The sequence below is a fragment of the Rhizobium sp. No.120 genome (assembly GCF_054558365.1).
In genome coordinates this window covers 1-115,343 of the sequence record NZ_BAAJNQ010000013.1, presented here as the reverse complement: position 1 = coordinate 115,343, position 115,343 = coordinate 1, and the positions used below count along the sequence as shown (strand labels likewise).

Sequence of the window (115,343 nt, the reverse complement as noted above, 5' to 3'; positions counted from 1 at the left end):
CAGGCTTCCGTCTTTCAACAGAAGCACGCCATTGTCGACGAGGCCGGCATAGGGGACGAGATCAGCAAAGGATGGGCCGGTGGCCCGGAAGCGATTGAGAGCAACCATGCGTTCCCCTCAATACCGGCGCCAGGGCGAGGAGGTCGCCTTGTAGTAATGCTTGTAGGAGACATGGCGGACATAGACCTGTCGCATCAGCGGGTCCGCCTTTGCCATCATCCTCAAAAGCCCGACGACGACGATCCAGACGGCGACGCCGAAGAGCGCGGAATAGATCGTCAGGACGACGAAGATGAGGATGACTGCGGCAAGACCGGTAATCAGCACCAGTTCCCGGTCCGCGCCCATCAGCAGGTTCGGACGCGACAGCGCTCGATGAATGCGGTTGCGTTGCAGGCCAGATAGGGACTCAGCCATGAGCCCCCTCCCCGCCCTCACTCTGCATCATGGAAGTGGTTTGCTCGTCGGACAATCCGATCGAGGCACCGGTCGCGCCAAAGAGACCGACGATGTTGGTGGCGCCAAGCAGGATGCCCGCAACGAGCACGATATACATGAGCCGTCGCGCGAAATCGTTGAGCTCACCACCGAAGATTAGCATGCCGCCAGCGATCGCGACGGCTGCAAGCGCAATGGCGCCGGCAACTGGTCCGGTGATCGATTCCTGGATCTGCTGCAGCGGCCCTTCCCAGGGAAGACTGCCGCCGGAACTGGCGAGCGCCGGCGAGACCGAGGCAAGAGCGATGGGTGCCGCAAGGAGTACAGCGGCGATGAATGCGTTTCTACGCGACATGGCGCGCCTCCTGTTCTTCCGTAAGCTGGTCGGATTCGATTTCGTATTGGCCGCCCGCGAAGCGCTCGACCTGGATGACGTCGCGAACGCGCCGCCCGCGCGGCGTTCGCTCGATCGAGACGACGAGATCGACCGCTTCCCCGATCACTTCATGCATCGGCTGCTGGCTGGCTTCGGCGGTTAGCTGCTCGAGGCGGCGTAGCGCCGACATAGCGGTGTTGGAATGGATGGTGGCCACGCCTCCGGGATGGCCCGTGTTCCATGCTTTCAGCAACGTGAGCGCAGCGCCGTCGCGGACCTCGCCCACGACGATCCGGTCTGGGCGCAGACGCATGGTGCTCTTCAAGAGCCGTGCCATGTCAACGGTATCGCTGGTGTGGAGAAGAACAGCGTTCTCGGCCGCGCACTGGATCTCGGCGGTGTCTTCCAGGATGACGAGGCGGTCTTCCGGGGCAGACTTGACGATTTCGTCGATGACGGCATTTGCGAGCGTCGTCTTGCCCGACCCGGTGCCCCCGGATATGATGATGTTGAGCCGGGACGAAATCGCGCTGCGGATAGTCGAAGCCTGGTGTTCGGTCATCACGCCGGAGCGCACATAGTCATCGAGCGGGATCAGGCGCGAGGCTCGGCGGCGAATGGTGAACGCCGGCTTGGCGACAACGGGAGGCAACAGCCCTTCGAAGCGGTGACCGCCGATCGGTAGCTCCCCGGATATGATTGGTTGCTCGGTATCGACCTCGGATTGGAGCGCATGCGCGACCGTTCCGATCACCATCTCGGCGGCGGCAAGCGACATCTCACCGGCAGGCGCGACGCCATGACCGAGCCGTTCGATGAAGAGCTTGCCATCGGGATTGAGCATGATTTCGACAACCGTTGAGTCTTCCAGCGCAAAGCAGAGCTGGTCGCCCAGTGCCTCCTGGAGTTTGCGGACAAGTCGAGGATGAGATCGAAGCTGGTTCACGGCTTTTCTTTCTTACGCTGCTTGGCTGACGGCGCTGAGTTCGGAACGGTAGTTGGCAGGTCGGAGCCGTTGGAATGTGTCTGCATTCGCGGGAAGGGTCCCGGCGACAGCCATGGTCACCCCGATCTTCTTCGGCTCCGCCAGCCGCTGCAGGGGCCAGCCAACACGAGCGAGGATCCGCTCGAAGCGGAGGTCGGTCACCGTGACGATCTCCGTGTAGCCGTTCGCCATGCACCACTCGATGATGCCCGCAAACATGGTCAGGGTCGCCTCATGGACGGAGCCGTCTCCCCTACCCTCCCCGAGAGTCGTATCGACGCAGAAGCGGGAACTCTCGATCATGGCGGTGTGCGCATTCAGCTGACCATCCGGCAGCAGCGTCGGAAAGATGTTCGTCACCATCGTCGCGCCAAGAGCCGGGAGTAGCCTGGCGCAACCAGTCACGGCGCCACCGTCGGAAATTGCGAGAACGTAGGTCGGCATAAGAGCGTCAAAGGCGTCCGCCTCTTGACCGTCGACGACTTTGACCTCCCAGCCCAGGCGCTCGGCAAAAACGCGCGCACGTAGCTGATGATGGCGGTGGAGAAGCCGAGCTTCTTGAATATTTCGCGGTTTGGAAATCGCGAGAATCTGCATGAATTTCTCCGTCGGATATTGGTCGGCGGGGAAATCAGCACGGAACGGATTCGGGCGGTAGTTGTAGGATCCTACAAGTTCCTTTGGGGTGAGTCGCGTCGTGAGCGTCCCCATTTTCCGTGGAAGCAGCCTTGTTTCCGCAACAATGCGGATGGAACGGTTGTAGGATTCACAGTAAAACAGACCATGAACCTGTAAGAGCCACGTCCTTTCTAAGGTGTTGGTTCTATAGCTAAAAGTGGATCGCCTTGGGCGATCTCGTTCTCGTGCGTTAACCTTTCGTTAACCAAAAAGCTCTTGCTCAAAATTCAGAATCGACGCTAATTGTCAGTGGCGAAACTTTTGCAGTTTCGCGAAAAATATCGCCACTGGCAAGAAATGGGTTTTGAGATGGCGAAGACCGCCGCAAGAACAGCACCCGTATTTGAAGGGTTGACCGCATTGATGGAGCGTCATGCCGACGCCCTCTCCAGCCAACTTCAAGCACATCATCTCAAGGTCTTCCCTCCGACTTCCGAGAAGGGCATTCGAACCTTTGCGCCGTCGGAGGCATCCAAGCTGCTGGGCGTCGGTGAATCTTATCTGCGACAGACCGCCTCGGAAATGCCGGAACTGAATGTCAGCATGAGCCCGGGCGGCCGGCGAACTTTTTCGATCGAAGATATCCATGCGATCCGCAAGCACATGGACCAGGTTGGCCGTGGAAACCGGCGCTACCTGCCGCATCGCCGGGACGGCGAGCAGCTGCAGGTCATCTCGGTTATGAATTTCAAAGGCGGGTCGGGCAAGACGACCACCGCCGCGCATCTCGCGCAGTATCTGGCCATGCGCGGATACCGGATCCTGGCAATCGATCTCGATCCCCAAGCAAGCCTTTCCGCACTTTTCGGCAGTCAACCCGAAACGGACGTTGGTCCGAACGAGACACTTTACGGCGCCATCAGGTACGATGAGGAGCAGGTACCAATCGAGCAAGTCGTTCGAGGAACCTACATTCCCGATCTCCACCTGATTCCCGGTAACCTTGAATTGATGGAATTTGAGCATGACACCCCGCGTGCGCTGATGAAGCGGAAGGAAGGAGATACGCTCTTCTACGGTAGGATCAGTCAAGTCATTGAAGACATCGCGGATAATTATGACGTCGTCGTCATCGACTGCCCTCCCCAGCTCGGTTATCTCACACTCTCTGCTTTGACGGCCGCAACGTCCATCCTGGTCACCGTGCATCCACAGATGCTGGACGTGATGTCGATGAACCAATTCCTGGCCATGACATCGAACCTGCTGCGGGAAATCGAAAACGCCGGCGCCCAGTTCAAGTTCAATTGGATGCGCTACCTGATAACCCGCTTCGAACCGAGCGATGGTCCACAAAACCAGATGGTTGGTTACCTCCGGTCGATCTTTGGGGAAAATGTCCTGAATTTCCCTATGCTTAAGACAACAGCGGTTTCGGACGCCGGCCTGACCAACCAGACGCTTTTCGAAGTCGAGCGCAGCCAGTTCACGCGCTCGACCTATGATCGAGCCTTGGAAGCCATGAACGCGGTCAACGACGAAATCGAAGGCCTGATTAAAAAAGCATGGGGTAGACCGACATGAGCCGCAAGCACATCCTCGGAGTCTCGACAGACGCACCCGAAACGCCCGCAGCAGAGAGCCGGACGGCAAAGAGCCGCTCCATGCCGCTTCTCGGGGTGGTGAGAAAAGAGCGCGACCCGTCAACGAAGCTGACCGCAAACATTGGCAACGCGCTACGCGAGCAGAACGATCGACTTGGCCGCGCGGAGGAAATTGAGCGGCGGCTTGCTGAGGGCCACGCCGTGGTGGAACTGGACGCTTCGTGCATCGAGCCCTCCTTCGTGCAGGATCGCATGCAGGGGAACATCGACGGCCTCCTTGATTCAATCCGAGAGCAAGGGCAGCAGGTCCCGATCCTGGTGAGACCTCATCCCGACCAGCCAGGCCGATATCAGGTGGCCTTTGGCCACCGCCGACTGCGCGCGGTTCTAGATCTTGGCCTTCCTGTAAAGGCAATCGTTCGTGACCTGACGGACGAGCAACTCGTCGTCGCGCAGGGTCAGGAGAACAATGAGCGTGAGGATCTCACCTTCATCGAAAAGGCGCGCTTCGCGCATCGACTGAATAAGCAGTTCTCGCGAGAGATCGTCATTGCGGCAATGTCGATCGATAAAAGCAATCTGTCGAAGATGCTCCTTCTTGTCGACGCCCTCCCCTCCGAACTGATCGATGCCATTGGGGCCGCTCCAGGAGTTGGACGACCCAGCTGGCAACAACTGGCAGAACTGGTCGAGAAGGCAGCTTCGCCGTCGGACGCGATCAAATTTGCGGCCTCAGCAGAGGTGCAGACGCTGCCATCGGCAGACCGGTTCAAGGCGCTGATAGGCCATCTGAAGCCGCGTCGCCTTGCGCGCGGGCTTCCGGACGTCATGTCGACCCCCGATGGGGACAGACTTGCGCAGGTGACACAGAGCAAGAGCAAGCTGGAGATTACGATCGACAGGAAGGCGACGCCAGACTTTGCCGCCTTCGTACTCGAACATTTGCCGGCGCTTTATCAGGCACACCGTGCAAAGCATCAACAGAAACAGGGAGACTAACCCGCAAAAGAAAAGAGCCCCCTCAACGTTGCCGTCGTGGAAGCCCTTCTGTCTCTTTAGCACGAACAGAATCGCATTTCCTCGAATCTTCGTCAAGAGTCTTTGGCGCCGTTTTGGTGAGCTGATTTCTTTTGCCTGCTGAAAGGTGAAAGACGATGCAGACAGGAAGTGTGACGACGCCATTCGGGCGGCGGCCGATGACGCTTGCGCTCGTGCGGCGCCAGTCGGCTTCGGCCGATATCAAACAAGGCAAGGCAGCGGATAAGTGGAAAGTCTTCAGAGACGCCTCCGCCGCCATGGAACTGCTCGGGATTCAGTCCAATAGCCTCGCGGTTCTTGACGCGCTTTTGAGTTTTTATCCTGAGAATGAGTTGCGCCAAGACGCCCAACTGATTGTCTTCCCCTCGAATGCTCAGCTTGCTTTACGAGCGCATGCAATGGCGGGCGCGACTTTGCGCAGACATATCGCCATCCTGGTAGAAGCAGGCCTAATCGTCCGAAAGGATAGCGCCAATGGAAAGCGCTACGCCCGTAAGGACGGCGAGGGCCGGATCGAGAGCGCCTTCGGTTTCGACCTGTCGCCGCTCCTGGCACGGTCCGAAGAGTTGGCGATGATGGCGCAGCAGGTGATGGCCAGCAGGGCGGCGTTCAGGAAGGCGAAGGAGAGCCTGACGATCTGCCGGCGCGATGTCCGCAAGCTAATTACGGCCGCGATGGAGGAAGGCGCTGAAGGCGACTGGAAAGCGATCGAGGACATCTATGTAGCGCTTGTGGGCAGAATCCCGCGCGCTCCGACGCTTGCTGATGTGACGACGATCCTTGAAGAAATGGAGATGCTGCGCGAGGAGATAGTCAATCGGCTGGAAGTTCAGGGAAATTCCGAAAATAATAGCACCAATGATGCTCACAATGAGCGGCACATACATAATTCAAATCCCGAATCCATCAGTGAACTTGAACCTAGCTCTCGAAAAGAGCAGGGGGCGAAGCCGAGCGAAATCCGCCGGCCAAAGAGTGAAGTGATAAAGGCGTTCCCGCTGGGTGTGGTGTTGAAGGCATGCCCGACGATATCGGACTACGGGCCGGGTGGCGCAATCGGAAACTGGCGCGATTTGATGGCGGCCGCAGTGGTCGTTCGATCGATGCTGAAGGTAAGCCCATCGGCTTATCAGGAGGCCTGCGATGCGATGGGTCCAGAAAATGCGGCCGCGGCTATCGCTTGCATCCTGGAGCGTGCAAACTTCATCAACTCAGCTGGCGGCTATCTGCGGGATCTGACAAGGCGCACGGAACGAGGAGAGTTTTCGCTTGGTCCGATGATAATGGCGTTGTTGAGGGCCAACGGGCTGGGGAGTTTGCAAACTGGATAGGCTCCAATGAGCCCGAACTCGAAATTAGATGCGGGTGGAGCGGCAAAGAAAGCATCTGGGCAATTTTCTTGGTGTTCAGCTGACCACAGCCCTAAGCAGCTGAAAATGAACGTATGTTATGAGGGCAGGGTCGTTCCAGCTCTCTGGGCCGGGGCTGGTGGGACGCGTGTGCTGTGTTGAGAACAGGAGCGGAGCAATTGGAAGCAGCGGATTGAGAGGACCAAGGCGCCGGGAAGGGCTCGACGGCGCACCCGGCGGTGCGATCTGGCCGGAGATCGGCGGTGGAACGCATGGGGCTGTCCGCGACCTCTTGGCCGAGTTCAGGGATGGGTGCCCCGCTCTACGTCGCTGTTGAACGGTTTCGTAGATCCAACGGCCCTTGCCAGGCGACGAGGCGCCCCTTTTCGCCTTCGATGGCATCGGCATGGGGCCGGTGATGATGCTACCTGAAGAAGTCAGCCTCACAGCCCCGCCCCTCGGGGCACGGAGCGCCGAGGGCATCTTTTTGGTGGTCAGCTGACCACAGCCTTAAACAATTGAAAAACAAACGTTTTTCGAACGGGAGTCTGGAAAAGAGTTTCTTATCTCATAATCCGCGGATCACGTACTTCCGCGAAAGACCAGCCACGTGAAGCAGTCCATGAACCCAAATTCCGCTACTGATCGAATTGCTTAGCAAGCCCACGAACCTTGGCAGCAAGTTCCGTCTCAGGGCTTTCCCCTTCAAGACCCTGCGCTTTGTCGAAACTATCGACCTGCAGTTCATGCAAGGCGAAGAAGTCATGCGTGTAGATCGCCTTTTCACTCCCGGCCGTCTTCACGAACACAACGATGTTCTTGGTGTCAACCTGCGCTTCGAGCCGTATCAGGTGCTCGCTGTAGGCGTCGAAATTCGGGTGCACAAAGCGATAGTTATCGCTGTCTTGAAACTTGGTTGAATCGTCCGTGTCTACGACAAAGCCGTCTCCGCTACGCTTGAACTGCATGTTGCACCGCTTGCATGCGGCCGCGAGATTCCACATCGCATAGCTGAATGGTTTGTAGACCGCCTTTCCCTTGGGAAGGATGTGCTCGCGATCGGTCATGTACGGGCCTGCACCATTTAGGTTCAGGCGGCAATAACAGCAGTTTCCGCCATGGCGCGCGAGGTGATAGGCGAGGATCTTGCCCTTCGCGCTTTTGAGCGCCTGCAGTTCGTTCTGGTCCTCGGATTCCCAGTCCCAGGGCTTCTCTGTTTCCAATGCCTTCCCGACCGCCGCAGCTTCTTCCTCACTCAGCTGAAAATCGTCAAGCGCCGGCAAATAGCGGTCAACCATCGCTCTTGTCGACCCCGCGCAGCTGTGCATCGACCTGCCCGATCAGGTCTTCAACCGCTTTGAAAAACTTCCGTTGTCTTTCGTCGAAGCTCTTGATCGCCATATCGTTGACGAGCGCAATCGCGCTGTCGCGGGTAATTTCACCGCGTTCTACCCGCGCAACGACACCTACCATCTCCTCGCTCACGAAATGGCTTGCTGGCGTGATCACATCAAAAGCGCGCCAAAGGACGCCTTCCACGTTCGCTGCTGAGTCCTTGGCCTCCTGGAGATCGAGTGCGGACGGTTCGCCATCTTGAACTTGAAACACAGAGACAATATCAGGCAAGGCTCCAAGAGCACCAACGACGATCAAAGGCGCGTGGGTCGCGACGACGATCGTGGCGTTGCGGTAAAAGACTGCCGCGACGATCTTCTCGAGATACTCCCGCTGCCAGCGGGGATGTAGGCTGTTCTCTGGCTCGTCAATCACGATAACCGGTTCCTGGCCGATGGAGCTGATCAAGAACACGAGGGAGGAAATCAGTGCGAGTTCACCCGAACTGGCATTCAGTAGCTCAATGACTTCGCCATCGTGCCTTTCGAGAAAGACCTGGATTCCGCGAATGCGTCCAAGCCGTCGAAGGCTATCCTCGCTGCGGAGGATAGCTCCGAATTCTCGACCCAATGAAAACGACAACGCCGATTCCCCTTGGTCAATCCAGAGAATTTCGGCAGGGTTGTGCCGACGCAAGAATGCGACGACCGCGTCGTAGTCGTTTGGATCGAACAGGAAATCTGCTGGGTCTAGATATGCCGTGTACGGGTCTGAATCGACGAGGAACCCAAACCGTGGCCGATAACCGCAGTATTCAAGGATCGCGCCGATCTGGTAAAATCGTGAGTCCGGTTGGTCGATGGTCCTTCCGATCGCGCGCTTGACGATGCTCTTTGGAGACCTGCTGCCTCTGCCGGCCGTGATGCGCTTCAATCCACGCAAGCCGGAAAAGCGATCATGGGCGGTGTTGGAAATGATTGCCAGATCCCGATCACCACGGATCTGGATTGCGAGTTCGCGAAGAAAGCGGCTTTTGCCGGAGCCGTTGGGTCCGACGAGGATGGCAACCTTCTCAGCCACGGGACTTTGGCCCGCCAGTCCAAGCCGTTGCAAGTTTGAGGAGGCCATTTGATGTCCTGGACGGCATGTTTCGAGTGTGAGGAAGGGCTACGCTACGTGGAGGATCCGAATCAAGCCCTCCGATGAATACCCTATCCGTCATCCTCTTCAATTTCGTCCAGCGCGGTATTCAGAGCATCCGGGCGGCCTTGCCACTTCGCCGGGCCGCACTGTTATAGTAGCTCGACGCCTGCTGGACCGATCGATGCCGCGACTGCTCCATCGCCTCGGGCAGTGGGATGCCACGGTTTGCCGCCTCGGTGAGATATCCCGATCGCAGCCCATGCGCCGAAAACTCCCCGACCGCCAGCCCGGCCATCGCCACCCGCTGCTTGACGATATCATTGACCGCCTTCGGATCGAGCGCCCGCCGGCTGACATGGCCCCAGCGATCAATCCCCCGAAACACACTGCCGCTGTCAATCTTTGCGGCCACCAGCCAAGCGTTCAGTGCCTCGACCGGCCGGCCGGTCAGATAGACAACCTCATCCTGGCCGGCGCCAGAATTCTTGGTGCGGCCGAGATGAATCGAGAGCGAGGGCAGGGGGATGCCGTCCTCGGCTGTCACCGGCGGCTCGACCGTCAGCTGCTCCTTGCGCAGGCCGGCCACTTCGCTGCGCCGGCGGCCGCCGGAGGCAAAGGCGACCATCAGGATGGCGCGGTCGCGCAGATCGCGCAGGCTGTCGCTGCTGCAGGTCGCCAGCAGTTTGGCCAAAACATCTGATGTCACCGCCTTGGTGCTCTTGCGGCGGCGTGGCCGCGGCACGGCGCGGATGGCGAGGCGGAGCGCCGATCGGAGGGCAGGGGAGGCGAAGGCGCCGTCGAGGCCGCGCCACTTTGTCAGCGTCGACCAGTTGGCGAGCCGCCGACGCACCGTGTCGGGTGCGTGCGGGCCGGCCGACCGGAGAAAGCCGCCAGTTCGCAGTGCTTGGTCGACCTCGGCCGGCATGCCGTGCTCCGGATCGTTTTCGCGCCGGGCCGGATCCCAGAGATGGTGCGCCACGAATTTCAGCAACAGCGCCTCCGGCGCTGGCCAGGGCAGGGGACTTTCGGTCGCGGCCATCGCCCAGGCCTCGAGGTAGCCGAGGTCGGAGGTCAGTGCGCGAAGCGTGTTGTCGCCCATTCCCTCGTTGACCAGATGGCGCAGTGTCTCGACGTCCTGGTCGGTGAGGATTTCGGCGAGCTTGTCGCGGCGGTCGATCGGCAGCACGGCGGCAATCGTGTCGAGCGCTTCGGCGCGCCGGGTGATGGCGTCGGACGCAGAGTTCGGGGCGAGAATGTCCACGGAGCCTCCTGAAGCGGCGAAAATCCGGCTACCGGAACTGCGTGGGCGGCCGTCCATTGCCCCGTTTTCGCTGATTTGCGGGCTTCTGGCAATCATTTCCGATAAGAGGTACTTATCGGAAGTGATGCGTTATGCCCGCGACATCGACCTGTGACGGACGCTAACTGAGAGATAGCGTCCGTTTAGCAAATCATTTACCATGAATTCAATGCGTTACGATTTGTCAAAGTTGCCCCTGAACGCCCTGCTGCGGCCGATTTCGGACGCGGCTTCCGGGCTCGTGCGTCTCGATGAGCGGATCGCTCGGTCGCCGGTCGGTGGCGGCTGGGTCGAGCGCATGCACTTTAGCGATGCCTGCGCCTCGCTGTGGATCGACGGCGAGCTCGTCCATCTCGAGGACCTGGTGCTGCACGACGCCCGCCTCGACGTTCGCGCCCCGACCCATGAGTTAGTCATCGCCCGTGACGTTTTGAAGACGCGCCGGCGGATAGTTTCCCAGCCGCTGGGCTGGTCGCTGACACCGGACGGTTTGCGCCGCCTGCGGGGGGAGGGAGCCAGAAACGACGAAGCCGCCGTGGCGTTCGGCGCCGGTCAGCCGGCTGCGATGGTTGCCGAGGTTGCCGGGGTTGCCGGGGGAGAGCAGGGGACGGAGCCGGGCGAGTCCGATCCGTTGGCCGCGGAACTCGCGGCGATCGACGCCGTGCTCGCCCGTTCCGACGCCGCGATTGCCGAGGCCAAGGTGCCCGGTCGCGGCGGCGGAAGGGAGAAAGATCCGCTGGTCTACGATCTCGACTGGGACGAGGACGAGCGCCTCGACGAATGGTGCGTCGTGCTGACCGAAACCGAGGGACTGCCGCCGGTGTTGCGCGCCACACTGTTGCTCGACGCCTGGAACGATCTGCAGGTGCTGCAGCACGCGCCCTGGCTCGGCCGGTTGCTCGCTGCTTCGATCCTGCGCCAGGCCGGCGTCACCTCCGGCGCCCATCTTGCCGCCGTCAATCTCGGCCTGAAATCCATCCCCATCGATCGCCGCCGGCATCGCGCTCGCGACACCCGCCTGCCGGCGATCGTCAATGGGATCATCGCGGCCGCCGAACTCGGCCTCAAGGAGCATGACCGGCTGGCGCTCGCAAAACAGATGATGGAGCGGCGCCTCGTCGGCCGGCGATCGTCGTCAAATCTGCCGGGCCTGATCGAGCTGGTGATGTCGCGGCCGCTGGTCTCGGCCGGCATGGTCGCGGAGACCTTGAAGGTGACGCCGCGGGCGGCGCTCAGGATCGTGGAGGACCTGGGGTTGAGGGAGATGACGGGGAGGGGGAGGTTTCGGGCGTGGGGGATCCTCTAGCTGAATGAAGCCGGCTGGTTGCGGTTGGGACGGGTGACTGGCGCAAGTCAATACAGCTTACACTAAGTGCGGACAGGTCCTAATCCATGTACTCACTGGAAAATCCTGCACTTCCGTATTCAAGCGACAGTCAAAACACTAAGATACAGGTAATGCGCGAGTCGATGCTGCCCGCGAAAATGGGCGTGGTGTGAAGTTGGAGGAATAATGAACACGGCGCTTCCAAAGCGGATGGTCTCGAAAAGCAAGTTTTCGATGTTTATGCGGACGCTTTGCGACCGTGAGCTATACCTCTCTTTGTTTTCTAATAACCCGTCGGCCTTGGACGCAGCCGGGATTCCAGTGCCTCTAAAGTCACGGCCTGGAGTGCAATTGATCACGAACTCGGGCCGCGAGTTTGAATACGAGCAGTTTGATCTGCTCCTTAACGCAGTCCCGGCGTATGTCATCCATAAAAGCGCAGGGCGTACCGGTATCGATCTCAATGAAGCATTGGCGATAGCGACGTACCCTGCGCTTATCCTTCAGCCTGAGCTTGAGCCGGAAGAGTTTCGAGACGTCGCGCTGTCAGCGTTGGGTGTGTCGGTCGCATCTCTGAAGCTGATCCCACAATTGTCCGGGCTTCGGCCCGACATTTTGTTCGTAGATACGCGGCAAGATATGGACTACGAGATTTTGCCAGATGGATCGCGGCTGCTCGTTGCAGCCGATGACCCCCGAACGCCTCTCAGCGTTATCGATCTCAAGAACATCACAGAGGCTAACGCGAGCTACTCGGCCGAGGTCTGCTTGTACGCCATCTTCCTGGCGAACTGGCTACATTCGAAGGGCTCAGCATTTAAAGACCGCTACTTTGTCTCTGATCGCATCTTCCTATGGCGGCACACGGAGATGCCGGCCTTCACCGAGATCATGAAGAAGAAGGACGGAGGCGAGGTGACGGCTCGGCTCCAAGCGCTTCGAAGCGACCTCGACGACGGACTTGTGAACTACCTCGTCTATATGCCCAGCGTTCGAAAATTCTTCGTTGAGGATCTCCCTCGAGTTATCGCGACCGGCGATGGGCAAGGATGGGCTGCCCTTGACTATCACGTAAACCCGAAGTGCGGGGCCTGCGATTGGCTCGGAAACCGGTCATGGCTCTCGCCAGACGACCACGTCTACTTCGATAAGGACCCGACTAAGTATTGTTTTCAGGGTGCCGAGTCCTCCGACCACCTCTGCAAGATGCCCACTCTGAGTAAGGGAGCGACCCGTGTTCTCAAAGATGGTGGTCACCCCGAGGTTGGGAAACTCGTCGGACTCCAACCCAATGCGGCCATTCTGCGCGGCCACACTCTCCTCAAGAAAGATCGAGATCAAATCGGCGCGCGCGCCGAGTCCATCGCCACGGGCAATGTGACAGTCGACCAGTCCTCCAAGGTCGGCGGTCTGGCCAAGTATCTTGGTGCAGAGTTCGACATCGTTGTGAATTTTGATCCTGGATCTGGCTTCCTAACAGGCGTCGCGCTTCGCGGGACCCTGTTTGCCCCCTTTGGGCACAAATTTCAGAAGGCAGATGGGGAGGACCAATCCATCCGCCCCCTTGGCGAGGCCGCATTCGTGGTGGCGAAGGACAATGCCGTGGCCGAATGGGCCGCACTCAGCTCGTTTATTGAACGCCTCGCGACGTGGATCGACGACGCAAAGAAGGCCTTCGACGACCACGGCATGGGGACGCTAAGGACCCAAATCTGCTTCTGGGAGCTTCGGCAATATACGGAGCTCTGCAACGCTTTTGGTCGTCACCTTCTGGACATTCTTCAGTTGTCCGGTCGGTCCCAGCGAGCACTGGCTTGGATATTCCCTGCGGAAGAGCTGATGGAGAAGGCAGAGCAGATTTGCCCCAACATCGTCTTCATCAAGGACATCGTCACCTCTTCTGTCCGGCTGCCTCAACGCTTCGCTGTTACGCTTCTCGGAACTGCGGAGGCGTATCATCATGAGCGCCTCACGCCGCGAAAGATCGACAGCTACTACGTTGAGCCGCTCGGAAATGGCATTCCTCGGGAGCGCATCTTCGAGATTTGGAAGTCCCCAACCGGTACAGTCCGAATGTTTGGACGGCCGGTCAGCGTGTTCGAGGCGGTCGAGCGCTACGGTGCTGCCCTCAAGGCCCACACTTGGGCGATATCGAGCATCGCAGCCCGTCTGCGAATGGACCTGAAAAATTGCATCTCAGGGAACGCTCCAGAACTCTCGATGTCGATCCCGTCTGGGCTAACTGGCGTCGCGTACGATTCCAAGCTCTGGGAGAGATGGGCAAGCGTGTCCGCGGCGGTCGGCAAGACCGAAGGGCTGCATACCCTTATCGCACGCCCGGAATGGCTTGAGGCCGCCTACCAAGCGGTCATCTTGGAGGCGGTGACAAAAAATCTTGGCGGCAATCGCTACGAGTTCGCGGTTAGCGCAGATTCGACCGAGGCAAAGATCGAAGAAGGTGATTTCTGCACGGTCGGCGTCGTCAGCCACCCGGGCTTCCCCCTTAAGAATGCAAAGACACTTGGCGTCGGGCTGGACGATTACACGCCCATGCACCGGGTCATCTCGGCGAAGATCGAAAGCTTTGACCGGGCTGCGGCGCGGATCACCGTGAGATTGGAGCCATCCTGGGGAAAGGTCGCGCCGGCGTTCCAGGCCGTCATGGCCCTCGGTTTGATCCCGATCGGTAGTGAGCCGATCTACCTCCTGCCGACCATGCCGTTTGATGACTACGACCAGACCAGAGAAGTGCTCATCGAAATCGGCGATCCAAGCATCGCCACGCCGTCGGCGGAAGCGAAGCTCGCGATGGGGCATGGCGCGGCAAAAAAAATTCCAAAGGGTACCGGCGCCGTCTCACCGGTAGCGCGAATCTTGTGGGAAGGGGATGCGGTTGCGAAGGCACTCGTGCGCACGGATGAGCAAATTGAGAAGCTCGCTGCCTTCGCGACAACCGCTAACGCCTATCCGCTCAACGAAAGTCAGGTGGAAGCCGTCCGCGTTTGCGGGCAACGACAGCTTTCAATCATCTGGGGCCCGCCCGGCACGGGCAAGACAGACACACTCGTGGCCATGCTGCACGCGATAATCCGCGAGGGACATCCGCGCAAAATCCTGATCACAGGCCCGAATTACCGCACCGTCGAGGAGCTTTCCGGCCGACTGCTCAGGAATCTGGAGTCGGACGCGGCCGCGGCAGGAGACTTCTTCTGGCTTTATTCTAAGAGTCGCACACCGAAGGATGTTTCGAGCTCCAACCCCAACCTCGTAGCCACCGCAGCGACGTTAGATTTCAGCGCAGGCCTCGATGACATTCAAACAAGCATCGGCGATTCTCAGCGCACTACGATCATTTCGACGACCGCCCACATGGTGCTGCGACTAACAAAGGCTGTCGGTCAGAGCGGCTCAGCGTTGGACGAGGTGTTTGATGTAATCGTGCTCGATGAGAGTTCCCAGATCCCGATGACTCTGGCGATCAAACCGCTCGCGGCGATGAAGGCCAACGCTCAGGTGATCGTCGCCGGAGACCATAAGCAAATGCCGCCGATTCAGAACCTCGATCCGCCGAAGGGGGCCGAGTACCTTGTCGACAGCATCCAGACCTATCTCATCAAAAGATTTGGCATCGGCCAGCAGCCCCTCCTAGTGAACTATCGTTCGAACCAAGATTTAGTCGATTACGCCCGCTCACTCGGCTACCCCCCGCAACTCGTAGCTGCGGCGCCGAAGAAGGATCTTTCAATCCTCAACCCCCTCAATGAGGTGGTAAAAACATTACCTGCAGCCTTGCCACAGTCCAAGGCGTACGCCGAACTTCTCCGTCCGGAACGCCGTGTCACGGCGCTCATTCATGATGACCCAACATCGTCGCAAGCGAACGACTTGGAAGCTGGCCTGGTGGCGGGACTGGCCTTCATTGCGCGGCATGCAATGGCCAAAGATCTCGATACGGGCAGTGGGACTAACGGCGAAGCCTTCACCGACGAGACCTTCTTCGAATCTGGGATCGGTATTGTCACTCCGCATAAGGCGCAGAAAGCCCTCGTGGTCCGCAAGCTCAGTGAACTCTTCCCGTCAGCTGATCCGGAATTGGTGTTCAGCGCGGTCGACACGGTTGAGCGCTTTCAGGGCGGGGAGCGTAACCTCATCATCGTGTCCTACGGTGTAGGCGACACGGATATAATCGAGGGAGAGGAACAGTTCCTGCTCCAACTTGAACGGACCAACGTTGCGGTGTCCCGGGCCAAGGCAAAGTGTGTTGTGTTGATGCCGAAGTCGCTGGCCTACCACCTGCCAACCGATCAGAAGGCCGCAGAGACCTCGGTCGCGCTGAAGTCATACCTGGAAGAATTCTGCGGTCAGCGCTTGGCCGTTAGTATTCAAGATGGCGCGGGGGTATTGCGAGCTGCGGAGATACGCTGGCACTAGACCCGGATGGCGTGGAAGTCGAATTCATCGGCGGGGTCTGACTCGCGGCCCATCTGGTCTGCCTGCCGCTTACCGGCGTCCGAGGTTTTGGCATTCCTGACCGAGATCAGTTTCCAGCCACGCGCTTCTTCGAGCGACGCCGTGAGAATGTGGCGAGGATCGCTTTTAACCGACGGAATAGCCCCGAATCTTACATAGAGATGGGCCTCGTCCCCAGAGGCCTTTAGGACGTTCCGCCACACCTTAGCGAGGTCAGCAATAAATGCGTCCTGGCCTGCGTGGCTGATCTGTTGGTCATTGCCATAGTCGATCTCCGCCGGCCCTCCCAGAAACCAGTTCCGGAGCCACTGGTCTTCAACATAAGTCGTCATACCATAGTAGGGTGGCGACGTGACCGTCACGGTTGCATTTCGCACCCGGCGATATGAAGCAGCTAAGCGTGCATCGCCGCACTTGATGTCAGTGAGACGGCCAGGGGAAGGTGTATCCAGATCGGGTATGCGCGCCAGCTTCTTCTCAAGCACCTTGAGGACGGATACGACGGGAGGTTCCATGCGTCGCTCTCTCCAGAAGCGAACAGAGTAATCTGGCTTGGATGCAAAGGTCCGAGGCATCTGATTTGAGAAGTAGCTCGCGTTCCCGCTCACGTTCATTGGTCCGTGTAGGCAGCCGAGCGCCGCCGCGCGGAGGATTGCAGCTGTGTGGGTTCGAGGCGCTCTGAGAAGTCCCTCGCGCAGAGCACAGACCTCCAGCAACGTTGATGGGTCAAACCCCCGCCGAAAGAACTCAGTATCTGGAACGTCATTTGGCTTTATAGCCAGGAACTTTTTTGCGAGTTCCAGAACAGCGTCAGACTTTGCGCTTGCTACTTTCGCCTGAGCGATCGATGCTGCGATTATGGATGTATCCAGCCCGTAAGATCTCAGGTTGAATTTGCGAGCGGCATAGACAGTCGTTCCACGTCCGCAAAACGGATCAAGTATGACAGGGTCATCGCGGCGATATTTTCGTATGATCCCCATCGGATACTCGAGCGGGAACATGGTGTAATAAGGGCAAATGGCGTTGAACGCGTAGTCCTTATTATATGCGAGCGCTGATTTCATCTAATCCCAACCGATCCGGTTGCAGATTAGACGAAGGAGCTCTGACTTTGAAGAACCTTTCGCATACCGCGCACAGTTCTGAGAGGTCACTTTTCAAAGGGATCCACTGCGCCGCTGCAGCGCGTCTCGCTGCGGGATCGCATAGATCGACGAATCCACCCGATTCTGCTCCAACCCACGGCTGCGCCATCGACGATTGCTTTTGCCGCCGCAGGAAAGTTTATGGACCATTCCGAGCGCTAGGGCGTATCACTTTACGACGGCTCCGGCCGCAAAATTGTTGTGGGCCGCAGGAAGCGGGTCTCGTATGGCCGGCCCTCCGGTCGTCGGTATTAGATCTAATCTCTTGGTTTAGGCCCACGAATAGATCAGTTCGCGACTGAAGCGCTAGAAGTCTTCGGTATTTTGACAGTGGGCCGGATAGCCCGCGCACCCCCAAAATTTAACGTGTGTCGTGTGGTTCTCGCGGATTTTCATAGAGCGGCCGCAAGCCGGGCAGACCTTGCGCGCAAATACTCGCTGATCTTTTGCCAGCGTCATGATCCTAACTTCGCCAGCACCGCTGGCGGCGAGTGTCCGCACGCATTCCGCGGTGGTTTCGCCGGTCGTGTAGACGTCGTCGATCAGCAGAACCTTATTGTTGTTCCATCTAAAATTAGATTGGAAAGCGCCCTTGATCGCTTCACCACGCTCGAGGGGGTTCATCTGCTTGTACCCTTCAACTTCCTTTATGACGCGGAGGCCTTTCAACTCGACTTCGATGTCCTCGTCGAAATGGGTTTCCGCCTCGTTGAGGAGCAATTCGAAGCGATTCCGCTGTTGAGAAGGCTTCATGGGGACAGGCACCACATAGTCCGGCGCCCAGTCGAGGTTTGCGATTGCCCTGCCGACGGCCTCACCCAAAGCCTTGGAGTGGGTATCATTGTTCTTTAACGACAGCACGGCTGCGCTCAAAGTGCTGGTTGCATGGCGCGGATCTGAGGCCGTAAAGTAGCGGCCCAGCGCATAGACAGTTGGGTCATCGTCGCAGTGCAGGATCGAGCCCCAATGGCTGTGAAAAGGCCATCCGCTGGTCAGTGCTTCGCCAATATAACCGCGGCCGGGAAGGCGTTCGCGCCTCAGCAGCACGGAGGACTTGGACATGAAGATGTCCGGTGCGCTGGACGAAAGCTCGAAGATCGACGTGGGACCCCAACGAACCGCGACAGACGTCACCCCGGCATGATAGGCGGCTTCGATGTCACCGACGTCATCGCCGATGTAGAGCGTTTCCGGGCTGGCGGCCACGCCGAGACGCCGCAGCGCTTCCTGGATCGGCGCGGGATCGGGTTTGTGGTTCTCGGTATCTCCATAGCTGACCAGTACGTCAAAAGGGATACGAAACTGCTGGAGGACTGAAGTCGCGTACCATTCAGGCGATGATGTGACGATGCCAACCGTCTGCCCGTCAGCTTTGAGAAGTCCAGGAATCTCATGGGGCGCCGCGCGGCCCTGTGGAGTAAACGGCCGGATGAGATTCATGTTCTGCCGGACATTGTCCCACATCTGGAAGCGACGTTGCTGAGCTAGGGCCGAGCTGTCGACAAGCGTCATGTCGAGGTCGAAAAGAAAGACGTTTGGCATGGTCAGAGCATTGACATCTGCGAGGGAGACGATGAACGAACAGGCGCCGTCTGGCCTGCGCCGCCAACCAAGCGGGTTTCAAGCAGTTCAAGCATGGAGATGTAGTCCTCCTTGCTGGCGAGCGGTACGGCTACCGGGCCGTTGCGATATCGTTCGAACAGGATTCGCCGATAGTCGCCTTCAGCACGCGCGGCGTCGGCAAAGCGAGGTGCCGGCAATTGTGTCATAGCGAGGATGCCCTGGCTCTTTGGTTCTGCGGCATGACGGCCTTGGGGCACCGGAGCGAACAGCAGGCGATTTTGCTGAATTGTGAAGCGCACCGTGTGCATCGAACCGCCTTTGATGTCGGTTTGCATGACGAAGGTCGCGATTGAAAGCCCGCTCTGAAGTCGATCGCGCTGAACAAGATTGCGTGGCGACGGCGGTACCCCGAAAGCCTGCTCGCTGACCAGGGCGCCATCCTTTTCAAGGATTTCGTCTGCAAGCTTGCTATTCTGCTTCGGATAGATCCCGTCGAGACCGCCAGCCATGACGGCAATGGTTCGTCCCCCGTGGCGCAGCGCGGCCTTGTGGCTCAACGTATCGACGCCTATGGCGAGGCCGCTCACGATCGTCCAATTTGCCTTTACCAGGGCCTCTACAATTTTGTCACTGACTATTTCGCCGAATTCAGAAGGTTCGCGTGTGCCAATACAGGCAACGCTTCGGCGCGGAGGCAGTTTGCCCTTCACGAAAAGAATGGGCGGCCGATCGGAGAGCGATCGCAACGAGTCCGGATAGTCAGAGTCGAATACAGAAAGGACGCGTACACCACGGCGCTCTGCTTCTTCAAGCACTCGCTGTGCTTTTTCACCTGCGTTTAGAACAGCGGTTGGCTCGTGAAGGCAATCAGCGACGGCGGCAGATACGACTGTACGAAGCTTTGCAGGTTCAGCGTCGACGATCGCGTCAAGAAGCGCGAACCGCTCAGCGAGGCGTTCGGCCGTCGCCGGTCCGATACCGCGTAAAGAGGTAAGCGTGAGAATACCGGCTGCGGTACGTGTCTCTGTGCCAATCATAAGTTGAACGCCTTTCCAAAATAGCGGCCGGTCTTCGGCGTTTTGGTAGAAAGTAAACTTCGTCGTGGGTCATTCATCCCGCGCCCCCGGCCTTTCGGGGAGCATCGCGGAGAGTATGCTGTAGATATCAAAGTGAGGCACGCCTCGCTAGACCATCCCGACGCCATCGCTCCCGAGAAACCGGCTTGGAGAATTATTGTAGCGGTCTCGGTCGTACACGTACATCAGTAGTTTTTCAGCACGGGTGACTGCGACGTAGAATTGCCGTCGCTCCGCATCAACCGCCTCAGGGGTACGTGCCTTAAAATGCGGCATAGAACCTTCCTTCAGGCCGATAACTGCAACAGCCGCAAATTCCCGTCCCTTCGACTCGTGGATGGTCATCAACCGCAACGCTTTGTCAGGGCTGGCAAACATGCCGAGGTCATCGATTGAAAGGTTGTCGACAACGATACCGTTGTGCCGCATGTCCGAAACCATCTCCTGCACGGAAGCGGGGAAGTCGGCTTGATGCTTCGGCGGAATCCACTGGTCTTCCACTAGGACACGACCAACCTCCTGCGCCATCGCGTCGAGCCATTCGACGCCGTCGAGCGATCGCGCCAAGTCCTTCGCGATCCGTAGGAGCGCAACCATAGTTCGCCGTCCGTCAAAGCCATAGACGTCAAATCGGCTTTCGCCGCTGGCATCCTGAATCGCATTGAAGGTCGCTCGCTCCAGCTGCCGAACGTTATACAGATGTTCATCTGTAATGGCGGCGCCGAGCTGCTCTGCCAGAGACGCGAAAAGGCGCGAGCGCCTGTAGGGCCTTGCACCCGGGCCAACCACACGGATCCCGTAGTCCCGAAGAGCACGAGAAATGGGGTAAAGAGAGTTCCAACTCTTTGCCAAGATTGCTGACCGGCCCAATGGCAACTTCATGCGCTCGATTGCCGGCAGGAACTCGTCCGTTATAGCATCGAAGACGTTCCTCGTCGAAACGAGGTGGACCGGCTCTGGGCAATTCTTCGCTTTGCCTTCGCTTGTCATTGCCGGATTGCGAGGAAAGAGACGCTCGGCGTGTTCGACGACTGCCGGACTGGATCGAAAATTCCACGATAGGGACAGGTCGCGCTTGGCGCCGATTTCGTCAGCAAAGGGGTCGATGAGCTCGGGTCGCGCGCCCGCAAATCCGAAGATCGACTGAGCTGGATCGCCGACAAGGAAGAACTTCGAGCGCTTCTCCTCATGCAAAAGTCGGAGGATCTCGACCTGGATTTCCGTAGTATCCTGAAACTCGTCGATCAGAAATGAACGAAACTTCGTCGCGACAGATCGGGAAACCTCTCGATCGTCCCGCAGCAAGCAGTAGGAATGGTATAGGATGCTGGCGAAGTCGATAAAACCGCGCTCGGCTGCCAGTCGCATGAAGTGCGGCGCCGCCAGAGCGATCATGTCATCTTCCAGGGCCGATCCGATATACGCACCGCTGGCGTCGAGGCCAATCCCACCGAAACGCACATAATCTTCGAAACGAAGATCATATCGGCCGACAATCTCCGCGGCGAGATTGGCGATTTCGACGAACTCGGCTCTCTCCGAGGTCAACACCGTCATCGTGCCGGAAAACCCTGCCACCCGGCTCGCGAAGGGCCGCAGGATATGATGCAGACAGAACGAATGTATCGTCGAAATGACGTAGTTTGTCTGATCATCCGGCATGAGGTGGGCCGTCACGCGGGCGTCGATTTCGTTGACCGCGGCGTTGGTGTAGGTGATGCATGCTACAGCAAAGGGCGTCCCCCGGACCTCCTCTACCTCCTTAACGAGCCTTGCAACGATCGTCCGTGTCTTGCCGCTTCCTGGGCACGCCTTCAAAAGGAGACTGCCGGGATGATCGAGAGCGAGCTGTTGTTGCGGTGTCAGCTTCATTCGAGGAGCCAGTCTACAGCGTCGCGAACATAGTCAGGGATAGCAGCCTTTTCCGAAATGTTTTCGGCTGCGAGCTGCGCAAAGCGCGCCTTGCCGAACCGCTTGGCCGTGTTTAGCACGCTCTTCTTCAAGCCGTCGTCAACCAAACCGAGGAGATCGGCCATCGCGAGTTTTTTGGAAATCCGGGGCGCACCAATGCGTGCTGCTGCCTTCTGCAGCATGTCCAGATTCTCTGGGAGGGTGATCTCCCGTTCGAACGTTGTTGCTCCTAGGAAGACCTTTACATACTTCCCTTCTAAGGCGCTCAGGTTCTCCTTCTCCGGCACGTCGAGGTCGTCCTGGTCTTCGTCATCTGCCGGCTTGGCGTCCGACGGTTCCTGATCTGCGTCGGCCACGATCGCGCAACGCTTCGGCAGACCAATCTCAGAAAACAGCCGAGCATAGGCTCCGAAATGGACGCCGTGAATGGGCACGATCGAGATTCCGGCCCGTTCGAGGTCTATCCCCATCGCTGATCTAATCAGGCCCGGAAGCAGAAAAGCCTCCGCCGCTCCCTCGACGAGCATTAGATTGCGAGCGAAAAGTAGGTTCGACTTCGTCGCATCCAGATAGCGTTCAAGATCGGCAACGTCGTGCGGTGTCAGCGCAGTGTTCGAGGCAATGGTAGAAACGTAAGGCGCGGTACCGCCCGTGCTGGTCATCATCACATACGACGACAACGGTGCTTTCGCCGTCACCTGCGTGCTGTGGGTAGTAACAATCGACTGGAACGGCAAGTCACGAAGAGCGTCCAGCAGGACGCTCTGGAGCTGCGGATGCAAGTGGGCCTCGGGTTCCTCGATCAGGATCAGCTCGCCCGCCGCCTTGCCTTCAGCGGCGCGCTTGCGAAACTGCTCAATCAAGATTGCGATGTAGAGCAGATTGTTCATGCCAAGGCCGTTGCGTCTCGGCTCGAAGGTTTTGAGGGTTGGACCGCTCAACAGGATCCGGATGTTTCGCAGGATCGACTGGAAGGTGGGCGAACTCAGGCCGATTTCGACGTCGAGTGCGAAAGCATCTCCCGTGACGTCCTTCAGCGCCCTGTCGATGGCGTCGGCGACGGATTCGATTGCAGGAGATTTTTCGATAGCCTCGTTTGCGGCTTTCACGGCGGCAATCAACGTCGCCTGTTCGCCTGCTCCGATCTTGGTCGCCTCGATCAGACGAATGAGAGGCGAACGGCGCATATCGGCGAGATCGCCTTCGACATCGCGGAGCGCATGGAGGAAAACTACCCTGTAGGCCTGAAGATACTGCAAGCCGACAGAGCGGGCGCCGATTTCGTCATTATCAGTATCCCATTCGAAGTCGGCAAGGTCGATATTGGGATCGCCGCCGCCATAGAGCTCCCATCCGAAATCGTCGAGGGTCAAGCTGTCAGCGGATCGCTCGCCGGATGCAAGCGCACTACGGACCAGGTTTTTGGGACGAAACCGATAATATATCCGGGCTCTACCGTCTCCGAGCTGCGTCCCGTGCAGCATGGCGACCTCGTTGTCGCTCGCCTCGTACCCTGTAAACTCCACTCCGACCAAAACTTGAAACGGCCGGCTTTGATCGATGCTGCTATGGATATCGTCCTTTTGCAACGCGCGGAATGCAGACGAAAGGTCGACGTCGAGACAGAGGCGAAGCGCCTGGATGAAACAAGACTTACCGGTATTGTTTTCGCCAATGATGCAGGTCGCTTTGTCCTGGATATCGACGTCCACGAAGGAAAGGGATCTGTATCCCTTGATAACAATACGGCTCAAATGCATTTGGCACCTTACGGCTCACGAGAGAATATATCGATACTATCGCTGATTCGATGGCGCTCTTCATCTTCGGTTACATCTTGCATGCTCAAAATACATGAGCCAGCCAACCAGAATTAGTCTCCGTGCCCGCGCTTCCCCACAAGCGCCACCCTTGGTGCTGGAAGAAAGAGCTTGGCAATCCGGCGGGCGTCCTGAGCCAAAAGTCATGCACCGTCAGCGGCTTATTAAATGGACGCAACGGGAGCTCGGTTCGATTCCGTTCAAGGCGAAGCAACTTGACCGGTCGTTAGCAGGCCCGGGACGGGTTGAGTAGCGAGGCGACCGCAAGTGGTTCACTGCGTATAGTCGGAGACATGATAGCGACCATATCCTCATCCAAGGCCTCAACTTGGCGGCGTCGCTCTCGACTGATCTAGTTAATGACGCTATTTGCGAGGACAAAGCCACTGTGCCGCTGGTCAGCAGCGCCATCTTCCTCGGTAAGTTCAAGGTTTTGATAATATGAGAAAGCCGCAACGAAACTTCGTTGTCGAATTCAAATCCGGCCGTCGGCGGCAGACTTCGAAACCGGTCTCGATTTGGGGTAACCTGGATCTCAAAGCCGTTTCTGCTGCGGTAAGCGCTGACGTCTCCGGTGACGCCGGTCATCACATCATAGACAGCGCAATTTCTTCATCGCCGGTGAGTTCCGAACAGACGTCCTTATTGACAGCGCCATTGGAGCAGCCAAGAACGGTGTTGGCACCACAGGAGAGATTTATGGCCAACGAAACCCATGCGACTGTCGATAGCGATTCCGTGATCACCGATGCTGCAATAGCGTCAGAGCCGAAGAAGCAGCGCGCACCGCGCGCCAAGAAGGCGGCGCCCGAGACGGCAAGTGCCGATATCATGGTGGAGACCCAGTCGCCTGCTGCAGCGCCAAAGCGTGGCAGGCCGGCGCGTGCAGCCAAAACCAAGCCGATCGTCGCAGAAGCCGCACGCGGAGCGAAGCGGGTTGGCAAAACGAGCGCTGCAAAGTCCTCCCCCGTCGCGACAAAGGCGCCCGTTTCGGCTGCCGACGACATGGCGGAGCTGCTTCGGCTGGAGGAAGAAAACCAGATGCTGCGCAAATCGCTTGCAGAAAAGCTTCGCCAGGAAAACGCAGATCTGCGCAAGCGCCTCGGTCTTGCCTGACCAGCAGCCTACAAGCGTGCCGGCTACGGCCGACCGTACTCATCCTGCTCCCATTGACCATGAGCATCGGCGGCGGCTTGTCTGCCGCCGAAGCATTTCAAGGCAGTTCGACTGTCGGAAAAAGCGCGAGGCTGAGGAAAGATGGTGGCGTCCCCTTGGAAATTTCTCGTTGGACTCACGAGACGACATGGCAAGGACAATAATAGCGCCTCCATCGAGGACACATCTGAGACGCCGATAGTCAATGAGACGCAGGAGTCGGCTCGGTTCCAACCACCGGCTGCGCTGGCGCTGCCAACTGACGGTGCGCAAGACCCCGCCGATCAGGTCGATGCGGATTCGAGCGCCTCCGATGATGTTCCTGATATCGAGAGGGTCGTGGAAGTACCAGCTGGTCCGGACGAACCCGCCACGACGACGGGCCTCGATTTGCAAACCGAGCCTTACGAGGTTTCGGCGACAACGAAGCCTCGTAAGGCGCGCGTGTTTCGAAAGAAAAACGCGTCGGCCGAGAGCCCGTCGACACCATCAACAGCACCCGCCGTTTCAAACGATTTCCAAGATCTCGATGACGAGATCTGGCAGTTGCGCCGCCAGTTGGCGATGAAGCTTCAACTCCAAAACGCCCAGCTGAGAAAGATGCTGGAGCGATTTGCCCGATAGACAACGAGGAGGCGGCGCTCACCTGGAACGAGCGAAAGCCGCGCGGTCCAAACCGGCATGGCAACGGATTTCATGAACGAGGCCAAGCCCAAGAAGAACAACCGCCTCGCGCGACGACGTCCTCGATGTCGCCCGTTCACTGGCAAGGCGAGGGCGGCGAAAGCATCGGGCGGTGAGGGCGACCGAGTTCGGCTAACGCTTCACTGGCGCCGCCGATGATCCGTGCAATGGTCGTAGTGTCCGGCTGCAATAGAATGGCCCTGTGGTGGGCGTGGCTCGCGACCTCCCCGGCTTTCAGGTCCTGCCGGGTCCGCGCCGCCCCGCAACGGCGTTGCCGTCCTCCACTGCCGTTGCGGCCCTGTCGGGCGCGGGCCGGCGCTTGCAGCCCGGCATTCTGACCGCCGTAGCGGGTCGCGATGGTTGGGACCTCGGTTGGGACCTCAAACGGAGGTTCGAACATGCGCAAGCAACACACAAACCAACGATCCGATCTCTACGGCCGCATCACCGACAAGATCATCGCCGAGCTCGAACAGGGTGTGCGACCCTGGATACAGCCCTGGAACACGGCTCATGCGAGCGACCGGATCACCCGGCCCCTGCGCCACAACGGCCAACCTATTCCGGCATCAACGCCCTGCCGCTCTGGTCGATTGCCCGCGGCTTGGCGCCGACCTGGATGACGTTTCGCCAGGCGCTCGAACTCGGGGCGGCGGTCCGCAAGGGCAAGACCGGCACCACCGTCGTCTTCGCCAGGTCCTTCATCCGCACCGAAACCAATGAGACCGGCGCCCATCTGCCGGCAAAGGCCGGCGTCGTCCGCGCCTTGTCCTGAATGACCCTATCTGCGCAGGCGTTGTTCACACACATCCTTGACGAGCGATTGCAGCACCGTGATCCGCTGGACCACTCGTGCTCACCCCGGAACTGGGCGATTTCAACGAAGCGGCCGCGCACCGGCTCGAAAATCAGCCATACCAACATGACCGCGGCGATGATCGATAGCTGCAACTTCCTCTCTGCCCGGCGGCGCGCCGAGACCGAAGTGCTGATCCCGCAGACACCAAGATCGCCCTCGCAGGTGGGATGGAGTACAACGATCACGATTTCATCTGGGCGAAGCTCGATCAGGCCGTGCCAAGCATCCCGACATGGTCTTGCTTCATGGTGGCTCGCCGAAGGGCGCCGAGCGGTCGCTGCTTGCTGGGCGGAGGCTCGCAAGGTAACCCAGATATCCTTTAAGCCGAACTGGACGAAGCACGTCAAGGCCGCTCCGTTCCGCCGCAACGACGAGGTGCTGTCGGTCATTCCGGGCGGTCTGATTGTCTTTCCGGGTAATGGCATCACGGCAATCTCGCCGACAAGGCGCGCCGCCTGGTATCCCGGTCTGGCAGGCCAGGCGGCGCCTAGGCCGCGCTGTCCCGAAAGGCTTTGTCTCGCACGGCGGACCGAAAGGCGGTCGGTCGAGGGTGGGCAATTGGATGGCTAAGTGGATGGCTTGGTGACAAGAAGCGGAATCGGAAGTGCAGCATTCGCATCATCAAGGATTTCGAAGGAATGCCTTCCTTCGTTGTCGATTGACACGGAGTAACTCATTCGATCCAGAATGTGGTTTTTCTTATCAAAGGTTAGGATCTTCGGCTTCAGCGATATGATCCGGCTCTCGTCGAGATAGACCGAGTTGCAGATGATAATTTGATCCCCAGGCTGGCAAGTACGTGCCGCAGCACCGTTGAGAATGCAGCACCGGGAACCTCGCTCACCCAGGATGACATAGGTCGAGATCCTGGCACCAGAATTTTTGTTCCAGATCTCGACGAACTCCATCGGAAGTATGCCAGCTTCTTCACAGTGATCGGGATCCAGAGTAATCGAGCCATGATAGTTGAGATTTGCCTCCGTCACGTAGATGCCGTGCAGTTTACCGGCCACCAATTTTCGCATGTTTCCTCGCCTCAAATTTCAACGACGGCTTTACTAGAAGAATCTTGGCTTCAGCAAAAGACGTTAGCTGCCCAAAAGAGCCGGAGGATACTTCGAATTCGACCCATGCCCGGTTACGCCGAAAAGCGGAATGCGGAAACAGCCGGTCAATTCGTGCTAGGTCGGTTTTTCATTCGCCCTCCCAGTGGCACAATTCGACGTCGTCGATCATATTGGGCAGAACTGCCGTCCACACCAAGTATCTGGCCCGCAATGGATGATCTGATCTCGCGGGAATACTGCGCTGTCTGCCATTCCGCTGCCGTGGATATTTTCGTAGACAGGTTTCCTATCTCAACTCCTTACCATCGAATCCCGCCGCGCCCCGCAGACGATGATTACCGATTTCATGAGCCACCCTTAAATGAGCGCACAGCAAGCTCGATAGCCAACCCTTGATCGTCACATCAGTTCAGGCTGGCATAATGAGGGGCGCTCAGGACGATATGACGCTTTGGCACAGTCAAACCGAGTGCTAGGTCTGCGGCTCTGCCTAATCCTGCCGCATGCGTGGAGAGAATTTTCAGAGCCGTGGCACTATCCTCGTCGGTAAGGAGGCTTTGCGGACGGAGAGGGCGGCTGCCGCGTCGAAATTCCGCCGGGCTGCAGCCGAAGCGGGCGCGAAACTTGTTGTAGAAGACGGCGGGATTGCCGAAGCCGTTGCGCTCCATGATCGTTCTGATCGTATCGTCGGTGGTGCGCAGATCGCCCGCGCAGCTATCGAGCCGCAGGTTTTGCGAATAATCGCGATAACCGATGCCCAGATGCCGTTTGAACAGCCGTGAAAGATGGCTGACGGTCAAGCCTTCCGCCTCCGCGATCTCGTTGAGGTGCTGGCCCTCGTCCTGGCCGCCGAGCGAATCCATAATGCGCAAGATGCGATTGCGGCTGTCGGCGCGCATTTGGGCATTCGCGGTCTCGGCATCCTCAAAGGGTATCCAGCGGTAGACATAGCAAGCCAAGAGATTGGCGACGGTCTGGTGCGCCATTTCTTCCTCGGGCCGACCGGCCTGGTCGACAATAATGCGAGCGATCAGCGATTTGATCGGGGCGACCTTGTTCATGAAAGAGCGGCAATGCAGGAACGTGCGGCAGAGATACTGCCGGCTGGAAAACCCTGACAGTCCCATGCGCTCGAAATGGCTGCTGTCGAGATGCACGCCGCAGATCAATGCATCGCGGGAAATCGACGTGGAATTGTGGGGGACATCGCCGTTGATGATGATGAGGTCGTCCTTGTGCATCTCGCAGACCTGCCCGTTGACGATCAGACGGAAGCTCCCGCGCAGAACGAAAACTATCTCCATTTCCCGGTGCCAGTGGTATGGTACGTCGGCGTAGCCATGTACAAAGGCTCGGCAGTAGGATTGGCCGAATGGACCGTGATCTTCGAATCCACAACCGCTCCGCTCGCACCAGTGGTCCTGACTAAGATAGGCGACGTTCATGTGCTCCTCCCTACTTTCAAAAGCACTAAATATCAAAAACTGATCTATATCCAGAACAAGTTTCGCGGCTAGATGCATCGCGTTTCCTGTGACATCGTTAAGACATTCTTTGGCGCGGCGTGGGAGCCGCAAAGGCGAGGAGGCCTGCCGGAGTAGGCTGGCCTGTGCCCGCAAAATTAGGATAGACGACCGATGAAATGGAACATTTCCGACAAGCAGTTGGCCGGATTGCTGGACCAGATGACGCCTGAAGAAAAGGTGGCGCTGGTAAGCGGCCAGGGGTTGTGGCGCACAGCAACCAACTACCGTCTAAACATCCCGGAAATCCTCATGACTGACGGCACCTACGGTGTGCGCTATTCGATCGACCAGATCGAGGGTCCGCAGGATAGCGACAGCCAGCTTGCCTCGTTCCTCAGCGTCGTCAATGCGGACCCGTCGCGTGGCGTCGAGGGCGCCTTCGGCGCCACCCGTCCGGCCACTTGCTTTCCGAACGGCTCCTCCTTCGGTTGTTCCTGGGATGTTGATCTGGCCTACGAACTGGGCGAAGCGCTGGCGGTCGAATGTCAGGCGTTCGGCGTCCACATCCTGCTCGGCCCCGGCATTAATATCCGCCGCACGGCCCTGGCCGGTCGCTCCTACGAATATTATGGCGAAGACCCGGTCGTTTCCGGCGATATTGCCGCCGCCGTCATCAACGGCATGCAGGACAACGGCGTAGGCGCATCGCTGAAGCACTTTGCTTGCAACAATTCTGAGGTGCAGCGCACCACGATGAGTTCGGATGTCGAGGAACGAGCGCTACGCGAAATCTACCTCAAAGGCTTCGAGCGGGCGATCCGCAAGAGCAATCCCTGGACGGTGATGAGTTCCTACAATCGCCTCAACGGCGTTCAGGCTGCCGAAAACCGTTGGCTGCTTACCGAGGTTTTGCGCGACGAATGGGGGTATGACGGCCTCGTCATGTCCGATTGGCACGGCATCAAGGACCGCCCCGCCTCGCTGAACGCCGGCAACGATCTTGACATGCCCGAAAGCGGCGCGCGCAAGCAGGAACTGCTGGATGCCGTAAAGGATGGCCGCGTGTCGATGGAAGCGCTCGACGAGGCTTGCCAGCGCGTCCTTAAGCTGGTGCGCACGGCCCACAATGGCGCCCGCGACGATGTGACGGTGGATTACAGAAAGCATCATGCACTGGCGCGGCGCATGGCCGCGGAATCGACCGTCCTGCTGAAGAACGAGGGCGGGCTGCTACCGCTGGACGGGGCAAAGCTGAAGCGCATCGTCGTGGTCGGCGCTGCTGCGAAGGAGCCGGTCATCCAAGGATCCGGCTGCGCCACCACCCGGCCGACCGATGTCGATGTTCCGCTTGACGAAATCCGCCGGCTGGCCCCCACCGCGGCTATCAGCTTCCATGGGGTAACCGATTTCGATGCCGGCTGCGCCACGGAACAGGCCGCGCTCGCCGATATCGACGCTGCCGATATCGTGCTCTTCTTCGGCAATACCGAAGTGGGCTATGACGGCGAAGGTTCGGACCGTGCCCATCTCAACCTGCATGACGGCCAGGACGAGTTGATAGACCGGCTGTCGCGTCGCAACGCCAAGATGGCCATCATTCTGGCAATCCCGGATGCGGTGGTCATGCCGTGGATCGGCCAGACGCCTGCGGTGATTTCCGCCTTCTTCGGCGGTCAGGGAGCGGGCCGCGCAGTGGCCGATATTTTGTTCGGCGTCCAAAATCCCTGCGGCAAGCTCACCGTCACTTTCCCGGTTCAACTTGAGGATACGCCCGGGTTCCTCAGCTATCCCGGCGAAAACAACCGTCATGTCTATAGCGAGGGAATCCATGTCGGTTACCGCTCCTATGACAAGCGCAAGCTCCAGCCGCTTTTCCCCTTCGGGTTCGGCCTCAGCTATACCAGCTTCGACTATGCCAATGTCGTGGCCGATCGTGAGCGAATCGATGCCGAAAGCACACTGACCGTTTCCGTCGACGTGACCAATACCGGCCCGGTCGCTGGCAAGGAGATCGTGCAGGTCTATGCCCGTCCTCATGCGCCGCGTCTTATTCGCCCGCTGCGGGAACTGAAGGGCTTCGCCAAGGTTGAGCTTCAACCCGGCGAAACGAAGCGCGTGTCCATTACCGTCGAGGCTCGCGATTTGCGCTACTACGACCCGGATTATCGCCGCTGGCTGCTAGATGTCGGCAAGTTCAGCATCGAGGTCGCCGCCTCCTCCCGCGACATTCGCGGCGAATGCGTGGTTGATGTCGATGCGGCAGCGCTGCCGCTCACCATCCTAAATGTCGAAAGCCAGCCCTCCATGGTGCTGGAGCAGGAATTCGCCCGCAAGCGCTTCGGCGCCTTCCTACAGGTCCAGCTCGACCTCGACGACGAGGAGACCGAGAAGATGCTGGAATATTGCGGCGGCTCCTTCCTCGGGATCTACAACACCGTGGCCTGGGTCGCGGGCGACAAGATCACCAAGAGCGACATGGCCACTCTTCTCGACAGCATCAACCGCGATCTGGGTGCTGCTCCCGGCAAGGCCGCCTGACATTTCCGGGGCGCAGAAAGCGGCGCCTCTCCATCCTGTCGAACCGGAACCGACAGCACGTTGCAGAAAAAGGGGAATGAAAATGAACGTGACACGCCTCTCTTCCACACTGACCCTATTCGGCTTGCTCGCGGTAGCCGGCGCAGCACATGCCCAGACGGTCGATGTCCAGCAGTACTGGACCAGCTCCAGTGAATCCAAGGCGATGAACGCCATCGCCGATGCTTACAAAGCGCGGGGCGGCAAATGGATCGACAGCCCGTCGGCCGATTTCGACTCTGCCATAGCTGCCGCCACCAGCCGTATCGCCGGCGGGGAGCCGCCCTCCGCCGTCCTGATGACGCCGAACGCGGCACTGCGCGACCTTGCCGCAGCGGGCCAGCTTCGCGATTTCAACGATCTGGCAGAAACCGGCGGCTGGCAGAAGCTGATGGCACCCCTGATCTGGGACAAGCTCAATGTAGACGGCAAGCTGGTCGCCTTGCCAGTGGGTATCCACGCAGATAACTGGATCTGGTATTCCAAGTCGCTGTTCAATGAATTAAAGCTTGAAGAACCGAAGAGCATTGACGATATGTTTGCGGCTGCAGACAAGCTCAAAGCCGCCGGCTACATCGCTTTTGCTGTCGGCGGCGAGCCGTGGCAAGAGGTCTCGATCCTCACCGATTTTATCCTTGCGCTGGGCGGACCGGACTATTGGAACGAACTGTTCGTCAAACGCGATCCGCAGGCGTTGAAATCTCCGATCCTGCCCAAGGCGTTCGAGCTATACCGCAAGGTTTCGACCTATGCTGATCCGGCAAGTCCCGGCCGTTCGTGGAATGACACGACCAATCTTGTCATCACCGGCAAGGCTGGCATGCAGTTCATGGGTGACTGGGCGCGCGGCGAATTTCTCGCGGGCGGGCTGACGGCCGGGAAGGAGTTCGGCTGCTTCCTGACGCCGAGCGAAAAGCCCGCTTATGCCGTGATCGTTGATATTTTCGCCTTCCCGGTTAACAGCGATGAGGACCGCATCAACGGCCAGACGCTGCTGGCAGAAACCGTGATGGACCCGGTCGTCCAAACGAAGATCGCCGCGGTCAAGGGTTCTGTTCCGTCCCGCCTCGACGTCGATACCAGTTCGCTTGACGCTTGTGCGGCCAAGGGGATCTCCATGCTCGCCAGGCCGGGGGAGGCGGTCAACTCCGCCTATGTCGCCCTTGCGGGAGACCTGAACGGCCAGTTGACCGATCTCGCCACGCAATTCTGGACCGACCCGACGATGCCGACTGAGGCGGCGATCGAGACCCTGAGTGGCATCCTCCAAAGCCAATAATATTTGAGAAGGGCGGCGCCTCGCCGCCCATGAGGGTTTCGGGAGACCTCGGAATGACAAGCTGGCTCAACCGGCAGGCCTTCAGGCCAGATATCACCGTGGCGGTGTTCTTCGCCGCTATCGCGATATTTTTTTACGGCTCGATTTTCTGGACGTTTTACATGTCGATGACGCGGTCGACACTGGTGCCGAGCTACGAGATCATTGGTTTTGGCCAATACGTAAAGCTATTCGCCAACCAGCGTTGGCTCGTTTCCTGCGTCAACATGGTGATTTTTGGTGTACTCTACATCGTTGGTACGCTAGCCTTCGGCATGCTGCTGGCGGTTCTGGCGGATCGCCGCATCAGCGCTGAATCGTTGTTCCGCACCATTTTCCTCTATCCGCTGGCTGTGTCGCTGATCGTCACCGGCCTGTCCTGGCGCTGGCTGCTCGATCCCTCCAACGGGTTGCAGGCGCTGATGCACTCCATCGGCTGGCAAAGCTTCACCTTCGACTGGCTGGTGCGCCCCGACCGCGCCCTCTACACGCTGGTGATCGCCAGCATCTGGCATTCCGCCGGTCTCATCATGGTCATCGTTCTCGCCGGCCTGCGCGGCATCGACACCGATCTGTGGAAGGCGATCCGAATGGAGGGCATTCCGCTGTGGCGGGCCTATCTCCAGGTAATCTTTCCCGGCATGCGTCCGGTCATCGCCTCCTGCGTCGTGCTTCTGATGTCGGAAGTCATCCGCGGATACGATCTCGTTATCGCCATGACCAAGGGCGGTCCCGGCATTTCGACTGAAATGCCCGCGAAATTCGCCGTCGATTTCTACTTCGCCCGCGTCAATCTAGGGCTCGCGTCGGCAGCGTCGATTATGATGTTGTTGCTCTCGCTGCTGCTGCTTGCGCCGTATTTCTACAGCGAATTCCGGAGGCGTACATGATCGCGCTGGCCCAGTCCAAACCGTTCGCGCCACGCGCCGCGCGCATCGGCCTTTATACCTTCCTCGTCGTCTCTGCGATCTTCTTCCTCATGCCGCTGCTGCTCGTGTTGATGAATTCGCTGAAGCCGATCGAGGAGATCCGCCAGGGCAACCTCCTGACCCTTCCGTTCGCACCGAGCTTCGATGCCTGGGTGACCGCATGGAAGAGCGCCTGCACCGGCCTCGATTGCGAAGGCGTGCGCCCCGGTGTGTGGAACTCGATCAAGATCACCATCCCCGCCGTCATCATTTCGACGCTGGCGGGAGCGCTGAACGGTTACGCGCTGGCGCAATGGAAATCGCGCCATGCGAATATCACAATGCTGCTGGTGACAGTAGGCTTGTTCATTCCCTACCAGGCCATGCTCTATCCGACGGTGAAGATCCTCAGCAATATCGGGCTGTTTCGCACCTATGCCGGCATCGTCTTCGTGCATGTCATCTATGGCCTGCCCTATACGACGCTGCTGTTTCGCAATTTCTATGTCGGCGTGCCGGATGAAATCAGCCGGGCGGCCCGCATGGAAGGCGCCAGCTTCCTGCGCACCTTCTGGTCGATCATCCTGCCGATTTCGACCAATATTCTCGTTGTGGTGGCGATCCTGCAGTTCACCGGCATCTGGAACGACTATCTGCTCGGCCTGATCTTCGCCGGCAACGACAATCTGCCGATGACGGTGCAACTGACCAACATCGTCAATAATGCCCGTGGCGCGGCCAATCCCAATGTCAACATGGCCGCCGCCCTCATCACCGCCATACCGACGCTCGTCGTCTATTTCCTCTCCGGCCGTTATTTCGTCCGCGGCATCGCCGCCGGCGCCGTCAAGGGTTGATCCATGTCCAGCATTTCCCTCCGCCAAATCAAGAAATCCTATGCCGGCCTCGACATCCTCAAATCCGTCGACATGGACATCGAGAAGGGCGAGTTCGTCGTCATCCTCGGCCCTTCTGGCTGCGGCAAGTCCACGCTGCTCAACGTGATCGCCGGCCTGGACGATTGCGACGCCGGACAGATCGTCATTGACGGCAGGGACGTCGTCGGCCTGGAGCCTAGCGAGCGGGGCCTCGCAATGGTGTTCCAATCCTATGCTCTCTTCCCGGCCATGACGGTGCGGCGCAACCTCTCCTTCGGCATGCAGATCTCCGGCACCCCCAAGGTTGAGATCGCGCAAAAGGTTGACTGGGTGGCGAAGCTCTTGCAGATCGAACCGCTGCTGGAGCGCAAGCCTGGCCAGCTGTCGGGCGGACAGCGCCAGCGTGTGGCGATCGGCCGGGCCCTGGTGCGTTCCTCATCGATCTGCCTGTTCGATGAACCGCTTTCAAACCTAGACGCCAAGCTGCGCGCCGAAACCCGCGTCGAACTCAAGCAACTCCACGAAAAGCTAAAGTCCACTATGATCTATGTCACCCATGACCAGATCGAGGCCATGACCATGGCTGACCGGGTGGCCGTCATGTACAAGGGGCAGGTCGAGCAATTCGCCCATCCGCAGGCCATTTATGAGAAACCGGCCAGCCTGTTCGTCGCCGGCTTCGTCGGGTCACCTTCCATGAACTTCCTGAATGGCCGGCTGGATAGCGAGGCGAGCTTCGTTACGGACAATACCCAAATCGATGTCTCCGAGTACAAATTTGAAAATGCTACGAATCTGGCCGAAACGGTGTTAGGCGTGCGCTGCGAGGATATAAGCGTCGTTGATCGCGGCGCGCCGGGCAGCCTGCCGGCGACCTTGTCCTTCATAGAATTGCTCGGCGCGGATGCCCTTGGCTGGTTCGATTGCTTTGGCAAGCGCTTCAGCGTGCGTCTCGCCGTAGCATCGGCGCGCGCAACGCCGAAGGAGGTTGGATTGAAGCTCGATATCGCCAAAGCGTCACTTTTCTCCGTCGCGAACCAACGACGTCTTTGAGCGCGCCGATGCGTCGCCAAGATAACTCATAGCAAGTTTGCAAAACGCATTGCAGGTCGACGCTTGCGGGCCTGCGTCCCTTTGGCACCCAGGCGGCTGCCGAAAGCCCGGCTCCAGTGTGGGCCGACGATTGGGTCAACTCCGACGCTGACGCGTGCTGGAGTTCCTAACGTGATTGGGATGGATATCTACCGAGGCAAACAATTTTCCACAGCCTCGACAGTTCGTATTCCAAGCTCCGGCGAAGAAGGTTTACTGGAAGAGCTCATTTATGTGGGAAAGCGTGGTGGCGTCTCTCGACTTTGAAGTCAGTGATTGCATCCGTTCGCATTGAAAAAGAGCCGCTATTCGTTATTTACGCAAAACGCCACCTGCCGCTTCAACGGCATGTGGGGTATCAACATCGACAAGCGCGCCATCACCGATCTCAACATCGATGACGGGCAGGGTGGAAGCGCGAATAAGCTCTCTCGCGCCCTTGTCACCGTTCAGGCTTTTCAGTTCCTGGTAAAGCATGCCGGGGAAAACCACTGGATTGCCCGATTTCCCGCCGGCCACCGCGCGGATGATGCACGCAGCTTCGTGATCCCGAAACGCCGATATGAGAGAGTCAAGATCTGCCCCGGTCAGCGTGGGCATATCGGCGAGCATGATCATTATTCCGCTCGGCTGATTGGCCTCGGCAGCCGCGACACCGACAGCGATTGAGCTTGCCATGCCGGACGGAAAGCCGGGGTTGTGCACGAGCGCGACTGGGAGGTCTGAGATCGAACCCCCGATGTCGTGATGCCGATAGCCGGTCACTACGACGACCGAATGGCTCTCACACTTGCTTGCAATTATCGCGGATCGGCGAATGAGCGGCACGCCTTGAAATTCGGCGAGCAGCTTATGAGCACCGCTTTCACCCATCCGGCTCGATAGTCCCGCCGCGAGTAGGACAATGGAAACGGAGATCGGTTGCTCACGCTTGCCCGAGCTCCTTGTCACCGTTTTCTGCCGCTCAATCATCCGTAGATCGCCAGTCGAGAAGCCGCAACATCGGAATGTCTTGAGGCGGTCGATGCGGCCTTCGACCAAACTTGTGCTGCGAGGATGGGAAACGGTGCGTTTCGATTGCTCGTCAGCGCTGCGCCTGTTCCCCTTCGTCAGAGTGTCTAATATTAAACATATCCCATTTTGGGCGATCAAAGGCTACTCTGCAACAGTCGGAAGCCCACCGATACCGACTCCGCGACGCTCACCTACGCGCAATTGCACGAGAGAGCACTTCGCCTAGCCGGCGCGTTGCGATCTATGGGCCTCCAGACCCATGTTTTTGTCTCCCGGCGAAACGGCTTGATCGGTTGCGCCGCATTCCCGGGCAGGTGAGGCATGATCCCTGCGACAAAATGGCTAAGAGTGGAAGTTCGTCCGGCCGCAAATGGTTCGATGCACAGTTCTTGCTTCTGCTGTCCGGCATCGACTGGACAAGATCAAGCAAAACCCGGTAACAGGGCAATGAAAATGGCGCAATTCGATCGTTGCGCAATATCGCAGATGCCTGGCGGAAGGAATTCTTTGCCTTCACTTTCCTCGACGGAAAGAATGTGTTCACGGGTTTTAACGCCGCCCGTTTCGCTCACGACATTAATTCAACAGGAGAATTTCGTTGGATACCGTCACCATCGACCAGGTCGGCACTCAGATTGATCCCACAGCGCCGATGATCGACCCGTTCGGACGCGCCGTCACCTATCTCAGGGTTTCGGTGACGGATCGCTGCGACTTCCGCTGCACCTATTGCATGGCGGAAAACATGACCTTTCTGCCGAAGAAGGATCTTCTGACGCTGGAGGAATTGAACCGGCTCTGTTCCGCCTTCATCGCCAAGGGTGTGCGCAAGCTGCGCCTGACTGGCGGCGAACCGCTGGTGCGCAAGAATGTCATGTTGCTGGTTCGCGAGCTTGGCAAGCACGTCCATTCGGGCACTCTCGATGAACTGACCCTGACCACCAACGGATCGCAGCTGTCGCGCTTTGCCTCTGAACTCGCCGATTGCGGCGTTTGGCGCATCAATGTCTCGCTCGACACGCTCAATCCCGACAAGTTCAGGCAGATCACCCGCTGGGGCGAATTGTCGAAGGTCATGGAAGGCATCGACGCGGCGCAAGCTGCAGGCATCCATGTCAAGATCAACGCGGTTGCGCTGAAGGGCTTCAACGACGCCGAGATTCCAGACATGCTGCGCTGGGCGCACGGCCGTGGCATGGACCTGACGCTGATCGAGACCATGCCGATGGGCGAGATCGACGAGGACCGCACCGACCACTACATGCCGCTCTCGGAAATGCGCGATCGCCTCGCACGCGAGTTTACGCTCTCGGACATCCCCTACAAGACCGGCGGCCCGGCGCGCTACCTGAGCGTCGCCGAGACCGGCGGCCGGCTCGGCCTGATCACGCCGATGACCCATAATTTCTGCGAGAGCTGCAACCGCGTGCGCCTCACCTGCACCGGCACGCTCTACATGTGCCTCGGCCAGAACGACGCCGCCGACCTGCGCACGCCGCTGCGCGCCTGCGACGGCGACGCCTACCTGTCGCGCGTCATCGACGAGGCGATCACCCGCAAGCCCAAGGGCCACGACTTCATCATCGACCGCACCCGCAACAAACCTGCCGTCGCCCGCCACATGAGCGTCACTGGCGGATGAGCTTAGCAAAGCCAGGAAACCAGCGTTGAACCGCCCTCGCCGAAATTTGACCCGCGCTGGAAACGCCGAAATCAAATCGCTCATGACTATAAACAGGCAGGCGAAAATCTACCACACATGCTCTCCCGGTCACGTAGGCCGCTCTTCGCGCTCACGATAAACGTGTTGCCGGATTCGGGAGAGATTTCTGCAGGCAAAGGCAGGCAGTGTTGTCGCGCCAAACGCCATGCTTGGGCAGGTAGCCTTGCATCCGTTACCGGGTAAGAGGTGCGGCTGCCAACAGCGGCCGCTCCGGCACTTTCCCCGCCGTCGCTGTCAGCATCAAACGAGTTTTGAAATTTGACCCATACCCTGCGAAGCTATTGCCAATTACGAATGGAGGCTTGTCGAGCAGAGGAATTATTCAGGAGACGAATTACTACGATCATCGATGATTTCACATTGGCAGATAGAATTGGCGCCAGGGAAAAACATATCGAATAAATCGTTATGAATCGAACGTTTAGCTGAATTGTTGCTCTCTGTGCTCTTTTGTATTGAGTTCAGCTAGCTTGCGCAAAAAATAAAACTACGAATAAATATGTTGCAAGCTATCGCAACATTGCTAGGCTGGTGGCGCAGCTGCTTCGACAACAGCGAAGGCTCCACCTCGATTGAGTGTCCTACCATCGAGTGGTGATCTCCATCAGCCGGGGCGTCCTCTTCACCTTAGAGGACGCGTGTAGTTGGCGTCAGCCGTGATGGCGCCAACTACACGGGGCAGGGTGCGTCAAGCGGTGGGGCATTCAAATACCTGTCTCGTCTGGGACGGGCTTCATTTGCAGACAGATCCTATTAATGCACGCGGCAACGGTGGGGTTTTATGCGGCTGATTTGAGCGGCAAACCGTGGGAGGTTGCATGGCACGTGATCCGCGATACGACGTACTCTTTGAGCCCGTAAAAATTGGACCTAAGACGACAAAAAATCGTTTCTACCAAGTTCCGCACTGTACAGCGCTTGGTACTTTTTCTCCGCACGCGACAGCAAAGTTCAGAGAAATCAAAGCAGAGGGCGGTTGGGGTGTCGTAAACACTGAATTGTGTATGATCCATCCTTCCTCGGATTCATCCCCGAGCGGTGGTGAGCGGCTTTGGTCGGATGATGATAAGCCCGGACTTCGGCTTATGGTAGAGGCGGTTCAAAAGCACGGGGCGCTTGCAGGGTGCGAGTTGACCCATCAGGGTGCGCTTGCCGGAAACCGAATGTCCCGAGAGCGCCCGATGTCTGCCTCACCCAGGCCTGCAATGGATGTACCGGCTGTCGTCCGGCAGATGGATAAGCAGGATATTAGCGACGTTAGAAGATGGCATCGCGCTGCTGCCCGGCGCGCACGCGAAATCGGATTCGACATCGTGTACGTCTACGCGAGCCACATGATGGGATTGCCCGGCGATTTTATCACGGAACGTGTCAATCGGCGAACCGATGAATACGGTGGAGTTATTGCCAATCGCGCCCGACTGTTGCGTGAGTTGATTGAGGATACCAAAGAAGAAATTGGATCCGACTGTGCAGTTGCGGTCCGCTTTGGTGTTGATGAGGGCCTTGGCGATGCGGGCTACACCTGCAGTGGAGACGGTCGACGGGTCGTCGAAATGCTGGCCGAACTGCCTGACCTTTGGGACGTTAACATTCAGAACATCAATCTCGATGTAATGACCGCGCGATTCGCCGATGAGGGATGGCAGGAACCGTTTACCGCCTTTGTGAAACAAGTAACATCTAAGCCCGTGGTTGCCGTCGGGCGTTATACGTCACCAGATCGGATGGTGTCGCTCATCAAGAAGGGTTTGGTCGATCTGATCGGAGCGGCACGCCCGTCGATTGCAGATCCCTTTCTCCCGAAAAAGATTGAAGAAGGTCGTATCGACGATATTCGTGAATGCATAGGCTGCAATACGTGCCTGTCCATGCAATACATGGGTGGTGGGATCCGTTGCACGCAAAATCCAACAACGGGGGAAGAATGGCGGCGAGGTTGGCATCCCGAACGCGTTCCGGGAAAGGGGTCTGATGCACGCGTGCTTGTTGTTGGCGGGGGTCCAGCAGGACTTGAGGCGGCTCTAACACTTGGACGGCGCGGCTATTCTGTTGCGCTCTCTGAGAGAAACACTTTCCTTGGAGGTCGATCGGTGCTCGAATCGACACTACCAGGTTTATCAACGTATCGGCGCGTAGCAGATTATCGAATCGGTCAGATCAACAAGTTTCCAAATATCGATGTCTACCTCGGAAGTGAAATACAATGTTCCGATGTAGGCGATTTTGACTTTTCAACAATACTCATCGCAACTGGAGCAAGGTGGGACCGGGACGGAATCGGCAAGGCAAACCGTTTTCCGGTCAAGGGTTGGGACCAGGGACACGTCATCACTCCCGATGACGTCCTTGCGGGCCAGACGATTACAGGGCCGGTTGTTATCTATGATGATGAAGGCTACTATCTAGGAGGAGTTATCGCTGAAAAGCTCTCCAAGCAAGGTCTGGAGGTTACGATCCTTACCCCCGATCCAGAACCCTCTCCGTTACTTAAATATACGTCCGAGCGCGAGGTCGTCCACCAAGCTTTGCTCAGCTTGGGTGTGAAGCTCGTCACGGCTAGACGTCTAGTCGAGGTCGGCACCGACGAGGTAGAAGCCCATTGCATCTACACCGGGAAAGAAATCCGGTTGCCTGCCACGACGGTGGTAATGATCTGTCTACGCTCACCGAACGACGGTCTACTTCGTGATTTGCGAAAGACAGTTGCAGACAACCGGCTGAACTTCACCGTCCATGCGGTCGGCGACTGCTATGCGCCAGGCACAATCGCAGATGCGGTTCATTCAGGACATCGGTTCGGTCGAGAAATTGACCAAAGGCCAATCGGCGACATTAATTATTTGATCGAGCGACCTTTGGTACGAGAAGCGAATAACTGGGACCAATTCGGTGGTACGCGCTGACCCTTGACCTGAGCCCCCACTGCCGTTGTCCACCCTGATCGTCTTCGGATAGCCGGTCTTCCGGCAGATGCCCTCCAGGGTCTGGACCACATGCTCGCCTCTGTAGGTGAAGCGGACGTCGGCTGCGGGGCAATAGCGCGAGTGCGTGTCGACCACGGCGAGGATGCGTAGCTTCTTGCCGGTCGCGAGCGGGTCGTGGACGAAGTCCATCGCCCAGACGTCGTTCGGGCCGGCGGCTTCCTGACGATTTTCCCGGAGCTTTGCCTTCCTGGCGCTTGGGGTGCTTGTTACGCAGCTGAAGGCCTAACTCACTGTAATCCTGCGTGTGTTCTTCATGTTGATCTTCCCACCATCGCGGCGCAAGTGAACATGGACCCGCCGGTAGCCATACCGCACGCGTGTCTCGCAAATCTCCTTGATGCGTCTTTCGAGTGGGCCTGTCCGGTGCGGCGGGACTTGTAGTGGTAGGTCGACGTGTCGAACCTCAGGACCTTGCAGGCCCGTCGGATCGATATGCCCCAGTCCAACAGCATCCCGTCGATCAGCTTGCGCTTCCGGACAGGCCTCAGAGTCGCGGCCACATCACGTCCTGCTCCATCGCCGGCGCGTCAGCTCTCAGCCAAACTGTATGCCTCGTTCCAAGGCAACGCTGCTCTTTCGTCTGATTGGGAGGAGTTTTGATGCGCATAAGCAAGGCCTTGGGTCGTTTCATCCATGGCTACTTGTCGCACAATTTGAACGGAGGCGGTGGATGCCCCACCCAGCGGTCATGACGGTTCAGAACCAATCGGAGGGTACATTCATGACTGAGATGAGCATGCCGACAATCGACCCGGTGAAGGGTAACTTCCAAGTTTGCACGGCCGGGTTTCAATTGCGCCTTGTCAAAGTCGCCGTTGATCGTATTGCTGACTGATTAGCAGGCTTGCGTGGTTGCTATGGACGCGTGCACGACGTCGCATCATTGGGGTCGAGTGACGCAGCACACGGGCACGAGTCCGGTTGGTTCCGGCCGTCTAGGTGAAACCCTTGGTCAAGCGTCAGAGAACGACCGCTAAGACGCCGAAGCGATCGTGAAGGCGGCGCCACGGCCATCCATGCGGTTCTTCAGGAAAAGCGCCGCCACGAAGGGTTGTGCCGTCGCTTTCCGCGCCCACCAATGTCTGGTCCGGCAGAGTGCGCATTCAGATGAAGTCGGCCATTGGTTCCAAACGAGCCGGCCTATCGCGATTTCATTCTGGCCACCGTTCCGATCTGAAGCCGGCAAGCGTGAGAGTGCTGGAGGAAGCCTTAGCCGACGAGGCCAGGGTCCTACCCGCCGTTGTGCGAGAGATGGTCGCGATCTATTTGGACCAGATCGCGAGTTCACGAAAATTATCAATCAGCTGGCAGATGAACTTGAGATAACTCAGAAGACCGACATAGAGCTTTGCAGGCTCTGCGCCATCTTGGGAATCGGAGGGGGACCGCAGGTGCCGTCCCGGCTTTCACACCTGACCTCCACACGTTCGAAGGTGCCCGGGATCTGCCGATCGAGGTCGGGCAGCCTGCTCCACGTGTTCCAGGTCTTGCGTCAACTCCGTGGCAGCGCGACAACGCTGGTTCTGTCATGGTTCATATCCAGAAATGGCTTTCGAGCGACTGTGCCATTTCTGACCCGACCGCCAAGCCGCCGTGGCCTGCGCTCTCCCGCGCCGGGCCAGCCATTGTTGGCGCCGTCGCATCCGGTGGTCCCTGCGCCTGATCCCCAGGTTCCGGCACCATGGCTTTGGTGATTGCCTCGTGGATGACGCTTTGACGATTGGTGCGGCAAAATAGCGCGGGTTTGCTTGACATCTCGCGGCAACCGTTCATATTCCCACTGCGAAACTAAGTTGCCTGGGGGGCAATTTCTTCTGGGGAGGAGAGCGCATGGTGTCGCATAGCGAAGGTGTGGATATACACCTTTCCCGCCGCATCGACAAAATGCACGCGCGGGATCGTGCCGGCCTTATTTCTTTTATCGTCGTGCTCTGGTGTACGATGTTGTTTGCCCTTTTCACGGTATGGCCCTTCATTTCGATCCCGGCCATCCGCATCATCCTTTCGATCTTCTGCGCGCTGGTTCTGCTTTTCAATTCCGCGGCCGTTATCGCCATGCTTCGCCACTATGTCGAAGATAGGGAATTCATCTACGGGCTGGACCTAAAGCACCTCGATGAAATGCGCGCCCGCCGCCGGGAAGGAGCTAATCATGGCCTATAAACCGCCGCAACAGGGTCTCGCCGGGCAGATCTTCGACGTTCTGACGCTTCTCGTCCTGACCGTCGGTGCCCTTTACGTTCCCCTCTATCTCGGCCTCGCGGGTGCGGCGAAGACGCCGGCGCCCATCGAGAACCCGACATGGGAAGCGCTCGGCCAGAATGCCGGCGAGCAGGCCCAATGGGCGGCCCTCGGCTACACCGATCCGGCCAGCGTGAACGAGATGATCACGGCCCGCTTCGACTATTCGTTCAGCTGGTCGGCGCTCATCGTGATGGCGGTGCTCGTCATCGGCTACTTCCTCCTCGTCGTGAGGCTTTCCGACAAGGAGTATCGCGAGGTGATCGACGAGCGCTTCGGCCCGAACGGAAAAAGGTGAGCACATGGATCTCTGGAACATCCTGGAATATGCCGCCTGGGCGCTCTCGGCCGTGTTCGCGATCGCCATGCTCTACGATATGGCGCGCGTCGACACGACCTACGACAACGACCTGCTGACATCCTCCCGCGAGGGTGAAATCGAGGCCACCGCAGAGCGGCACGTCATCTAAAAGGGACAAGCGCATGTCGAAATCTCCAGCGACGGCCGGGCAACCGGAAAGACTGCAGCTGCTCCGCGTTCTCGGCCCTGCCCATATCTGGGCGCTCGGCGTGGGCATCGTTCTCGTTGGTGAATATATGGGCTGGAACTTTTCGGTGGGCAAAGGCGGCATGATTGCCGGCCTGGTCGCCTGCTGGGTCGCCGGCCTTCTCTATACCTGCGTCGCCATGATCGATTCGGAGGTGACGTCGACGGTTGCCGCGGCAGGCGGCCAGTATGCGCAGGCCAAGCATATCGTCGGGCCGCTCATGGCCTTCAATGTCGGCCTCTTTCTCGTCATGGCCTATACGATGCTCGAGGCCGGCAATGCCATTACGATCGGCTTCCTTCTCGATACGGTTGCCGGCCTGCAGGGGCATAGCGGGCTCAGCCAGCAGCCCTTCATCGTGCTGTCCATCATGTTCCTTGCCTGGTTGAACTACCGGGGCGTTCTGGCGACCTTGACGTTCAATCTCGTGATCACCGCCATCGCCTTCCTTGCGATCGTCGCTCTGTTCCTGGTCGTCCAGTTCGGCGGCTCGCAGGTGCCGCTCGATTTCTCGGCCGTGACGACGGATCCCCTGCCTTACGGCTGGGTGGGCATCGTTGCCGCCCTGCATTTCGGCCTCTGGTTCTATCTCGGTATCGAAGGCACCTGCCAGGCGGCCGAGGAAGTGCGCTCGCCGGCGCGTTCGCTGCCCTATGGCACCATGGCCGGGATCATGACGCTGCTGATCGCCGCGACCATGACCTGGTATGTCTGCTCCGGCCTCATTCCCTGGGAATATCTCGGCCAGGCCGGTACGCCGCTGTTCGACGCGGCACGCGTCACGGGCAATAGCGGCCTCATGGTGCTGCTCTTCATCGGCACGATGTTCTCGACGCTTGCGTCGGCGAACGGCTGCATCAATGATGCGTCCCGCGCCTGGTTCTCGATGGGACGCGACCGCTACCTGCCGATCTGGTTCGGCGCCGTCCATCCGCGCTATCGCACGCCCTACCGCTCGATCGTCTTCCTCGTCCCGATCGCGCTGATCTTCGCGCTTGGCGCGCCGCTCGACCAGGTCGTGACGTTCTCGATCCTGTCCGGTCTGCTGGGATACACGTTCATGACGTTCAACATGGTCATGTTCCGCAAGAAATGGCCGCTGGGCAGTATCAAGCGTGGTTATGTCCATCCGCTGCATCCGCTGCCGACGATCGTGCTGTTCCTGCTCTGCTCGACGGCCTATTTCGCGGTGTTCCTCGGCTACGGTACGCAGCTTATCGCGATGATCGGCTTCTACATCGTCGCCTCCCTCTGGTTCCATTTCCGCCGATACCGCTTCGTGCGCAGAGGGGATCAGTTCACCATGCCGTGGCCGCGCCCGAACGGCTACTGAGGCTGAGCAGGAGGCGGCTTCCATGGTCTGGCAGACAATCGTGATCCTGTGCATCGGATGCTTTTGCGTGCTCTGGGTGGCAAGCCGGGAGCAACGCAAGAGCATGACGCAAAGACGGGGCCTGCTCGACCAGGCGGGCGATCTTCTGGACGACGCGCGCTTCACCCATGCGGCCGACGGGCACCCGATCGTGCTCGGCCGCATGGCAGACGGCACGCCGGTCAAGCTGGAGGTGATCACGGACACGCTGATCACGCGCCGGCTTCCTCAATTGTGGCTGCGCGTGACGCTCTTCCAGGATCTGCCCGCGCTGCCGTCGCTTGGCCTTCTTGCACGGCCGACGGGCGCCGAGTTCTACTCCGTCGTGCATGATTTCACGGACTGGATCGCCCCGCCGCCATCGGACGTGTCAGCCCTCATGCGCGGCAATGCCGGGTCGGACGATGCCTGCTGGGAGGGATTGCGCCGCGGTATCGTCGGCTTCACCGCCGACAAGACGGTCAAGGAACTGGTCGTCGGCGCCGATTTTGTCAGGATCGTCGTTCAGGCCGCGCAGGGCGAGCCGGCATCGCATCTCCTGTTGCGGCAGGCGCGGTTCTCGATCCAGGCGATTGCGGTGTCCGGCCTGCAAAAGGCGCTTGGCGTCGCCGTCGATCTGCGTGAGCTTGCCTCAGGCAGCACAATTCGCCAGGCAGGCTGAAGGAATGAACATGCGCAAGGCCATCAACCCGTATTCCGTACTCGCGGCCGCCGTGCTCTTGCCCGGCGGCGGTCACGTGCTCCTGGGCGAAACCCGCCGCGGCCTCTGTTTTGCGCTTTTCGTGCTGATGTTCGCGATCCTGTCCTATCTCACGACGACGCCGGAACATTCCTTCATAGGCCGCCATGCCGGCGGCCTGTTCGTGTGGGCCTTGTCCATACCGGAGGCCTACAGGCGCGCGCGCTTGCGCATGGCCTGACAGTCAGCCCATGCGCTCGGACGCGAAACTTCCCGGACTCGGCGGGAAGACGACGGTGCGGCTGCCGTTCAAGAGCACGCGGTGATGGATGTGGGCATGGACGGCGCGGGCAAGGACCTGTGCCTCCACGTCGCGTCCGAGCGATACATAGTCCTCCGCGGACTGGGCGTGGGTGACGCGCACGGTGTCCTGTTCGATGATCGGACCTTCGTCGAGATCCGCCGTCACATAATGCGCGGTTGCACCGATCAGCTTCACGCCGCGCTGATAGGCCTGCTTGTAGGGATTGGCGCCCTTGAAGCTCGGCAGGAACGAGTGGTGGATGTTGATGATCCGGCCCGACATGCGCTGGCACATCGTATCGGAGAGCACCTGCATGTAGCGCGCCAGCACGACGAGCTCGGTGCCGGTCGTCTCGACGATCTCCATGATCTTGGCTTCCGCCTGCGGCTTGTTTTCCTTCGTCACAGGGATGTGGTGGAAGGGGACGTCCTGGTTGACCACCACCTTCTGGTAATCGAAGTGGTTGGAGATCACGCCGACGAGGTCGATCGGCAGGGCGCCGATCCGCGAGCGATAGAGCAGATCGTTGAGGCAATGGCCGAAACGGGAAACCATCAGGAGCACTTTCATGCGCCTTTCCTGATCGTAAAGCTCCGTCTCCATCGAAAACCGCTCGGCAATCGGCTTCAGTCCTCCGCGCAGGTCCTTTTCCGTTTTTCCCTCCTCCGAAATGAAGGAGATGCGCATGAAGAAGCGGCCCGAACCGAGATCGTCGAACTGCGAACTGTCGACGATATTGCACGCCATATCCGCGAGAAAACCGGAAATCGCGGCGACGATGCCGCGGGTGGACGGGCAGGTGACGGTCAGGACGAAGGTCGTCAAATCGGATCTCCTCGCGATAAGTGAAAAATCCCCGCGCCTGTCGACGCGGGTAAAACGGCCACAGGGGTGGCTCGGGGACTAGATGTCAAGCGTGGTGGCGTGTTCCCAGGCCGTGAACTGGGCGCAGTAGGTGTTCCATTCGCTCTTCTTCAGCTTGATGTAGGCGGCGGAAAACTCCGTGCCCAGCGCCGCCTGCAGTGCTTCGTCCTTCTCGTATTCGCGCAGCGCATCGAGCAGGTTGAGCGGCAGTTTCGGCGCATTCGTGACCGTGTGGCCTTCCCGATACATGTCGATATCATGGTGCGGCCCCGGATCGGCGTTGGAGCGCAGGCCGGAAAGGCCGGCCGCGATGATGATCGCCTGCAGGAGATAGGGGTTCACCGCGCCGTCGGGCAGCCGCAGTTCAAAGCGGCCGGGACCGGGCACGCGCACCATGTGCGTGCGGTTGTTGCCGGTCCAGGTGACGGTGTTCGGCGCCCAGGTCGCACCGGAAATCGTGCGCGGTGCGTTGATGCGCTTGTAGGAGTTGACGGTCGGGTTGGTGATCGCCGCAAGGGCGGAGGCATGTTTCATGATGCCGCCGAGGAAGGTCTTGCCCTTTGCGGACAGGCCGAACGGCATGGCCTTGTCGGCAAAGGCGTTGACCTTGCCGTCGAGGTCCCAGACGGAAATATGCGCATGGCACCCATTGCCCGTCAGGCCCTTGAAGGGCTTGGGCATGAAGGTCGCGCGAAGGCCGTGCTTTTCGGCGACGGACTTCACCATGAACTTGAAGAAGGAATGTTTGTCGGCGGTCTGGAGGACGTCGTCATATTCCCAGTTCATCTCGAACTGGCCGTTCGCGTCCTCGTGGTCGTTCTGATAGGGCTTCCAGCCGAGTTCCAGCATATAGCCGCAGATCTCGGCGATGACGTCGTAGCGGCGCATCACCGCCTGCTGGTCGTAGCAGGGCTTTTCGGCGGTATCGAAGTCGTCGGAAATCTTCGAGCCGTCGGGAGAGATGAGGAAGAATTCCGGTTCGACGCCGGTCTTGACCCGCAGGCCCTCCTTGGCGGCTTCCGCGACAAGCTTCTTGAGCACGACGCGTGGCGCCTGGTCGACGGGCTGTCCTTCCATCGCGCAATCCGCGGCGACCCAGGCGACATCCTTCTTCCAGGGCAGCTGGATGACAGAGGAGGCATCCGGCACGGCGAAAAGGTCGGGATGGGCGGGCGTCAGGTCGAGCCAGGTCGCAAAACCGGCAAAGCCGGCACCATCCTGCTGCATGTCGGCAATGGCTTCGGCCGGAACGAGCTTGGCCCGCTGGCTGCCGAAGAGGTCAGTATAACTAATCATAAAAAATTTGACGCCGTTCTCCCTGGCGTAGCTTGCAAGATCGAGTGTCACCGTGTTCCCCTTTTGGATTATCCAGACACTTTCATGAGATGCCGCCGCCTGCCTTGGGAGGATCAGGCGACGACGGGTATCGAGCGATGGTCAGAACCCTCCCTTGCCGGGGATCCAGCTGGTGCCGGCAAGCGGCACCTGTGCCATGGCGGAGGCCTCGATTGTGAGTGCGACGAGGTCTTCCGGTTCGAGATTGTGCAGGTGGTTCTTGCCGCAGGCGCGCGCGATCGTCTGCGCTTCCAGCGTCATGACCTTCAGGTAGTTGGCCAGGCGGCGGCCGGCGATGATCGGATCGAGCCGCTTCATCAGCTCGGGATCCTGTGTGGTGATGCCGGCCGGATCCTTGCCCTCATGCCAGTCGTCGTAAGCGCCGGCGGTGGTGCCCAGCTTCTGGTATTCCTCTTCCCAGTGGGGGTCGTTGTCACCGATGGCGACGAGTGCGGCCGTGCCGATGGCGACGGCATCGGCGCCGAGCGCCAGCGCCTTGGCGACGTCGGCACCCGAGCGAACGCCGCCCGAGATGATCAGCTGCACCTTGCGGTGCATGCCGAGATCCTGCAGTGCCTGGACGGCCGGGCGGATGCAGGCGAGCGTCGGCATGCCGACATTCTCGATGAAGACGTCCTGGGTCGCCGCGGTGCCACCCTGCATGCCGTCGAGCACGACGACGTCAGCCCCGGCCTTGACGGCGAGCGCGGTATCGTAGTAGGGGCGCGCGCCGCCGACCTTGACGTAGATCGGCTTTTCCCAGTCGGTGATTTCGCGCAGTTCGAGGATCTTGATTTCCAGGTCGTCCGGGCCGGTCCAGTCGGGATGGCGGCAGGCCGAGCGCTGGTCGATGCCCTTGGGCAGGTTGCGCATGTTGGCGACACGATCGGAAATCTTCTGGCCGAGCAGCATGCCGCCGCCGCCGGGCTTGGCACCCTGGCCGACAACCACCTCGATGGCATCTGCGCGGCGCAGGTCCTTGGGGTTCATGCCGTAGCGCGATGGCAGGTACTGGTAGACGAGCGTCTGCGAATGGCCGCGCTCCTCGTCCGTCATGCCGCCATCGCCCGTCGTCGTGGATGTGCCGGCAATGGTCGCGCCGCGCCCGAGCGCCTCCTTGGCATTGCCCGACAGCGCGCCGAAGGACATGCCGGCAATGGTGATGGGTGTCTTCAGCGTGATCGGCTTCTTGGCGAAGCGCGAGCCGAGCACGACAGTCGTGTCGCATTTCTCGCGATAGCCTTCCAGCGGATAGCGCGAGATGGACGCGCCGAGAAACAGCAGGTCGTCGAAATGCGGCACCTTGCGCTTGGTGCCGGCACCGCGGATGTCGTAGATGCCGGTCGCCGCAGCGCGGCGGATTTCCGCCAGCGTATAGTCGTCGAAGGTGGCGGACTTGCGGGGAGGGGTGAAGGGGTTTTGGTAGCTCATGTTCGTCCCTCGCCTCAATACGCGTCGGCGTTGTCGATATTGAAATTGTAGAGCGTGCGGGCGGAGCCGTAGCGCTTGAACTCCTCCGGCTTGACGCCGGTGACGCCGGCCTTTTCGAGAAGCTCGGCGAGCTTCTCCAGATGTTCCGGCCGCAGTTCCTTCTCGATGCAGTCCGCGCCAAGGCTCTTGACCGTGCCGCGCACGAAAAGTTTCGCCTCGTAGAGAGAGTCCCCGAGCGCATCACCGGCATCGCCGAGCACAATGAGATGGCCGGACTGCCCCATGAAGGCGGACATGTGGCCGATATTGCCATGCACGACGATATCGATGCCCTTCATCGAGATGCCGCAACGCGAGGCGGCATTGCCCTTGATGACGAGCAGGCCGCCGCGGCCGGTGGCGCCGGCATACTGGCTGGCGTCGCCTTCGATGACGACGGTGCCCGACATCATGTTCTCGGCGACGCCGGGACCGGCGGAACCCTTGACGGTTACGGTGCCGCCGTCGTTCATGCCGGCGCAGTAATAGCCGACCGAACCGCGGACCTCGACGCTGACGGGACTGTCGATGCCGACCGCAACCGCATGACTGCCGCGCGGATTGACGACCTCGAACGCGGTGTCGTTGGCGCCCTTGGAAAGGGCATGGAGGGCGCTGTTGAGTTCGCGCAAGGGCGTTTTGGAAAGGTCAAATACAGGCATTGCAGGGCTTTCTCGTTTGGCCGGTCACGCAGCTTTTTCGTGGTCCCAGAAGTAGACGGTCGACGGCTCGGGCTCCCAGACGCGTGCATCCTCGATGCCCGGGAGGTTGACGAGCGCGCGATACTCCGAGCCGAAGGCGACATACTGGTCCGTCTCGGCCATCACGGCGGGCTTGCAGGCGATCGGGTCGCGCACGACGCCGAAGCCGGATTTCGTGCCGACGACGAAGGTGAAGAAGCCGTCGAGATCATCAAGCGCGCCTTCCAGCGCCTGACCGAGATCCTTGCCCTTGGCCATCTCCGCCGTGAGATAGGCGGCCGCCACTTCGGTGTCGTTCTGCGTCTCGAAGGTCATGCCTTCGCGGATGAGCTCGCGGCGCAGGTTGTTGTGGTTGGACAGGGATCCGTTGTGGACGAGGCACTGGTCGGCGCCCGTCGAGAACGGATGCGCGCCCAGCGTCGTCACGGCGCTTTCGGTGGCCATGCGGGTATGGCCGATGCCGTGCGTGCCGCCCATCGAGCGCACGTCAAAGCGCGCCACGACATCCTTGGGAAGGCCGGTTTCCTTGTAGATCTCGACGCTGTCGCCCGAGCCCATGACCCGGATATCCGGCCGGATCGAGGCGATGGCCGCGCGGGTTGCCGCGATGGCGCCGGCGGCGATCTCGACGACGGCGTGGGTACTCTTGACGGTCACGCTGGCGTCGATGCCGGCGGCGGCGAGATCCTTGTCGAGCCCGCGGAAATCGACCTCGGGCTTTGCCGACTGCAGGGTGACCTTCGCTTTTCCGTCAGCCGGTGATCCGTAAATCGCAATGCCGGCCGAATCCGGGCCGCGATCGGTCATCGTGATCAACATGTCGGACAGCAGCGTTCCGAGCTGCGGTTCGAGGCTCTTGTCTTTGAGGAACAATCCAACAATGCCACACATAGGTGCCTCCATTTGTCGCTGTGACAAATGGCTACCATGGGGCTTTCGATCAATCAACTGATAGGAATAAAAATTTCGTGTGAGGCAACTTTAGCCGGGACTGCTGCCCTGTTTCGGATAGCTGATGATGGAGAGATAGCGTGCCGGAAGCTTCACCAGTTCCTGGGGGCCGTGCGGTGCATCCGCGTCGAAGAACAGGCTGTCGCCCGCCTCCATCTTGAACAGTTGGTCGCCATGGCGGTAAACCACGACGCCGTCGAGCATGTAGAGGAATTCCATGCCCTCGTGCTGGAAGGTCGGAAAGATGTCCGACTCGGTCGTGAGCGTGATGAGATAGGGTTCCACCGTCACGCCGCTCGAATTGTTGTCGATATGACCGAGCAGGCTGTACTGGTGGCCGGCGCGCGTGCCGCGGCGCTCGATCTTCACGCCCTCACCCGCCTTGACGAAGGTCGCGTTGCGCGGTTCCTCGAAGCGCCGGAAGAACGCCGTGAGCGGGACGCCAAGGGCCTTGGAGAGGGACTGCAGGGTTGTCAGCGATGGCGAGACGTTGCCGTTCTCTATCTTCGAGAGCGCGCCGACCGACATGCCGGTCGCGGCGGCGAGATCGGCGCCGGTAATGCCGAGCTTCTTGCGATAGGCCCGGACCTCGTGCCCGATCGCCATTTCAAGGTTTTTCTCGCGCGGCTCGCGCACCGCGTGCGGGTTCTGGGACAGAGCGCTCTGCGCCTTCTTAGAGATCTGCTTGCCGCTGGCCATGGTCCACTCGTTTTCCTTTCAAAAATGTTCCCTACAGGAAAAAATCACTTACTCGTAGGAAAATCGTGAGCGCCATGCCGAGGGTGTTTCGTCGAACCGCCTCTTGAAGCTGGTCGACAGATGTGCGGCACCCGAAAAACCCGTAGCGAACGCAATTTCAGCGACGGAAAGTGGACTCTGCTCCAGAAGGCGGCGGGCATGGTCGAGACGAATGTTGCGGTAGGTTTCCAAAAAGCCGTTTGCCATGTGTATGGCAAACAGACGGTCGAGGTGGCGGACGCTAACGCCGGCAATCTTCGCCATGGCTGCGCGATCGAGGGGCACCTCGATCGTCAACTCCATTTTTTCTAGGACTGCCAAAAGTGCAGGGTGGTGTGTCCCAAAGCGCTCCGGCAACGAACCGCGCTGGGGAGCGCCGGGCTCCGCGACTGCAGTATGCAGGTACCAGTCGCTCACGCGTCGGGAAAAATGTGCGCCCATGCGCTCGCTGATCATGGCATGCATGAGATCGAGAGGGGCAATCCCTCCGGCACAGGTGACCCGGTCGCCGTCGATCACGTATCGTGCCTGGCGCGGCGCCAGCTTTGGAAAGGCCTCCTTCAGCAGGCTGGCATGCTCCCAATGAATGGTGAAGTCGCGGTTGTCGAGGAGGCCGGCCGCCGCCAGAACATAGGTGCCGCTCGATATGCCGCCGATGCGGACGCCTTTTCGCGAGAGGCGCCGCAGAATGGGATGAACCTCCTGGACACTACTCCAGTCCTTCGGATTGCCCCCGGCGCAGACGAAGACGGTGTGGCAGGTTTCTCCGAGCGACGCCAGATCCCGGCATTCCACGATGAGACCGGAGGAACTTGCGACCGGCCGCCCATGCAATGAGAGCGGTAAGGCATGGTAGAGATCGAGGCCGGCAATGAGATTTGCCGCCCGCAGGGGCTCCACGGCGGAGGCATAGGACATCAGGGCGAAATTCTGCACGAGCAGAAATCCGATCCTCTGGGTTTTTCTCGTGTCAAACGCAGTCATGGCCCAAATCTATATCATGGCGTCCTATTTTTGAAAGTCTGCCGTCGAAACGGCGACTAGGCTCGGACCTGTGATCGTCGAGGCCTGACCATGCGCTATTCTGCTTTATCCATTCTCCTGAACGGACTGACGGGCAATCGTTCCTGGCGCCCCGCCTGGCGCGACCCGCAAACCAAAGCCCGCTATGACGTCATCATCGTGGGCGGTGGTGGTCACGGTCTGGCAACGGCCTATTATCTTGCCAAGGAGTTCGGCATCACCAATGTCGCCGTGCTTGAAAAGGGCTATATCGGGTCCGGCAATGTCGGCCGCAACACGACGATCATCCGTTCGAACTACCTGCTCGAAGGCAACAATCCCTTCTATGAATTTTCGATGAAGCTCTGGGAGGGGCTGGAGCAGGATTTCAATTTCAACGCCATGGTGTCCCAGCGCGGTGTCGTCAATCTCTACCATTCCGACGCCCAGCGCGACGCCTATACACGGCGCGGCAACGCGATGCGCCTGCACGGGGTGGATGCCGAACTGCTCGACCGTGCGGCGATCAAGGCGATGCTGCCCTTCCTCGATTTCGACAATGCCCGCTTCCCGATCCAGGGCGGCCTGATCCAGCGCCGCGGCGGCACGGTGCGCCACGACGGCGTTGCCTGGGGCTATGCGCGCGGAGCCGATAGCCGCGGCGTCGATATCATCCAGAACTGCGAGGTGACGGGCATTCGCCGTGAGAACGGCCGCGTCACCGGCGTCGAGACGACGCGCGGCTTCATCGGTTGCGGCAAGCTCGGCCTTGCGGCGGCCGGCAATTCCTCGCGCGTCGCCCAGATGGCGGACATGAAGCTGCCGATCGAAAGCCATGTCCTGCAAGCATTCGTTTCTGAGGGGCTGAAGCCGTTCATCGATTGCGTCGTGACCTTCGGTGCCGGCCATTTCTACGTTTCCCAGTCAGACAAGGGCGGGCTGGTCTTCGGCGGCGACATCGACGGCTACAATTCCTATGCCCAGCGCGGCAATCTCGCGACCGTCGAGCATGTCGCGGAAGCCGGAAAGGCGATGATCCCCGCGCTGTCGCGCATTCGCGTGCTGCGCTCCTGGGGCGGCATCATGGACATGTCGATGGACGGCACGCCGATCATCGACAAGACGCCGACCGACAATCTCTATCTGAATGCCGGCTGGTGCTACGGCGGCTTCAAGGCGACGCCTGCCTCCGGCTTCTGCTTTGCCCATCTCATCGCGAAAGACGTTTCGCACGCCACGACCCGGCAGATGCGTCTCGACCGGTTCGAGCGCGGCTATCTCATCGATGAGAAGGGCCAGGGCGCCCAGCCGAACCTTCACTAGTTTGCCCGACCAAGGACACCGAAATGGCCAGCCTCGTCACCTGCCCGCATTGCGGACCACGCCCGAAGGAAGAGTTCACCGTCAAGGGCGCCGCGTTGCCGCGCCCCGCCGCGGATGCGTCCCAGGAGGTCTGGTTCGATTTCGTCTATCTGCGTGACAACCCGCGCGGCGCCTACCGCGAATACTGGCATCACACATCCGGCTGCCGCCGGTGGCTGGTGGTCGAGCGCGACACCGCAACCCATGACATCCACGCGACCCGTGATGCCGCCGATCGTCGCGGCGAGGTGACCCCATGACGCCCTTTCGCCTCTCCTCCGGCGGCCTGATCGACCGGTCGCGGCCGCTTTCCTTCTCCTTCGACGGTAAGACGCTCGGCGGCTTTGCCGGTGACAGCCTTGCCTCGGCGCTGCTGGCAAACGGCCGCCTGCTGGTCGGCCGCAGTTTCAAGTATCACCGCCCGCGCGGTGTCCTGACGGCGGGCAGCGCGGAGCCGAATGCGCTGATGACGATCGGCCGGGGTGGCCGCACGGAGCCGAACACCCGCGCCACCATGCAGGAACTCTACGATGGGCTCGAAGCGGTGAGCCAGAACCGCTGGCCGTCGCTCGATCTCGACATCGGCGCCCTCAACAGCCTGCTGTCGCCCTTTCTCAGCGCCGGCTTCTACTACAAGACCTTCATGTGGCCGGCCGCCCTTTGGGAAAAGCTCTACGAGCCCTTCATCCGCCGCGCCGCCGGTCTCGGCCGGGCAAGCTACGAGGCGGATCCGGACGGCTATGAGAAGGCCTGGATCCACTGTGACCTGCTCGTGGTGGGTGCCGGTGCAACCGGCCTTGCAGCCGCCCTTGCCGCCGGTCGTGCCGGCGCCAGGGTCATTCTGGTCGATGAGCATTCGCGCTGCGGCGGCGGCCTGCTTTCGGAGACGGCCCGTATCGGCGACGAGCGTGCGACGGACTTCGTTGCAGCCGCGCTTGCCGAACTCGCATCCCTTTCGAACGTCACCGTGATGCCGCGCACCACGGTCTTCGGCTGGTATGACGGAAATGTCTTCGGTGCCGTCGAGCGTGTGCAGAAGCATGTGCAGGCGCCGCTGGAGCGGCTTCCCGTCGAGCGGCTCTGGCGCATCGTCGCCAGGGAGGCGCTGCTGGCGACCGGTGCGGAGGAACGGCCTCTCGTCTTCGGCGGCAATGATATTCCCGGCGTGATGATGGCGGGCGCCATGCGCAGCTATCTCAACCGCTATGCTGTCGCGCCCGGAAGGAAGGTGGCGATCTTCACGACCAATGACAGCGGCTATGCGCTGGCGCGTGATCTCGAAGCCGTCGGCGCGAGCGATGTCGTCATCATCGACAGCAGGGCCGAAGGCGCTGGCTTCCGATATGCCGGCACGGCGAAGATCATCAAGGGCGCCGTGGTGTCGGATGCGCATGGCGGCAAGAGCCTGTCGTCGATTTCGGTCACGATCGCCGGACGCACGCAAAAGCTTGCCGTCGATGCCCTGGCGATGTCGGGCGGCTTCAACCCTGTCATCAGCCTTGCCTGCCATCGCGGCGGCAGGCCGGAATGGAACGCCTCATCGAGCGTTTTTCTGGCTCCGTCCAACCTCAAGGGCCTGACACTTGCCGGCGCTGCCGCCAATATCGACGGGCTCGGCGCCTGCCTGCAGCATGGTTTCGCCAAGGGCGCCGAGCGCGCCGAGGCTCTTGGCTACAGCGCGAAGCGCACGACCGTTCCGGCCGTGGCCGACGATCCGAGCGCAGTCGCCAAGCCGCTCTGGTCAATTCCCGGCGTGCGCGGCAAGGCCTTCGTCGATTATCAGAACGACGTGCATCGCAAGGATCTCGGGCTTGCCGTTCGCGAAGGTTACGGTCACGTGGAACTTGCCAAGCGCTACACGACGAACGGCATGGCGACGGACCAGGGCAAGCTGTCGAATGTCAATGCGATCGCGCTTCTGGCCCAAGCGCGCGGCGTATCACCCGCAGAAGTAGGGACGACGACCTTCCGCCCCTTCTACACGCCTGTCTCGTTCGGCGCGCTGACCGGGCCTTCGCACGGCAAGCATTTCCAGCCGGTGCGCAAGTCGCCGCTGCATGGCTGGGCAAGCCGGAACGGCGCGACATTCGTCGAGACCGGCCTGTGGTATCGCTCGTCGTGGTTCCCGCGCGATGGCGAGACGACCTGGCGCGAAAGCGTCGACCGGGAAGTCCTGAACGTCCGCAAGAATGCCGGCATCTGCGACGTCTCGATGCTCGGCAAGATCGAGATCACCGGCAAGGATGCCGCTGAATTCCTCAACCGCGTCTATTGCAATGCCTTCCTCAAGCTGCCCGTCGGCAAGGCGCGTTATGGCCTCATGCTGCGCGAAGATGGCATGATCTATGACGACGGCACGACCAGCCGCCTGGAGGAAAACCGCTACTTCATGACGACGACGACGGCCTATGCGGCGGGCGTGATGAACCATCTGGAATTCTGCGCGCAAGCGCTCTGGCCGGAACTGGACGTCCGGCTCGCGTCCGTCACCGACCAGTGGGCGCAGATGGCGGTTGCCGGCCCGAAGTCGCGTCAGATCCTTCAGGCGATTGTCGATACGGATATTTCCGACGAGGCTTTCCCGTTCCTGGCCGCTGCCGAGGTTTCGCTCTTCGGCGGTCAGGTTCGCGGACGGCTCTTCCGCATCTCCTTCTCCGGCGAGCTTGCCTACGAGCTGGCGGTACCGGCCGGCTATGGCGACGGCGTAGCCGATGCCATCATGCAAGCCGGCGCCGAACACGGTATCCAGCCCTATGGCGTCGAGGCGCTGTCGGTGTTGCGTATCGAGAAGGGCCACGTCACCCACAACGAGATCAACGGCACGGTCGTACCGGGTGATCTCGGCTTCGGCCGCATGGTTTCGACCACAAAGACCGATTTTATCGGCAAACGAATGCTGGAGCGGGAAGGCCTAAATGCGCCGGACCGGCCGCAGCTCGTCGGTATCATGCCGCTCGATCCCGCAACAGGCTTCCGTACGGGTTCCCACATCCTCGCAAAGAATGCCGAGGCCACGCTGGAGAACGACCAGGGCTACATCACCTCGAGCTGCTACTCGCCGCATGTCGGCTCCACCATCGGTCTTGCGCTGGTGCGCCGCGGGCGGGAACGGCATGGCGAGGAAATCATGGTCTGGAACGGTCTGCGCGGCGAGTTCACGCCCGGACGGATCTGCGCACCGGTGTTTTTCGACGCAGCCAATGAAAAGCTTCACGCCTGATTGAGGGAGGATTTGGATGTCAGCCTATCGTGTCACGCAGCGCGCCGCCCTGGCCGATTGCAAGCCCGTTCTGCGCACCGGTGTCAGTCTGGAAGCCCTTCCCGAGGGCACGGTCCTGCATCTCCTCGCGCGTCCCGATACCGGCTCGCCGGAGATTATCGGCGATGCTTCACTCTCCGGCCTGTCGCTTCGCTCCGTTTCGGTCGGCCAATGGTTCGCCGTGGGTGCGACGGCTCTGCCTTATGCGGATCTCGATGCAATCGCGGAAAAGCTGAGGCCGGTGGCGGATGTCATCGACCAGAGCCATGGGCGCGTGCGCATCCTCGTGCGCGGGCCCCAGGCCGCCCATGTCCTCGCCAAGGGTACGGCCATCGATCTGTCGAACGCCGCGTTCCCCGTCGGGCAGTCGGCCACGGCGCTCATTGGCCATATCGCTGCCCATGTCACGCGAATGGAGGATGATGGTTTCGAGCTTCTCGTTCTGCGTGGTTTTGCAGAAAGTCTATGGGACGATCTCGTGCGCATGAGCCTCGAATTCAGCTAAGCGAGATGTCAGCGAAGGATATACATCGGATGCCAGTTATCGATGGGAAGCAGGTTGCCGCTTCCGTGATTGACGCTGTGAAGGCCGCGACGGTGACCCTGGAGAACGAGGCCGGCGTCAAGCCCGGTCTCGCCGTCGTCATCGTCGGCGATGATCCGGCAAGCCACGCCTATGTCGGCGCCAAGAGCCGCATGTCGAAGGAATGCGGTTTCAACTCCATCCAGCATACGCTGCCGGAACATACGACGCAGGAAGAGTTGGCCGCGCTCGTGGAGACGCTGAACACCGACGAGACCATCCACGGCATCCTCGTCCAGCTGCCGCTGCCCAGGCATTTGAATTCGGATCCGATCATTCAGTCGATCAAGCCGGAAAAGGATGTCGACGGCCTGCATGTCGTCAATGCCGGCAAGGTCGCGACCGGCGATCTCGATGGCGGTCTCGTCTCCTGCACGCCGGCCGGCGCGATGATCCTCGTGCGCCGCACCCATGGCGAGGACCTGTCCGGTCTCAATGCGGTGGTGATCGGCCGCTCCAACCTGTTCGGCAAGCCGATGTCGGCTCTGCTGCTTGCCGCCAATGCGACTGTCACGACCGCTCATTCGCGCACCAAGGACCTCGCCGGCGTCTGCCGCAATGCCGATATCCTGGTTGCCGCCGTCGGTCGCCCGGAAATGGTCAAGGCGGATTGGGTAAAGCCAGCAGCCACCGTCATCGATGTCGGCATCAACCGCATCCCGGCTTCGGAAAAGGGCGAGGGGAAGTCGCGCCTCGTCGGCGACGTCGCCTATGACGAGGTTGCCAAAGTTGCCGGCGTCATCACGCCGGTTCCGGGCGGCGTCGGACCGATGACCATTGCCATGCTGATGGCCAATACGGTCATCGCGGCCTGTCGCAAAGCCGGCCAGACGCCGCCGAAGTTCTGATTGCGTCTCACAGTGGACATGTCTCGTCGCGCAGCGACGATTGTCCTCGGTTCGGGTACGGGAACTGTCGGCAGCGGCAGCGTTTTCCCGGATTAGTCAAGGAGGCCACAGAAAAATCATGGAACGAGTGCTCGCAGCCGAATCGACTTGTGATTGCGGCGTTGCGTGGACTTTTCTCTGACGGCTCCGGGTTTGCGATCAATACCCTCCGGCATCCGTCAAACTTTGCGCGAAGCTTCTCCTGAACGAATGTCGATCGTCTCCTGTTTAGCTTGCAGCTCGACGATGCGGAGGCCCCGAGGTTCTGATCGAGCTTGGAAGGCGTGAGCTCGATCCGCGTTCCTTCGCTTAACAGCGTCGGCATCCCGAATTGATCATTTCGCGGCTCAATGGCCGGCCTGCCGGTTTCCACTGTCAACGCTTCGACGCACACCTCGCGATGTGCCCCGCATGACTCGGGGGCAGAGTGATTCGCCACTTCTTCTCCGTATTGAACCTTCATCAACTATCTTTCATCGGCTTTGCAGCCGCACTAAGCGCTCATTTCCATGCGCCTTTTCTCGTTGATGCCTCTGCCGCATGAAGTGTCCATTAAAAATACGTGGACACCAAATATGAGTGACGAAGAGCAGAAACTGCGTGTGCGGCATGTGGGGCGCGATGGTCGACGCCGCTACGATCCAGGATCAAAGGCGCGGCTTGTTGCGGCCTGCCTTGAACCTGGTGTGTCGATATCCGGCCTTGCGCTTACGCATGGGATCAATGCCAACCTACTGCGCAAGTGTGTCAAGGAGGCCAGGGAGTCTGGCTCCCTGGCGGTATCTCCACGCTCGGCGTTTATCCCGGTCGTGGCAGTAGACGGCAGCCTGCCTGTCGGGACCTGCTCGCTGGATATGTCGGTCACGTGTGATGAAGAACAACGAGCATCACTGGAGAAGACGGGCCATCCGTCAGGTTTATCCGAAATCAGCGCATTGCTGCCAAACGGCGTGAAGCTTTCGCTGGAATGCAGAGATGTGGATGGGTTGACGGCTGTCATTGGAGCATTGGGCCATGTTCAGACTGGACGCTGATCTCAAGGTCTACCTGCACCGCGAACCGATCGACTTCCGCGCCGGCATCAACAGCCTTGCGGTCCTAGTGCAGGAGACGATGGAGCTCGACCCGTTTGCGCCTGCGGTCTTTGCCTTTTGCAATCGCCGCCGTGACCGGCTGAAGCTCCTGTTCTTCGATCGGTCCGGTTTTGTGATGGTCCTGAAGCGATTGACCGAAGATCGGTTCAGATGGCCATGCCGGGAGACGGCGGTGGTGACGCTTTCGACTGAGCAGCTTCACTGAATTCTCGACGGCATCGATATCGACGCCATGGTGCGCAACCCTGTGCGGCAATATCAGATCGCCGGCTGACGACTCTGAACTTCTGCGGTTGACGCGGTGGTGCGGTTCAGATTCAAGAATCCGATGAATCGAACCGGCGAACCAAGCGTTGCAGAACTGATGGCGCAGTTGGCGGCAAATGCTGCCGAAATCGCCGCGCTGAAAGCTGAGGAAGAAGCGCTCAGCGCCCGCGTGGTCAAGCTCGAGGAAGAGTTGGAGCTGGCGCGGCTGCATCGTTTTGCGCCGAAGAGCGAAAAGCATGTTCTTCGATGAAGCCGAGCAGGTTGCCGATGAAGACGACGCCAGCGGAGAAGATGGCGAGGTCTCGACCTGCCGGAAACCGGTTTTGCGACGATCGAGAAACCGGAGGGCAAGAAGCGTGGCCGCAAGCCCCTGCCGGAACACCTGCCGCGCGAGCGTGTCGAGTATGACCTTGCCGACGACCAGAAGGCCTGCCCTTGCTGCCGTCATCAGATGCATCGCATGGGTGAGGCCGTCACCGAGCAGCTCCATATCGAGCTGAAGGCCAAGGTCCTGCAAATTGTGCGGTTCAAGTACGCCTGCCGCCATTGCGACCGGACCGGCATCAACACGCCTGTCGTTCTCGCGCCAATGCCCGCGCAGCCCTTGCCGGGCAGCATCGCCACGGCCTCGACGCTGGCATTTGCACTGGTCCACAAATATGTCGATGGCACACCGCTCTACCGTCTGGCGCAGGCCTTCGAGCGCGCCGGCGTTCCTGTCAGCCGTGGTGCTCTGGGTCACTGGGTGATCGGCTCGAGCGAGAGGCATCTCTCTCGCATCTATGACGCGCTGAAACTGCGGCTCAGATCGCAACCGCTGATCCATGGTGACGAGACGACGGTCCAGGTGCTGAAGGAAAAGGACAGGGAGGCCACCAGCACATCCTTCATGTGTTGGGGTGGACGGCCCCGAACGGCATCGAAATGTGCCAGAGTGAGGTTGTTAAGATCTCAAACGAAGGGAGCCGCCCATGGACAAGACTAAACGCAACTATTTTAGAAGTTGTGGCGGTTCGGCTCGGCGGCCAATCCCCTCTATCCGTCGGCACCTTCGCGTTTTCAGCCTTCGACCACTTGGCATTGAGGCGCATCTGCTCCTTCCTTACTCTTCAGAACGATCGTAGTGTCCCAGGGATCGCGCAGCGAAAGAGTGCTCTCGTTCCATTCGACGTAGATTCCTGAGGCTTCTGCCCGCTCGGCGATCCGTGGGAGTTCTTGTTTGTGCCGCACAATGATCTCGAAGGTTTCCAGACCTGTCATTTTCTGACGATGCCCTGCAAAGGATGGCCCGCCCCAGTTGTTGCAGGCAACTTGATGGTGGTAGCCACCCCGCGCGAAGAAGGATGCTCCCTGGAGTTGCAATGACACTTCAAAGCCAAGAACCTTGCCGAAAAAATGCTCGGCTTTGCCTGTTTGATCCACCCGAAGATGGACATGGCCGATAACGCTGCCCGAAGGCAGCCCCTGCCAGGAAGTCAGATTGGCTGCAGCCAATAGATCATTGATGTCGAGAGGAGTACTGGTCGTCAGGATCGTGCCATCCTGCGCCTGCCAATGCGCCATCGGGCGGTCAGCATAAATTTCAATGCCATTGCCCTCCGGGTCGGCAAGATAGATCGCCTCGTGCGTGTGGTGGTCCGAGGTGCCCTGCAGCGGCACCCGCTTTTCAATCGCATGAAGAAGCCATCGTGCAAGATCCCTGCTGCTCGGCAGAGCGAAAGCGACATGGTAAAGACGGGCGTTTCGTTGATCATGGGGAGCAAGGCTAGGGTCACCGGAAAGCCTGAGGAGTGCGAAGCCGTCCACGCCTAGGAGGGCTTGGCCCGGTCCGGTCGACAACACTTCAAGCCCGAGTGCCTCCTGATAGAAGGTTGAGACGAGTGGTAGATTTCGCACTTTAAGTGTAACCAGACCTATTTGAATGGGAGCAGTGTTGTGATCGAAGTAGTCGGTGCTGGCCATAGTTGCTACTGTCTCCTTTTTCCCGGGGCCGCCTGCATGGCCCCGCGCTTACGATCGTATTGGCGAGACTTCTGGCGCGGCGCGTGCAGCTTTGGGAAACGACATATAACTGTGAATACCCATCAAAAAAATGAGTTAAATTTCGAGCATCTAGTTCAAAAAATTGGAATGACATGCACAAAAATAGCTTCACCACTCGGCGAGAGGGATAGTCACCATGGACGCCCTGACGATCGATCAATTCACGGTCTTCGTGACAGTTGTCGAGAAAGGCAGTTTCGCCGCCGCCGCACGACAGTTGTCCCGGGCGCAATCGGCGATCACCTACGCTATACAGAAGCTTGAGGAGCAAAGCGGGCTTGCACTCTTTGACCGGTCAACATACCGCCCAACGTTGACTGAGGCCGGAATTGCTTTGCTCCCCAGAGCTAGGCGCATCCTGCACGACATTGCGGACTGGCGCCAGCATGCCCACGGTATCGCTCAGGGGTTGGAGGCAGAAATCTCGCTCGTCATGGTACCTTACGCGACGGAGGTTCCTGTCGGCCGGATCCTTGGTGCGTTCAACACGCGCTTCCCGCGCGTTTGCGTCCATCTATCGACGGTCTCCTTTTCCGTTGCCATCGAAGCTCTATGCCAAGGTAGCGCCGATATCGGACTACTGACTGAGCATGAACCACTATCGAAGGAGTTGCAGCGGCATCAATGCGGATGGGTCGACCTTATTGCGGTTGCAGCACCCGGCCATCCACTAGGCAAGATCAGAGGAAAGTTGAATGCGGCGATGTTGCTTGACTGCACACAACTGGTATTGGGCACCGCGCTTGGAACGGATACGGGGCGCGACTACGGGGTTCACGCGGTCAATCACTGGCGCGTTAGCGATATTCAAACGAAGCACAGACTGATCTTGGAAGGGGTCGGATGGGGATCTATGCCGAAGTCTGTTGTCGTAGACGATATTGCCGCAGGTCGACTAGTGGAATTGGAACTTGACCGTTGGGAGGGATCCGCCAGAATGCCTGGCTTTCCCCTCGTCATTGCACATCAGAATGACCGTGCACTCGGACCGGCGGGTCGGTGGCTCATTGAGCAGTTCTCCGCCCAATAGTGCAGCAAACCACTGTTGCGGCCCTGCGCGTTGCCGCAGTTGCACACTTCTCGCTAAGATGAAGCGGTTCAGTGATTCATTCCGTGAGCTCGTTTATAGGTTTCTGAGGGTAGTTCGCCATATCGGCTGCGATATTCGGCTGCCATGCGTCCCATGTGGAGGAATCCCCACCTTAAGCCAACCTCCTTCAGTTCCATGCCGGGTTGACCACCTTTGAGATCCTGATGCATGGCCTCAAGCCTCAGATATCGCAGATAGGCCATCGGCGTCGTCATTTTAAATTGCCGAAAGCCCATCTGAAGGGCCCTCTCACTCACTCCGCTTACGGCGGCAATTTTATCAAGCGTCAAAGGCTCCGCAATGTTGGCGATCATGAACTCGATCGCTCTCTTCACGTGCCGTGGCATGGCCGGTGTGATACGTCCAAGCCACGGTGAAAAGCGATGCGGCAGCGCTTCAAGCATTAGACTGACAAGCGCCTCAGTGAGGTTTTTTCTAGCCACTGGCGCACTCTTAAGGGTACCGCTATCGCAAAGGCCATCCCGCAATGCGATGGCGATGAGCCCCACGTCTCGGCCGGGTCCATCCACAAGATCAATCTGCTGGCGAAAGTCGAGATTTCCGGAAACTGGGATAGACAGCAAGCTGCTTAACCGGCTTCTCAAAAAGGCCTCTTCAATGGTCAAAAAGATATGTCCGCGCGGGCCGGCAAAGTCAGCGCCCTGATTGACCGTACCGTCGAGGATCGCACCTTGGGTTGACGATGTCAGGATTTCGCGGCCACTGGCAATGAAGCGGGTGTGGCCGTAAGTTGGCAGAAAAATCTGATACCGGTTGCTCAAGCCTTCGCGCTTGATCTGGCATGTACCATCGTAGCGGCAGCAGCCGATCACGATTCCATCGGCCTTAACATACTCAAGCCGAAACGAAAAAGAGTCGCTGTCGTTAACTTGTGCCGTTATCCTGACATCATTGGTCGAAAGAGCAGCCGACAGCTTTTCCGGATCGCGTCCTTCAGCAACGATGCAATCGGTTGGGTATGTTCGGATCATCTTCGTGCCTTCATGCTGATCAGGAGGAATAGCCCTCAAGCCGCAGGCATCGATATGCCTGCGTTGGGATTAGCGATACAAGCTTCGCATGGTCAATTTCAACCGCAATAGGCTGCGACGATCGCGCAGCCCCTTCCACCAGAAAGGACCTAAATCGACCGCTTCGCGACCATTGCGAAGCTGAAATCCGCTTTGCGAAACAAAGTATAGGTCCGTCTTGTTGTGAAACGCCTCATTAACCGTCTTCAGCAAATGTCGTCCATGTGATCGAACCAAGACAAAAGACGTCACAAGCTCGCCCAAATGACTTGCCGCGGTTATTGCGAAAGATTTCTAACAGGACACAACTGATACTCGAGATGACTTGATGAGTTCTTAGTTGCGTTGGGCAGTGAAAACAACGCGTCGAATCCGGAATCTATTTTTCAGGCTTTCGATGCTGATGCCAGTCGAAAGGAATTGTGAAACATGCATATCTTCAAAAGAAAGCTCTCGTTTGAACAACAGGTTTCAGACATCATCTTTGAAAAATCCCCGGATGCCTACTTCGTCGTAGAGAACCATAAATTTGTGCACTGCAACAAAGCTGCGGAAACAATCTTGGCCATGCCAAGAGAGCAGATAATTGGCCTGGGACCTGCGGACTTTTCACCAAAAGAACAACCAGACGGCAGGGATCCGATCGCAGCCGTCGCGGAAAACACTGCATTGGCCCTTAAGAACGGATGGACCCGTTTCGAATGGCTCCACCAACGAGCCGACGGTACTCCCTTGCCCGTTGTCATCACGCTTTTTTTCGCAACCATTGAAGATCGCGATTGCGTAATCTCCTTTTGGCAAGATATGCGTGAAGTTGCGGAACTACGCCAGGCTGAAAAGGTGGCGCGTGAAACAGAACAGCGGCAGATTGCGGATCGCCATGCGGCATTTGCCCGCATCGCGAAAGCCTTGCACCGTTTGGCAACTGGCGACCTTTCATGCGCGATCAGCGATCGGATGTCGCCGGAATTCGACGGTCTCCGGAAGGACTTCAATACAACCGTCAAAGAACTTGCATCAATAGTCGAGCGGCTGAGCACCAATTCACAAACTGTTTGGGCAGCGTCCGAAGAGATCCGAAATGGCTCCGATCAAATGTCGTTATCGATCCAAAAGCATGCCGCGCATGTAGAGGAAACCGCCGCAGCACTTGAGGAGGTTGCGACCACCGCCGCGATGGCGGAACGCCGTGCAGCTCAAGCGGGAGAGCTTGTTCGTGATCTGTCAGAGAATGCCGGCCAATCAAACCACATAGTGGAGAGTGCGATCGCTGCGATGCGCGATATAGAGAACTCCTCCGCGGGGATCAACAATATTCTCGGAGTCATTGATTCCATCGCTTTTCAGACCAATCTGCTTGCGCTGAACGCCGGCGTGGAGGCAGCCAGGGCCGGCGACGCGGGCAAGGGTTTTGCTGTGGTCGCTCAGGAGGTGAGGGAACTGGCGCAAAAATCTGCGAGCGCGGCCAAGGAGGTTAAGGGCTTGGTGCTGCGTTCGAGTGGCCATGTGCAAAAAGGCGTCGACTTGGTCCAGGAAACGAAGGGAACCTTGGAGAAGATCGTTGCGAGCTTTCAGGAAATCAACTCGCATGTCGACGCCATCGTCACATCGACACGAGAGCAATCGATTGCTGTCACCAGCATCAAGGATGCGGTCAGCAATATCGACAGGACGACGCAGGAGAATGTAGCAAAGGTAGAGGAAACTGCGGCTGTGGCTCACGACCTTGCCGCGCAGGCCGATATCCTCAATTCGATCGCAGCCCATTTCACGTTGGACAATGCGAGACCGCATATCAGACTGGCTGCAAATTCCTGAGACAGCTCACAAAGACCAGCGAGGGGCCGCTTCTCACCGGGTCGGCCTCACACGACGCGTTTTGCCACTTGCCCCGGTGTCTTTCGTGGTCGCGAAGGCGTTTGAGCGTAAGCGATCAGCCGCTTGCGACGTTCCTGATTGCAGGTCCTTTACTGCAACCGCCGCCGATAATGTAGGCGGTGCATACGAAGTTCCAGGGCATGAGGGCTTCGTTTTCGGATGCTGGCCAGACTTGAGCAATGCAGGTCAGGGTCCGGGAGAGACGTCTACAAACCTGTTCTGCCGCCAAACCGGGCGGGGTGAGAATGGAAAGACGAAACCGAGCGCGTATGGCACTGATCCCCCTTTGAAAACCAAAGCCACCTGAATCTTCAAAATCAACCAATTCGAGTCAGAACCAAATTTGCACGCCGGAGCACATTAAGGCAGGCGGTCCGATGCACTGACATAATCGGGCCACCTCAGAACAACGGGATATCTCGACGTCGGAACAGCGAAAGGTAGCTATTTATCCGCAATTATTTGTCTAGCCGCTATGTCTGCAAGTATGGAAAGAGCCAGTGAGTTTGCCTCTCTTGCTGGCCCAAACATTCCAATCGGTGCCCTGATGCGCTCGAGCTCGGAGTCTTCCACCCCGTCATCTCGCAGTTGTTCCAGACGTTTCTGGTGTGTACGGGCACTCCCTAGAGCACCGATATAAAATGCGCTAGATCTTAAAGCAACGCGGAGGATTGGACGTTCACGCTCGAGATCATGGTGAAGCAAGACAACGGCGGTGAAGTTGTCAAGCAAGCCTTCTAAGTCGCGGCCGGCATCAACAATGGAAACGACATCATAAGAGCATGCTGCTGCAATCCGAGAAAGTGTTTCAGCTTCGATCCCGTTTCCAGACAGGGCGATCCGGCGCGACGGGACGTACTTAACTAGAAAACTTTCTCCGTCCCACCCAGATATGGCCGGCGGATCGGCAACCGTGAGGGTCTGGGAGCCCGGAGAGTAACTGAGTGCTGTCGGAACCCTTTTTGTGAGGCGCTCCAGAGTGCATTGTATCTCGCCCATTCCTCGCAGGAGGTGAATCGCAACTTTGATGCCGCCACCGCACGGTAGTACGATGTCAAAGTAGGGCGAACCTTCGCCAAGCGTTATCATACGGTCCCGACCTTGTGATATAGCCAGCATTGCTTCAAAAGCGACCGCTGCTTCCACACAACCGCCCGATATGTAGCCGCAAAAGCGGCCGTCTGAGGCAACGGCGATCTGGGACCCTAGCGACCGGGCGGAACCACCGCGGATTTCGATAAGCGTTGCTAGAGCAACGTCTCCTTCTCGCAGCCAAGAAGCCGCCAATGAGAGGATTTCGGCTGGATCGTCGGTCATGACTGCTCTAGTCGGTGACGTTAAGGGCAATTCATTCGAAGTCGTGAGCATAACGGTCCCTTACAAAACCAAACAATTTAGGTTCGCGAATCGAGTGTGTGCGACCTGGCGCAGCGTCGAGGAAGTGGCAGCCGCTCCCCTTATCGCTACCGTCTTGCGAGCGAGCGGACGGCGTACTTCTGTTAGCGCCGCAAGTGCTTATCGTGGCAATCTACCGGCGGGAACCGAGAAGCCTGATGAATGACGGGCGCTCTTCTGCATTTATGACTGTTAGTTTCGGTAGTTGCATCCGCGTCAGGCCTGGCAATCGATTGCGCAGTCGGACATGCAGTCTACCACACGCCTATATTCTCGTTCGCTTGATGTCTCGCACGCTCAATGAGGGGACAATACACGTCCCAGCGTCCCGTTGAAACAAAATTAATCACAATAGGAATTGTTAATTCGATAGGACGCGCCGCAGCTTCGTGATGTGGAATTTTCAAGCAGAAAGGTGGGTGATCTACCAAAACGGTGATAACGAGCCACACAAATCGATCTTGACGCATCGATATTCGATGCCAGTCGTAGGTGTAGGTGCGCACTCGCGCTTGTGGCGTCGGTAGCAACCGAGGGAGAATCTAAGTGGCGATTAAGGATCGTCGGAAACTGCGTTAAGCGATTATGGGGGGCAAAATTCGGCGATTTCTGTATTTCTGTGAATTCGGATAGGCTAACTGCGTAAGGGTGTTTTTTCTAGTCCCTGCAAGTTCGCCGTCATAAAGTCGATGAAGGTGCGGACCTTTGCTGAAAGGTATTTTCGGCTTGGGTAGACGGCGTGAAGCGTGCTGCTGAAGCCAAGCGCAAATGGAAGCACCGTCTCCAGCCGGCCGGCGACAATATCCTCGTCCACCATCCATTTCGGCAGGAACACCAGACCCATTCCCCGAAGGGCCGCGAGGTACAGGACGGTCTCGTTGTCGCTCAGCATCACATTGCGGAACGTGACGTTCTGCCGGCCTTCGGGCCCTTCCAGCGACATGCTCTCGCCCAGGTTGACGCCGCTGTAGCGAAGCATCGCGTGGCCATTGAGTTCGGCGATACTTCGCGGCCGTCCCGTTCGCTTCAGGTAATCAGGCGAGGCCAGCAGGATGAACTCGACATCGGCCAGCGGGCGGGCGACGAGGCCGGGATCCAGCCGATCGCGCGTGGTTGCCCGCAAGGCTAGGTCGAAGCCTTCGTCCACCAGATTGACGATCCGGCCGCTTAGATCCACGTCCAGGCAGACGTCGGGATAACGCCGTTTATATTCTGCCAGCATATCGGCAAAGTAGGCGCTTGCCGTCCATACCGGCGCGCTCAGCTTGAGTGTGCCCCGGGGCGCCACCATGACATTGCCGATGGCCGCCTCCACCTCGTCCAACCCTTCGAGCATCTGCCTGGTCTGATTGAAGTAGAGCCGTCCAGTTTCCGTCAGGCTGACACGGCGGCTAGTTCGGTTGAGCAGGCGCGTCCCCAGCCGGCTTTCGAGCTGTATCACATGTTTGCTCGCCATAGCCGGCGAGATGCCGAGGCGAGTGGCGGAAGAAGTAAAGCTTTTCAGTTCCGCAACGGTGCAGAACACCCGCAGGCTCGTCAACGTATCCATCGATCATCAACATCCAGGAAATAGTTCTTCAATAAATGTCACATTGATCAACGACTGAGAAAAAATCAAACTCTTCCTCAACAGGCGTCGTCGGAGGCTCGCTTTTCCAACGGCGCCACGAGCCGCGGCATTCACGGTATGTTGTGAAGGATAATCCGGTGACCGATTCTCGACTCCCGACTTATTTCATCAGCCATGGCGGCGGTCCCTGGCCATACATGACAGGCGAGTTCCGCCGTATGTTCGACGTGCTGGAGAAGTCGCTAATCGACATGCGCGCCGAACTCGGCGACAAGCCGAAGGCGATCCTGGTAGTTTCGGGCCACTGGGAGGAAAAGGGCTTTGCCATTCCTCGGGCGTGGAGCCCGGCATGGTCTACGACTACCACGGCTTTCCGGAGCACCTCTATCACATCACCTACAAAGCCCCGGGCTCGCCGGACCTCGCCAATCGCGTACAGCGGTTGCTGCGCGCAAGGGCTATCGAAGCGGCGCTTGATCCGACGCGCGGCTACGATCACGGCACCTTCAGCATCATGAAGCCACTCTATCCGGACGAGGATGTTCCGGTGGTCCAGCTTTCGCTGGATGCGGGCTACGATCCGGCACTGCACATCAATGTCGGCCGGGCGCTCGCTCCCCTTCGTGATGAAGGCGTCCTGATTATCGGTAGCGGTCTCAGCTATCACAACCTGTCGGCCATGCGCGGCACCTGGGGATACGAACCGTCCCGCCGTTTCGACGCCTGGCTCCAGGAGACGCTGGTCAATTCGCCATCCGACAAGCGCACCGAGCGGCTGATCGAATGGGAGTTGGCGCCCGCTGCCCGCGCGGCTCATCCGCGCGAGGACCACCTCATCCCGCTGATGGTGGTGGTCGGCGCCGCCGAGGACGAACCGGGCGCCACCACCTATCACCAGAAAGACTTCGGAGGCGGGCTCACCGCATCGAGCTTCCGCTTCGGACACGTCCCCTCAGCCCCGCAATCAAATGGAGACGCGCAATGACCAGCGAAACCTTCAAACCGGTCATCTACCTCAAGGAAAACTGCCCCTTCTGCCTCAAGGTCCGCCTGTTCCTTCTGGAAACGGGACTGGCCTCGGAAGTCGAAAGCCGCAATTTCGTGCCCGGCACGGAGCAGGAGGAAACGATCCGGGCGGAGCTTCAATCGCATCTCGACAAGGTGAGCTTTCCCGCCGCCCAGCTTGAGCCCGGCCGCTACATCGCAGAATCCGACGACATCATTGAATTTTTTGCCGCCAAGACGGGCCGCGATCCGGCCGGCATGACGGTCTACCGGAACTACGTCGATGGCGTGTTCGCAATTTCGATGAGGCTCTGGAAGGAAAACATGGAGCTCAAGAAGGCGGCTTCCGCCGCCTAATCGCTGACAAAAACTTCTTTGGAGAACCTCAATGACCAATATCAGCAAATGGGCGCCTTACGCCCTCACGGCCCTGCGCATCATGGCGGCCCTTCTGTTCCTCGAGCACGCAACGATGAAGTTGCTTCAGTTTCCGGGTCCTGTACAGGGCGTATCCTATCCGCTTCCGACCATCATGATCATCGCCGGTGTCATCGAGGTGATCACCTCGATCCTGATGATCGTCGGCTATCAGACCCGCATCGCGGCATTCATTGCTTCGGGCACAATGGCCATCGCCTACTTCATGGTCCACACGCCCTATGGCTTCTGGCCGTCCCTGAATATGGGCGAGCCGGCGATCCTGTACTGTTTTATCTTCCTCTTCATCGCCGCGAATGGCGGTGGCGCGTGGACGCTCGACAGCGCTCGTCGTTCCGCCATGGCCTGAGACGGCCGCCATCCGGAAACGCAGGGGCTTGGCTGCCGTCGGGCGGCGGGCCCCTCGCGCACACGAAACGATAGATGGAGCCACAAATGAAAGCCGCACTTCTCAAATCCTACGGTGATGTCGATCAGTTCGAAATCGGGGATATTCCGACACCGGCCCCCGGACCCGGCGAAGTCCTGATCAAGATCGAGGCATCCGCCGTCAATCCGTTCGACCTTATTCTCCGCCAGGGCTACATGGCCCAATTCATTCCGCTTCAACTGCCGGCAGTGCTCGGCGGCGACGCCGCCGGCACCATCGCCGAACTTGGCGAAGGCGTGACCGGCTTCGTGGTCGGAGAGCGGGTTGTCGCCGACTTCGCGGCAAACGGCAAAGGGGCGCATGCAGAATTCGGAGTGGTTCCGGCCACATCCGTGGCGAAACTGCCGGCAGGCCTGAGTTTCGAGCAGGGTGCCTCGTTGGTGAAGGCAGGCCTTACCGGCCGGCAGACCGTCGAGGCGATCGACGTTAAGGCTGGAGACCGGGTCCTCGTTTCAGGCGGCCTTGGCACGGTCGGACGTTCCGCCATCCAATATCTCCAGGAGATCGGCGCAATGCCGGTTGCCGGCGTCAGGCCAGAACGGCTGCACGAAGGTCAGGAACTGGCTGGCGAGGTGCTCGATATCACGGTTCCCACCGCACACCCGAGCTTCGACTATGCGATCAGCACCGCTGGCCCGGTGGCCGACCACCTCATCGGCAATGTTCGCGACGGCGGCAAGGTTGCGAGCATCGTTCCAGTACCCGAAGGCGCCAATGCCGGCAACCGGGTTACGATCTTTGAAATTTACCACCGCACCGACGCGGCCATGCTCGACACAGTGCTGGTCGCCGCCGTCAGCGGATCGCTGGTGATCCCGATTTCCAAGACCCTGACCTTGGATCAGATCGGTGCGGCCCATAACGCGGTGGCGGCAGGGGCTCGCGGAAAAGTCGTTCTCAGACACTGAGAAAGACCGACGCGGCTCCGCCTTGAATGCTCCCTCGATCCGCCAATTCTGGGCGGGTCGTTGGCGGGGGTGCCAGATCAACCTCTCGAAATGGGCCAGCCAGCCTATGCGGAGTGGCTACGCACCCGCGTCAGTCCTCGATTGTAGCCTACGCCAATCAACTTAGCTGGCCGGCGCCCGTAACCCCGCAGAGAGGAAGGCGACGAGGTTCTCGAGCATAGCCTCCTTACTGAGCGATGAGACCTTTCCTTCTGTCAGGTCGCCGATACGGCCTAGGTCGTTCAGCATGAACATGTAGGTGCCTACTAGGAACGCCATGCGTACGCTCAAAAGATCACGCGGTATGCCAGGCATCGCGGTTTGGAGAGCGTCAATGTATCGTCGAACAGAGGCGTCATAAACCTCACGGCGTAGGCGGAGAGCGTGCTCCTCTTGCTCGGCATGCAGACGGGCTTGCAGGCGTACAAAAGAAGCGCCGTTCTCGTTGCTGTACTTCATGTCCCACTGGGGCTGCAGATAGGCCTTTACGATTGCCTCGACAGCTGGGCGCTCAGCCTCTTCCAGCAATTTGTCGAGCAGAACATGTCGGGTACCCGACAATATACCCCCGCGCCGCCGGAAAACTTCATCGAAAAGCGATTCCTTGTCTCCAAAATAATAGCGGATAAGCGCTTGATTTACCCCAGCATTCGCCGCTATTTCGCGCGTCTTCGCCCCAGAGTATCCCCGCTCCGCAAAAACAATCTCGGCGTGGTCCAGGATAGTCTCTTTAAGGTCACCATCATGCGAGGGGCGGCCAGGCCGGCGGCGCTGGTGGGGTTGTTTGCGCATGCACATTCCGTGTTTTTAAAAGCCTGATTCCGTTTCATGGAAACACACATGACCACAGGCTTACGCACTTAATTTAGGCGAGTGTGGAATTATCCGGAATCGTTAATCCCGTCAATGTAGGGCCAAATGTCGAATTTTCGATGCCTATCTTCTTCACCATTCTATTCGTATCCGTCGCGCGTTTAGAGAGGAACCAAATGTATTTACTATTGTGAATAATTTTGGCAAACTGCCACAAAACACGATCTGCGACAAACGGGACCACACTCCGGAGGTGAAAAAAATGAAAGTCGATTTTACTGTTAATGGCAGCGCGCGTTCGGTCGATGTCGATCCGGCTACGCCACTGCTTTGGGTCGTTCGCGACTACCTCAAGCTTAAGGGCACTAAGTTCGGCTGCGGCGTCGGCGAGTGCGGTGCATGCACCGTTCATCTCAACGGCGAGGCCGTAAGAAGCTGCATAACTACCGTCGAAAGTGTTGCGGGGGGATCGGTGACTTCGATCGAAGGATTGAGCGCTGATCATTCCCATCCGGTTCAACAGGCATGGATCAAGCATGCCGTGCCGCAATGCGGCTATTGCCAGTCCGGCATGATCATGGCCGTATCCGATATTTTGGCCAAGAACCCCTCGCCGACAGACGAGGACATCGATAGGGAGCTCACCAATATCTGTCGGTGTGGCACTTATCCTCGCATCCGCGCGGCCATTCATGCCGCTGCAGCTATGCTGAAAGGAGCAGCTCAATGAGCGTCTCTGTCAATCGTCGCGCATTTCTACTTGGCACGGGAGCACTTGCAGGGGCGGTGCTCTTCCCGATTACCCGCTCAGGCGCGCAGTCAAGTACCGCGCCAGCAACCGAAGGGGTGGAAATACTATCCTGGATCGTCATCAACCCGGACAACACAGTGACCTACACGGTTCCGCAAACCGAAGTAGGGCAAGGCGTAACGACGACAATTCCGCAGATGCTTGCCGAAGAGTTGGATGCAGACTGGGAAAAGATGTCTGTGGCATTTTACGATCCCGCCATTAGCAAGGCTCGCGGCACGCCCTACGTCTGGACCACGACACTTGGAAGTTTGTCCGCACATTATCTCTTTGCACCCTCGCGGCTCGCAGCAGCGCAAGTGCGGGCCATGCTCCTTGAAGCGGCCGCAGAACGCCTTTCGGTCCCGACGGAAGAGCTGACGACTGGTGGGAATCAAGTGCACCATGGCAAGAGCGGCCGCAGCGTAAATTATGCCGACGTTGCCGCAGCAGCGGTTAAGCTGACTCCTCCGTTAGCTGAGAAGGTCGTATACAAATCGGTTGCCGATCGACGCTTCATTGGCAAGCCGATATCCCCCTTAAGTACTGTGCCTGCAACACGCGGAGAGATTGTTTACGGCATTGATATTGATTTGCCAGGTATGCGCTACGCCGCCGTGCAGCAATCCCCTGTCTTTGGCGGTAAGTTGGTGCGGGTCGACGACGAGGCACTGAAGGACTTGCCTGGTAATCCTCAGATCGTCCAAATTAAAGGCGGATTTGTCGGCTACAATTCGCCTGTACCGGATGGAGAGGACCCCGATCTCTGGGCGGCGGCGGTAAATATTGATGATACGGTCGCCGTTGTCGCTGATAGCTGGTGGGAAGCCAAATCCGCGCTGGAGTCATTGGAGATTGAGTGGGATGGCGGATCCCATGCTGGTTTGACGTCAGATAAGTTGAAGACAGCGCTTTCCACGCAGGCAAGTGGTGAGTTGCCTGTCTTGGTTGAGACGGGTGACGTCGGCAAAAGGATCAAAGAAGCTAAGCTATCACTGAAAGCTGAATATGTTTTTCCTTTCATGGATCCCGCGCCCTTAGAGCCGCTTAACTGCACAGTACTAATTGAGAAATCCAAAGCGACCGTGTGGGCCGGGAGCCAATATGCCGACGATGCGCATCGAATTGCGACTGAACTGACGGGCTTGGCGCCGGAGAACGTAAAGTTCAACCTGATGCAGTGCGGCGGCGGTTTTGGCCGACGTGTCCAGAACGACTTCGTTTATCAGGCAGTTCAGATCGGCAAAGCAATGTCAGGAACGCCGGTGAAAGTGCTTTGGAGTCGAGAGGAATGCATCAAGCACAGCACTTATACACCGCTTACAGTCGTGAAATTCGCAGGTGCGCTCGACGAAGATGGAAACATCGACACCTGGTCGTGCCGGATCGCTAGCGCACAGGCGGCGTTACAGTCCTATGGTGGAACGCATTTTCCGTTCTTCTTCCCTAACATGCATATTGCCTACCAACGCGACAAGACTACACCCATTCCGTTCGGATGGATGAGGGGGGTGGGGTTGACGCAGCACTTGTGGATGAACTTCGGCTTTCTCAACGAACTGGCGGTATTGGCACATAAGGACTCCGTTGATTTGTATAGGGCGTTGCTCGACCCATCCCTCATCCCGAAGGACCTTGAGCAGTACGACATCGCAGTCGCACGCTCAAAGACTCTGCGTCGGGTCCTCGATGCGGCTGCCGAGAAAGCTGGCTGGGGTGGGCGCGCAAAGAATGGCTCGGGCCGAGGCATAGCGGTGAGCGACACCGCTTATTACCTTGGCTACGAGTCGTCGTCGAAGGCGGCGGTGGTGGACGTAACGATCAAGGACGCCTCCGTCCGTGTAGATAAGGTCGCGATTACCATCGACGCTGGCACTATCATCAATCCGGATATTGTAAGGCAGCAGCTTGAAGGATGCATCTCGTACGCCTTGACGAACGCCTTCTATAGCGAGATCACCTTGGAGAACGGCCAGGTGCAGCAGAACAATTTTTATGATTACCCGATCCTTCGCATCGCTCAGGTGCCGGAGATCGAAATAAATCTGCTGCCAAGCGAGGGCTCGCCGCAGAGCGTTGGGGAGGATGCCGTTCCAATCACGATTGCCGCCTTGGTTAACGCCATCGCTGACGCTGGCGGACCGAGGATTAGGTCCCTACCGATCAAGGAACTGTCGTTAGTATAGAAACTCGGCGCGCCGACAGTTAAGAGCCGTTGCCCAGCGGCTCTTACAATCATAAGGAAGAACTCTTGAATTTTCACACCATAGTATTTTCTGCAGCGTCTGCACTCCTGCTTCCTACTGTATTGTGGGCTGCAGATCACCAAGTGGAAATGACAAACAAAGCGGCCGACGGAACAGTCATGGCGTTTGAACCAAGGGTTCTACACGTCCAGCCCGGCGACACAGTCACATTTATCCTGAAAGATAAGGGGCACAACAGCGCCTCTATCAAGAATGCCATTCCTGATGGGGCAATGCCATGGAATGGCAAGATCAACAATCAGATTTCAGTTAAGATTGATGTCCCTGGCGTGTACGTCTACCAGTGCACCCCGCACTTTGCGATGGGCATGATCGGCGCGATCGTTGCCGGAGAGCCAGCAAATTTGGAAGAAGTTAAGTCGCTAAAGTTCAATGGTAAGGCAAAGAAAATCGTGGAGCAAATTATTGCCTCGATCGAGGCAGAGAAATAAAGTTGCTTTGCAGAAGGTGACACGTTAACGCAAGATGAAATAGGGACCTTCTAGAGTGGGGCCCTTATGCCTGGGCTCCGTCAAGCACGGAGCCCAGGCATAAATATTAAGCGGTCGCCTTCATAAAGTGCCGAATTTCCCGGCCGACTCGGATTCCGCTCTCTATCGCACCGTCAATATACTCATGCCATCCGTCCGCAGTGGCAGAGCCAGCAAAGAATAGACGGTTCTCCGGTTTTGCCATGTCCTTGTATCTAGAGAACCAACCTTTCCTCATGGCGGGGTAGCTCGTGCGGGCGTACTCATCCATTGCCCAATTATATGGTAGCGCTTCAAGTACCTCGACGTCGCCGTGGATTTTGCGTATTTCGGCAGCAATCGCGTCAAAATTCTCGAGGTTAATCAACGATTGCCGGCCAATCGTGATCTTGAGGATCGTCCCAAGTTCATCATCATATGCGTAAGTTTGCACAGCGTTGAATGGGTTAGGGTCATCACAGAAAGTGAATGTGTTACCAAGGTTCTGGCGTACATGGACGTAAAGCTCCGCACCGTCAGCCATCTCGGCGTGTTCGATAAATGCGCGCTTTTCGGGTGGTAGTGGTGGTTCGAAACGAACATCTGCGTAAACTTTGGTCGGTAAGGTAAGCACGCATGTGAGCGCGCGAAACACCCTCTTATCCGCAAGAGTCACCGTGACACCGTTGTCCGTCTGCGCGACAGCTTCCACAGGCACACCAAACTCAGAGTCTGCGCGGCAGTCATCGAAAATCGCTTGGCAAAGTGCCTTTGTGCCGCCTTGCACGTGGTATCGCTTTTCTGAGTCAGTGAAGGTTATCGTGTCCCAAGAGGCAAGCGCGTGGAACTTAACAAAACTCGGGTAACTAAGTTCAGTGGTTGGGGCGCCGCCATAAAGCGTTAACTCCGCATTCATGGAGGCTAGCTGCAACTCGTTCAACCCAAGGGATTCGAGATGATCACGGGCAGACACGCCGTCAAGATTGGAGACCTCGTGATTGTCCAAAGGCGAATACGGCCGCGGGAACAACTCTCGTGAGCGACTGCAGAACTTCTCGAACGCGGTGGTATACTCCTCGTCAAAAGTTGCAGGCGGCACATCGATTTTTTGGCCGTCCGCGAATACCATGTAAGCCTTATCCAGGTCCGCTAAGGGAGCTTCTTTAAATCCGAAGCCGTAGCGCTGCATCTCAGCGAAAACGTGCGGTTGGCACCAATGCACGCCGGCACCGCCTATCTCGACGGGACGACCCAGGAAATTTACGACGTGCGTTCTGCCGCCAAGTCTGTGACGGGCTTCGATAATCAGCACCGACCTGCCCTGTGCCGACAGTTCCCGTGCCGCAACTAGACCGGAAAACCCGGCACCTACGACGATTGCATCATATATCTTTTCTGTCATGTGCTTTCTCCTGCGTCGACTTTTATGAGTTAAGCTGCGTTGAGGATTTGTACGCGTGTGAATTCGTGAAAACCCTCCGGCCCGGCTTCCAGTCCAATTCCGGACTCCTTAGCTCCGGGAAAGGGAATATCCGGAGCGAGTGCCTGGTGTTGGTTGATCCAAACATTTCCCGATTCTAATCTCATGGCGAGTGCGCGCGCGCGCGTAAGATTGCTGGTCCAAATCGACGCACCGAGACCAAATGGACTCGCGTTGGCGCGGCTGATGGCGTCGTCATCATCGGTGAAGGAAATCAGCGGCGCCACTGGTCCGAATTGCTCCTCGTCCACCAGCCGCGAGCCGTCCGTAATGTCGCGAACGACCGTCGGCTCAATGAAGTATCCTGGTCTGTTGGCTACCCGTCCGCCAGCGATGATGATGCCATCTTTTTCCGCAATGGTGAGATACTCTTTGACTTTCTCGAACTGCTCGAGGTTCTGGAGAGGGCCAAGGTTGACGTCCTCGTCCAGGCCGCAGCCAAGTTTCAGCTTTTGCACAGCGATTGCGTACTTCGCGGCAAATTCATCATAAATCGAGCCTGCAACATATATGCGCTTGGCCGCGACGCAGACTTGGCCGGCATTAAGAAATGCCGCGGAGACCAACCCGGGGATGACTTGATCAATGTCTACATCGTCCAGGACAATTGCTGCATCGTTCCCACCGAGTTCGAGTGTTACCCGTTTTAGCGTGCCGGCAGCGCTAGCCATCACCTTTTTGCCCGTTGCTGTAGAGCCTGTGAACGAGATCTTTGCAACATCCGGGTGGTCGGTGAGTCTTGCGCCGAGATCGTTTCGATCGGAGATTACGTTGAAGACGCCGGGCGGAAAAATACCTTCGGCAAGTCGCCCCAGCTCTAGCGAGGTTAGCGGCGTCGTCGGCGCAGGTTTCAAAATCACGGTGTTTCCGGTGATGAGGGCGGCACCGAACTTATTGCTGGCGAGAAGCATCGGAAAATTCCACGGCGTAACGCAAGCGATCACACCCAACGGAACGCGGTGCAGTTCATATTTGCCCCGCGTATGGCTGCGTATTTCCGGTGAGGTCTCGTACGTTGCGAAATAGCGGATGCCGCGGATCGTCGCGCCGACCTCATACGTCGCCTCCGCCAGAGGTTTACCTTGCTCACGCGTAAGAAGCCGCGCAAAGTAGTCGACCTCCTGCTCTAGCCTGTCCGCCAGTAGAAGTAAGCAGGCGCGGCGGGTCTCTAACGATGTTGCGGCCCAATCAGGAAAGGCGTTCTTTGCTGATCTCACAGCCTCTTCGAGTTGTGTGGTGCTGGCGTAGGGTGCTGTCGCAAACATTTCGGCAGTGGACGGGTCGATGACCGGCATTTCTCCGGTACCCGGCACTAGACGGCCGTTTATTAGCATGTTGAAGTTTGTCACCTTTCTTTCCTCCTATTGGACTTTTTGGCGGGCTTATAGATGGGCAGGCGTACCGATCAGCTGGAGCAAGCCCGTTTTGACGAGACTGCATCTCGAAAGACTTTGATCTATTGGCAGCCCTTTGCAGGTACGCACCAAAATGGAGCTGAATTAGTCGCCGCTAACTTGGACGACACAGGCGGCTCGTGATCTTGTTTCTAGCGGACTGCGGCCAGAGCATTGACAAAACTGATCGCTAGCGTCCGATGGGCCGGGCGCTCCTCGGGGCTAACACGCTGCTAGTTCATGGCTCGCGCGACCGTGGCAGGTATGCGACGGCTGTGGTCTCCACACGAATTGCTGGGCTTATAAAACCGACCACCTGCATGCCAACAACCGAGGGGCCTTGTTGCCCATAGAATGCTTGCCGATGGGGAAAGAGCTGTTCAGTATATTCTTTCGCGCCAACATTGTAAAATATTACTTCACTTACGATATCCTGAGGCGTCCCACCAAATTCCCGCAGCACTTCTCCGAGTATCTCATATATACGTTTCATCTGAGAACCGGCGTCCTCGGCAAATAGTTCATTCCCTGCGTTATCGGTGGCTGTCAAACCGCCGATGAATACATAGTCGCCCGCCCTTACGGCAAGGGACATGCTATAACCGTTCTCCATCTCGGGTATTCTGTGGAAAAATTGCGGCTTCATATTTCTGACCTCCTCTTGGCTCTCACGCACAACGCGCGTATTTCACGCTCTTCGCCGACATGAAAGACAGCGCCCCCTCCAAATCTCGGCTCCGAACTGTGCGCCTAACACTTCCTCCAGTGCAAAAAGGATCACCGTCCATGCAAATGGGCGTTCGGATTGGAGAATAGCCTCGCGGATGCCGCTTAAGCAGCCACTCTCGCGCCGCCACTCCCCAACAAGGTGGGTTCGAACGTAATTATTCAAGGGTATATTAAGTTGAAATGCGTGGCAAGTGTCATCAAGGCACCGCGGCTTTCGGTGGCCCGAGTGGCGACTCCATGCCGCGGCCCTATCACCCGCGGCGAAATCACATAGCCAGACAAACATGAGGTGAAAACAATACGTTACGTGAGAAGAGCGGTAAACTAGAGCTTAAGGCGCAGGCAGTGGGTTTGGTAAGCGTCGAGTCCCTCATGGGCCCAAACCACTTTTGACTTGTAATTCTTTCTTTGAATAATTAATGTGGTGAAACCTACTCGAAACAAGGGGCCTGCAAATGAAGCGCTTTCGTATTGGTCAGATCGTTCCAAGCTCCAACATTACGATGGAAACCGAGATACCCGCGTTGTTGCGAGCCAGAGAGCTCGTATCGCCAGAGCGTTTCACGTTCCACTCGTCTCGCATGCGGATGAAGCATGTAACCGCCGAGGAGTTGAAGGCCATGGACAGGGACAGCGACCGGTGTGCGCTCGAACTGTCGGATGCGCGCGTCGACGTGATGGGTTACGCCTGCCTGGTAGCAATCATGGCAATGGGGCATGGCTATCATCGCCAGTCGCAGGAGCGCCTGCACAAGGCAACGGTCGACAACGGCAATCCGGCGCCGGTGGTGACGTCGGCCGGAGCGCTGGTCGAGGGCATCAAGGCGATTGGCGCGAAGAAGATCGCGCTCGTCGCGCCTTACATGAAGCCGCTCACTGAGCTCGTCGTGGACTACATCCGCAACGAAGGCATCGAGGTCAGCGTATGGCGCGCGCTCGAAATTTCCGACAACCTCGCGGTGGCCGCACACGATCCGATGAAGCTGCCCGGCATTGTCCGTTCGATGGACACGAGCGATGTCGATGCCATCGTGCTGTCCGCCTGCGTTCAGATGCCCTCGCTTGCGGCTGTTTCCGAAGCGGAAGCGGTGACTCGTAAACCGGTCTTGACGGCGGCGATCGCCACCACGTGGTCGCTGTTGAAGGCGCTCGACCTCGAGACGCGCATTCCGGGTGGCGGCACGCTGCTTTCCGGTGCCTATTAAGGGGAGGACGCATTGGCTCGGGGATACAACGTTAACGCAAACGGCATTCGCCAGCACTTGCTCCACTATGAGGGGCCGGGACCGCAGGTGCTGCTCATTCCTGGCATCACGTCGCCGGCCATCACTTGGGGCTTTGTGGCCGAACGGCTGGCCGCAAGGTTCGACGTGCATGTGCTTGACGTGCGTGGGCGTGGCTTGTCACAAGGCGGTGCGCTCGACTTCTCGCTCGATGCCATGGCAGAGGACGCCGTTCGGGTCGCTGAAGCGGCGAGCCTCGACCGACCGATCCTGCTCGGGCATTCGATGGGCGCGCGAACCGGGATACGTGCCGCTCGCATGTGTCCGTCGGCCTTCTCGGGGCTGGTTCTGGTCGATCCACCCGTCAGTGGGCCAGGCCGACGGGGTTATCCGGCATCATGGAGCTGGTACGAGGACTCGATCCTGCTCGCCCAGCGCGGCTGCTCGCCGGAGGAGATGAAACATTTCTGTCCGAGCTGGAGCGAAGAACAGCTCGCCCTTCGTGCCGAGTGGCTGCACACCTGCCAACTGGACGCGATCCGCACCGCCTTCGACGGATTTCACTCCGATGACATCCACGCCGATCTGCCTGCGCTCCGCCTACCGATGCGCCTGGTGGTAGCAGGCGGTGCAGCGGTTATAGAGCCGGCCGATGTCGAGGAGATCAAGCGCCTCGTACCGGCAGTCGAGGTGCGAACGGTCGAGCGCGCGGGGCACATGATCCCGTGGGACGACCTGGAGGGCTTTCTCGCCGCAGTCATGGACTTTGCAGCATAGTTTTCAAAAAAAAGGGATTCTGAGCAATGGACCACACGAGTTTCACCGAAATCTGCCTCCACCAGTTGAAGATGTCCGGCGTGCGCGACGGCGAGCGCCTTGTCGTGCTCACGCAGGGCAATGAACGACTGGACTATGCAAATGCGTTTCTTGCCGCTGGCCAACGTCTTGGCGCGAACATGTACCACATGCGCCTGCCGGCGCCCTTGCCGACGGGTGGCTGGAATGTTGGCGTCACCGGCCTTGCCGCGATGCCAGATGCCGTTGAGGCCCTCAAGAACTGCGACATGTTGATCGACTGCATCTTCCTGCTGTTCTCACCGGAGCAGATGGCGATCCAGGCCGCCGGTACGCGCGTGTTGACAGCGGTTGAGCCGCCTGAACTTCTGGCTCGCATGCTTCCTTACAAGGAACTGCGGGAGAAGGTGGAAATTGGTGGCGAGATCCTCTCGAGAGCCAAGGTTATGCGGATCACGTCGCAGCACGGGACCGACGTTACATACAAGCTGAACACCTATCCCACGATCACGGAGTACGCGTGCACGGACCAACCAGGCCGGTGGGACCACTGGCCGTCTGGCTTTGTCTTCACCGGCGGCGACGACGATGGCGTCGACGGCCAGATCGTAGTCGCGCCGGGCGATATCTTATTGCCGCAAAACACCTATGTGCGTGAGCCCATCATTTACACAATCGAGAAGGGCTGGATCACCGACATCCGTGGCGGCCTCGATGCCGAAATCGTCAAGTCTTACATGCAGTCTTTCGCGGATCCGAAAGGTTACGGCATGAGCCATGTCGGCTGGGGCATGAACCCCCAGGCAAAATGGCATAACTTCGTGCCGGGCGCCTTTCCAGGCGGCATGGGCATGGAGCCGCGTTCGTTCTACGGAAACGTTATGTTCTCGACCGGCCCTAATAACGAGCTTGGCGGTCCAAACGACACACACTGCCACCTCGACATCCCGATGCGCAACTGCTCGCTCTTCCTTGATGACGCACCGATCGTCATCGATGGGGATATCGTCGTGCCGGACATGAAAATGGAACGATAAAGATCAAGTCCGAGATGCACCTCAAAATGCGGTGCATCTCGGACACAGTAGGAGACGCGCGATGTCGCAGGAAGAAGTATACGAAGCGGCTGGTTTCGGCCGACCAGTGGAGCGGGGTTCGCGTCCCGCGATTGTGATTGTCGATTTCACGTACGGGTTCACCGATAAACAGTACCCAACTGCGGCTGATATGAGCACCGAGATCGCGATGACGCGCCGTATAGCGGATGTTGCGCGCGACGCTGGATATCTCGTGATTTTTACTACAATCTCATATCATCCAAGTGAGGTGGGTAACGTTGCCTGGCTCAGGAAGGCGTCGGGTATGTCGGCGTTGCTTGAGGGCAGCCGTCTGGTCGAGATCGATGAAACTACCGGGGTTCGACCGGAAGATCTGATCTTAACTAAGAAAGGTGCCTCGGCATTTCACGGCACTTCACTTGCCTCGCTACTGACGGCTGCATGTGTCGATACCGTCGTAGTAACGGGGGCAACGACGTCAGGATGCGTGCGGGCAACGGTCGTTGACGCTGTTCAATCCGGCTTCAACGTTCTGGTGCCGCGCGACTGTTGCGCCGATCGGGCGCAGTCACCGCATGATGCAAGTCTGTACGATATTCAGCAAAAATACGCCGATGTGACCGATGCTGTCGACGTCTTGAATTGGCTGGGCTCTCTACGAACGCATCGCTAGATCGCCGCACCCGCTATGCAATGAATGTGCGCCGTACAAAACACCTATTAGGGCTAAAATGATCTGAAATGGCGCGATAGGGTGTATGCTTAAACGCTAAAATGAGAGGTGTTACACGCACTGTGGACGCCTTGATGACAAAAAACGTTCCGGGAACGCAGCAAATTGGGTGGAATATGATCGAAATCAAAGATGTGAGCAAGGTCTACGGGGTGGGGGCAGGCGCCTACACAGCATTGGATAGTGTATCCCTGACGATCCGAAAAAACGAATTTTTCACACTTCTTGGACCGTCTGGCTGTGGGAAAACGACGCTACTTCGTATGATCGCCGGCTTTGACTTCGCTACGAGCGGTACATTGACGCTCGACGGGGAGAATCTGATCAACAAACCCCCGTATCTACGACCTGTAAACACTGTATTCCAATCCTATGCCCTCTTCCCGCACATGACCTGCGCGCAGAACATTGCTTTCGGACTGCGAATGCTGCGTAAGCCAAAGGATGAGATTGCTAGAACTGTCGCGGAAATGTTGGAACTTGTGCAGATGACCCGCATGGCCGACCGGTTGACTAACCAGTTATCTGGCGGGCAGCAGCAGCGCATCGCTCTGGCCCGTGCCCTGGCTCCCCACCCGAAGGTTCTGCTTTTGGACGAGCCCTTATCCGCGCTGGACTTCAAGCTACGCAAGGAAATGCAGATCGAACTCAAGCGCCTGCAAACGCAAACCGGCATTACTTTCGTTTTCGTCACCCATGACCAGGAAGAGGCGCTGACGATGTCGGACCGTATTGCGGTTATGAGTGCCGGTAAGGTCCGGCAGATCGGCCTGCCACGAGAAATATATGATCAACCGGCAGATCGCTTCGTTGCCGATTTCATAGGCGAAACCAACTTCCTTCCAGTCAATTTATCTTCTGTTGACGGTAGGGACGCCTGTATCGAATTCGAACCAGGTATACGATTGCGAGCGCGAGCACCGAAGGATGGGTCACGCGCTGGCCCGGTAACGCTGGCGGTGCGGCCAGAACATGCTGAGATCGTCCCGGCTGGGGCTGGTCATCTCGACGGAGAGTTGATGAATATTGTCTATTTTGGCACTGGTACCGCATATCACGTCCGCGTGCGCGAAGGCGGAGTTTTTGTCACGCGAACGCAAAATGCAGACTCGTCGACCGAAGCTATTTCTGTTGGCGATCGCGTCGGCATCCGCTTGCGTGACGGCGCGGCCCAGATTCTGGGAGACTAACCATGCATCCCTCCGTGAAACGACCGACCATATCAAAGGCGCAAGCGCTTCTGATTACACCTGCATTGTTGATTCTTCTCCTAGCCGCAATCATCCCCGTCGTATTGATAACTATCTATTCCTTCCTCACTCCCGGGGAATACGGAGGGATCGACTGGACGTTCTCAACCGAGAGCTGGGTGAATGTCGTCCTAAAGCGAGATTTCTTCACTAACGAAGTCAATTGGGCGACGGAACACCTGGTGGTATTTTGGCGGTCAATAAAACTTTCGATTATGACTGCGCTCCTAACTTTTCTGTTTGGTTTTCCTGCCGCCTACTTCATCGCGACTCGCCCACCGCATCGCCGCGATTTCTGGTTGACGTTGATAATGTTGCCGTTCTGGACAAACATGCTCATTCGGACCTTCGCAATGATGCAACTGATCCGGAACGAGGGCGTATTCAATAACGTGCTCGTCGGCTTGGGAATAATCAGTTCGCCAGTCCAAATACTCTATACCGAGACCGCGATCATGCTCGGTATGACATATGTTTACCTGCCGCTTATGGTGCTTCCTATCTACTCATCAATGGAGCGATTCGACTTTCGTTTAGTGGAGGCAGGATACGATTTGTATGCCCGGCCATTTCAGATTATGCGCGAAATAATCTTGCCTGTTGTTAAGCCTGGTGTCGTCGCCGGCGTGGTTCTGGTTCTCATCCCTTGTCTCGGCGACTATGTCATAACGACAGTTCTTGGCGGAGGAAAACAACTGTTGTTGGGCAACCTCATTGGGATGCAGTTCAGTGCACTCCGCAACTGGCCGCTCGGCTCGGCACTTTCGCTGACCCTCTTAATAATCGTCGGAATTGCGATGATCGTCTTCGTGCGTGCCACGGAAAAGGAGGAGGGCGTCAATGGCTAAAACGTTCAACGTTCGTCATATGCCGGGCATTAACCTAGTAGCGATGCTATGCTTCCTGATACTATATATGCCCATCGTGCTATTGATCATGTACTCTTTTAATGCGGGCGAGGCTCTTTCCATCTGGGAGGGATTCTCGTTCCGCTGGTACGCATCGGCATGGCAGAACGCGGCAGTAAAGGAGGCGGCTGCTCGTTCTCTGACACTCGCAGCTGTCGCCGCAACCGTCGCTACGGCAAGTGGGGTTCTTTTCGCCCTAGCGACTACCCGAACGCGTCCGTGGAAAGGACAAGGATTGGCACTTGCTGTGGTCAATCAGCCGCTAATGGTCCCGGAAATAGTGACCGCGGTCGGGCTGCTGAGCTTCTTTTCGGTGCTAAAAGTGACCACTGGTTACACGGGCATGCTCTATCTTGTCGTCGCACATTCAGCATTCTGCATTCCGTTCGCCTACATGCCGGTTAGAGCGCGGCTTAAGGGGATGGACTTGAGTTTGGAGCAGGCCGGTGCAGATCTCTACGCCCGGCCAGTGGAAGTCTTTCGACACATCACACTGCCACAGCTTTGGCCGGGCCTCCTTTCTGGCTGGATGCTCGCCTTCGTCATTTCGCTCGACAACGTAGTCATTACAGAGTTCGTGAAATCCGCCGGGCAAGAAACTCTACCCACATATATGCTCGGCCAGCTCCGGCGAAGAGTAACACCTGAAATCAACGCAATCTCCACGGCGCTAATACTTGTATCTATATTATTCGTCGTGGCGACTTATTTACTTGGGCGACAGCGCAAGTAATAAAATGAACATAAACAGAAAGGGAACAGACATGAATAGAATGGCAGTCTCAATCGCCGCAGGTGTGGTGCTACTCACATCAATTCCGGCTTCCGCAGAAGGTATCTTGAACATCTACAGCTGGGGAGATCTTTGGAGCCCTGAGATGATCAAGAAATTCGAGGAACAATACGACGTCAAGGTGACATTTTCGGAGTACGATAGTAGCGATACGGCGCTGGCAAAGCTGAAGGCCGGTGGAAACGACTTCGACATGATCGTCGCAGCATCCACATATATCCCAATCTTCATCCAAGAGGGCTTGTTGTTGAAGTCCGAACCTAACAAGCTCGAGAATTTCAAGAACGTTAATAAGCGCTGGATTGATGTCAGTTTCGATCGCGGCCGCGAGTATAGTATCCCTTGGGAGTGGTCAACGGTCGGCCTTAGCGTAAATACCTCAATTTATAAGGGCGACATCAACACGGCGGCGCTGCTATTTGATCCTCCCGCCGAACTACAGGGCAAGATCAACATTATTCCCGAGATGATGGACGTTATGGGCCTGGCGATCCACTACCTTGGAGGCGACAAGATTTGCACCGACGACAAAGCCCTTCTGCAAAAGGTCCGTGATAAACTGCTGGAAGCAAAAAAGCATTGGATTTCCATGGATTACAATACTATCGATCCGATGGTAAAGGGTGACTTTGCGGTGACGAGTGACTGGGGTGGGCCGGCCTTTATCAAAAGGCAGCGCAATCCCGACATTGCATATGGCTATCCCCAAACCGGCTATGGATTGGCCATGGATAACCTTGCTATTCTCGCTGATGCGAAAAATATCGACAACGCCAAGCTATTTATGAATTTCATGATGGATCCCCAAAACGCGGCGATGTTGTCAAACTATATAAAGTACCCCAATGGCATCGACGGCTCAGAGCAGTACATGGATAAGGAAATGACCACGTCACCTGAATTCGTGGTGCCGGAGAATTTGGCTGGTCCTTCATACTGGAATGAGACCTGTTCTCCCGAAATTCAACAAATCTATGGCAGGATTTGGACAGAGTTGAAAATGTAGCCCGCGGAAACTTGAGTCGGCAGGCCGCTTCGTGCGGTCTGCCGATAAATCAGTTGCTCGTTGGGTAACAGCTGATCTGCCAACTACCCATTGTCTTAGGCGCGTTCCCCCGTTAATTAATTATCCGCATCCTTAATTCACTAATATTTTGGTGCATCGAATGGGCGGAGAAGTGATGCTACAACAAGCGAAAGCCTCCAAGGGAAGGCGCAAACCTGGGCGGCCGAAGCCTGGGATTGATTATAGAGATCTAATTTTAGATGCTGCCGAACTGATCTTCGCAGACGAAGGGTTCGCTGGCTCGAAAATGCGCGATATTGCCAACAGAGCTGGTGTCAACCAAGCTCTTATCCGGTACTACTTTGGCAGCAAAGAGGACCTGTTCGACGAGGTTTATCGTCGGCGCGGGGCATTGCTATCGGGGAGGCGCCATGTACTGCTTGACGAGGTGCTCGCCCGTCCGACGAGCTTGCGCGTCGAGGACATCGTGCTCGCTTATCTCGCTCCTCAATGGGAGATGAAACACAGCGGCCCTGCGGGTGCCGCGTTCGTCAGATTGCAGGCGCGTCTGCACGCTGAACCGGCTGAGCATTCCTTTCGCCTCCGCCGCGAAGTCTACGACTCATCCGTTAAGCGATTTGTCAACGAGATAGCTCTCCTCACCCCTGATATACCGAAGGACATTATCAGCCTACGCATGGCGTTCTTGGTTGGCACTTATCTGTTCATGTTGAATGATCTTGGTCGGTTGAACGATCTAACTGACGGTCAACTAGGTGCAGTCGGCAAAGACGAGATGCTTAAGCAGCTAACGGCGTTCTTGACCGCCGGCCTCAGAGCGCCTGTGCCGGATTAAACTGGCGTTGGAAGTGATCTTGGCCCCAAGCTTTGTCCAGTTTTGGGTTCTCAATGCGCTCCTAAGTCCACTCTTAAGAGCGCAGACTCACGGGAGACGCGGAACCTCGCAAGGCGGTTCACGCCGGAGGGATACCATCTTGCAGAATTCTTATTATCTCCGGGCAAGGCCGAGATCACCTCGAAAGCTTAATGCCGATCATCGGTGCCGGAACGTACTCGCTATGCTTTGAACAGCTTGATCAGTCAATGGGTAACCTGATCAAGCAGATAGATAAAAATTAGACGAAGCTGGCGAAGGTTGGTCGTTCAGCTCCGGTCCCAAGTCGGCTGTTCTAGGTTCCAGGTGTCGGCCCAATCACATCTTCGGTCGTCGCCGTGACTATTCCGGACGCTAGTGGATTGATTCCAACACTTGGTGCCCCCGTTTGACGGCGGCAATGATTTCCTCGGGATCTGCCTTCCATTCGAAAGGGCGCGGTTCTTGGTTGTGCTCTTTGATGAACCGGTTGATGGCCGCCTGCAGGTCGACGACGGAGTGGAAGACGCCGTGCGTCAACCGTCGGCGTGTCAGTTTTGCGAAGAAGCCCTCGACGGCGTTCAGCCATGAACATGATGTTGGAACGAAGTGGAAGGTCCATCGCGGATGCCTTGCCAGCCAGGCGCGGACCTTCGGCTGTTTGTGGGTCGCGTAGTTGTCGAGAATGACGTGGACGGCCTTATCCTTCGGCAGTTCCGCACAACGTCAGCGCGACCACCTGCTCGACCAGTGCCGGATCGAGTGGAGCGATGCCGGGCGGGCGGCTCTTGTCGCGCAAAAGGCCATCCACACCGTCGGCCATGAACCGCTCCTGCCATCGCCAGACGCAGGTCTTCGATTTGCCGGTCGCCGCATAATGGCCACCGTTCCCAAGCCGTCGTCGCTCATCAGGATGATCTTCGCTCGCCACGCATGCTTCTGCGGCGAACCGCGGTTGGCAACGATGGCTTCGAGCCGGGCCCTGTCGGCGGCGGTGACGTCAAATGCAATACCGGAGCGCATGCTGGACCGTCGCACATTCGACAACCGATGGGAATCCAAAATCGGACTCTTTTGTCGCGATCAATCCACTAGGATGTTTCGCTCGGACCCAGAATTCGCTGCATGACCTAGCCTGACCCCGCGTTAAAACTCCAGCGGTGGTACCACTCGATTGAGAGGGATTAAGAGACAGGGAGACGCAAAGCGGGTGGACACCTAGGGGCGGGCAGTTCGATGAGAGTGCGATTGTAGACGATGCCTTCTCTCTGGCCTTTGAACCGCGCCGGCTTTGCCGGAGACCGTTTGGTTTAAGTTATGCGGCCATAGCCGGTGCGTCCAGCATGGCATAGTATCGTTCTTCCGCCTCGGCCGGCGGAATGTTTCCGATTGGCTCGAGAAGGCGGCGGTTATTGAATCAATCGACCCATTCGAGCGTGGCGAACTCCACGGCTTCGAAGTTGCGCCACGGTCCCCGTCAATGGATGACCTCGGCCTTGTAAAGGCCGTTGATCGTTTCGGCGAGAGCGTTGTCATAACTGTCGCCAACACTTCCGACGGAAGGCTCGATGCCCGCTAACCGCTCGGAATAGCGAATGGACACGTATTGCTAGCCGCGATCGGAATGGTGAACCAGTCCGCCGCGATGGACGGGCCGCCGATCATGAAGTGCCTGGTCGAGGGCATCGAGGACAAAGGCCGCATGCACCGTTCGGCTTGCCCGCCACCCGACGATGCGGCGGGCGAAGGCATCAATGACGAAGGCCACGTAAACGAAGCCCTGCCAGGTCGCGACATAAGTGAAATCGGATAACCACAGCATGTTCGGCGCTGGAGCGAAGAACTGTCGGTTCACCCGGTCGAGTGGGCATGGAGCGGACTTGTCCGACACGGTGGTTTTGACTGGCTTGCCGCGAATGATGCCTTGAAGTCCCATCATTCTCATGAGCCGTGCGACGGTGCAGCGAGCGACATCGAAGCCTTCTCGCTGCAACTGTCGCCAGACTTTCCGCACGCCATAGACCTGGAAGACCTCGTTGAACACCCGGCGTATCTCGATCTTCATGGCCATGTCGCTCCGGGCGCCCCGGAAGACCGGCGGCAACGCTAAACTGGGGAAGATTCAAACGGCACTTCTGGGGAGTATTGATCCGGTATCGACACGGTGTTCGTCGATGAAGGAAATCATCGCTTCAGTGGGCGGTCGAGCTCCGCCTGGGCAAAATACGCCGAGGCTTTGCGTAAAATCTCATTCGCCTGACGAAGCTCGCGGTTCTCCCGCTCCAGAGCCTTCATCTTCTCGGCAACGTCACTCGGCAAACCTGCACGCTTGCCGCTGTCTACCTCGGCCTTCTTCACCCATTCATTGAGCGTATGTGCCGAGCAGCCGATCTTGGCGGCAATGGAAGACACAGTCGCCCATCGCGAAGGATGCTCCGCTTCATGCTCGACCACCATTCGAACAGCGCGGGCGCGGACTTCAGGAGAAAATTTGTTCGTCGTCTTGCTTGTCATAGACCCTACTTCTCACGAGTTGGGGTCTCCAGCAAAGCCGGGGCGCTTCACTTCGCCGATAGCGGCGTCTTCATCCGGTCGGAAAGCACTTCCACCAACGGCCTCTCCTCTCTAAAGCCGCGATGTGGCAGTGCAACACAGTCGAAAGGTTCTTTTGCAAGACGAAGCACCCACCTTATCATCCACCTTGAGGAATGACGTGGCAGTAGATCGTTAAACTGAGGTTCGGCGCAAACACGGCTCTGGTTGCGGGCCATCCGGCAGAGGTCTGCGCTTCGGTCTACCAAGTGCGTCATCCCACTGCGGGTAGCAGGCATCGGCTTCCGCGCAAGAGGCTCGTTATCCTCCGACGCGAGTTCAAACTGCTTGATCTTCAGATTAAGATGCCGCGCCGGCTGGCATCAGACTTTCGGCAGACGCGTCCAATGCGAGACCCGGGCCGACCAAAAAATTCCTATTTGGATTAATTAATTTTTCTTAGCCCTGTGATCGGTGTAAGGTGACATCCGCCAATAGGGAGGAAATATCATGATAACCAAAACCGCCTTGATCGCTGCTTTGACGACAGTCCTCGCAAGTGAAGTTGCCTACGCGGATGGAGAACTCAACATTTATACGTATGGTGGCTACACAAGCGCAGAAATGATCAAAAAATTCGAGAGTGAATACAACGTAAAGGTTACAATCTCGGAGTACGATACAAACGATACCGCCTTGGCAAAATTAAAGGCTGGTGGACATGGGTTCGATCTTTTTGTTGGAGCATCTACATACACCCCGATTTTCATTAGGGAGGGGTTACTTTTTAGGTCAAATCCAAATGAAATGGCAAACTTTCGAAACGTGAATAAGCAATGGGTGGATGTGCCTTTTGATCCGGGTCGGGCATATACAGCACCATGGCTCATAAATGTCGTCGGAGTCAGTGTGAACACGTCAGTATATCAAGGCGATATAAATACAGCGGCGATTATATTTGATCCGCCAAACGAACTTAAGGGGAAAATCAACGTACAGCCCGAAATGCTGGATATAATGGGGCTCGCGATCCATTATCTGGGCGGGAAAGAGCTTTGCACCGATGACAAAGTCCTTCTGATGAAGGTGAGGGATAAGCTTCTCGAGGCGAAGAAGCATTGGATCTCTATGGACTATATGACACGTGAACCCATGATCAAAGGCGATTACGCTGCATCGGCTGATTGGAATGGAGTTGCTCTACAGGAGCGCTTGCAGAACAAAGATATCGCGTTTGGTTACCCGCAAACAGGCTTCCCGTATTGGATGGATAACATTGGCGTTGTAGCCGGCGCCCCAAACTTGGAAAACGCGAAGCTTTTCATCAATTTCATTATGGATCCGCAGAACATCGCTCTTGAGTCGGATTTCACCAACTTTGCAAATGGAATTGACGGCTCGGATCAATTCATGAAGAGCGGAATTGCTTCAGCGCCGGAGTTTCTAATTCCGGACAATTTGAAAGGCGCGGGATACTGGGCTACGACCTGCCCACCCGCGATCCAAAAGCTGTATGGCGCGATTTGGTCAGAGGTTAGAATGTAGACATCGAGTCTTCGCAGCACGCCGGTACAGCAACCCGGCGTGCAATTTGCTCGCCAAATGCATACAATCAACAGCGCCCGGTTTCTCTCTTCCTCTCTTCCTGCGGGTTCGACTATATTTCAATGTATCGCTTGGCTAGCGTTCGTGGACAAAGGTTGACTGCGGAATCGGTTTTTGATTCAAGGCTTTCATTTGGAGGTAGCCTTGGGCGAAAGGGTCGGTTTGACGGACGAGGAATGGGCGGTGATCGGCCCGCTTCTTCCCCCCGAGCAAGGACGCGGATGCCGCCCTGCTCAGGACAATCGGCGCTATTTCGAAGGCATGATGTGGATGGCGCGCACGGGTGCGCAATGGCGGCACCTGCCTGATGAATACGGCAAGTGGAACAGCGTCTTTCGCCGATACCGACGCTGGGTCGAGACCGGTGTGTTCGAAGCAATGCTCGAAACGCTGGCAGAGATGGTCGAGCGGGATCGAAGCGCCGACATGATCGACAGCACAATTGTCCGGGCACATCATTGTGCGGTCGGCATAAAAAGGGGTCTCAGGAGACCGAGGCGCTTGGTCGATCGCGCGGCGGCTTCACCACCAAGCTCCATGCCCGCTGCGATGCGAAAGGTCGACCGCTCGGCTTCGTCCTGACGCCCGGGCAAACGCACGATACCCAAGGCTTTGCGCCGTTGTTCCGGATGATCTCCGATCGGATCGAGGCTTTCCTCGCCGACAGGGGTTACGACGCCGACGCCATTCGCGACGAAATCGCCAGTGCCAAGGTCGAGGCTGTCATCCCTTCAAAAAGCAACAGGCGCGAGCCGATCCCGCACGACAAAGCCAAATACAAATGGCGCAACCAGATCGAACGGCTCTTCAACAAGCTCAAGAACTGGCGGCGCGTTGCGACCCGCTATGACAAGACCAAGGAATCCTACCTCGGTTTCGTCGCAATTGCCGCAGTCAAACTATGGATACCCTTTGTCCACGAACGCTAATTGATTAGGTCTCTTAGACCTTAGGGTGGCCGTCACTGCCCAATGAATCTTAACTGAACTTTATCCCGGAGTCATTCGCTGGGGTTTGTCTTTGTCAGAGAGCGTATTTCGGCTCGTAATCTTCATTTCTTCCGAAGCGGAGCGGACAAGTCCTGCGTTGTTCGCCAATACATCATCTGGAAGTAGGGATGTCATCAACGATGCGGTTTCCTCCCATTAGCAGCCGCCCCGCTGGGCGCTAGGCGCTCGTTGCGCATGATTTGAAACGCGGTCGTCAAAAGCCTGTGCGCAATAACGCCACGCGCATTAATCGTCCTTCGAAGACCGGCGGACGGCCATCAGTCGCTATCCACAGCGTCGGACCGGTTTTGCGTCTGTTAATCTCGGAACAGGTTCACCCGGTACCTTCATAAATACGTCGGGGCGCTGCGGCTTTTGCCAGGATTGAGCGAACTAATGAGTCTCGTCTTAACTCGACGATAATTATTCCATGTTATAAAAAGAGCGTGGACGCCGGAAGCGAATACGACAGGTCGTGCACCTGGAAACGGACGCGCCTTGTTCCATGCAACGGCCTTGTATTGATCCGTGACTATCGATGTCACAAGTAGATGCGCAATTTTATTCCTTCGGTGCACGCAACGGCTGTCCTCCGCACGATTGGCAAACAAGACGTGCTGGTCGACCGGTGTGCGGAGAATGCTAGACTTGGTTTGACTGAAACTCTCGCTCATTAGATTGGGGTGGTTACAAAAATGCGCACGAAACGGTCTCTTGCTTTGAAGCTAATCGCTGTTACTGCTGCCGCGATAGCCCTAGTCTTAGTATTATCAAATGCTATCCTTGTTTTGGTTACGAAGAGCCGGATAGAGCATCTGACCGTCCAGCAGGCTAAACTCGAAGCTGCAAAATTGGCAAATGACATTTCAGCGGAAATGACAGCGTTATCGGCTCCGACATCCACGATGGCAGCTTTGATCGGCCAAGGCAGAGAAAAAGACTATCTTGATCGTGCTGCGGTGATCGACATGCTACGTGCTACAGCGCAAGCCACTATCGTTTTCAGCAGCTGGTTCATGGAAGAGCCCAACGCTTTTGACGGAAAGGCGGCAGAGTTCAAGGGAAACACGACGCTTGGATCAGCAAGTAATGGCGCGTTTTCGCCTACGTGGACAAAGCCCGGCGGGACTCTATCGATGGCACCAGTCGCCCTCGATTATAGCGCTGAATACTACCACGTAGCTTCCAAGTCCCGGCAGGGCCACCTAACGGAGCCCTACGTTTGGGTCGACGCGCAAGGATCTTTCCTCTTATCCACGATCTCGTATCCAGTCGTCAGTGCAGATCGCCTTATTGGTGTGACTGGTATGGACGTAGACCTAACGGCGCTATCCGCCAAGCTTGGCGCACAAAGGCCATTCGGGTCAGGGCGAGTATATGTTATTTCCCAGGCAAAACGGTGGATCGTAGCGCCCAGTGCGGACCAAACAACAAAGAATTATGATGGACTAGGCCAAAAGGAACTGTCCGAGGCGATCACCGAGCAGAAAACTGGAATTGTAGAAGACGTTGAGGTCGATGGGGTCAATTACACCCGCGTCCTACTTCCTTTCGAAGTGCCGCATTTGAATGTCCGGTGGGTTGTCTGCGTCGACGTTCCGACTTCGGTAATTGCCTCTGCGGTGAACGAACAAATTACCTTAATGGTCTCGGCAGGCTTTTTTGTAGTATTTATAATAGCGCTCGTCTTATTTGTTACGACAAGAATAATGCTTGCCCGTCCAATTGGGCGTTTGGTCAAAGTTGTGGAAGCGTTGGCCGTTGGGAACTATAGTGAATCAACCAAAGATACACGTCGATCGGATGAGATGGGAGCGGTCGCAACCGCGTTGGAAAAGCTACGCCATGCCCTCATCCAAGGAGAGCGTGCGGAAACAGAGGCGACTAATGTGAGAGAGGCAAACGCGCGTGAGCGCGCTACCGCCGAGGCCGCTCGCGCGGACGCGCTTGAAGAACAGCGCCTCGTAGTGCGTGTGGTCGGGGAAGCGTTGAAGGACCTTGCGCAGGGTAACCTTACCTGCCGAATTCGGGAAGAGTTCCGAGGTGAATATGCCGAGCTCAGGGTCAACTTCAACTCGGCTTTGTCCAGCTTAGAAGAGACAATCCGCGTGGTTGGCAGGGGCGTAAGTCATATCAACGCAGGGATAGAGGAGATTAGCTCAAGTGCGACCGACTTGGCGCGACGGACTGAAATGCAAGCGGCAGGCTTAGAAGAATCCGCCGCCGCGATGGCAGAACTTACGGAACAGGTCCAAGCAAGCGCGACGAGAGCTTCCGCTGCTGCGTCAAGCGTCAGCGCTGCCACCAAGGATGCAGTTGCGACTGGCGATATTGTCGAGTGCGCGGTCCAGTCGATGGAGAGCATTAGCCAATCGTCGCTGGAGATTACCCGTATCACAGGCGTCATTGATGAGATCGCATTCCAAACAAATCTCCTTGCCCTGAATGCTGGCGTAGAGGCGGCACGTGCGGGTGAGGCTGGGAAAGGCTTTGCCGTCGTCGCTCAGGAAGTACGTGAACTAGCCCAACGGTCAGCTGCAGCAGCGAAGGACATCAAAGTGCTGATTAATTCGTCTGCGATGCAGGTACAAGAGGGGGTCGGACTTGTCGGAGAAGCCGGCCGCGCTTTGAGCAGGATCACAGCGCAGATCACAGCAATAAATGAGAATGTAAGGCAAATCTCTGTGGTAGCGGACGAGCAATCCGTTGGCCTGAAAAGTATCAGTAGCTCGATAAACCAGATGGATCAGGTTACACAGCAAAATGCAGCCATGGTTGAGGAAACGACTGCGGCAAGTGTATCGCTTCGAGATGAAGCGCGCCTCTTGAGTGAAGCGGTAAATCGTTTCAATTTCTCTGAAAATCGCGGCAAGGAAGAACAAATCCCGCAGCGTCGTGTGGCTTGAGTTCTCGCCGGTTCGCATGGTTTCAGATACAAGTCCGGTCGCGCTACGGTGCAAGTTTTTCACGGGGCGAGGGTCACCAGCTTGACATCTGGAATTGCCCCTTGAAACTGAAGTGCCTCAATTAGACCGGACAGTCGGCATAAGCAGTAAGCACAGGCTTGAGGACAAGCTTATGTCTACCGACTGTCGACGCATGGAGTGATCACCGTCAATCGGCGCGGAATGTTGACCCCTTATCGGCGTCCAATCTTGGGTCTGACGCAATCTCGATGACATCAGGGCGCTCCGACGATCCGTGCCTCAAGCAGATCGAGTTTCCCGCGCCCGTACATTTGCCGTTTGATGAGCTTGAGCTTTGTGATCTGGCCTTCTGTCTGACCGTTCGACCACTGGGAGGTTATGGCATTCTGGATTGCCGCTCGGTCTCGGATAACGCCATTCGCGAATGATGCGACCAGGCTTTTCGCCGCGCGTTCGATCCAGGCCTCCAGATCACCGGAGGACTTGCGGCGCAACATGCCGTGGAAGCTCTCGACGACGTCCCTGGCCTCTACAAGGTCTGGCAGCCTCTCTTCGATGGCGGCAACCGTCATCGTTTGAGCCTTGGTCAGGTTGTTGCGGTCGATGGTCATCAGGCGAACGACGGTGCGCGCGGCGGGAGCATAGCCGAGTCCGCTTTCAGCCTTTTCTGCTCGCCTTCGTCTCGTTGCCCATTCGGTGACAACACGCAGGCCTCCGCCAAAACCGGCCAGTCGAAGCTGCCGCCACAGTTCGGCGCCATTACGCAATCCAGCATCCCATTGCGCTTCAAGCCAAGGCAGGTGCGGTTCGAGAGAGGTTTGCCGGACCCGGAAGATGTCGGTCCGCTGACCACGAACGACACTGCGGACCAGCTTTCGGCTATGCCCAGTTCGGCGCACGATTTCCTTGATGGAGACACCATCAGCGACGAACCCGCGGATTACGGCATTTGCCTCTTCACGCCGCAGATATCCCTCGTATTGCAGCCGCTCAGCGGCAGTCAGCAGTTTCGGATTTACGGTTGCAGTGCCGATCGCCATCCGGACCTGCCGCATCGATTTACGAACAGCGTCGAGAAAAGCGTGGCTGGCGTTTTCCATCAGATGCCAACGGTCGGCGACCTGATCTGCGTGTGGGAGAGCTCGTGCGACGGCCTTCGCATATCCACCGCCACGGTCTCTTGCGACGATCTCGATCTGGGGCTGCTGGATCAGCCAGGCCTCGGCGGTCGCCTGTTCCCTGTCGGGCAACAATGCGATTGCCCTTCGGCGTTCAAGATCGCAAATGATGGTGCCGTATCGATGATTGCGTCGCCAGGCCCAGTCATCAATGCCGATGACGCTCGGTGGTATCGGCGCAGGACGGTCGTATCGGCGAACGGTTCGCAGCAGCGTGTCATTGCTCACCGGGAATCCGAGACGATCTGCAAATCGGGCCGCCGGGCGACCACCCATTGCGAGAGCAAGATGGCGAACCAGACAGTCCAGGCGTGCTGTACGGCGAGCCATGGGGCGAATTACGTCGTCACCAAAGCGCTCGGCGAAAATCTTTCGGCGGCAATTGCCGGCACTACAGACGAAGCGTCTGACAGTCAGGTGCAGCTCGATCCGCCGACCCGCACACGGCAGGTCGACAAGCCTCCGAGGATAGCGACTATGAATGCGCCGGGAGACGATTCCACAGTGGGGGCATCTACATTGTTCTGACCGGCCAGATGCTACGACAACAATCGCGCCGGCCGCATCGTGCACTGCTTCAACGTTGAATTCGGCCGGGATCAGATCGGAAAGTCGAAATCGGGTCCGCATGGCGGTGATTCTCCAGAGAAAACCACGCCAATTGAAGCCTAAACATCATCGAGATTGAGTCAGAGCCAATATTCCACGCCGAAACACAGTGATCACTGGCGACGTCCTGGTACGGGGGTGGACAACCGAGCAGAAGCTGCAGATTATCATGGGGAGTTTGGAGTTAAGCGATACGGTTTCGTCGGCCGCCCGGCGTCATGGAGTTGCGCCACGCCTTCTGTATCGAGGGCAGACTTCTCAGTGAGTGAGGAACGGCTGTCTTAGATTACGATGAGCCGGTCGTCGGCAATTCTGCGGTCAGGAAGTTCGAGGAGCGCGTTCCCGAGTTGGAGCACATGCTGGGCCGCAAGGATGGAGGTCGAGGTTCTCCGCGACGCTTTTTCACAGGTTCAAAAAATAGCGGCAGCTCTCGTTGCCGAAGCATGGTGCCGATGAAGACCGTCGCGGACGTTCTCAAGGTATCCCGCTCCAATGTTACTGAGCTTCTGAAGGCAGATCAAAGCCGCGCCGGCCGTATAAGGCTGAGGATGTCGAGCTTCTGTCAGCCCTCCGCAGGCTCGTCGACGCCAGGCCCACCTATCGCTAACGGCGGAGAGCCGCGCTGCTCAATCGCGAAAGGCGAGTCGCCGATCAGCCGGTCGTCAACCCCAAGCGAGTCCACCGGATCAGGAGCAATAACGCCATGCTGCTGGAGAAGCACACCACCGTTCGCAATGGCCGCGTCCACGATGGCTTTGCCATGGTGATACGCTCGAACTTTCGCTGGTGCTCGGACTCGCTAAGCTCACCTGCTGGAACGGCGACGTCATCAGCTTGGCGTTCATTATCGACGCCCTCGGCCGCGAGATCATAGCCTGGACGACTGTCGTCAATGCCCGGATATCCGTCTCCGATGCGCGGGACATGATGCTGGAGACCGTCGAGAAGCGCTTCGGCGCAACGCGACACCACAAGCCATCGGACATCTGCCCGACAACGACAGAGCGTACACTGCAAAGGAGACAAGCTTACTGCTCAAGCTGTGAACCCGATGCCAACGAAATCCATCCTCATTCCGCGCTCAAAATATCATCCCTCGGCAGTTATCAGGGCAGCTGACTATCCGGGGAGACGAGGCGTACTCCAGCAGTGTAAAAAAAAACGCATTGAATGTTTAAAAAATTGGACATAGATTGCGTCCATTGCCCTTTGAGCAAGATTCAATAGAGGGTACAGGGCAGCCTAGTGTCTAATCGTCAGGAACGTCTGTCGACGGAAAAGCCGTGGCTTTTCCCAACGCGGAGTTGTGCGCTGCTTAGCGCGGGAAATGGGAGCAACTCAATTGGAAACACAAGCAGGAATCGCTTCGGGGCCGGCGATCGCGCGAAATGCGCTCGCGATCGAGCATAGGTCAATCGACTATGTTCCCCTGTCGGAAAGACATGGGCGGCTTTCGGACCAAGCAACGATTTGGTTTGCCGGGAGTGCACAACTTTTGAGCCTCGCGACAGGTGCGATCGGCATCACTTTGGGCCTCAATCTTACCTGGACGTTGATCGGCTTACTCCTTGGCACCATCCTTGGGACGATCCCGGTTGCAGCACATGCAAGCCAAGGCCCACATCTCGGGCTCCCGCAAATGGTGCAGACGCGTCCCCAGTTTGGCCGTTACGGAGCCATCTTCATCTGGCTGGTAGCCGTCATGGTCTACTGGGGCTACGTTGTGCTAAACGTTAATCTCATGGGGGCTACATCGGAACAACTCGGTCTCGGTTCCGCGAGCACTTCGGGAATCTTGCTTGGGATTATATCTGTCGTCTTCGCTATATTCGGTTACCATTGGCTTCATGTCGGTCAGCGCTACACGACAGTCGTGCTCTTGGTTGCTCTGGCGACCTTCACATTCGGCATCGTGTTTGGAGTCGGTTTCCCCCCAGAGCAAACGAGACTTTCCGGTACGTTCCAGTTCACGCCATTCTTGATGGTGGTTTCGGCATCGCTCGCATACCAGCTTTCATGGGCCTTCTTCGTCTCCGACTACTCTCGGTACATGCCGCCCACCACAAGCCATCGGTCCATCATATTCTACACAGCGTTCGGTGCGGGTGCTGGTGTCTTCGCAATGGAGGCGGTTGGGGCCGTTGGGGCGGCTCTCTACCCGAATGACAGCTTAACTCTTGCCCTTCAGGAATCCGGCAACCAGATCATGCCTGGTTTTGGCGCAGTGCTTCTCGTCGTGGGTGGAACAGCTCTTTTGATATTTAACGGAATGTGCGTCTACGGCGGGGCGCTCACCTTAATCACCGCGATGGACAGCGTCGTTGAGACATCACCGACGCGTAGCCTGCGAATTAAAACCATTGCCGTGATCGGCGTGACGGCAACCATCGTCGGCGTTCTGCTCCCGACGGATTTCATCAATACGACCTTCTATACAATTCTTGCGGTGTTGGCATACCTGATGGCACCATGGACCGCAGTAAATCTTGTCGACTATTTTATCGTGCGGAAGGGACGCTACTCGATCACTGAAATCTTCAATCCGAACGGAATTTACGGCAACTGGAACTGGCGTGGAATTGCTGCGTATACGCTTGCGTTTATCTCAATGATTCCGTTCATGTACCTGTCGTTCTACCAGGGACCAGTCGCGACATATCTCGGTGGCGTCGATTTCGCCTTCTTCGTCGGTATCCCGGTGGGTGGGGTGCTTTACTGGCTCTTCTGCTTGAATCTCGACTTGAAGCAGGAACTTGCTACTGTTGCAGTTGCCGACAAGCATCTCGATGCCTATGCGAAACCGATAGTTTGATGGCAACCCCTTGACTACCGAAAAGAACCGCGAGGATGGCAGGCGGGGCCTGTTCTCGCGGTTCAATCTTTAGCCCGGCGCGTAAAAATACGCATACGGTTACTGCTACTTTCTCGGCTTGCTAGTTTCAACAATCATTTATGCCACACGCATTTGATGGTTCAAAGCGGGTTTGTTAGATCATTGGTGGGGTGACAGCGCATGCGACGACGGCGACACTCTTGCCTACGTTCTTTAGTCTGTACGGTTGGGCCCCAAAAATATGAAAGCCGCCGCCAGCTTCAATGCGTCGAGTGCCTACCTCGGTCTCCAGCTCGACCGTTCCCTTCAAGATGCAGGCCGCGGTCTCACCGTCGTGTTTGATTGCTACTTTTCCCGTGTCCGTACCCGGCGAGTAATGTTCGACGAACATTTGCAGCTTCTTGTCACGCCGTTCGCCTCCCAGCACCCGCATATCGACCTTACCTCGCGATACCACCGCAAGGTCCTGCGCATCGTAAACCAATACATTCTGTTTTGAGATTGGGAGCGCAAAGAAGTCCGCCATCGATATCGGAATCGCGTTCAATATTCGGTGCAGGGAAGCCAGCGAAGGGGCGTGAGAGTCAGCTTCGATCAGCGACACCGTGGAATTAGTCACACCCGCACGCTTCGCCAGTTCCCGCTGAGAAAGGCCGGCCTCTTCACGAATGGCCTTAAGGCGTGCCCCCACAGCAAGCTCCGCTGCGTCATTTTTCGGTCGTTGTTTTCCGACGATGGACTCCTCCTCGTCCGGGCCCGAAGCTTCTTTTAATCTCACAACTATCTCCATCACATCATGTCATGGCATCTATATAAGGTGATGCCAAACATTGAAAGTTGAGCGTTCAAAAAATTAAACGCGTGACGAGATGCTCAGTCGGCTCAACTTGCCGTTTGCGAACATCAGTGGCTCCATCAGCCTCCCGAGGTCGGTGTGAAAAATGTTGAAGTGTTAAAAAAATCATATTGCTTGTGCAAAAAAATTCAACTACGCATTCGTATCAAGTCATAAAATAGGAACTCCATGTGAACCCTCTCAATCAGGGACGGCTTTCTGGTGGATCGGCAGTCGTTTTGGACGTTTACCACCGTGCAGCGATCAGCAAACCAGCGCCGTTCTGAGCGCTCCTGCGATCCGATAGCGTACTCTCAACCTGCAGTTTCTCTACCTTTAGGAGGTGAGTTAGGTCGTTTCACCAAGTTCCTGGAAGGAGCCGTCCTGATGAGAATGACGAGAAGCCAATTCCTGAAGCTGATTGCGGCGGCAACAATCGCCGCGGCCGTCCCTACATTAGGGTTCGCACGAGACGCGAAAAGGCAAATCTTCGTGACCTGGGGTGATTTGGCGCCCTTTGGAATGACGAAGCCGGACGGACGTTCTACGGGGTCGAGAGCGATCTTATCCAGGAGTTGGCTAAGCGGAAAGTTCGACTACGAAATCCGCCATATGGCTTGGGATGGTATGATGCAGCGGCGCGTTGATAGTCTTCCAGCTTACACTGAGCTGGCGGGAGGGGTGACTGGGGCGAACACTCTTCAATTTACACAATAGGACTTCGAGTTTGGCTCATTCATTGGATTTTCAGAACTTCTCTGAGGCGCGCGCGATAGCTAAGCGCCAGCTTCCGAAAGGGATATTCGAATACATCGACAGGGGCGCGGAAGACGAGACGGCGTTGGCCTCGAACCGTACCGCTTTCGATGAGGTCAAAATCCGACCGCATGTGCTGAAGGGGAACGCAACACCGCGCTCTACCAATATCACGCTTTTCGGCACCGAATACGCGTCACCACTCGTCGTCACTCCGACCGCCTTTGCGGGCTTGGTACGATACCAGGGCGAATTGGAACTCGCCAAAGCGGCTGCGAGATTTGGCATTCCCTATTGTGCTGCAACGGAGGCGATCTCATCCGTGGAGGAGATCGCAGACGCTACTCCCGCGCCCGTTTGGTTTCAGCTCTACTTATGGAATAAAGCACAGGCGTCGTACGACCTTATGGACAGAGCTTGGGCTAAGGGAGCGCGCACCCTCGTCCTGACTGCTGACACAGCAGTGATGCCCAAGCGTGAATTTAACCGCCGAAACGGATTTGATATCCCGTTCCGGTTCTCGTCTAGGAATGTATGGGATGTGGCAAACCATCCAGGTTGGGCCGTTCGCGTATTGATTCGATATCTGTTGACTAGTGGGATGCCCAACTTCGCGAATTATCCTGTTGAATACCGAAAAAGTCTTCTTAAGCGAGGGGGAGGGCCGTCTCTCGATTTGATGCCAGACATGAGCTGGGAGCACGTACGAGAGGTGCGGGCTCGTTGGAAGGGCAACTTGGTCGTGAAGGGCGTCCTTCGCACCGAAGATGCGCTGCAGGCAAAGGACGCTGGCGCGGACGGCATCGTTGTCTCCAACCACGGTGGTCGTATGTTCGACAGCGCAGTGTCACCAATTGCCGTGCTCCGCGAAATTGCCGACGAGGTGGGTCACGAAGTTACGGTACTCGCAGACAGCTCGGTTCGACGAGGAAGTGATGTTTTCAAGCTCATCGCCTCTGGCGCGAAGGCGGTCCTTGTTGGTCGAAGCATGCTCTACGGCACCGCCGCCGCGGGAGAGGAGGGCGCCGTGCAGATGATGAAAATTCTATCAGACGAACTTGCCATGACGATGGACCTCAGTGGCTGCCGATCGCTGGCTGAGATAGGCGAGCACCTGTTGCATCGTTCCTGATTGAGCATGCCCAAACCCATCCGCGTTGTTACGGAGAAAAATTTTAACAGCAATAGCCGTGCGATCGCCCTAGCAGGCTATTGAAGAAGTCTCCCGTTTGGTCTTTAGGATAGCCTCGTCGCCATTGTGATAGGCGAAAGTGATCTCGATCGTACTCTCGTCGAGCAATTCGGCAGGTCCGTCACCCGAGACTTCGTCCATTTGGTCGCATCCTGCCCATGTGAAGGAGACCATGGACGTGCTGTAGCCGAGTTCGAGGCCCGCTTGCATCGCACCGAAGGCGATTTCGCCATGACCGTTGGCCCTGATGGTGATTGTGGCGGGCTCGACCAGGTCGAGATAATCCCGACCCCACAGATCGGCCTCGACGATCCGCCAGCGGCCGATCAGGCGGCAGTTTCTGGCCGCGCTCATGACAGCATCGCTATCAGCTTCGGTAGCCGTACCAGATTGTAAGCGGCGGCCGCGAAGGTGAAGGCCCATCCGACGCGGTCGCGGCCACGGAACTTCGTCTTGTCCTGCCCCGCGACGGTCTCGATCCAGCCGAACGCCTCCTCGATGCGCTTACGGATGCGCAAGCTGACCCCATAGCCGGAATGGCGCGTCGTGCGACCGTCGATGGCCGAGCGGCGACCATTAATATTCTGCGCCACATGGGGCGTCACCTTCATCGACCGCAAATCTTGGACGAAGTCCTTTGTGTCATAGGCCTTGTCGGCACCCAGCGTGATCGCTTGTGTCCGATCAGCGAAAGGTTCGATCATGTGCAGCGCCGCTGCCCGTTCAGCATATCCGCTGGCCTCAGTCAGATAGGCATCGACCAGCAGCCCTTGGCGATTTTCCATCAGCCCATGCCCCATGAAGCACAGCTTGGCCTCCTTGCCTTTGCCCTTCTTATAAAGTCTTGCGTCTGGGTCGGTCGTTGAAGCATGCATCTCGTTGGAACGCTTTTCGCCATGAAAGTCTGCTTCGACATTCCGACCACCTGCATTCGAAGGTGGTTCGCCATGATCTCCCCTTTGGGCCGTCCTTCGGCTTGAAGCTCTTGATCGACGCCCAGGCTTCGATCAGCGTGCCATCGACAGAGAAGTGGTCTGTAGACAGCAACCGCTTTACCTTGGGCTGCGAAAGGATCGCACTGAGGAACTTCGCGGCGATGTCGCCTTCCAGCAACCGGTCGCGGTTCTTCGAAAACACCGAATGGTCCCAAGCTGGATCGTCAATGCCAATGCCGACGAACCAGCGGAACAGAAGGTCGTATTCCAGCCGCTCCATCAAAAGCCGCTCCGAGCGGATCGAATAGAAGGCTTGCAAAAGCATGGCGCGCAGAAGCTTCTCAGGCGCAATCGATGGCCGCCCGATCGGCGAATAGAGCGCTGCAAACTCCCGTTCCAAGAAAACCAGAGCGTCGTTCACGATCTGCCGGATTGCCCGCAGCGGATGATCACGACGAACTCGATCCTCCAGATCGACATAGCTGAAGAGTTCACCCGTCCTCACATCGCCGCCGCGCATGCATCACTCCAAAACTCGACGAAGCGAGTGAATCACGGCGAAAGCCTCCAGGCCAGCTTCTTTTTCAACAGCCTGCTAGAGCGCGTCCGGGTATCGATGAATCGATTGTGATGTGACGTGCCGGCTGGTTTCTGATTCAACATCCGCTTTGACGGATGTTGGTGATGGCCAGAGCGCTGAGCAGGGGTGTAGGTTACGTGTCTTGAAACCTGCGGATGACGGGGCATCGGCCCGGCAGGCGGCGGCCCGTTTCGGCGTCGGGGTATCGAGCGCGATCCGCTGGATCGCACGGGCGAAGATCAGCGAACTGACACCGCGGCCCCAAGGGTGACGGCGCGGCTAAGGCCGCCGGTGTGCGCGACGCCACGGAAGCGACAGGCGCAGGCTGCTCTACCTGCCGCCTTACAGTCCCAACTTTAACCCCATCGAAAACGCATGCGCAAAGCTCAAGGCATTGATGCGGTCAAGGGCCGAACAAACCATCCCCGCTCTCTGGAAAGCCGCCAGTTCCATCATCGAACTCTTTACGCCGGCCGAATGCGTAAACTGCTTCAGGACAGCCGGATATGAACCGGATTAAACCCGACGTGCTCCAGTCATATGCTCGACGACGCTGCATACGAACGGGCCGTCATGCTTCATGCAAGCTTAGTCGAAGTTGGCAAGCCGCTCTCGTTTATCAAAAGCGCACATACTGTGACAAACGTCGCCCGGACCTCGTCGCGTCTGGCTTCGCGACAATCGTGATTTGACCCTATCAGTGGGGCCTTCTCCGCGAGTTTTGAAGGCGTTTCGGGCATTCCTGTGGTCGGCCGCAGTGATGCGGCCGACCTTTCGATTTCACTCGGATTTCGCCCGTTCGAAACTCTCCGCATCTGGGTAGGGGAACCACCAGAAGTCCTGCGGGGCGGCCTCTGGATCCATCACCACGTACTTCGAGGACTGGAACTGCGCTAGGCCTTCTGGGCCGAGCTGCCGGCCGATACCTGACAGCTTACGTCCGCCAAAGGGGAGCGCGTCGTTGTCAAGGATCGGCGCATTGATCCAGACCATACCTGCTTCAATCTCGTTGACCGCTCGCATCATCTCGCCCATATCGCGGGAGTAGAGGTTAGACCCAAGGCCGAACTCGGAACGGTTCGCGAGTTCAAGTGCTTCATCGAAATCTTTCACGCGACAGATGGGCGCGACGGGACCGAAAGATTCTCCGTTGAGGATTTCTGACTTTGGATCCACATTCGTCAGGACTGCTGGCTCGATGAACCAGCCGTGATTGAGTCCATTGGGGCGTCCGCCACCGGTGGCGAAAATTGCGCCTTCATGACGCGCGCGCGCGAGAAGCGACTCGAAGCGGTCTCGCTGGCGGTGCGTCGCCATTGGGCCGATGTCAACATTTTCGAGGCCGTTGCCAATGCGAAGCTTTTTCGTTTCAGCGACCAGTCGTTCGACGAACTCGTCGTGAATGCTGTCATGAACGTAGAATCGTTCTGCCGATGTACAAACTTGGCCGCAGTTGAGGTAAGCAGCGAAGGCAGCCGCCCGCACAGCGATATCTAAAGGAGCGGAAGGCATGACGATGAAGGGGTCGTTGCCGGATGCCTCAATCAGAGCGGGTTTGAAGGTTTCGGCGCAAACCCTCAGAATTTCCTGCGCGATCGGCACAGAGCCAGTGTACGCGATGCAATGGGTCTTTTTGCTTCGGACGAGGTGTTGAGCGACACGCGGGCCGCCGGTAACGACTTGCACCAGACCCTTGGGCAGTTCGCTGAACACTTCCATGAATTTTAGAGTAGTAATGCTTGTCTGCTCATGCGGCTTGATGATGACGGAATTGCCTGCAGCGAGTGCGGCCGCCAGTTCCCAGCAAAGGAGGACAAGCGGGAAGTTGAAGGGAAGAATGATAACGACAGTTCCCAACGGTTCCTTGATCGAGAAGTGGAACTGGCCCGGAACAGTCGATCCAGCGATTCTGCCGCTCTCGTTGCGCCCAAGTTCGGCATAGTAGTCGATCGCGGTAGCGCACCACGATGTTTCGTCGACGGCTTCCTTGAACGGCTTACCTTCCTCACGGGTCATGAAATAGCCATATACAGCCTTATCGCGACGGATCTTTGCCGCGACTTCGTGAAGGGCCGTAGAGCGAGTGCGTGAATCTATGGCCAACCACGCCTTCCTCGCGGAGTTTGCGATGTCGATCACATTCTCGAGTTCGTCGTCCGTGGCATCCGCGATTTCAGCAATGCGATCTTCAGTGGCCGGGTCGATGACCGAGATTCTATTGGTTGCGGCGCTCTTCAAATAGCGTCCGTCGACAAACAACGTGCCTGAAAGGCGGTCGAACTCTTGGTGGATTGGCATGTCTTCTCCTTGTCGGCGCACACCCGGTACTCGGGCAGCTAGAAAGTCTGGTTGCTGGTTCCAAATCTTGTGGTCGGATCCAGAGATCGGGGCGATGCTGGAGCGCTCGAGGTGTGTAGGCCGGTGGCTCGTGGTGATAGGATCTTTCAGCCGGAGAGCAAGGCATCGCGAAATGCTTTCGATCCCATTTGCCGCGCGCCTTTTCGCAACCGGGGAAAGGGCACGACTTAGCCCTCCGACGCTCATCCTTCGAAGTACGTCGATCCCACCGTCCTCAATGAAATTGTTCGCTGCCGCGTCCCCGATTGTTGTGTGAAGCGGCCACCCAACGAACGCAACGCTATGTCAAAAATATTCAACATTCAATACGTTTTTTCAAACGGTGCGCGTGGACGGTTTTTTTCGCGAAATCAAAGAGCTCGCTCGATAAACTATGTGACCAAACTAAAAAGCGCGATCGCAGATCGTAGATCGCACGATTGACATTCTCTGAAAATTGCCGTCACAAATCACCCCATCGCGACGGAACGCCCGATTGCGAGGAGGAGAAATCAGATCTTTTAGGATGGAGACGAGTCACATGGCGCTGACCAAGCTCACGACGTACGGCCTATACACGGCCACCACAACGCCCCTGACCCCCGACGGAAGATTGAACACACGCGCCATTTCGGAGCAGATCGAAACTCAGTTGCAAGCCGGTATCGCTGGGATCGTTGCAATTGGCGGGACAGGCGAAGGAGCTGCCTTGTCCTTTGCTGAACGTGTTGAAGTTGTTGGAGTGACAGTTGAGGCTGTCGGCGGAAGGGTGCCGGTGCTTGCGGGCGTTATCACTCCTGGATTGCCCGACACTCTGGCACTCGGTCGCGCTTGCTTGGAGGCGGGGGCAAACGGACTGATGGTCATCACCCCCTTCGGTACGGCCCCCAGCCAAGCTGGCATTCGGGACTACTACAAGGCAGTTGCCGACGGCGTTGGCCAAGCCGTGATGCTTTACGAGATCCCTTATCTTACTCTCGTTTCACTCGAACCGGAGACCGTATGCGACATCGTGGCGGACGGTTCTGTCTTCGCAATGAAGGCATCGAACCCAGACCAGACCACCTTCACCAGGGTCGTCGAGTTGGTCGGGGAGCACATCGCGGTAATGTCCGGGGATGAGCACTTATTCGCAGCCCAGATCGCGCTTGGTGCCGTTGGAGGCGTACTGGCCTCTACGAACGTTCTACCGCGTACGTGGGTTCAGATCTTCGACACCGCACGGGCAGGCGATCTTAAGACTGCGCAGGGGCAGATCGGACGTATCCGGAACTTCCTTCTCAGCGTTTACGCGGAGCCCAATCCGGGCCCGATGAAGGCTGCTCAGACCCTTGCGGGCTTTGAGGCTGGCCCCGTCCGCCTGCCAAATAGGGCGCCTAGCACGGCGCTCGTTGAAGAGATGCGCACGCAGTTGGCAGATCTGCTCGCATACGAACGGGGACTGACTGCTTAGTCCGGCAGATCCTCGCAATAAAGCGTTCGCCACCGGTGAAGGAGGCGCACGGGGAACCGAAACCAACTGGAGAGAATGAAATGAACCGAACTGCAAGTTATTTGAGTGCGACCTGCGCCGCAATCATCATGAGTGTCGGCATAGGATTTCACGCTGTGGCAGCGGAACCGTACTATGAAGTACCAGCAGACTACCCAGCTTGTACTGACGAGTCTTATGAAAACGCGATCGAGAACGGTGTGAAGCTTGGCGTGGCTGCGGCTATGCCCTGGTCCGGTATCGACCCGGCGTCGGGCAAGGCCGTAGGAATCGACGTGGAGCTACACGCAGAAGTCCTCAAGCACATGGGTATCACAAAGATCACCTATGAGGCGGGCGCGTTCAACTCGCTCATTCCGTCGATGCTTTCTAACCGTATCGATATGGTCGTAACCGACCTACACGTAACCCCCGAACGTTCGAAGACTATCGCTTTCAGTGGTCCGGTTTGGTGGTATGGCCCCGCTGTCGTTGTCCAAGCGGGGAACCCAAAGAACGTGAAGAGCTTCGAAGATCTTGCGACCGTTCGCGTCGGGGTTCTTCTTGGTACCGGTACTGACGAATACCTGAAAAAGGTCGGTATCGAAGCCACGCGCTTCCAAAGCTATGCGGAAGAGTTCGCTGCCATCCAGCAGGACAAGGTCGACGTAGTCGTTGAGTACGATCTCCTGGCCGCCGAGTTTAAGAAGGCCAATCCCGACGCGAACGTCGAATCCCTCGCGAGCTTCCCGATCCCGGACGATCTTTTGAAGAACGGCTACGGTTATGCCCGCTTTGGTTTCCGCAAGGAGGATTGCAGCTTCCGTGCCGCCTTCAATCAGGCTTTGGCGGAAGCCAGAGCTTCGGGCGCCATGTCAGAGGTCCTTCGCAGGAATGGGCTTTCGGATCGCAATCTCTTCTACTTCCCGCTGCAAGTGAACTGATTAAGGAGCGACTGCGTCACTGGTCGATCCTAAATCGGCCGGTGACCATCGGCGAAGAACACGATGGAACTCTTGAACTTAGACGTGATCCGGTCATACGGATATGTACTGTTGCAAGGGCTAGGAAATACGATTTTGCTCACGCTGATCGTTATAGTCCTGGCCGGCGTTCTGGCCATTCCGCTGGCGCTCGTTCGGACCTCGCGCCTCTGGCTCGTCCGCCTGCCCTTCGAAGCGTTGGTGGAGATTATTCGCGGCACACCTCTGATTTTGCAGTTGTTCTACGTGTACTACGTTCTTCCGGCTGCCGGCGTTCAGCTTGATCCGTTCGCCGCAGCGGTTGTGGCATTGACGGTGAACTACACGGCATATCTCAGCGAGGTCTACCGCGGTGGCATAAAATCCATTCCTGACGGACAGCGTAATGCGGCGGCCGCCCTGGGCATGACCCCGGCCAAGGCGTTCATCAGAATTATTCTGCCTCAAGCTTTCAAGGTTGTGACTCCCACGCTAGGCAATTACTTCATCGCGCTCTTCAAGGACACGGCCCTTGCGTCCGTCGTGACCGTCAATGAGTTGCTCTATACCGGCAACCTCGTGTCGTCCTCCACGTATCAATATTTCACGGTCTATACGGTAACCGGGATCCTCTATTTCGTGGCTGGTTTCCCTGCTGCCTTGTTCGTCCGATATCTGGAGCGACGCATGCATACAAAGCGCCGTGTGAGATCGGCCCCGTCGAAGCCAAATCTGGTCGATTCAATAGAAGCTAGGGGTTCCAGCCGATGATCCTGTTAAACAATATCCACAAATCCTATGGATCCTTGGCCGTCGTCAACGGAGTGTCGCTTGCGATACGCAAGGGGGAAGTCGTCTGCCTGGTCGGCCCCTCCGGTAGCGGCAAGTCGACCTTGCTTCGCTGTGTCAACAATCTCGAAGCACTGACTGCCGGTGAGATCCGTCTCGACGGCGAGAGGGTTTATTACGATGAGATTCCCGAAGGGCTGAAGCCTCACAGCCAGACCCGCATCGCCAGGGTCCGCGCCCGTCTGGGAATGGTGTTCCAAGACTTCAATCTGTTTCCTCACATGACGGCGTTGCAGAACGTCATGGAGGGACCCGTCCAAGTGCTCGGGATCTCGAAGGCTGACGCCCGACAGCGGGCGATGGATCTTCTCACGCGGGTGGGGCTGGCCGAGAGGCATGACTATTACCCGGACGAACTTTCGGGTGGTCAGAAACAGCGGGTCGCAATCGCGCGGTCGCTCGCCATGAAACCTGAAGCCATGCTTTTCGACGAGCCGACCTCGGCGCTCGACCCCGAGCTCGTACACGAAGTTCTCTCGGTAATGCGCGAACTCCGCAACGAGGGAATGACGATGATCATCGCGACACACGAGATGAACTTCGCGCGCGAAGTGGCTGACCGCATTGTGTTTCTGGAAGGCGGCGTCATCATCGAGGATTCTCCTCCCGAGAAATTCTTCGACGTGTCCACTAGTGCCCGCAAGGAAAGCTTCCTGCGCAGCCTTACCCGCAGGTAGGGCGCGCTACCCTTGAACAAGTGGCCGTCGCTTTTGCCCATATCGCAGCGTTGGATGCCATCACTCCCTTGAAAGCCAATGACATGAAACTCGCCGAAAACATCAAAGAGAGGCTTGCCGCGATTCTTGGCGACCGGATCAGTGTTAATCCTTCCATAATCGAGCAGCACTCCCGCGGGGAGGGCCACTTGCCGTCGGCTCCTCCGGAAGCGGTGTGCTTCCCGGTTTCGACGAAGGAGGTGAGCGCAGTCCTGAAGATCTGCAACGAAGCCGGCGTTCCCGTTGTGCCCTGGGGAGCGGGCACATCCCTGGAGGGCAACGTCAATGCGCTGCGGGGCGGGGTATGCATCGACCTCAGCCGAATGAATGCTGTGCTTGCTGTCAACGCCGAGGATCTCGACGCGACGGTCGAACCCGGCGTGACACGTAAACAATTGAATTCCTATCTCCGGGATACGGGCCTTTTTTTCCCGGTCGATCCCGGCGCGGATGCGACGATCGGTGGGATGGCGGCTACGCGGGCATCCGGCACCAATGCCGTCAGATACGGCAACATGAAGGCGAATGTGCTGGCCCTAGAGGTGGTGCTTCCGAGTGGGGAGATCATTCGAACCGGCTCTCGTGCGCGGAAATCCGCCGCAGGCTACGACCTTACGAGCCTCTTCGTTGGCAGCGAAGGCACGCTCGGATTGATCACGGAAGTCACCATCAAGCTATATGGCCTTCCCGAAGTTATTGCATCTGGTGTGTCGAGCTTCCCAACCGTCGAAGGCGCGGTCACCTTGGTCACGGAAGCAGTACAGCTCGGCATTCCGCTTGCCCGAGTGGAGTTCCTTGATGAGCAGACCATTGTCGCGGTCAATCGCTTTTCCAAGCTCGAGCTCAATGTCGCGCCAACGCTGTTCTTCGAATTTCACGGCTCAACCGCGTCGGTCGATGATCAGATTGCTCAGATCTCCGAACTGGTCGCGTCACACGGTGGATCAAAATTGGAGTCCTCGACCGACATCGAGGAGCGCAATAAGCTATGGCACGCAAGGCACGAGGCGCATTATGCTCTCCTCGCGATGCGCCCCAACGCACGCGTGTACGGTACCGATTCCTGCGTTCCGATCTCTAAACTCTCTGAAATCATTCGGCTGACACGCGAAGACCTGGAACGCGTGCCGTTCTTTGTGAGCGTTATCGGCCACGTCGGTGATGGAAACTTCCACCTTGGCATGGTCATCGACCCGGAGGTTCACTCTGAATTTGAATTAGCCGAGGAGATTCATGATCGGCTTATCGAACGAACGCTCGCTCTCGGTGGCACATGCAGCGGCGAGCATGGGATCGGATATGGCAAGACCAGGTATATGGAATGGGAGCACAAAAATGCTATCGGAACCATGTGGACCTTGAAGAGGGCACTCGACCCAAACAACATTATGAATCCGGGGAAAGTACTTCCTTAGGCACGGCCGCGATCACCGAGTCGGCCGGGCGGGTAGTTTCACCCGGCTTGACCTACCCAGCATTCAGTGTTGGTGCTTTTATACGAATATGGATGCCTGAATTGAGAACCACTATGAAGTCAGGACTTGCACTAGAACCGATCGATTTTCAGTCGATGCAAGACCAAGTGTACGAGCAACTCCGAACCGTGCTGATGCGGGGCGGGTTCGAGCCTGGTCAGAAGCTCAGCGGAAGAATGGTCGGTAAAGCACTCGGAACCAGCGAGATGCCTGCGCGTGCTGCCTTGGGTCGGTTACTAGCCGAGCGAGCATTGGTTCAGAAGTCTAACGGCACGTATGCTATTCCGATAGCCACCAGGACGCGGTTTAAGGAAGTCATGGAGCTACGGGCTCTTCTTGAGAGTCACGCGACGCTCCAAGCCTGCGAGCGTATCGATAGTGATGGTCTTCGGGAGCTTCGCCGTTCAAGCGACGGTCTTATTAAGGCGCTGAATGACAACAATCTCGAGCAATACTTGGATTTCAATCAGAAGCTAAAATTCGGAATTTACAAATACTGCAGCTCGGAGACTTTGAGATCACATATCGAACTCCTTTGGCTCCAGTGCGGTCCATTCCTCAGACATCTTAGCGTCGCACCCGGCGACGCTCGGGCGACTTCCTATTGCGAGGAAGCGGTCGACGCGCTCGTGGCACGCGACGCGGCCAAGGCAGGTGCGGCCATATCGAAAGACATCCGGTCCGGCCTCGATTTTCTGCTTGTGCATGGTCAGTTTGCAGACGACGACGGGAATGACGGAGCCAGCATGCTTTAAACAAGGAAGCCTCATTTCACGGAGCCTTGCGAGCGTTTGCGCTGACATTACTTGAGGTGGCCCCCTTGCCAAGGAGGCGTAGCGCGGGCCGAAAGGTCCTTTCGATTTTCCCCTCAACGTGTTCTCATGAACCATCACACCTCGACTAGCCGGCTGCGATAGCGAGAGTGACAATATCAAGCTGCGCTCGATAGAGACTCTTTCGCGCGGTTTTCCAGCGGGCGAGTGCGGCGGGCTCTCCGCGTTATGCAGAGCATCATCCCAGATTCTTCGTATCTTTAAAACGAATTCGCGAGAAAACGCTTGACGCCAACTTTGCAGAATATATTGAAGGTTCATCAAAAATTGCGCCGGAAAGTCCAGCCATGAAAATTCTTGTTTCAGTGAAACGCGTCATCGATGCGAACGTGAAAGTCCGAGTTATGCCGGATGGTTCGGGCGTCGACCTGAACGGCGTGAAGATGTCGATGAACCCGTTTGACGAGATATCCGTTGAAGAGGCTCTGCGGCTCAGGGAGGCCGGCAAGGCCTC

General features: G+C 57.8%; 90 protein-coding genes, 14 pseudogenes and 1 other annotated feature (1 of these 105 running past the window's edge). Of the genes and pseudogenes, 63 read left to right on the top strand and 41 right to left on the bottom strand.

Features of this window, described 5'->3' with window-relative positions:
- The 5 genes in view from ACYJRZ_RS26460 to traI are tightly spaced (at most 12 nt apart) and all read right to left on the bottom strand, a layout consistent with a single transcriptional unit that may run on beyond the window.
- Positions 1-108, bottom strand: partial view of a conjugal transfer protein TrbE gene (locus tag ACYJRZ_RS26460; protein ID WP_459463749.1) — the beginning only. It extends 2,349 nt beyond the left edge of the window; only the first 108 of its 2,457 coding nucleotides appear in the window; it begins with the start codon at positions 106-108; the stop codon falls past the left edge of the window.
- A gap of 9 nt (positions 109-117) precedes the next feature.
- Positions 118-417 carry a conjugal transfer protein TrbD gene (locus tag ACYJRZ_RS26455; RefSeq protein ID WP_209192031.1) on the bottom strand — a complete coding sequence of 100 codons (300 nt, stop codon included), beginning with the start codon at positions 415-417 and terminating at the stop codon, positions 118-120.
- Entirely contained in the window at positions 410-793 is a 384-nt protein-coding gene (locus ACYJRZ_RS26450; protein ID WP_459463748.1) for a TrbC/VirB2 family protein, read from the bottom strand. The genes ACYJRZ_RS26455 and ACYJRZ_RS26450 overlap by 8 nt, the downstream gene beginning before the upstream one ends.
- Positions 783-1,760, bottom strand: a complete 978-nt coding sequence (trbB, locus tag ACYJRZ_RS26445) for a P-type conjugative transfer ATPase TrbB (protein WP_459463747.1) — start codon at positions 1,758-1,760, stop codon at positions 783-785. The genes ACYJRZ_RS26450 and trbB overlap by 11 nt, the downstream gene beginning before the upstream one ends.
- Before the next feature lie 12 nt (positions 1,761-1,772).
- Positions 1,773-2,396 carry an acyl-homoserine-lactone synthase gene (gene traI / locus ACYJRZ_RS26440; RefSeq protein WP_142843339.1) on the bottom strand — a complete coding sequence of 208 codons (624 nt, stop codon included), beginning with the start codon at positions 2,394-2,396 and terminating at the stop codon, positions 1,773-1,775.
- 390 nt (positions 2,397-2,786) lie between these two features.
- Here traI and repA point away from each other — a divergent pair, with 390 nt between their 5' ends.
- From repA to repC, 3 genes are all read left to right on the top strand, one after another.
- The gene (gene repA / locus ACYJRZ_RS26435) at positions 2,787-4,001 is read left to right on the top strand and encodes a plasmid partitioning protein RepA (protein WP_459463782.1); all 1,215 of its coding nucleotides are present in this window, start codon (positions 2,787-2,789) and stop codon (positions 3,999-4,001) included.
- The gene (repB, locus tag ACYJRZ_RS26430; RefSeq protein ID WP_459463746.1) at positions 3,998-5,020 is read left to right on the top strand and encodes a plasmid partitioning protein RepB; all 1,023 of its coding nucleotides are present in this window, start codon (positions 3,998-4,000) and stop codon (positions 5,018-5,020) included. Before repA ends, repB begins: the two co-directional genes overlap by 4 nt.
- A gap of 155 nt (positions 5,021-5,175) precedes the next feature.
- Entirely contained in the window at positions 5,176-6,390 is a 1,215-nt protein-coding gene (gene repC, locus ACYJRZ_RS26425; protein WP_459463745.1) for a plasmid replication protein RepC, read from the top strand.
- A 656-nt stretch (positions 6,391-7,046) separates the two neighbouring features.
- On the opposite strand, the gene ACYJRZ_RS26420 is transcribed toward repC, so the two are convergent.
- The 3 genes from ACYJRZ_RS26420 to ACYJRZ_RS26410 all read right to left on the bottom strand — a co-directional run bounded on the left by ACYJRZ_RS26420 (position 7,047) and on the right by ACYJRZ_RS26410 (position 10,147).
- Positions 7,047-7,706 (bottom strand): HNH endonuclease, encoded by a 660-nt coding sequence (locus tag ACYJRZ_RS26420; RefSeq protein WP_459463744.1) that lies wholly within the window; start codon positions 7,704-7,706, stop codon positions 7,047-7,049.
- On the bottom strand, positions 7,699-8,871 hold the full coding sequence (locus ACYJRZ_RS26415; RefSeq protein WP_459463743.1) for an AAA family ATPase: 1,173 nt from the start codon (positions 8,869-8,871) through the stop codon (positions 7,699-7,701). The genes ACYJRZ_RS26420 and ACYJRZ_RS26415 overlap by 8 nt, the downstream gene beginning before the upstream one ends.
- A 121-nt stretch (positions 8,872-8,992) precedes the next feature.
- The gene (locus ACYJRZ_RS26410) at positions 8,993-10,147 is read right to left on the bottom strand and encodes a site-specific integrase (RefSeq protein WP_459463742.1); all 1,155 of its coding nucleotides are present in this window, start codon (positions 10,145-10,147) and stop codon (positions 8,993-8,995) included.
- A 208-nt stretch (positions 10,148-10,355) separates the two neighbouring features.
- Here ACYJRZ_RS26410 and ACYJRZ_RS26405 point away from each other — a divergent pair, with 208 nt between their 5' ends.
- Complete coding sequence (locus ACYJRZ_RS26405) at positions 10,356-11,492, top strand: RHE_PE00001 family protein (RefSeq protein WP_459463741.1); 1,137 nt, start codon at positions 10,356-10,358, stop codon at positions 11,490-11,492.
- 207 nt (positions 11,493-11,699) lie between these two features.
- Positions 11,700-15,944: a DEAD/DEAH box helicase gene (locus tag ACYJRZ_RS26400; protein WP_459463740.1), complete on the top strand. Its 4,245-nt coding sequence runs from the start codon at positions 11,700-11,702 to the stop codon at positions 15,942-15,944.
- On the opposite strand, the gene ACYJRZ_RS26395 is transcribed toward ACYJRZ_RS26400, so the two are convergent.
- From ACYJRZ_RS26395 to ACYJRZ_RS26370, 6 genes and pseudogenes are all read right to left on the bottom strand, one after another.
- Positions 15,941-17,050 (bottom strand): DNA methyltransferase, encoded by a 1,110-nt coding sequence (locus tag ACYJRZ_RS26395; protein WP_459463739.1) that lies wholly within the window; start codon positions 17,048-17,050, stop codon positions 15,941-15,943. The genes ACYJRZ_RS26400 and ACYJRZ_RS26395 overlap by 4 nt on opposite strands.
- 387 nt (positions 17,051-17,437) lie before the next feature.
- Positions 17,438-18,673, bottom strand: a complete 1,236-nt coding sequence (locus tag ACYJRZ_RS26390) for an HAD-IA family hydrolase (RefSeq protein WP_459463738.1) — start codon at positions 18,671-18,673, stop codon at positions 17,438-17,440.
- 2 nt (positions 18,674-18,675) lie between these two features.
- Complete coding sequence (locus ACYJRZ_RS26385; RefSeq protein ID WP_459463737.1) at positions 18,676-19,731, bottom strand: DNA-processing protein DprA; 1,056 nt, start codon at positions 19,729-19,731, stop codon at positions 18,676-18,678.
- Positions 19,732-19,878: 147 nt separating this feature from the next.
- The gene (locus ACYJRZ_RS26380; protein ID WP_459463736.1) at positions 19,879-21,642 is read right to left on the bottom strand and encodes an ATP-dependent helicase; all 1,764 of its coding nucleotides are present in this window, start codon (positions 21,640-21,642) and stop codon (positions 19,879-19,881) included.
- Positions 21,639-22,802 (bottom strand): ATP-dependent nuclease, encoded by a 1,164-nt coding sequence (locus ACYJRZ_RS26375; protein WP_459463781.1) that lies wholly within the window; start codon positions 22,800-22,802, stop codon positions 21,639-21,641. Before ACYJRZ_RS26375 ends, ACYJRZ_RS26380 begins: the two co-directional genes overlap by 4 nt.
- A gap of 456 nt (positions 22,803-23,258) precedes the next feature.
- Positions 23,259-23,441 (bottom strand): annotated as a pseudogene (locus tag ACYJRZ_RS26370) (AAA family ATPase); the annotation flags it as partial.
- Between the two features lie 759 nt (positions 23,442-24,200).
- Here ACYJRZ_RS26370 and ACYJRZ_RS26365 point away from each other — a divergent pair.
- The 4 genes and pseudogenes from ACYJRZ_RS26365 to ACYJRZ_RS26350 form a co-directional block, all read left to right on the top strand.
- Entirely contained in the window at positions 24,201-24,617 is a 417-nt protein-coding gene (locus ACYJRZ_RS26365; RefSeq protein ID WP_459463735.1) for a transcriptional regulator, read from the top strand.
- Positions 24,618-24,758: 141 nt separating this feature from the next.
- Positions 24,759-25,280, top strand: coding sequence for a hypothetical protein (locus ACYJRZ_RS26360; RefSeq protein ID WP_459463734.1), 522 nt, complete (start codon positions 24,759-24,761; stop codon positions 25,278-25,280).
- Between the two features lie 458 nt (positions 25,281-25,738).
- A pseudogene (locus ACYJRZ_RS26355) lies at positions 25,739-26,079 on the top strand (ArdC-like ssDNA-binding domain-containing protein); the annotation flags it as partial.
- A 138-nt stretch (positions 26,080-26,217) separates the two neighbouring features.
- Positions 26,218-26,677 (top strand): annotated as a pseudogene (locus tag ACYJRZ_RS26350) (DUF2493 domain-containing protein); the annotation flags it as partial.
- An 88-nt stretch (positions 26,678-26,765) separates the two neighbouring features.
- Here ACYJRZ_RS26350 and panD read toward each other — a convergent pair.
- Both panD and ACYJRZ_RS26340 read right to left on the bottom strand, forming a co-directional pair.
- Positions 26,766-27,224: an aspartate 1-decarboxylase gene (panD, locus tag ACYJRZ_RS26345; RefSeq protein WP_243016914.1), complete on the bottom strand. Its 459-nt coding sequence runs from the start codon at positions 27,222-27,224 to the stop codon at positions 26,766-26,768.
- 446 nt (positions 27,225-27,670) lie between these two features.
- Positions 27,671-28,711 carry a helix-turn-helix transcriptional regulator gene (locus ACYJRZ_RS26340; protein WP_459463733.1) on the bottom strand — a complete coding sequence of 347 codons (1,041 nt, stop codon included), beginning with the start codon at positions 28,709-28,711 and terminating at the stop codon, positions 27,671-27,673.
- Positions 28,712-28,903: 192 nt separating this feature from the next.
- Between ACYJRZ_RS26340 and ACYJRZ_RS26335 the strand changes: the two genes are divergently transcribed.
- From ACYJRZ_RS26335 to ACYJRZ_RS26315, 5 genes are all read left to right on the top strand, one after another.
- The gene (locus tag ACYJRZ_RS26335) at positions 28,904-31,270 is read left to right on the top strand and encodes a beta-glucosidase family protein (RefSeq protein ID WP_243016912.1); all 2,367 of its coding nucleotides are present in this window, start codon (positions 28,904-28,906) and stop codon (positions 31,268-31,270) included.
- An 82-nt stretch (positions 31,271-31,352) separates the two neighbouring features.
- Entirely contained in the window at positions 31,353-32,588 is a 1,236-nt protein-coding gene (locus tag ACYJRZ_RS26330) for an ABC transporter substrate-binding protein (protein ID WP_440660739.1), read from the top strand.
- Positions 32,589-32,641: 53 nt separating this feature from the next.
- Positions 32,642-33,517 (top strand): carbohydrate ABC transporter permease, encoded by an 876-nt coding sequence (locus tag ACYJRZ_RS26325; RefSeq protein WP_243016910.1) that lies wholly within the window; start codon positions 32,642-32,644, stop codon positions 33,515-33,517.
- 5 nt (positions 33,518-33,522) lie between these two features.
- On the top strand, positions 33,523-34,392 hold the full coding sequence (locus tag ACYJRZ_RS26320) for a carbohydrate ABC transporter permease (RefSeq protein WP_024899969.1): 870 nt from the start codon (positions 33,523-33,525) through the stop codon (positions 34,390-34,392).
- 3 nt (positions 34,393-34,395) lie between these two features.
- A complete protein-coding gene (locus ACYJRZ_RS26315) occupies positions 34,396-35,466 on the top strand; it encodes an ABC transporter ATP-binding protein (protein WP_243016909.1) in 1,071 nt (356 codons plus the stop codon).
- Between the two features lie 351 nt (positions 35,467-35,817).
- Here ACYJRZ_RS26315 and ACYJRZ_RS26310 read toward each other — a convergent pair whose 3' ends face one another.
- Positions 35,818-36,657: a nucleotidyltransferase family protein gene (locus ACYJRZ_RS26310; protein ID WP_459463732.1), complete on the bottom strand. Its 840-nt coding sequence runs from the start codon at positions 36,655-36,657 to the stop codon at positions 35,818-35,820.
- Between the two features lie 460 nt (positions 36,658-37,117).
- Between ACYJRZ_RS26310 and moaA the strand changes: the two genes are divergently transcribed.
- Together moaA and ACYJRZ_RS26300 are read left to right on the top strand one after the other, a co-directional pair.
- Positions 37,118-38,161 (top strand): GTP 3',8-cyclase MoaA, encoded by a 1,044-nt coding sequence (gene moaA, locus ACYJRZ_RS26305; protein WP_459463731.1) that lies wholly within the window; start codon positions 37,118-37,120, stop codon positions 38,159-38,161.
- 899 nt (positions 38,162-39,060) lie between these two features.
- Complete coding sequence (locus ACYJRZ_RS26300) at positions 39,061-41,148, top strand: oxidoreductase (protein WP_024899965.1); 2,088 nt, start codon at positions 39,061-39,063, stop codon at positions 41,146-41,148.
- A gap of 18 nt (positions 41,149-41,166) precedes the next feature.
- Here ACYJRZ_RS26300 and ACYJRZ_RS26295 read toward each other — a convergent pair.
- Both ACYJRZ_RS26295 and ACYJRZ_RS26290 read right to left on the bottom strand, forming a co-directional pair.
- Positions 41,167-41,717: pseudogene (locus ACYJRZ_RS26295) on the bottom strand (DDE-type integrase/transposase/recombinase); the annotation flags it as partial.
- Between the two features lie 1,045 nt (positions 41,718-42,762).
- Positions 42,763-42,984, bottom strand: a complete 222-nt coding sequence (locus ACYJRZ_RS26290; protein WP_152544451.1) for a hypothetical protein — start codon at positions 42,982-42,984, stop codon at positions 42,763-42,765.
- A gap of 75 nt (positions 42,985-43,059) precedes the next feature.
- Here ACYJRZ_RS26290 and ACYJRZ_RS26285 point away from each other — a divergent pair, with 75 nt between their 5' ends.
- From ACYJRZ_RS26285 to ACYJRZ_RS26260, 6 genes are read left to right on the top strand one after another with little or no spacing between them, the layout of a single operon-like run.
- The gene (locus ACYJRZ_RS26285; RefSeq protein WP_459463730.1) at positions 43,060-43,392 is read left to right on the top strand and encodes a hypothetical protein; all 333 of its coding nucleotides are present in this window, start codon (positions 43,060-43,062) and stop codon (positions 43,390-43,392) included.
- Positions 43,382-43,768, top strand: a complete 387-nt coding sequence (locus ACYJRZ_RS26280) for a hypothetical protein (RefSeq protein ID WP_243016904.1) — start codon at positions 43,382-43,384, stop codon at positions 43,766-43,768. Before ACYJRZ_RS26285 ends, ACYJRZ_RS26280 begins: the two co-directional genes overlap by 11 nt.
- 4 nt (positions 43,769-43,772) lie before the next feature.
- Positions 43,773-43,940 (top strand): hypothetical protein, encoded by a 168-nt coding sequence (locus tag ACYJRZ_RS26275; protein WP_024899960.1) that lies wholly within the window; start codon positions 43,773-43,775, stop codon positions 43,938-43,940.
- Between the two features lie 13 nt (positions 43,941-43,953).
- Complete coding sequence (locus tag ACYJRZ_RS26270) at positions 43,954-45,351, top strand: APC family permease (RefSeq protein WP_024899959.1); 1,398 nt, start codon at positions 43,954-43,956, stop codon at positions 45,349-45,351.
- 22 nt (positions 45,352-45,373) lie between these two features.
- Positions 45,374-46,051, top strand: a complete 678-nt coding sequence (locus ACYJRZ_RS26265) for a hypothetical protein (protein WP_459463729.1) — start codon at positions 45,374-45,376, stop codon at positions 46,049-46,051.
- 10 nt (positions 46,052-46,061) lie between these two features.
- Complete coding sequence (locus ACYJRZ_RS26260; protein WP_243016902.1) at positions 46,062-46,310, top strand: hypothetical protein; 249 nt, start codon at positions 46,062-46,064, stop codon at positions 46,308-46,310.
- Between the two features lie 3 nt (positions 46,311-46,313).
- On the opposite strand, the gene purU is transcribed toward ACYJRZ_RS26260, so the two are convergent.
- From purU to ACYJRZ_RS26225, 7 genes are all read right to left on the bottom strand, one after another.
- Positions 46,314-47,198, bottom strand: a complete 885-nt coding sequence (gene purU, locus ACYJRZ_RS26255; protein WP_243016901.1) for a formyltetrahydrofolate deformylase — start codon at positions 47,196-47,198, stop codon at positions 46,314-46,316.
- Positions 47,199-47,276: 78 nt separating this feature from the next.
- Entirely contained in the window at positions 47,277-48,584 is a 1,308-nt protein-coding gene (gene glnT, locus ACYJRZ_RS26250; RefSeq protein ID WP_243016900.1) for a type III glutamate--ammonia ligase, read from the bottom strand.
- Between the two features lie 90 nt (positions 48,585-48,674).
- Positions 48,675-50,003 carry an FMN-binding glutamate synthase family protein gene (locus ACYJRZ_RS26245; protein WP_459463728.1) on the bottom strand — a complete coding sequence of 443 codons (1,329 nt, stop codon included), beginning with the start codon at positions 50,001-50,003 and terminating at the stop codon, positions 48,675-48,677.
- Between the two features lie 14 nt (positions 50,004-50,017).
- Positions 50,018-50,704, bottom strand: coding sequence for a GltB/FmdC/FwdC-like GXGXG domain-containing protein (locus tag ACYJRZ_RS26240; RefSeq protein ID WP_024900024.1), 687 nt, complete (start codon positions 50,702-50,704; stop codon positions 50,018-50,020).
- A gap of 24 nt (positions 50,705-50,728) precedes the next feature.
- Positions 50,729-51,634, bottom strand: a complete 906-nt coding sequence (locus tag ACYJRZ_RS26235) for a class II glutamine amidotransferase (RefSeq protein ID WP_024900023.1) — start codon at positions 51,632-51,634, stop codon at positions 50,729-50,731.
- A gap of 90 nt (positions 51,635-51,724) precedes the next feature.
- Positions 51,725-52,393 carry a helix-turn-helix domain-containing protein gene (locus tag ACYJRZ_RS26230; RefSeq protein ID WP_243016898.1) on the bottom strand — a complete coding sequence of 223 codons (669 nt, stop codon included), beginning with the start codon at positions 52,391-52,393 and terminating at the stop codon, positions 51,725-51,727.
- Positions 52,394-52,441: 48 nt separating this feature from the next.
- The gene (locus ACYJRZ_RS26225; RefSeq protein ID WP_243016897.1) at positions 52,442-53,416 is read right to left on the bottom strand and encodes a GlxA family transcriptional regulator; all 975 of its coding nucleotides are present in this window, start codon (positions 53,414-53,416) and stop codon (positions 52,442-52,444) included.
- Between the two features lie 90 nt (positions 53,417-53,506).
- Between ACYJRZ_RS26225 and ACYJRZ_RS26220 the strand changes: the two genes are divergently transcribed.
- From ACYJRZ_RS26220 to ACYJRZ_RS26185, 8 genes and pseudogenes are all read left to right on the top strand, one after another.
- Positions 53,507-54,757 (top strand): sarcosine oxidase subunit beta family protein, encoded by a 1,251-nt coding sequence (locus tag ACYJRZ_RS26220; RefSeq protein WP_243016896.1) that lies wholly within the window; start codon positions 53,507-53,509, stop codon positions 54,755-54,757.
- Positions 54,758-54,780: 23 nt separating this feature from the next.
- Positions 54,781-55,056 (top strand): sarcosine oxidase subunit delta, encoded by a 276-nt coding sequence (locus tag ACYJRZ_RS26215; RefSeq protein ID WP_024900018.1) that lies wholly within the window; start codon positions 54,781-54,783, stop codon positions 55,054-55,056.
- A complete protein-coding gene (locus ACYJRZ_RS26210; RefSeq protein WP_243016895.1) occupies positions 55,053-58,016 on the top strand; it encodes a sarcosine oxidase subunit alpha family protein in 2,964 nt (987 codons plus the stop codon). The genes ACYJRZ_RS26215 and ACYJRZ_RS26210 overlap by 4 nt, the downstream gene beginning before the upstream one ends.
- 16 nt (positions 58,017-58,032) lie before the next feature.
- On the top strand, positions 58,033-58,560 hold the full coding sequence (locus ACYJRZ_RS26205) for a sarcosine oxidase subunit gamma family protein (RefSeq protein WP_243016894.1): 528 nt from the start codon (positions 58,033-58,035) through the stop codon (positions 58,558-58,560).
- A 29-nt stretch (positions 58,561-58,589) separates the two neighbouring features.
- Positions 58,590-59,486: a bifunctional methylenetetrahydrofolate dehydrogenase/methenyltetrahydrofolate cyclohydrolase FolD gene (gene folD, locus ACYJRZ_RS26200; protein ID WP_243016893.1), complete on the top strand. Its 897-nt coding sequence runs from the start codon at positions 58,590-58,592 to the stop codon at positions 59,484-59,486.
- A gap of 614 nt (positions 59,487-60,100) precedes the next feature.
- Positions 60,101-60,559 (top strand): IS66-like element accessory protein TnpA, encoded by a 459-nt coding sequence (tnpA, locus tag ACYJRZ_RS26195; RefSeq protein WP_243016892.1) that lies wholly within the window; start codon positions 60,101-60,103, stop codon positions 60,557-60,559.
- Entirely contained in the window at positions 60,540-60,824 is a 285-nt protein-coding gene (gene tnpB, locus ACYJRZ_RS26190) for an IS66 family insertion sequence element accessory protein TnpB (protein ID WP_243016891.1), read from the top strand. Before tnpA ends, tnpB begins: the two co-directional genes overlap by 20 nt.
- Positions 60,825-60,947: 123 nt before the next feature.
- Positions 60,948-61,793, top strand: a pseudogene (locus ACYJRZ_RS26185) (IS66 family transposase); the annotation flags it as partial.
- Positions 61,794-61,945: 152 nt separating this feature from the next.
- On the opposite strand, the gene ACYJRZ_RS26180 reads toward ACYJRZ_RS26185, so the two are convergent.
- Entirely contained in the window at positions 61,946-62,848 is a 903-nt protein-coding gene (locus ACYJRZ_RS26180) for a VOC family protein (protein ID WP_243016890.1), read from the bottom strand.
- Between the two features lie 217 nt (positions 62,849-63,065).
- On the opposite strand from ACYJRZ_RS26180, the gene ACYJRZ_RS26175 reads away from it, so the two are divergent.
- Entirely contained in the window at positions 63,066-63,959 is an 894-nt protein-coding gene (locus ACYJRZ_RS26175; protein WP_243016889.1) for a LysR family transcriptional regulator, read from the top strand.
- Between the two features lie 68 nt (positions 63,960-64,027).
- On the opposite strand, the gene ACYJRZ_RS26170 is transcribed toward ACYJRZ_RS26175, so the two are convergent.
- Complete coding sequence (locus tag ACYJRZ_RS26170) at positions 64,028-65,011, bottom strand: AraC family transcriptional regulator (protein ID WP_243016888.1); 984 nt, start codon at positions 65,009-65,011, stop codon at positions 64,028-64,030.
- Between the two features lie 468 nt (positions 65,012-65,479).
- On the opposite strand from ACYJRZ_RS26170, the gene ACYJRZ_RS26165 reads away from it, so the two are divergent.
- Positions 65,480-66,868, top strand: a complete 1,389-nt coding sequence (locus ACYJRZ_RS26165; protein ID WP_243016887.1) for a methyl-accepting chemotaxis protein — start codon at positions 65,480-65,482, stop codon at positions 66,866-66,868.
- Between the two features lie 504 nt (positions 66,869-67,372).
- Here ACYJRZ_RS26165 and ACYJRZ_RS26160 read toward each other — a convergent pair.
- The gene (locus ACYJRZ_RS26160; protein ID WP_459463727.1) at positions 67,373-68,245 is read right to left on the bottom strand and encodes an XdhC family protein; all 873 of its coding nucleotides are present in this window, start codon (positions 68,243-68,245) and stop codon (positions 67,373-67,375) included.
- A 712-nt stretch (positions 68,246-68,957) separates the two neighbouring features.
- Positions 68,958-69,872 (bottom strand): LysR family transcriptional regulator, encoded by a 915-nt coding sequence (locus ACYJRZ_RS26155; protein ID WP_035209847.1) that lies wholly within the window; start codon positions 69,870-69,872, stop codon positions 68,958-68,960.
- A gap of 158 nt (positions 69,873-70,030) precedes the next feature.
- On the opposite strand from ACYJRZ_RS26155, the pseudogene ACYJRZ_RS26150 reads away from it, so the two are divergent.
- From ACYJRZ_RS26150 to ACYJRZ_RS26135, 4 genes and pseudogenes are all read left to right on the top strand, one after another.
- Positions 70,031-70,878: pseudogene (locus ACYJRZ_RS26150) on the top strand (DODA-type extradiol aromatic ring-opening family dioxygenase).
- Positions 70,875-71,255: a glutathione S-transferase N-terminal domain-containing protein gene (locus ACYJRZ_RS26145; protein WP_024900007.1), complete on the top strand. Its 381-nt coding sequence runs from the start codon at positions 70,875-70,877 to the stop codon at positions 71,253-71,255. Before ACYJRZ_RS26150 ends, ACYJRZ_RS26145 begins: the two are co-directional and overlap by 4 nt.
- A 31-nt stretch (positions 71,256-71,286) precedes the next feature.
- Entirely contained in the window at positions 71,287-71,685 is a 399-nt protein-coding gene (locus ACYJRZ_RS26140) for a DoxX family protein (RefSeq protein ID WP_024900006.1), read from the top strand.
- A gap of 86 nt (positions 71,686-71,771) precedes the next feature.
- A complete protein-coding gene (locus ACYJRZ_RS26135) occupies positions 71,772-72,674 on the top strand; it encodes an NADP-dependent oxidoreductase (protein WP_459463726.1) in 903 nt (300 codons plus the stop codon).
- Positions 72,675-72,836: 162 nt separating this feature from the next.
- On the opposite strand, the gene ACYJRZ_RS26130 is transcribed toward ACYJRZ_RS26135, so the two are convergent.
- Positions 72,837-73,505, bottom strand: a complete 669-nt coding sequence (locus ACYJRZ_RS26130) for a TetR/AcrR family transcriptional regulator (RefSeq protein ID WP_145926109.1) — start codon at positions 73,503-73,505, stop codon at positions 72,837-72,839.
- Between the two features lie 283 nt (positions 73,506-73,788).
- Between ACYJRZ_RS26130 and ACYJRZ_RS26125 the strand changes: the two genes are divergently transcribed.
- From ACYJRZ_RS26125 to ACYJRZ_RS26115, 3 genes are all read left to right on the top strand, one after another.
- Complete coding sequence (locus tag ACYJRZ_RS26125; protein WP_024900002.1) at positions 73,789-74,256, top strand: (2Fe-2S)-binding protein; 468 nt, start codon at positions 73,789-73,791, stop codon at positions 74,254-74,256.
- Positions 74,253-76,502 carry a nicotine dehydrogenase subunit alpha NdhA gene (gene ndhA / locus ACYJRZ_RS26120; protein WP_084438676.1) on the top strand — a complete coding sequence of 750 codons (2,250 nt, stop codon included), beginning with the start codon at positions 74,253-74,255 and terminating at the stop codon, positions 76,500-76,502. The genes ACYJRZ_RS26125 and ndhA overlap by 4 nt, the downstream gene beginning before the upstream one ends.
- Before the next feature lie 80 nt (positions 76,503-76,582).
- Positions 76,583-77,014: a pseudoazurin gene (locus ACYJRZ_RS26115; protein WP_051514968.1), complete on the top strand. Its 432-nt coding sequence runs from the start codon at positions 76,583-76,585 to the stop codon at positions 77,012-77,014.
- A 106-nt stretch (positions 77,015-77,120) separates the two neighbouring features.
- Here ACYJRZ_RS26115 and ACYJRZ_RS26110 read toward each other — a convergent pair whose 3' ends face one another.
- The 3 genes from ACYJRZ_RS26110 to ACYJRZ_RS26100 all read right to left on the bottom strand — a co-directional run bounded on the left by ACYJRZ_RS26110 (position 77,121) and on the right by ACYJRZ_RS26100 (position 80,552).
- A complete protein-coding gene (locus tag ACYJRZ_RS26110) occupies positions 77,121-78,434 on the bottom strand; it encodes a flavin monoamine oxidase family protein (RefSeq protein ID WP_459463725.1) in 1,314 nt (437 codons plus the stop codon).
- 29 nt (positions 78,435-78,463) lie between these two features.
- A complete protein-coding gene (locus ACYJRZ_RS26105; protein WP_024899997.1) occupies positions 78,464-79,861 on the bottom strand; it encodes an aldehyde dehydrogenase family protein in 1,398 nt (465 codons plus the stop codon).
- A gap of 283 nt (positions 79,862-80,144) precedes the next feature.
- On the bottom strand, positions 80,145-80,552 hold the full coding sequence (locus ACYJRZ_RS26100; RefSeq protein WP_024899996.1) for a Rid family hydrolase: 408 nt from the start codon (positions 80,550-80,552) through the stop codon (positions 80,145-80,147).
- A 538-nt stretch (positions 80,553-81,090) separates the two neighbouring features.
- Between ACYJRZ_RS26100 and ACYJRZ_RS26095 the strand changes: the two genes are divergently transcribed.
- The 9 genes from ACYJRZ_RS26095 (at position 81,091) to ACYJRZ_RS26055 (ending at position 89,257) form a co-directional block, all read left to right on the top strand.
- Positions 81,091-81,840: a maleate cis-trans isomerase family protein gene (locus ACYJRZ_RS26095; RefSeq protein WP_024899995.1), complete on the top strand. Its 750-nt coding sequence runs from the start codon at positions 81,091-81,093 to the stop codon at positions 81,838-81,840.
- A gap of 12 nt (positions 81,841-81,852) precedes the next feature.
- On the top strand, positions 81,853-82,635 hold the full coding sequence (locus ACYJRZ_RS26090; RefSeq protein ID WP_024899994.1) for an alpha/beta fold hydrolase: 783 nt from the start codon (positions 81,853-81,855) through the stop codon (positions 82,633-82,635).
- A 26-nt stretch (positions 82,636-82,661) separates the two neighbouring features.
- Positions 82,662-83,690, top strand: coding sequence for a leucyl aminopeptidase (locus ACYJRZ_RS26085; protein ID WP_024899993.1), 1,029 nt, complete (start codon positions 82,662-82,664; stop codon positions 83,688-83,690).
- A 61-nt stretch (positions 83,691-83,751) separates the two neighbouring features.
- Positions 83,752-84,384 carry an isochorismatase family protein gene (locus ACYJRZ_RS26080; RefSeq protein WP_024899992.1) on the top strand — a complete coding sequence of 211 codons (633 nt, stop codon included), beginning with the start codon at positions 83,752-83,754 and terminating at the stop codon, positions 84,382-84,384.
- 134 nt (positions 84,385-84,518) lie between these two features.
- On the top strand, positions 84,519-85,634 hold the full coding sequence (locus ACYJRZ_RS26075) for an ABC transporter ATP-binding protein (protein ID WP_243016884.1): 1,116 nt from the start codon (positions 84,519-84,521) through the stop codon (positions 85,632-85,634).
- Positions 85,635-85,636: 2 nt separating this feature from the next.
- Entirely contained in the window at positions 85,637-86,542 is a 906-nt protein-coding gene (locus tag ACYJRZ_RS26070) for an ABC transporter permease (RefSeq protein WP_024899990.1), read from the top strand.
- The gene (locus tag ACYJRZ_RS26065; protein WP_024899989.1) at positions 86,535-87,335 is read left to right on the top strand and encodes an ABC transporter permease; all 801 of its coding nucleotides are present in this window, start codon (positions 86,535-86,537) and stop codon (positions 87,333-87,335) included. Before ACYJRZ_RS26070 ends, ACYJRZ_RS26065 begins: the two co-directional genes overlap by 8 nt.
- Before the next feature lie 31 nt (positions 87,336-87,366).
- Positions 87,367-88,401 carry an extracellular solute-binding protein gene (locus tag ACYJRZ_RS26060; protein ID WP_440636984.1) on the top strand — a complete coding sequence of 345 codons (1,035 nt, stop codon included), beginning with the start codon at positions 87,367-87,369 and terminating at the stop codon, positions 88,399-88,401.
- 160 nt (positions 88,402-88,561) lie between these two features.
- Positions 88,562-89,257: a TetR/AcrR family transcriptional regulator gene (locus ACYJRZ_RS26055; protein WP_459463724.1), complete on the top strand. Its 696-nt coding sequence runs from the start codon at positions 88,562-88,564 to the stop codon at positions 89,255-89,257.
- A gap of 393 nt (positions 89,258-89,650) precedes the next feature.
- Here the strand turns inward: ACYJRZ_RS26055 and ACYJRZ_RS26050 are convergent.
- A pseudogene (locus ACYJRZ_RS26050) lies at positions 89,651-90,298 on the bottom strand (transposase).
- Between the two features lie 292 nt (positions 90,299-90,590).
- Positions 90,591-91,789 (bottom strand): annotated as a pseudogene (locus ACYJRZ_RS26045) (IS3 family transposase).
- Positions 91,403-91,505: a sequence feature (AL1L pseudoknot), on the bottom strand. (Overlaps the previous pseudogene by 103 nt.)
- Before the next feature lie 528 nt (positions 91,790-92,317).
- On the opposite strand from ACYJRZ_RS26045, the gene ACYJRZ_RS26040 reads away from it, so the two are divergent.
- From ACYJRZ_RS26040 to ACYJRZ_RS26030, 3 genes and pseudogenes are all read left to right on the top strand, one after another.
- Positions 92,318-93,352: an extracellular solute-binding protein gene (locus tag ACYJRZ_RS26040; RefSeq protein ID WP_024899825.1), complete on the top strand. Its 1,035-nt coding sequence runs from the start codon at positions 92,318-92,320 to the stop codon at positions 93,350-93,352.
- Between the two features lie 243 nt (positions 93,353-93,595).
- Positions 93,596-94,341, top strand: a pseudogene (locus ACYJRZ_RS26035) (IS5 family transposase).
- A gap of 755 nt (positions 94,342-95,096) precedes the next feature.
- A complete protein-coding gene (locus ACYJRZ_RS26030) occupies positions 95,097-97,307 on the top strand; it encodes a methyl-accepting chemotaxis protein (RefSeq protein WP_459463723.1) in 2,211 nt (736 codons plus the stop codon).
- Positions 97,308-97,582: 275 nt separating this feature from the next.
- On the opposite strand, the gene ACYJRZ_RS26025 is transcribed toward ACYJRZ_RS26030, so the two are convergent.
- Positions 97,583-99,136 (bottom strand): ISL3 family transposase, encoded by a 1,554-nt coding sequence (locus tag ACYJRZ_RS26025; RefSeq protein WP_459463722.1) that lies wholly within the window; start codon positions 99,134-99,136, stop codon positions 97,583-97,585.
- 70 nt (positions 99,137-99,206) lie between these two features.
- Between ACYJRZ_RS26025 and ACYJRZ_RS26020 the strand changes: the two are divergent.
- Together ACYJRZ_RS26020 and ACYJRZ_RS26015 are read left to right on the top strand one after the other, a co-directional pair.
- Positions 99,207-100,146 (top strand): annotated as a pseudogene (locus tag ACYJRZ_RS26020) (transposase); the annotation flags it as partial.
- Between the two features lie 311 nt (positions 100,147-100,457).
- Positions 100,458-101,927, top strand: coding sequence for a purine-cytosine permease family protein (locus tag ACYJRZ_RS26015; RefSeq protein WP_427142546.1), 1,470 nt, complete (start codon positions 100,458-100,460; stop codon positions 101,925-101,927).
- 175 nt (positions 101,928-102,102) lie between these two features.
- Here ACYJRZ_RS26015 and ACYJRZ_RS26010 read toward each other — a convergent pair whose 3' ends face one another.
- A complete protein-coding gene (locus ACYJRZ_RS26010) occupies positions 102,103-102,726 on the bottom strand; it encodes a helix-turn-helix domain-containing protein (protein ID WP_459463721.1) in 624 nt (207 codons plus the stop codon).
- 784 nt (positions 102,727-103,510) lie between these two features.
- Between ACYJRZ_RS26010 and ACYJRZ_RS26005 the strand changes: the two genes are divergently transcribed.
- Positions 103,511-104,671, top strand: a complete 1,161-nt coding sequence (locus tag ACYJRZ_RS26005; protein ID WP_430764126.1) for an alpha-hydroxy acid oxidase — start codon at positions 103,511-103,513, stop codon at positions 104,669-104,671.
- Positions 104,672-104,740: 69 nt separating this feature from the next.
- Here ACYJRZ_RS26005 and ACYJRZ_RS26000 read toward each other — a convergent pair whose 3' ends face one another.
- Together ACYJRZ_RS26000 and ACYJRZ_RS25995 are read right to left on the bottom strand one after the other, a co-directional pair.
- Positions 104,741-105,085 carry a hypothetical protein gene (locus ACYJRZ_RS26000; protein ID WP_459463720.1) on the bottom strand — a complete coding sequence of 115 codons (345 nt, stop codon included), beginning with the start codon at positions 105,083-105,085 and terminating at the stop codon, positions 104,741-104,743.
- A pseudogene (locus tag ACYJRZ_RS25995) lies at positions 105,082-106,186 on the bottom strand (IS5 family transposase). Before ACYJRZ_RS25995 ends, ACYJRZ_RS26000 begins: the two are co-directional and overlap by 4 nt.
- A gap of 148 nt (positions 106,187-106,334) precedes the next feature.
- On the opposite strand from ACYJRZ_RS25995, the pseudogene ACYJRZ_RS25990 reads away from it, so the two are divergent.
- A pseudogene (locus tag ACYJRZ_RS25990) lies at positions 106,335-106,514 on the top strand (helix-turn-helix domain-containing protein); the annotation flags it as partial.
- Between the two features lie 7 nt (positions 106,515-106,521).
- Positions 106,522-106,766: pseudogene (locus ACYJRZ_RS25985) on the top strand (transposase); the annotation flags it as partial.
- Between the two features lie 260 nt (positions 106,767-107,026).
- Here ACYJRZ_RS25985 and ACYJRZ_RS25980 read toward each other — a convergent pair.
- Positions 107,027-108,544, bottom strand: a complete 1,518-nt coding sequence (locus ACYJRZ_RS25980; protein ID WP_427142540.1) for an aldehyde dehydrogenase family protein — start codon at positions 108,542-108,544, stop codon at positions 107,027-107,029.
- Between the two features lie 580 nt (positions 108,545-109,124).
- On the opposite strand from ACYJRZ_RS25980, the gene ACYJRZ_RS25975 reads away from it, so the two are divergent.
- The 7 genes and pseudogenes from ACYJRZ_RS25975 to ACYJRZ_RS25945 form a co-directional block, all read left to right on the top strand.
- Positions 109,125-110,036: a dihydrodipicolinate synthase family protein gene (locus ACYJRZ_RS25975; RefSeq protein ID WP_427142539.1), complete on the top strand. Its 912-nt coding sequence runs from the start codon at positions 109,125-109,127 to the stop codon at positions 110,034-110,036.
- Positions 110,037-110,116: 80 nt separating this feature from the next.
- Positions 110,117-110,998 carry a transporter substrate-binding domain-containing protein gene (locus ACYJRZ_RS25970; protein WP_430764122.1) on the top strand — a complete coding sequence of 294 codons (882 nt, stop codon included), beginning with the start codon at positions 110,117-110,119 and terminating at the stop codon, positions 110,996-110,998.
- A gap of 63 nt (positions 110,999-111,061) precedes the next feature.
- Positions 111,062-111,787 (top strand): amino acid ABC transporter permease, encoded by a 726-nt coding sequence (locus ACYJRZ_RS25965; RefSeq protein WP_427142537.1) that lies wholly within the window; start codon positions 111,062-111,064, stop codon positions 111,785-111,787.
- A complete protein-coding gene (locus ACYJRZ_RS25960; protein ID WP_427142536.1) occupies positions 111,784-112,542 on the top strand; it encodes an amino acid ABC transporter ATP-binding protein in 759 nt (252 codons plus the stop codon). The genes ACYJRZ_RS25965 and ACYJRZ_RS25960 overlap by 4 nt, the downstream gene beginning before the upstream one ends.
- A gap of 83 nt (positions 112,543-112,625) precedes the next feature.
- A complete protein-coding gene (locus ACYJRZ_RS25955; RefSeq protein ID WP_459463719.1) occupies positions 112,626-113,996 on the top strand; it encodes an FAD-binding oxidoreductase in 1,371 nt (456 codons plus the stop codon).
- Between the two features lie 113 nt (positions 113,997-114,109).
- Positions 114,110-114,811 carry a GntR family transcriptional regulator gene (locus ACYJRZ_RS25950; RefSeq protein ID WP_427142534.1) on the top strand — a complete coding sequence of 234 codons (702 nt, stop codon included), beginning with the start codon at positions 114,110-114,112 and terminating at the stop codon, positions 114,809-114,811.
- 365 nt (positions 114,812-115,176) lie between these two features.
- Positions 115,177-115,343: pseudogene (locus ACYJRZ_RS25945) on the top strand (electron transfer flavoprotein subunit beta/FixA family protein); the annotation flags it as partial.

Coding starts and splice junctions, on each gene's coding strand:
- folD (WP_243016893.1), top strand. CDS start 58,590: ATGCCAGTTATCGATGGGAAGCAGGTTGCCGCTTCCGTGATTGACGCT.
- repB (WP_459463746.1), top strand. CDS start 3,998: ATGAGCCGCAAGCACATCCTCGGAGTCTCGACAGACGCACCCGAAACG.
- ACYJRZ_RS26265 (WP_459463729.1), top strand. CDS start 45,374: ATGGTCTGGCAGACAATCGTGATCCTGTGCATCGGATGCTTTTGCGTG.
- ACYJRZ_RS26285 (WP_459463730.1), top strand. CDS start 43,060: ATGGTGTCGCATAGCGAAGGTGTGGATATACACCTTTCCCGCCGCATC.
- ACYJRZ_RS26380 (WP_459463736.1), bottom strand. CDS start 21,642: ATGAAGCTGACACCGCAACAACAGCTCGCTCTCGATCATCCCGGCAGT.
- ACYJRZ_RS26385 (WP_459463737.1), bottom strand. CDS start 19,731: ATGATTGGCACAGAGACACGTACCGCAGCCGGTATTCTCACGCTTACC.
- tnpB (WP_243016891.1), top strand. CDS start 60,540: ATGTTCAGACTGGACGCTGATCTCAAGGTCTACCTGCACCGCGAACCG.
- ACYJRZ_RS26025 (WP_459463722.1), bottom strand. CDS start 99,136: ATGCGGACCCGATTTCGACTTTCCGATCTGATCCCGGCCGAATTCAAC.
- ACYJRZ_RS25950 (WP_427142534.1), top strand. CDS start 114,110: ATGAAGTCAGGACTTGCACTAGAACCGATCGATTTTCAGTCGATGCAA.
- ACYJRZ_RS26205 (WP_243016894.1), top strand. CDS start 58,033: ATGTCAGCCTATCGTGTCACGCAGCGCGCCGCCCTGGCCGATTGCAAG.
- ACYJRZ_RS25960 (WP_427142536.1), top strand. CDS start 111,784: ATGATCCTGTTAAACAATATCCACAAATCCTATGGATCCTTGGCCGTC.
- ACYJRZ_RS26160 (WP_459463727.1), bottom strand. CDS start 68,245: ATGACCGACGATCCAGCCGAAATCCTCTCATTGGCGGCTTCTTGGCTG.
- ACYJRZ_RS26135 (WP_459463726.1), top strand. CDS start 71,772: ATGAAAGCCGCACTTCTCAAATCCTACGGTGATGTCGATCAGTTCGAA.
- ACYJRZ_RS26145 (WP_024900007.1), top strand. CDS start 70,875: ATGACCAGCGAAACCTTCAAACCGGTCATCTACCTCAAGGAAAACTGC.
- ACYJRZ_RS26390 (WP_459463738.1), bottom strand. CDS start 18,673: ATGCCAAACGTCTTTCTTTTCGACCTCGACATGACGCTTGTCGACAGC.
- ACYJRZ_RS26335 (WP_243016912.1), top strand. CDS start 28,904: ATGAAATGGAACATTTCCGACAAGCAGTTGGCCGGATTGCTGGACCAG.
- ACYJRZ_RS26000 (WP_459463720.1), bottom strand. CDS start 105,085: ATGAGCGCGGCCAGAAACTGCCGCCTGATCGGCCGCTGGCGGATCGTC.
- ACYJRZ_RS26235 (WP_024900023.1), bottom strand. CDS start 51,634: ATGTGTGGCATTGTTGGATTGTTCCTCAAAGACAAGAGCCTCGAACCG.
- ACYJRZ_RS26215 (WP_024900018.1), top strand. CDS start 54,781: ATGGCCAGCCTCGTCACCTGCCCGCATTGCGGACCACGCCCGAAGGAA.
- ACYJRZ_RS25955 (WP_459463719.1), top strand. CDS start 112,626: ATGAAACTCGCCGAAAACATCAAAGAGAGGCTTGCCGCGATTCTTGGC.
- ACYJRZ_RS26420 (WP_459463744.1), bottom strand. CDS start 7,706: ATGGTTGACCGCTATTTGCCGGCGCTTGACGATTTTCAGCTGAGTGAG.
- ACYJRZ_RS26175 (WP_243016889.1), top strand. CDS start 63,066: ATGGACGCCCTGACGATCGATCAATTCACGGTCTTCGTGACAGTTGTC.
- ACYJRZ_RS26240 (WP_024900024.1), bottom strand. CDS start 50,704: ATGCCTGTATTTGACCTTTCCAAAACGCCCTTGCGCGAACTCAACAGC.
- ACYJRZ_RS26085 (WP_024899993.1), top strand. CDS start 82,662: ATGGACCACACGAGTTTCACCGAAATCTGCCTCCACCAGTTGAAGATG.
- ACYJRZ_RS26340 (WP_459463733.1), bottom strand. CDS start 28,711: ATGAACGTCGCCTATCTTAGTCAGGACCACTGGTGCGAGCGGAGCGGT.
- ACYJRZ_RS26245 (WP_459463728.1), bottom strand. CDS start 50,003: ATGAGCTACCAAAACCCCTTCACCCCTCCCCGCAAGTCCGCCACCTTC.
- ACYJRZ_RS26100 (WP_024899996.1), bottom strand. CDS start 80,552: ATGAAGCCGCAATTTTTCCACAGAATACCCGAGATGGAGAACGGTTAT.
- ACYJRZ_RS26040 (WP_024899825.1), top strand. CDS start 92,318: ATGATAACCAAAACCGCCTTGATCGCTGCTTTGACGACAGTCCTCGCA.
- ACYJRZ_RS26365 (WP_459463735.1), top strand. CDS start 24,201: ATGGCCAACGAAACCCATGCGACTGTCGATAGCGATTCCGTGATCACC.
- ACYJRZ_RS26030 (WP_459463723.1), top strand. CDS start 95,097: ATGCGCACGAAACGGTCTCTTGCTTTGAAGCTAATCGCTGTTACTGCT.
- ACYJRZ_RS26280 (WP_243016904.1), top strand. CDS start 43,382: ATGGCCTATAAACCGCCGCAACAGGGTCTCGCCGGGCAGATCTTCGAC.
- ACYJRZ_RS26070 (WP_024899990.1), top strand. CDS start 85,637: ATGCATCCCTCCGTGAAACGACCGACCATATCAAAGGCGCAAGCGCTT.
- ndhA (WP_084438676.1), top strand. CDS start 74,253: ATGAGCGTCTCTGTCAATCGTCGCGCATTTCTACTTGGCACGGGAGCA.
- tnpA (WP_243016892.1), top strand. CDS start 60,101: ATGAGTGACGAAGAGCAGAAACTGCGTGTGCGGCATGTGGGGCGCGAT.
- ACYJRZ_RS26290 (WP_152544451.1), bottom strand. CDS start 42,984: ATGTCAAGCAAACCCGCGCTATTTTGCCGCACCAATCGTCAAAGCGTC.
- repC (WP_459463745.1), top strand. CDS start 5,176: ATGCAGACAGGAAGTGTGACGACGCCATTCGGGCGGCGGCCGATGACG.
- ACYJRZ_RS26450 (WP_459463748.1), bottom strand. CDS start 793: ATGTCGCGTAGAAACGCATTCATCGCCGCTGTACTCCTTGCGGCACCC.
- ACYJRZ_RS25975 (WP_427142539.1), top strand. CDS start 109,125: ATGGCGCTGACCAAGCTCACGACGTACGGCCTATACACGGCCACCACA.
- ACYJRZ_RS26300 (WP_024899965.1), top strand. CDS start 39,061: ATGGCACGTGATCCGCGATACGACGTACTCTTTGAGCCCGTAAAAATT.
- ACYJRZ_RS26060 (WP_440636984.1), top strand. CDS start 87,367: ATGAATAGAATGGCAGTCTCAATCGCCGCAGGTGTGGTGCTACTCACA.
- ACYJRZ_RS26330 (WP_440660739.1), top strand. CDS start 31,353: ATGAACGTGACACGCCTCTCTTCCACACTGACCCTATTCGGCTTGCTC.
- ACYJRZ_RS26405 (WP_459463741.1), top strand. CDS start 10,356: ATGCGTTACGATTTGTCAAAGTTGCCCCTGAACGCCCTGCTGCGGCCG.
- ACYJRZ_RS26225 (WP_243016897.1), bottom strand. CDS start 53,416: ATGACTGCGTTTGACACGAGAAAAACCCAGAGGATCGGATTTCTGCTC.
- ACYJRZ_RS26130 (WP_145926109.1), bottom strand. CDS start 73,505: ATGCGCAAACAACCCCACCAGCGCCGCCGGCCTGGCCGCCCCTCGCAT.
- ACYJRZ_RS26155 (WP_035209847.1), bottom strand. CDS start 69,872: ATGGATACGTTGACGAGCCTGCGGGTGTTCTGCACCGTTGCGGAACTG.
- ACYJRZ_RS26080 (WP_024899992.1), top strand. CDS start 83,752: ATGTCGCAGGAAGAAGTATACGAAGCGGCTGGTTTCGGCCGACCAGTG.
- ACYJRZ_RS26455 (WP_209192031.1), bottom strand. CDS start 417: ATGGCTGAGTCCCTATCTGGCCTGCAACGCAACCGCATTCATCGAGCG.
- ACYJRZ_RS26110 (WP_459463725.1), bottom strand. CDS start 78,434: ATGACAGAAAAGATATATGATGCAATCGTCGTAGGTGCCGGGTTTTCC.
- ACYJRZ_RS26165 (WP_243016887.1), top strand. CDS start 65,480: ATGCATATCTTCAAAAGAAAGCTCTCGTTTGAACAACAGGTTTCAGAC.
- ACYJRZ_RS26210 (WP_243016895.1), top strand. CDS start 55,053: ATGACGCCCTTTCGCCTCTCCTCCGGCGGCCTGATCGACCGGTCGCGG.
- ACYJRZ_RS26360 (WP_459463734.1), top strand. CDS start 24,759: ATGGTGGCGTCCCCTTGGAAATTTCTCGTTGGACTCACGAGACGACAT.
- ACYJRZ_RS26075 (WP_243016884.1), top strand. CDS start 84,519: ATGACAAAAAACGTTCCGGGAACGCAGCAAATTGGGTGGAATATGATC.
- ACYJRZ_RS26315 (WP_243016909.1), top strand. CDS start 34,396: ATGTCCAGCATTTCCCTCCGCCAAATCAAGAAATCCTATGCCGGCCTC.
- ACYJRZ_RS26400 (WP_459463740.1), top strand. CDS start 11,700: ATGAACACGGCGCTTCCAAAGCGGATGGTCTCGAAAAGCAAGTTTTCG.
- ACYJRZ_RS26095 (WP_024899995.1), top strand. CDS start 81,091: ATGAAGCGCTTTCGTATTGGTCAGATCGTTCCAAGCTCCAACATTACG.
- ACYJRZ_RS26140 (WP_024900006.1), top strand. CDS start 71,287: ATGACCAATATCAGCAAATGGGCGCCTTACGCCCTCACGGCCCTGCGC.
- ACYJRZ_RS26270 (WP_024899959.1), top strand. CDS start 43,954: ATGTCGAAATCTCCAGCGACGGCCGGGCAACCGGAAAGACTGCAGCTG.
- ACYJRZ_RS26275 (WP_024899960.1), top strand. CDS start 43,773: ATGGATCTCTGGAACATCCTGGAATATGCCGCCTGGGCGCTCTCGGCC.
- ACYJRZ_RS26055 (WP_459463724.1), top strand. CDS start 88,562: ATGGGCGGAGAAGTGATGCTACAACAAGCGAAAGCCTCCAAGGGAAGG.
- ACYJRZ_RS26395 (WP_459463739.1), bottom strand. CDS start 17,050: ATGAAATCAGCGCTCGCATATAATAAGGACTACGCGTTCAACGCCATT.
- traI (WP_142843339.1), bottom strand. CDS start 2,396: ATGCAGATTCTCGCGATTTCCAAACCGCGAAATATTCAAGAAGCTCGG.
- panD (WP_243016914.1), bottom strand. CDS start 27,224: ATGCGAAAATTGGTGGCCGGTAAACTGCACGGCATCTACGTGACGGAG.
- ACYJRZ_RS26260 (WP_243016902.1), top strand. CDS start 46,062: ATGCGCAAGGCCATCAACCCGTATTCCGTACTCGCGGCCGCCGTGCTC.
- ACYJRZ_RS26325 (WP_243016910.1), top strand. CDS start 32,642: ATGACAAGCTGGCTCAACCGGCAGGCCTTCAGGCCAGATATCACCGTG.
- ACYJRZ_RS26220 (WP_243016896.1), top strand. CDS start 53,507: ATGCGCTATTCTGCTTTATCCATTCTCCTGAACGGACTGACGGGCAAT.
- repA (WP_459463782.1), top strand. CDS start 2,787: ATGGCGAAGACCGCCGCAAGAACAGCACCCGTATTTGAAGGGTTGACC.
- ACYJRZ_RS25965 (WP_427142537.1), top strand. CDS start 111,062: ATGGAACTCTTGAACTTAGACGTGATCCGGTCATACGGATATGTACTG.
- ACYJRZ_RS26415 (WP_459463743.1), bottom strand. CDS start 8,871: ATGGCCTCCTCAAACTTGCAACGGCTTGGACTGGCGGGCCAAAGTCCC.
- ACYJRZ_RS25980 (WP_427142540.1), bottom strand. CDS start 108,544: ATGCCAATCCACCAAGAGTTCGACCGCCTTTCAGGCACGTTGTTTGTC.
- ACYJRZ_RS26230 (WP_243016898.1), bottom strand. CDS start 52,393: ATGGCCAGCGGCAAGCAGATCTCTAAGAAGGCGCAGAGCGCTCTGTCC.
- ACYJRZ_RS25970 (WP_430764122.1), top strand. CDS start 110,117: ATGAACCGAACTGCAAGTTATTTGAGTGCGACCTGCGCCGCAATCATC.
- ACYJRZ_RS26170 (WP_243016888.1), bottom strand. CDS start 65,011: ATGATCCGAACATACCCAACCGATTGCATCGTTGCTGAAGGACGCGAT.
- ACYJRZ_RS26065 (WP_024899989.1), top strand. CDS start 86,535: ATGGCTAAAACGTTCAACGTTCGTCATATGCCGGGCATTAACCTAGTA.
- ACYJRZ_RS26180 (WP_243016890.1), bottom strand. CDS start 62,848: ATGGCCAGCACCGACTACTTCGATCACAACACTGCTCCCATTCAAATA.
- ACYJRZ_RS26125 (WP_024900002.1), top strand. CDS start 73,789: ATGAAAGTCGATTTTACTGTTAATGGCAGCGCGCGTTCGGTCGATGTC.